We start from the raw sequence: 115,343 nt of genomic DNA on the forward strand, positions 1-115,343 counted from the left end.
GTGATAACAGCAGACCGACTAAAAAGAGAAAAAATGTCTGGCTGATCTCGGCAGGTAAGCTGCTTTGCGGCGGTCCGCCCCGAAACGATCCACCGGGCGGCATGGGTGGCGGTGGCGGGCCGTCCTGGGCAGGTAACGGCGGTCCCTGCCCAGGTACGTGCGGCGGTAGCTGATTGAACGTCGGGTTTGCCCGTTGGTTGATCAACGTGAGCGTTCCCTGTACGAATACAAAGCAGACCAGCACACACAGGCCGTATAGCACGTACTTTTTGCTGAAGAAGAGTCGGGGAATCAGCCAGTAGAAATTGGTGTAGAAGAAGGCGATCGTCAGCAGGTACGAGGCCAGGTTCCGCTGTTCATGCGGGTTGACGGGGAGCTCGGCCAGCTTGGCGAACCCATCCTGCGCAAAGACATACGGCAAGGCCAGAAAAGCCAGGCAGCTCAACAGGTGAATCAGGGCAAGATAGGCGTTCCGGCTCATGCACGTTCAGTAAACGGGCAAGGTACGGAGCAGGCTAACGCAACGGCAGTAATTGCGGTGAAGGCGTAAATTTTGCCGGTAAAGAAAGTTGCTGTATGTTCTTTCGCAAGGCGTTTTCTTGCTTTGCGAAAGAACATACAGCAGCTTACGTACCTACGCGCCTGAAAACTTGGCTAGTTCATCCGCCAGGAATTGCTGGAAACGTACCTGGAGCGCCTGGTACTGAGTGAGGTATTTTTCACCTTCGGGTGTCACCACGGCCCCGCCGCCTGTTGAGCCACCGGTCTGCGTCACCACCAGTGGCACATCAGCCAGTTTGTTCATGGACCGCACCAGTTCCCACGCCCGTTTATACGACATGCTCATGGCTTTGGCCGCCTGATTGATAGAGCCGGTCTGCTGAATGTGGCCCAGCAACTCCATTCGGCCAATGCCCAGAAACCGCTCGGTTTCGCCTTCAGAAATGGCTTCCAGCCAGATGCGGCCATTGATACGGAGGTCTTTCATAATAGAAACGTCAGTAGCTTCGCGTCATTAAATAGTCATTTCGCTGCACTGTCATTCATTGCTTTTACGACGAATGACTATTAATAGACAGCGCAGCGTAAGGACCACTTAATGACGCGAAGCTACTGACGTTTTTTACTCCCTCCGCTTCCGGCGTTCTTCACGGCGCGACTGTTTGCCTTCTTTCACGGCCTTTTTCGCCTCGATATACTGCGCTGATTTTTTATCGGCATTGTCCATGACCTCCGTGTAATAGGCCCGCGCCTGGTCGTAGTTTTTCTCGGCATCGGCAATACGACCCAGTCCCAGCAGCGACGACCAGTAATAGCCCGCGTTCTTCGAGTGGGTGGCAATTGCGAAATCGATCGACTGCTGGTAATATTTCTTGGCTTCCGCCGCATTCCGGTAGAAGTTCTGATTGATATAGGCCAGAATGTAGGCTGCCGTCCGACCGCTCACGCCTTCGTAGCCATCTTTCCCGGCTGCGATCTTCAGGAGAATATCTTTCGAAATGCTTTCCGCTTCATTTAACCGGCCTTTCACGAAAGCTGACCGGGCATAGTAGCGCTCAAAGAACGGGTTATCGGGGTACTGCTCCGTCATAAACTTCGACATATCATACGCCTTATCGTACTGATTTTCCATGCTGTAGATCTGTAGCAGGAAATACCGGGCCTCGACCCGCGTGTAAAAGGCATTATTGGCTGTCTTTTCCAACTCCTTGATTCCCTGTTCTTTATTTCCTTTCGGAAAGAACATCAGAATGGGTTTCAGCAGGGCGTAATTCTCGGGAATCCATTTGGCGTAGTAGTTATACAGCCCGTCGCCAAACATCAGTTCGGGCATCAGATCGCCCTTGCCTTTGCATTGCTCAAAGTATTTCAGCGCATTTTTCCCGGCAAACGTCGCCTTGGTCCACTTCTTCCGTTCAGAATAGATACGTGCTTTGAAGGAATAGGCGGCGGCCAGAAAGAAGGCGGGTTCGGTCTTGCTTTCACTGGTATCGTACAGCTTTTCGGCCAGCGTAATCGTGGTGTCCATCAGGGCCAGGCAGCGGTTGTCGTAATCTTCCACGTCGGTATTAGGCACGATCTTCCACCACTCGGCCATGCCCATCAGAAAGTACGGCATCGGGTGGCTCGGGTACCGAAGCTGCAACCAGCGAAATTCCTTATCGGCCAGCGCGAACTTGTAGTTGTACATGTTATTGATCGCCTCGGCCGATTCGATCTGCACGCCGGGGTGATGCAGGAGCCCGTCGTATTTCTTATCAAAATCAGCGGATGAGTACAGCTGTGCCTGAGCAGAAAAACCTGCCAGCAGCAGAAGCGAAACGAAGAGTAGCTGAATGCGTACTAACATAGTGTAATTGGTAGCTAACAGAACCACAGGGGATAGTCGCTGCAGGTTGCGCCTATACAACGTATGTACGCCCATATCCGTTTAACAGACGTTCATTTTCTGCCGTACCTTTGACTGATGCTGACTGTACTCGACAAAACGTTTGTGCCCTTTATTGGCCGTGAAACACTTCAAGCTCGTATTGCCGAACTGGCCGACCAGATCAACCGCGATTATGCCGGGCGTTGTCCACTGATCGTTGGCGTATTGAACGGAGCGGTTCTGTTTACCGCCGATCTGCTCAAGAACCTGACCATCGACTGCGAGATTACGTTCATCCGGGTGGCCTCGTATGGACAAACGGCCTCAACGGGTAAGGTCAGGGAGATTCTGGGACTCGGCGAAGCCATTACGGGCCGCGACCTGATTGTGGTGGAAGATATTGTGGATACGGGCGTCACCATTACACACATATGCCAGCAACTGGCCGGGAAAGAACCCGCGTCGATCGCCATTGCCACGCTCCTCTTCAAGCCCGCCGCCCTGAAAACACCCGTCGATCTGGCTTATGTCGGTTTCGAGATCGAGAACAAATTCGTGGTTGGCTACGGCCTTGATTACGACGGCCTGGGCCGGAATACGAAAGATATTTTTGTACTGAACGAATTGTAAATACCCTCACCCCCGGCCCCTCCCCTTAACCAAGGGGAGGGGAGTCGCTTTTGCGCAGCTACGCGATACAGCGAAGCTACTGTAGTACGGCTCCCCTCTCCTCAAAACGAGGAGAGGGGTTGGGGATGAGGTAAAGCCTATGCCTGCTCCGCGTTATTATCCGCTCCTTATTGTGGCCCTTTGTGCCTTTTTCTTTCTCCCTTTCCTGGGGCGGGTGCACCTCTTCGACTGGGATGAGATCAATTTTGCCGAATCGGCCCGGGAGATGCTGGTGACAGGGAACTACGCCCGCGTGCAGATCAATTTTGAGCCATTCTGGGAAAAACCGCCGCTCTTTTTCTGGCTTCAGGCCACGGCCATGAGCTGGCTGGGTGTGGGCGAATATGCCGCCCGCCTGCCCAACGCGCTCATCGGTATTGGCACGCTGCTGACGTTCTTTTTTGTTGGGAAACGGCTGCACGGCCCCCAGTTCGGGCTACTTTGGGCTATAGGCTACCTGGGTGCGCTCACCCCGCATCTGTATTTCAAAACCGGCATCATCGACCCCACCTTCAACCTGTTCATCTTTCTGGGTGTCTGTTACGTGTACGAAGCCGTTCAGCAATACGGAAAAGTTGGCGCCTGGCAATCGGCGGCCGTAGCGGGTCTGTTTGTGGGGCTTGCCGTACTGACGAAGGGGCCCGTCGGTGCGTTGCTGGCCGGCCTGACCTTCGCTATCGTCTGGGCCATGGCCCGGTTCCGGCCGCTCCTGCGTTTGTCTCACGCGTTGCTGGCCGTAGCCGTGGCACTCGGTGTGGCATCGCTCTGGTTTGGGCTGGAGATCATTCGCAACGGACCGTGGTTTCTGGACGAATTCATTACCTACCAGATCCGCCTCTTCAGCACACCCGACGCGGGGCACGGACAGCCCTTTTATTACCATTTTGTGGTCGTGCTGGTTGGTTGTTTTCCGCTCTCGATCTTCGCCATTCGCTATCTGGTAAGCGATCGGGACCCGCGCGATTTCCGGCTGTGGATGGTCGTGCTGTTCTGGGTGGTTATGATCCTGTTTTCCATCGTGAAAACCAAGATCGTGCATTACTCCAGCATGGCCTGGTTTCCGGTATCGTACCTGGCCGCCCGACATTTACACGATCTGCTGACGGCCCGCATCACCTGGTCGCGCTGGCTGACGGTCGGGCTATTGATCGTTGGTGGTTTGCTGGGTACGTTGCTCATGCTGTTGCCGGTGGCTGGTCAGTTCAAGTCCACACTCATCCCTTACATCAACGACCCATTTGCCGTAGCGAATCTGCAGGCAAACGTGAGCTGGGGCGGTTGGGAATGGCTCATCGGCGCAACGTACCTGGCGGTACTGCTGACGGCCATTGTGCAGCTATCGGGCGTCGTGCAACGGCGGCGGTTTTCGCCTAACAACGGGTTACCTGCTTCGGTCTGGGCCCTGTTTATGGCAACGGCCGTTTGCCTGTGGCTGTACCTGGGCATCGTTGTGCCAAAGATCGAGGAGTACGTGCAGGGAACGGTCGTGCGTTTTTACGAATCGAAACAGGGACAGCCTGTCTATGCCGAACCGATTGGCTACAAGAGCTACGCCCAGCTATTTTATTTTCGGAAACAGCCCCCGGTAAACCCGATGACCAAAAAGGAAACCTACCTGATCGATGGCCCCGTTGATAAACCAACGTACCTGATCACCAAAATTACGAGCGCCAACGACTACCGCGCCAACCCAAATCTGCGGGTTGTGAAAGAAGAGAACGGGTACGTGATCTTTGAGCGGAAGTGAGGGTTCTGGTAGCTTCCTCTTAGCTCCAGCCATTTTCCCACGCAGGGAAACGGCAAGCGCACGACTCGCGAAGCTACCGTACCTACTAATCAAATTGGTGTAAGGAAACGTGAGACCCCTCCTGCCACACTCATGGACCGGGCGGGATGACAAAGAACGACGTGAGCTCAAAGCTCCTTCGTCCAGAACTGCATCACTTTCGCCGAATCTTCCGTTTCTCCCAGATCGGGCCAGCTGAACGTGGTTTGCAATACCGGATCGAGGTGGTAGCCGCGCTGTTGCCAGAAATCATCGAGCGGTCGGTAGATTGTGGCAGTCCCGCGTCCGGGGCGGAGGGGGTGATCGGCGGGGCGTTGCACGGCGCAGAAGGTCGTGGTCAGGTACGTGCCGAACGAGCGGGCGTGCGCTTCACGCACATCGAAAAAGCGATGGCCTAGGCCGTGGCCCCGGTAGCTGGGCAATAGCAGGCTTTCGCCGAAATAGAAAACAGTATCGAGGTCATAGCCTTCCCGGATAAACGGCGCCTGCACTTCGCCGGTCTCATCGCGGAGGGGCAGGCAGGTGGTGCCGCCCACCATACACCCGCCATCATACATGGCAAACAGCATGGCCCGTTCGGCATTGGCATAGGTTTCCAGGTACGTCTTCTCGTACTCGATCGACCCTTCGTACAGGTACGGAAACTCCCGAAAAACCGCGATCCGCAGCTGCGCCAATCCATCAAAAACGGACCGAATCTCTGCGCCGATATACTGGCTATACGTCATAAGCCTAGGGTACGCGGATTGGCTGATGGTACACGGATTGGGCGGATGAAACGGATTGACGCGGAGCAAATCTGCTTAAATCCAGAAGTCCGCGTCAATCCGTTTCATCCGCCAATCTGCGTATCCTAAAATCTATCCCAATACCAGTGATTCCCAGAGAGGTAGGTTGTAGTAGGTCGTTACCCGCGTGATCTGGTCGTTGGCGACTTCCAGAAAGGAGCCGGCGGGGAGTACATAGGTCTGCCCGTTGGCTTCGGGTAGGTCGCCGTCCGTTTTCTTATAGGTTCCGTTCACCACAAATTCGCAGGCTACGCGGGTGCCGGTTGGCTCGGTCAGGATCACCATGTCGGTGAGCGTTTCGTCGTAGCAATCGTCCATGTGCTGGAGGAAGGTCGTGAACGCCTCCTTACCCATGCGGGTGTCGCCCTGGTTGCTGTCATGACGAATATCCTCGCTCAGTAACGAGAGCATTTTCGTCCAGTCTTTCGCGTTGAACGCACTGTAATACGCTGAGGCAATGTCGTGTGAAGTCATGAGCTTTTCAGTTTACTGTTTACCGTTTTCTGTTGCGCTGCTAAACCAAAGTCAGGTACGTTAGCAGCGCAACAGAAAACGGTAAACAGCAAACAGTAAACTTTTTCTATTTCGTTGCTACATCATAAATCTGAACCCGCGACCAGAGGTGTTTGCAATGCTCGACAAACGCCAGGTGAATCGGGTGTACCTGATACACGTCGTGGCTGGCTTCGTCAGTGAAGGTCATCAGCAGGGCAAAGTCGTAGGTATGATCGATCACCGGGCGACGCGTTGGTGCAGCTACGCCAATGTCGATGTGGTGAATAGCGTCAACACCGCGCAACGATTCCAGACCTGCTTTCAACGCAGCCCGGTCATCGTCAGATTCAGGCTTGGCAAGCCAGAAATAAACAGAATGGATGAACATGATTGGGGAATAGGTTAATGTATAGCGAATAATGTACAATGAATAATAACGCTGTTAATCAGACGATTAACGCCTTAGCCGCACCAGTATGCCTGTTTCAACTATTCTTTTCCAGTTGTTTCACCAGCGCCCCGAAGTCTTTGGGGTAGGGTGCTTCCACGGTGAGCGGTTCGCCATTCAACTGAGTGAAGGTGAGCGAATGGGCATGCAACGCCACGCGCTGAATGAGCGGCTGCTCGTCGGTATCCATTTTTAGGTTGAAATCGCGCTTGATCTGCGAGAGGTACACCGGTTTTCCGCCGTAGGTTGCATCGCTGACGATGGGGGCTTTCAGGCATTGCAGGTGAACCCGTATCTGGTGCATCCGGCCCGTAATGGGCATGCACTCCACCAGCGTGGTGTTCCGGTAAGCGCGCAGGGTATTGAAAATCGTTTCGGCTACCTTACCCTTTTCCCGGTCGATCTTCACGTAGGTACCATCCCGGCTGGGGGCGATGGGCAGATACACCGAAATATCTTCGAAATTATGCACCCCATTGGTCACAGCATGGTATCGTTTAGCTACCTCACGGTGCTCGAACTGCATAGCCAGATGCCGATAGGCGTCGGGGTTCTTGGCAATGGCCAGTGCGCCCGACGTTTCTTTATCGAGCCGGTGGCCAAGTTGCGCATCATCGCTATACGCCTTAGCCAGGCGCAGAATGCTTTGCCCCGACCGGTCGGGGGTACGTTCATCCAGCGCTGCCACATAGGGCGGTTTGTTGATGACTATATAATCGTCGTCCTCAAACAGGATGAGGTCTGAGAAATTCAGTTTCATACTGCAAAGGTAACGATAAACTATAGGGGCAACCGTAACGCCGGACCGCCATCGCGGTTTTCCGATTTAAGGCACCATCGACTCAGGCCTAACCACCACCAGTTTAGTCCCATATCCTATCGCGCAGTTGCGCAGGCTGTTTTCGGAAAGTAGATCACTGCCCGCTTCCTCCTGTTGCGCAACCGCACGGGCTCCTCAATAATAACCGGGCCGTAAACTGAATCGGCGTAATGCATGCAAACTAATCGGGATGATGTGCTCTATAATTGGTCAGGGACAAACCTAGGCACTTCAGGCGTTAGCCGACCAATGGGTATAGACGCCAGATTAACTGATCGGGCGGTAATTGCTCGTTCGTGGCGATACGTCAAAATGTGTTAGCTTTCCCCACTTTTGTATCAGTCCAGACCCCTGCCCCGGTCTCAACTTTGCCTCATCATTTTAAACAGAAAAAAGTCATGAGCAAAACCATTTTAATTACCGGCGCATCCCGAGGATTTGGCCAACTGTGGACCAAAGCCTTTTTACAACAGGGCTATCAGGTAGCGGCTACCGCCCGAAACCTGGCCAGTCTGGATGAACTGAAAGCCGAGTTTGGAGCTCAACTGCTGCCCATTCAACTGGATGTGACCGACCGGGAAGCGGCTATCCAGGCCGTACAGCAAGCCCATCAGCAGTTTGGCCGCCTGGACGTGCTGATCAATAATGCCGGCTATGGCCTTTTCGGCAGCGTTGAGGAAACCAGTGAGCAACAGGCGCGCAACCTGATGGAAACCAATTTTTTTGGCCTGCTCTGGCTAACCCAGGCTGTTCTGCCCATCATGCGCGAGCAGGGTTATGGCCACATCATCCAGGTATCGAGCGTGCTGGGACTAATCACCTGGCCGAATGTGGGCCTCTATAATGCTTCCAAGTTTGCCGTTGAAGGACTTAGCGAAACACTAGCCCAGGAAGTGAAAAGCTTTGGTATTCATGTTAGCCTGGTGGAGCCAGCCCCCTATGCTACCGACTATGCAGGCTCTTCGGCCGTAATTACCCAACCGATACCCGCTTACGACCCCTTAAAGGCAAGCCTGAAGGCCCAATATGCCAACCTCTCGATGGGCCAGCCCGAAGCTACCACCACTGCGATACTCAAACTGATTCAGAGTGAACAGCCACCGCTCCGGCTGCTGCTGGGCCAACTCGCCTATCCCTTAATCAAACAAGGTTACGATAGTCGCTTTGCCGAGTGGGACGCCTGGAACGAGGTTACTACGGCCGCCCATGGCATTTAACCAACGAAATAGGGTAAATCTACACCCAGAAGCGGTGTAGATTTACCAATACTCCCGATTCAAGTTCCGTTTACTGACACATGATCCATTTCAGCACCCTTAGCGTAATGCGCCGTGAGCTGGGCCTGACCCCGCCCGAGCACCCCCAGTTAGCCCTGGAACGGGGCCTGCAAAGCTGCCCCCTGGATGGACAGGCTTTCAGCACGGATTGTTATGGGATCATGTTCAAAAAACTCAAAGCCGGCGTTATGCTCTATGGTCGTACTGCCTACGACCATACCAACGGCTCCTTGTCTTTTGTGAAGCCCCGCCAACGGATTGAGTTCCGTAACCTGGAGGTAGAGGAAGATAGTTTCCTGCTCTTTCTGCATGAGGATTACCTGAACGGTCATCCGCTGCATGAGCAGATACAACACTATTCGTATTTCGATTACGAAGTGACAGAAGCGCTGCATCTTTCTCCACGAGAAGAGCAGGTCATACAGGACCTGTTTACCAGGATTGAGACCGAATATTACACTAATCCTGACGAGTACAGTCGGCCGATCATCCTGGCCTATATAGACGCCCTGCTTACCTATTGCCAGCGCTTTTATAAGCGCCAGTTTATCAACCGCGCCGAGCTGTCGGGCAAAACAGTGTCCAGATTTCAGGAAGCTTTAAGAGTTTATTTGCAGGATGGCTTATGCCAAACCCACGGATTACCCACGGTTCATCAACTGGCCGCCCAGCTCAATTTATCTCCGCGCTACCTGAGCGATCTGCTCAAGCAGGAGACGGGTAAAACCACCATTGAGCTGATCCATCTTGGCCTGATGAGCGAAGCCAAAAATCGGCTCCGGCAGAACGAACTGAGTATCTCCGAAATCGCCTATTCACTGGGGTTTGACAACCCCTCTTATTTTTCGAGGCTCTTTAAAAAAGAAGTAGGCCTAAGCCCACTCCTGTTTAAAAAGCAGCCCCTGAATTAGGGCGAATAGGTCGCCATCTTCGCCGGGTAATTTGTACTGACTTAGAGTAAAGTTGTTGCAGGGGTGATAGTCAGTTCATTATAACTCCTTGAAAGAGTTAATTTTATGGTATGAATTTCTCAACGGCTAACTTACGAGCAGATCGTCATTGGCGCTCAGCTACCGGGCTTGATCAGAAACGATTCCAAAAGCGGCTCGCCTTACTGCCTGCCGCTTACGAGCAGCTAGATGGACAATCCATTGATCAACGCCCTAAAGATTGTCCCGACGAGCCCGCCCTGAGCAGCTATGAAGACCTAGCTATTCTCTTTAAAATCAGGCCTTTCTTTTGATTTACTCTTTATCCAGTTTGAACCGGAATTCGGTACCTTTCTCTAACCGACTCGTTACGGTGATCTTTGTTTTGTGGGCGTTCAGGATGTGCTTTACAATGGCGAGGCCAAGGCCGGTGCCGCCCTGCTCTTTCGACCGGCTTTTCTCGACCCGGTAAAACCGCTCGAAAATGCGGCTCAGGTGTTCGGGCGGAATGCCGGGGCCATCGTCTTTCACGGCGATCTGAATGTGTTTTTTGCCGTCTTCTTCCAGCGATACAACCACCTTACCGTTGTCATTACCATATTTCACCGCATTCTGGATCAGGTTGGTCATGACCTGCGTAATGCGCTGACGGTCCGCTTTTACCCAAACCGGCCCCAGGTACGTTGTCTTGATCTTCAGCGTGGTCTGGCGGGCGTTGGCTACGCTTTCCAGTTGCTCGAAAATATCGTCGATAATGTGGCGAATGTCGACCCGGTCGAAGTGCATTTTCAGCTCACCGGTTTCCAGTTGGGAGAGGGCCACCAGATCCTGCACCAGCAGGTCGAGGCCATCGAGCGAACGGGCGGCTTTGGCCAGGAATTTATCCCGCACGAACTCATCGTCGACCGCCCCGTCGATCAGCGTGTGAATGAATCCCTGTGCGGCGAAAATGGGCGTCTTCAGCTCGTGCGAGACATCGGCCAGAAACTCGCGGCGGAACTGCTCCATCTTCTTCAGTTCGTCGATCTCCTTTTGCTTGCGGGCTACATACACAAAGATTTCGTCGTTGAGTTTCTTGAACGGGTTGCCCGTTTTCAGAATCGACTTCCGGGAAATGGAAAAGTCGCGGACCTTCAGTTTGCGGATGGCCTCATACAACTTGGTGATCTCCCGGTACACCAGAATATCGATGGTGTAGAGCACCAGAAAGAATGACAGCAGGAACGACGACGTACCCACCACAAACAGCATATTGCCGTTGGTTCCCGGCACAAACGCCAGAAAGGCCATCGTCAGCCCGGCAATCAGCAGGGCCAGAATCAGGGCAATAAACCGGGGAGAAAGGGACATGGGAAGGAAGGGGAAGAGGGGGAGGGAAGAGGGGTAGGAAAGGAGGAAAGGGAGGAAGGAGGAAAGGGAGCTTCGCTGATTAGCGATTCTAACCTGGCGAAGCTCCCTTTCCTCCTTCCTCCCCTTCCTCCTTTCCTACCCCTCTTCCCTCCTTTTAAGCCACCTCGAACATATACCCCACGCCTTTCAACGTGCGGATATAGCCTTCGCCGATCTTTTCGCGGAGTTTACGAATGTGTACATCGACGGTGCGTTCGAGCACGTAAATATCGGCACCCCAAATCTTTTGCAGCAACTCTTCGCGGCTGAAAACCTTATTGGGCGTCTGGGCCAGGTGAAAAAAGAGCTCAAACTCTTTCTTGGGTAGAATAATGCTTTGATCGCCCCGGTTCACCGAGTAATTTTTCCGGTTGATCGTCAGGTCGGCAATCTGGATCAGATCACCTGTGTCGGCTTTCTGGGCCTCGCGACGGAACAGCGCGTTGATCCGGCTCATCAGGGCGCGGGGCTTAATGGGTTTGGTAATGTAATCGTCGGCACCAACGTCAAACGCGGCCACTTCTGAGTACTCTTCCGAGCGGGCCGTCAGGTAAAGAATGTAGGTCTGCCGCAGATCGGGCAGGGCGCGCAGTTGTCGGCCGGCTTCGATACCATCCAGATGCGGCATCATAATGTCGAGCAACACGAGTTCGGGCTGAAACGTCCGGGCAATATCAATGGCTTTACGTCCGTCGGGAGCAGTGCGTACCTCATAGCCTTCTTTCTGGAGGTTGTATTCCAGCAACTCAACGATGTCTGGATCATCATCAACAACCAGGATGCGATGGGCTTTTTCTGTACTCATTTTGTGGCAATAAAATGCTTAGGCCGGAAAGTTAACGGGCATTGTCAGCAAGTTATGCGTCATAACAAACTGTTAACACAAAGATAACGTAGCAACGCACCTAAGTAGCCTGACTGTTAGCGCCTAGTCAGCCGATACATTCGCCCCCGCTCGTTGGTCACAAGCAGGTCGGTAGGCGTTAAAAAAGTAATGGCTTCAGCCTGGCCGCGGGGTAAGCGCAAACAACCGGTCGGCCGATTCAGGCGGGTGGCAGCATCGCCCGGCAGATCGAAAAATAACACTTTCCCATAGGTAATCACGGCCAGCGTTTTTGCGTCGGGACTGATCGCAGCGCCCGTTACCATCGACTTGATGAAAACCGAATCCAGCGGGGCCGGCACGTAATTGCCGGCACGGGCCGGCACACCATACAAACGAACCATATGCCCCGACCGGTTTTTCGAGAGCATGAACAGACTATCGCTTCGGTAGAAAACGGCTTCGCTATCGAAGTTGCGTTGCCTGGGCGGAAACGCCGTCTGGTCGGCGTAGCGCAGCCGAATGGTTTCCGGCGCTTTTATCCGCTTCGGATCAACGATGTAGATCGCCAGGTCACGGCGGTTGTTGACGTTATTGCCCAGATCGGCGATGAACAACCGGGCATCGCCGATCCGGGACGAATCCTGCCGGGCCACATCTTCCCAGTCAACATTCTGGAGTTGCGGCAACGCCAACGAATCCACCAACGTACCTGGATTGGTCAGTGAAACGGCGTAGAGGGTAGGTCGACCGCCGCCATCGTTATGTGTCCAGACGCTGGTGTCTGTTCGCCGTGCCAGCCCCGAACTTTCGTTCACCACAGCCGGTAGCCGGCGACCGATTCGTTCAACGCGGTAGGCGGCACGCACCCGCTGCACACCGAGCCGATGTACCTCGGGGGCACATGAGCACAATCCGACTTTTATGCCGATTAATACGTTAATGAGCCAATGAAGCATTATTTCAGTTAAGGATAATTAATAGTACGCGGATTTAGGGGATCAAAAAGAGTAGCGCCGATTTTTGCCAGATGCGGAGCTAATCAGTGTTGAATCCAGCAAGCCGTGTCAATCCGTTTAACCCTTTACATCCGCGTCCCCTTAACATTCGCGTACTACATGACCAATCGTGCTACTGAAGTACAGCAATCATTCCCCGTTCGTTTAGCGGCTACACTCACGTCGATGCTGATTATAGTGTATGCCCTTTACGAGTTGAAGGAGCTACTGATCCCGCTGGTATTTGCCATCCTGTTTTCTGTGCTGTTGTTTCCATTGTGTTCACGGCTCGAGCGGTGGAAAATACCCCGCATCCCCGCCGTGCTGATCTGCCTGATCTTAATGCTCGCGGTCATCGTGGGGCTACTCTATGCGGTAACCACACAGATCAGCAACTTCGCTGAAATCCTGCCTCAACTGATCAAGAAAGCGAATGTCCTGATCAATAACGTGCAGCTCTTTGCCGACGAGCACTTCAAGATCGACAAAAAACGGCAGTTAAGCGAAGCGGGCAAATACATGAGCACGGCACTGGAAACAGGCGGTACGTTGCTGACCTCTACCCTGCTCGCGACAACCAGCACGCTCACCGACGTCTTTATCGTGCTGTTGTTTGTCTTCTTCTTCCTGCTCTACCGCGACTTTTTCCGGTCGTTCTTCTATAAAGCGTTTGGCCATACCCGCCGCACAAAAGTGGATACCATCATGGCCAAGATATACGATGTGGTTAAGGATTATCTGGCCGGGCTGGTGCTGGTGATCCTGGTCACCGGTACGTTGATGACCGTGGGCCTGATGATCCTTGGTGTTGATTATGCTGTATTCTTCGGCTTCTTCGGCGCCAGCCTGGTGCTTATTCCCTACTTCGGAATTTCGCTGGGATCATTGCTGCCCGCCGCTTACACACTGGTTACGCAGGACAACCCGTTGAAAGCCCTGGGCGTTATTGGCGTATTTCTGTTTGTGCAGGCGCTGGAAGGCAACTTCATCACCCCCTACATTGTGGGGTCGAAGGTGAGCATAAATCCGCTGGCGGCCATTGTTGCGCTGTTGCTGTGGGAAACACTCTGGGGCCTGCCCGGCCTGATTCTGGCCTTACCCCTGACCGCTATTCTGAAAGTTATCTTCGACTCGGTTGAAGGCCTGACGCCTTATGGTTTTCTGATCGGTGAAGCTGAAAAGCCCCGGCCACCCATTAAAAATTTACAGGAACTGGCCGATCAGTTACCCAAACGCGCCAAAAAAGTAGGGAAAGTAGAAGAGAAAGACTGACCGCCGTTAAAAATTGAGCGGGTCAAGGTTCTTGAAATGGCCATTCATTTTAATGCGATCTTTGGTCCGCTCCATGTCTGCCACCACGGGAATGACCTTGTCCAGATGGCGGATCAGCAATTGTTGCCGTTCATTCTCTGTCTCTATCGTCAGCAATTCATATTCCTGCTCGATAGACAGGCCTACTTTATGAGCAATGCGGTACGAAAACAGCGGTGATTTGGCGGGGTCATAATCCGTCTCGATCTGCAACAGATCATAGAGGCGTCCCAGCCGGTCGAGCAACGGCGTCAGGTACGTTCCAGGTGCGTCTACCGCTTCTGGCTCCAGTAGTTGAACCCGCCCGCCAGCATACAGTTTATCGGGAACGGGATTCTGGAAATCGACCAGCCGGAAAATGCGCAGGCCCTTTGTTTTCACGTCCATACGGCCATCTTCGTAGCGTTTATGCAGGGTTGTGACATGAACCTCGGTGCCGTAGCCGGGCAGCTTGTTATCGATGTAAGCCGGAATACCGAACGTTTTCTCGTCGTCGATGCACTCATCGACTAACTGACGATAACGCGGCTCGAATATGTGCAGATTAAGGTCTTCACCGGGGTAGACCACCAGACTTAGCGGAAAGAGCGGTAGTAAATCAGTCATAGGTAGATTGGTCAAGGGTTTACCAATAGGGTTTCGGGCGTTGGCTTCCTGGGTTGGGGATCACGGCTTCGCGAGACGATGCGCTGGTGTGAGAAACAATCCCCAGACCGAAACCTCCTGGCTACGGGCCGCTTTTTTCGACGCTGATCCCTACGCTGACCACATCGGGCAAGGGATCCTGCCGCATGTATTGCTTTATCCGCATGACATACGTACCTGGCTTGGCAAACCGGTACGACCGCTTGATCAGCACTTTGTTGTCATACAAATCACCAAGTCCTTTACCGCGTGGCTCGCCCGTTTTTGGGTCCATCAGGATCAGTTCATCCAGCCGGGATTCTATCTCATGGCCTTTTTCATCCGTGAGATAACGGGTCAGGTAGAGGTTATAGTAAGGGTACGTCAGGGTATGGCGTAGCGTATAATACAGGTCATAGGGTATACTGGCATCGGTAATGGTGAACCGGAACAAAGGCGTATTTTTCACGTACCACTTCCCATCTGCGATATCGACGTTCTCTTTGTATACCGCGTTCGGGTCCTGCTCACACGCCACCATCAGGGTCAACAGCCCCACAACCAGGCAAATACGTTTCATAGACGATTATTTCGATGCGATCCCTATTTTTAGTTGGGTCGGCTAACTACATTTCCGGCAAAGCTACTCAACGATGGAGTAGGCCCCTACAGTATGCTAAAGCAGATTACCCGTTTAGATGCGCATCACCGGCTGGCTATTGGCCTGGGCAGCCTGCTTCTTACTTATCTGGCCTGTCGCTCCTATGTGATCTGGCCTACGCTGATCCTGCTCATGTATGTCAGCTACGCCACGACAGTCAACGTATTGGCTTGGTTATCAATGGCCTACCTGAAACCACATGAGGCCGTAAAAACATATCGCCTCCAGGATTCCAGCCGCCTGATCATTCTGACTTTTGCCATAACGGCGGCCATAGCCAGCCTGTTTGCGGTTATTTTTCTCCTCGATACGGTCAAAAATATGCACCTCTCCCAGGCCCACATGAGCGCCTACGTGGGCCTGTCGGTGCTGACCGTAATCAATTCATGGACATTGTTGCATACCCTGTTCACCCTACGGTACGCCCACCTGTATTACGATCATCAGCCGGCCGGTGGGCTCAACTTCCCCGATACGCAGCGGCCCGGCTATGCCGACTTTGCCTATGTGGCATTTGGGATCGGTATGACCAGCCAGGTAGCAGACGTGGGGCCAACCAACCAGCGGTTCCGTGGCCTTATTCTCACCCACAGCCTGCTTTCTTTTGGCTTCAATACGCTGATCGTAGCCCTTAGTATCAACGTGGTAGCCAGCCTGTTGTAATAGATCTGGGCTTTGTTACCGGGTGCTTACCTATTTCCCTACCGTCTCATCCCTTTCAGGCCCATGCAATACGGAGAATTCTGGTGCGCTGGCCGGGGGCGGGCAGGCCCACATTAAGCTGCTTGACGGGCCAGGTCGGGTGGTGCAGGAGGTGGCCCGGCAGGGCGAAGTGATGCAGCGGCCGACCCTGGGGCTGGCACTGGTGCAACTGGTTGCCGAAGGGCAAGCCGCTCAGGTGTATCAGGTGCTGATTCAGCGGTAACACTTCGCTAACTTTTCGGTATTACCCTTGCGATAGTTGACCGAAAGGGGCAATTTGCTCGCCTAAAACCCGAAGTTCCGCATGTTTACCTCAACCGATCTCGACCAGATTACCGCACAGGGCACCACCACCCAAACGGTCGACCAGCAGATTCAGCATTTTATCGATGGCTTCCCTTTTCTGCACGTCATCCGCGCGGCTACCGTTGGCGATGGCATTATCCGCGTGCCCGACGAGCAATTGACCCGCTATATCCGCCAGTTCGATGAGCAGGCACCCGACTTAGTCCTGATGAAGTTTGTGCCTGCGTCGGGGGCAGCTACGCGTATGTTTAAGTCGCTGTTTGCCGCACTGGATGGGAAATCAGATAAGGCGACCGATGGTTTTTTTGCCCAGCTACCTGATTTTGCTTTCTACGAAGACCTGAAGGCAGCCATGAGCCGCGACGGGCTCGATCTCGATAAAGCCGTGGCCGACGATGACCGGAAAACGGTACTAACGTACCTGCTGACCGATAAAGGACTCGACTACGGCAGCCTGCCTAAAGGCTTGCTGAAGTTTCATAACTACGCCGACGGCCCGCGCACGCCGGTAGAAGAGCACCTGGTTGAAGGGGCTGCCTACGCGAATAGCGACGGCCGGGTACGTCTCCATTTCACGGTATCGCCCGAGCACCGCAGCCGCTTTGAGGCCCTGATCAAACACGAACTGGCCGACTATGAATCGTGGCTGGGTGTTGAGTTTGAGGTGACCTTCTCTGAACAGAAAAAAGCCACCGACACCATTTCGGTAAACCCCGACAATACCCCTTTCCGTAACGCCGATGGCACGTTGCTGTTCCGGCCAGCCGGCCACGGTGCGCTGATCGAAAACCTGAATGACATCGATGCTGATCTGGTGTTTATCAAGAACATCGACAACGTGGTGCCCGACGAGCTGAAAGAGACTACCGTGACCTACAAAAAGGTGCTGGCTACGGTGCTGCTCGATGCGCAGAAGCAACTCTTCCGCCTTCAGGAACTGCTCGACGCCGACGAGGTCAGCGAGGGCTACCTGACCGAAGCCGATGCCTTTCTGCAAACAACCCTCTGTGTAACGCCCCCGGCTGATTTTGTCAGTCTGAGCGCATCCGAGAAACTAGCCTATTACCGCCAGAAGCTCGACCGGCCCATTCGCGCCTGTGGCATGGTGAAAAACGTAGGCGAGCCCGGCGGCGGACCGTTCTGGGCCAAAAATGCCGACGGGTCACTGTCGTTGCAGGTCGTTGAATCAGCGCAGGTCGACATGGACGATGCCGGGCAGAAGACCCTGTTCGATCAGGCTACGCATTTCAACCCCGTTGATCTGGTATGCAGCCTGAAAAACCGGAACGGACAGAAGTATAACCTACCCGATTTTCGAGATCCACTGACCGGCTTTATCACGGCTAAATCGAAAGATGGCAAAGAACTGAAGGCACAGGAACTCCCCGGCCTCTGGAACGGCGCCATGGCCGACTGGAACACCCTGTTCATTGAGGTGCCCCTCATCACGTTCAACCCCGTCAAGACTGTCAACGACCTGCTCCGCGCCGAGCATCAGCCAGTGGGCATCGTCGATTAGGTCAACTGCTTTGTACACGCCTCGGCCCACCCTGAACCTTAAGCGAGCGATTCAGGGTGGGCCGAGGCGTGTACAAAGCACTCTTTACTCTACTCCTTGCAGGAGACGGCGGTTATCCCGAATCATCGTCAGTGCTAATTCGGCGAATCGGCCATCGAGCGCTTTCATAGCCCGCTGTCGGTAGGTTGTCGTCGGTTTTTCATCATTCCTGGCTAATTCAGTTATATAATGCTGTTCATACTGATTCATGAGGCGCTGCGTTTGCCGGACCATCATGGCATAGTCGGTCCCATCTATTTTACCCCGAAGGCTCTGAAGCGACGTACACATCAGCGCCAGATTAGACGACCGATTAACGATCAGTTCATTTGTAAAAAAAGCTTTCTCAGCCGCCGGTAATGCCTGAACCTGCATCAGGAATTTTTCGGCTGTTTCCCGTTTAAACTGTTTCAGACGAGGGTCCGTGGCGTTGGCCTTCACAAATGATTGATATTGCCGGCTAGCCAGACTAACTGGCTGTTTCATCAGCTCGTCGGCCTGATAGAGTTTACTTTTTCTGGCAAAAATGGCCATGCTCTCTGCTGGCACCCCTTCTTCGTTGGTGGTCGCATCCTGAGGATCAGCAATGTAAAAACTGGCAATACGTAGCGACTGAACGCCTTTCTCGATCATTGCCTGCTCCTTCTGTGCCTGCTGCGTCATCTGCTCCGACGATTCCATTTCCTGGGTACACGCCGCCATGACAACCAGTGGAAGCGCCATAATTATAAATTGTTTCATGATTGTAAGATGATAGACAAGGTGAATCAAACTAGGGAACTCAGTGGCTTACCACCCGCCCACTAGTGTACAGCTCAGCTGAGGCGATCAATAGCCACAGCACATTGATTGCGCAAACGATGGCTCGATGTAGCCAGCTTCTACGGTTGTGTTGCCGGTCCTTTTACTATAAAATGCCGAACCAGCGCCGGTAGCGCCAGAGCAACAACCTGAGCCTGTGGAGACATAATCGAAAGAAACAGTACTACTCCCGTCCTGATAGGCGCATGAGCAGGTATACGTTTTTGCATCAGCTATGTGGCTGATACCGGCCAGCACTACGAGCACCAACAAAGCAATCCACTTTTTTTGGCTCAACCGATTGGTTATGAACGTCGTCATATTTGTTTGGGGTTATTTGAAAGATTATTAGATAGATAAACTGACTACAAACAATAATCATGCAAGCCGTTCTAATACATTAATCTAATCTATCGATTTAATTCCTATTGACTGGACTGCCGTTCAGTCGGCAGAGCCGGTTTAACATGCAAAAGCCCCGACACGGGTGCCGGGGCTTTTGCATGTTAAAATCGATGTATTACTGCTTCATAGGCTGCAGCTCGTCAGGCCGACATCAGGCCAGCGTCGGGTACAGCGCTGGCGGCGGCTCCAATAGCGATCTCTTTTGTTTCCAGCGACTCAAGGTTCTGGAAAGTAAGCAGTGTTGTGTTTTCGTATACGCCCAGGTTCGCGTCACGTACGCGCTCCATAATCGGTTTCAGCGCACAGGTCACTTCGTCTTCACAGTCGTCGCATTTCACATAGAAATTGTGCGAGACGCAAGGCGTTGGGGCAATTGGCCCGTCGATCACGCGTAGGACCTGCGCCAGGTTAACGCGGGCTGGATCGATCCGAAGCAGATAACCGCCGCCTTTGCCTTTCTGACTTTGTAGTATACCGTGGTTACGGAGTTCGAGGAGGATTGCCTCTAAAAATTTCTTTGGAATATTCTCCCGAGCTGAGATGTAAGAGATTAGAACTGGACCTTTTCCAAATTCTTCGGTAAGAACCTTCAATGCCTTGATGGCATACTTTGCTTTTTTGGAGATCATTTAGTTACGGTAGTAATGGGCCGTTCAGCGCGGTTAGGTGAGACAGAAAGCCAACTTTATAGACTTACTTACAAACTGCCAAGTTAGTAACCAACTCTATATCAGTCAAAATTTTACGCGGTATTTCCTTACACTATCATTTATCAAGCCAAAAAGTTCGCTAAACTCTATAGACCGATGTCCGAATTTCACGTTCGATACTTCGCTTGTATGTATGAAAATCGACCTGGAGCGTATGCCGGGCCGACCGGTTGTATCGGCGCTGGTTTCGGGCAGCCTCTGCCCGGATAGAAGCCAGCATAGCCTCCCGATCGGGCAGTTTACAGGTACCGGCAATCAGCCGCGCCAGCCAGATCGCCTGGATTTCGGCCAGCGGCATAATAGCGCCCAACGGTTGAACTAACCCCACAAAATACAGACCCGGATAATCGGGATGCACCACACGCCGATAGAGTTGCAGGTCATTGTCTGCTTCCACGTTGATAAAATCAGGGGCAAAGAACGGGAACGTAACCTTGTAGCCTGTGGCATACACCACCATATCGAACGGTTCGGAACTGCCATCGATAAACGTTACCTCCTTTCCATCGACCTGTTGAATATCGGGTTTGAACGCAATCAGTCCCCGTCCTGCCAGGTTCAGCAGATCCTGCGAAATAGTTGGATGTTCACTCAACAGCGGGCGCTTAGGCACCGGTACGCCATAGTCTTGCTGACGGCCGCGCGCCAGGCGTAGAGAGGCCTTGAGCAGTAAACGCTGCAGTGGCAGAGGCACCCACCACAACATCGGATGGGCCAGTGAATCAAAGGGCAGACTCATCAGCCAGTTTGGGATGATATGCGCCCCGCTCCGGGTCGAGATCACGACACGATTACCCCCATACTGGCGGGCCGCTTCACAGGCAATGTCTACCGCCGAGTTGCCAATACCGACGATCAGCAGGTTTTTATCCCGAATTTGGTCAGGCACTTTATAGTCGTGTGAATGAATGACCTCGCCGGTGAACGTACCTGGAAAAGCCGGGTCGGGGTAGCGGGGATTCCAATGGTGGCCATTGGCGACAATCACGTGCTGATACCAGCGGTGCTGCCCATCGCTGGTACGTACCTGATACCCGCCCGACCCATCGCGGCTGACCTGCTCAACGGCGGTGTTATAGGTAATGGTATCGGCCACGCCAAAGTGCCTTGTGTACGCCTCGAAATACTGGATGATCTGACTATGATGCGGAAACATCGGGTAATGCGCAGGCATAGGAAAATCGCTATAGGCCATTACCCGCCGATTCGTGTTGATGTGTAGCGATTTGTACGCAGACGACAGGCCATTATCGTTGCCGTACCGCCAGTTCCCACCAATAGCTGACCCCTTTTCGAAACAGTCGAATGAGATGCCTTGCTGGTGCAACACTTTAGCTGCCGCAATACCGGAAGACCCCGCCCCAATGATACAGACGGTAGGAGTCATGCGCTGGTTATTGTAAAAAAGGGCCTCAACGAAACAACAGGCAACTCAATGCGCTTCATTTTTGGGTCGGAACACGCTTATTTAAAGAAATTCTTTTCTTCTTCCCGGGGCGAATGTACATTATTCAGCCAAAACTCTATAGAGTACAGGGCCTGCACTCAACAAGTATTTTTCAGCCAACCCGTATCTATATGCTCCTGTAGGCAAAATACAGGTTCTTCTTTGGCTGTTCATTAAAAAAACCGGGTCGATGGCCCGGTTTCAAGGATGCTATACTATGGTCGACCCATGGCCTACACATTGACGTCGGCCAGTTCTTCTTCACGAACAGGCTGGCCCATCAGCGTGGCGAATCGGTTGATGTTGAAGGTGGGTTCAAACCAGACCTCGCCCAGCACCGGATGTTTCACGGGTACGTCGGGGTTCTGAATTTCGGCGAGCAATACGCCCGTTTCGCCAGTGGTATGCTGCTTTACCTGCCTGATGGTATACAGCGTATCGCGCTTTGGTGTTTTCACACCAAACTCAGCATAGAAAGCCAGCACCAGGGCCGGAAAATTGTCATTCGTGCAAATAACTTCCATCACAGTTCATCAATATGAGGTAAAAACGACGGGCAGGAAACGAAAGTTCAGGCTTCATCGGCAGGCCTGCAACCGGCCAATGCAGCGCCAGGTACGTTGCTCTGCCGCGTTGCGCTTACTCAAACAGATTGCCTAGCTGCCCCAGCACAGAACCACCCTCCTTGTTGGCCTGTCCGCCCGCTGGCGACAGCCGCTGGACCAGTTTCGAAATCGGCATCGACTGGATCCAGACCCGGCCGGTACCGCGCAGAGTGGCCAGGAATAGCCCTTCGCCGCCAAATACCATGCTGCGTAGCCCGCCGGCGCGTTCAATACTAAAGTTGATCTGAGGCTCAAACGCCACCACACAACCTGTATCGACACGCAGCACTTCATTGTTCAGTTGTTTCTCCATCACTACGCCGCCCGCATGCACAAACGCCAGCCCGTCGCCCTGGATTTTGGCCAGAATAAACCCTTCACCGCCAAAGAGCCCCGTACCAAACCGCTGGTTGAAATGAACGCCTAACCGGGTACCCAGCGCCGCGCACAGGAAACCGTCTTTCTGCACAATGAGCGTATTCTGATAAATACTACCCAGGTTGATAGGCATCACTGTGCCGGGATATGGCGCCGCGAAAGCCACTTTCCGTTTACCAACGCCCCGGTTGGTGAAGTGCGTCATAAACAGCGACTCGCCGGTGATAAGGCGTGTGCCAGCCTGGAGTAGTTTGCCCATAAACCCCTGATCGGGTTGCGACCCATCGCCCATTTTAGTTTCGAAAACGATGCCATCTTCCATGAAAAGCATGCTTCCGGCCTCGGCAATGACCGTTTCGTTAGGGTCGAGTTCAATCTCAACTACCTGAATATCTTCGCCAATAATTTTGTAGTCGATCTCGTGAGAGTTCATGGTCTGGTTTGGATTAATGTATTGGCCCGAAAACTAGCCGCCTTTCCTACATCACCGATTAAAATCTTGACAAACGGGAAAAATAAAAACCGTAACGGTCACCAGCATAGATGCTGGCCTGAGAATCCCAATTGCCGACTTGTCATTGACGTATGAGTTGGCGCGGGCTGCACCAGCAGACCGGTCAGCAACAACCCAGCGGCAACCATGACAACAAATGGACGGTTTCTGTGCTTTTAACCAATATGATCGCGCTCGCTCTATCGGCCCTGCTCCTCACCACACCGCTCGACAGTATAGCCCCTGCCGACACGCTTCGGAACGGGCGGGCCAAAACGAAGTTTGCGTTTAACCTTGATTTCCGGGACTCATTTCTGGAGCGGCAGCACGTAAATGTTTGGGGAATCAACGCGGGTATCGAGTTTGGTCATAAACGCCACCAGCTCACGCTGGGTTACTACTGGTTGAGCTATGCAACGTACCTGCGCCTGATCGACTGGCACCGTGATGCCGCCCGGCTGGTGAACCTCAATTACTATACCCGCGCCGACCTGTGGTTTGCTAATGTTCAATACTGGCTGAACCTCACCAATAACCGCCGGTGGATGGTCAGTTTCCCGATGGAAGTGGGGGGCGGCGTGGCCTATGCCCTACCGCATACCCTCAGGCAGGATGTTCAGATCGACCGTACCCAGCGTAGTTTCTTTGTGCCCTTGCAGGTGGGTGCTTATAGCCAGTGGAAAGCAACGCGCTGGGCGGGCTTCAGCGTTCAAATGGGCTACCGGTACTCCATCTTTCAGACCGACATCGACCAGAACTTCAACGGCGTTTACTACAGCATCGGCGTCACAATTTATCCGGCTCTGGCAACTGATGTGTGGCGGTTTCTGACAAAAAAAGACCGTATTTCACCCTTGCATCCACCTCAGCCCCGTAGCCCGGTTACACCCGAGTAAATAGTCTTGAGGCCCCGTAGTGCCGAAGCGCCCGCTTCGGTAGTCTGGTTCTGTACGATTACTACCGAAGCGGGCGCTTCGGTACTACGGGCCGGACATAGAAACACTCTGCATGCGTAACGACAACGAGTCTCCGCCACAGCCTTTGCCGCCAATAACCCCGCATCAGGTGGTTATGCTGGTGTTGTCGCTTTATGTGGTGCTGGCGATCGTGGCGCAGGAGTTGGTACCGCTCGACGCGCAGGTACGGCTTTGGCTCGACCGGATCGATACCGGAATCTGCCTGTATTTTCTGTACGATTTTGGCCTTCGGCTCTACCAGGCCCCCGACAAGCTGGCTTTCCTGCGCTGGGGCTGGATCGACCTGCTCGCCAGTATGCCGGCCTTTCACTGGGGCCGACTAGGGCAACTCGTGCGCGTCTTTCGGATTTTGCGGATGCTCCGGGCGTTTCGGGCCGCTCGGAATTTCGTGGTTTATCTGCTTCGTAACCGGGCAAACGGTACGCTGGCGATCGTGTTTGCCAGCGCCATTCTCCTGCTGTTGTTCGGGGCCATCGCTATCCTGTATGTTGAGCGCGGCCTGCCCGAAGCCAACATAAAAACCCCCGCTGATGCGCTGTGGTGGGCGTTTGTCACGATCACCACCGTTGGCTATGGCGATCGTTTTCCGGTCACCAATACGGGGCGGCTTATTGCTGCGGTGCTGATGATCGCGGGTGTGGGCCTGTTTGGTACGTTTACTGGGTACGTGGCCAATTTCTTTGTCGAGGCCGATCAGGCGAAGGAAGACGACGACCTGCAAACGCTCATTCAGGAGGTACGGCAACTCCGCGAGAAGATCGAAGCGCTGGAAAACCGGCAAAAGTGACAGGTTGCCGCACAGAGTCTTGTGGAAATAGCTCTGTGTTCGCTGTGTTTACTTGCTCATTTTACCGCCTTCACCACGCTTGTGGGCATCTCGTATAGCAGCCATGTCCGGTTTTTGATGGCCGTTGCGTTTTGCCGAATAAGACGGATGAAATCGCTGATGCCCAGCGGCTCGTTCCCGTTGGCATGAATCAGCACAAGGCTTCCCGGCCGGGGGGTCTGTTTCTTGGCCAGCCACGCATCAGAGCCAATGGGCAGCAACCCAAACGAGAGCACTTCATCGAACACCAGTTTATCCGAGATAAGCCCCGGAAACCGGAAGAAAGCCGAGGGCGTCAGTCCGTTCTTGAGCATGGCCTGTTCGTTGAGCAGCACTTCGTCGCGGATGTTCGTGTTAGGTTCGAGCAGGAAATTGACCGGCAACGGGCGGCGCGGATCGAACCGATGATGATACGAATGATTGACCCACGTGATGGCCAGATCGCCACGGGCGACCAGGGTTTTCAGGTACGTTAGATCGGCCTGATGGCTGGCCATCCAGAGGCCCGTTATAGTAATGGTCACCGGAATGGGCTTCTCCGACGGTTCAAATGCCTGAATCAACGCGTCAAACACCGATCGGGTCAGGGGTTTTGTAGACGGACAGAGATCGACGGTGAGGCTAAATCCCCGCTCGGTGGTATCGGCCCGTTCCAGGCCTGCATCCTGCAGAGCGCCATCACGCTGCTGTTCCAGCCGCATGGCCCGTCCGTAGGGAGTGTGGTCAACGGCCTGTAGAAGCGCCGGCCACGACAGCGGGCGCACGGCCGCTACGGGGAGCGTGGCCACCGATGTTTTCAGTGTTTGCGGATCGGCCAGCAGGTAACGTACCTGCCCTTCCTGCCGCCATTGTCGCAGCACCATCTGTACTTCCGGGCGGCTGGTCAGTCCGTAATAAACCTGGTAGTTAACGGACTGTGCTACTGAGGAGCTGGTAACTGGCACTAATACTGAGTATAACAAAAAGAAATGGGCACTAAACTGGAAACGCATCGGGACACGGATTAGTCGATCTCTGGTAGCCAATAAAGCCGGAATCCTGCCTGAATTCCGGCTTTATTATGATTGCCAATCCGCTACGGAGCCTGGCAAACGCAATTTTTCCAGGGTTGATCTGCAACCCCAGTCAGTTTAGCTATTGCGGCCACCACCGCCAAACATTTTCGATACCAGCCAGATCACCAGCGCGATAACAACGATTACCCCGATGATACCGGTGTAGGCACCCGCTTTGAAAATATCGCCGATGGCCGCGCAACTGGTCATGGTCAGCGTGAAAAAGAGGGCCAAAAAGGCGACAGGAAGGATACGAAGGAGCGTTTTCATAAACGTTGATAGGTTTTGTGTAATGAACGATTGGCCGAATACCGGCAATTGCACAATTAACCCGCTCTCTCTCACTTTGTTCTAAGCCAATGCTCCTTCATTAGTCTACCGCCCCAAAAGTGTTGGTTGGTGTCGACAGACAGGATAGGCATGTTATCGAAACAACACAAACGAGTGTAGTTTTTCGTCATTACTTTAGCCAGTTCTGAATCCGACTCCTACCCGCCATGCGCTTTTCGCTATTTCTAGCTGCCAATATCCTGCTCACCGGTTGTCGAAACACCGAGCCTACCTTATTTACGGCCCTCGACGCCGACGATACGCACATCACCTTTGCCAATACCCTTACCGAAACGGCCGACCAGAATGTGTTGCAGTATGAATACACCTACAACGGCGGTGGCGTAGCTGTTGGCGATCTGAACAACGATGGCCTGACCGACGTGTATTTCACCGGCAATCAGGTGCCCGACAAACTCTACCTCAATAAAGGGAATCTACAGTTCGACGACGTCACCGGACAGGCAGGCGTGGCGGGCCGGCCGGGGCACTGGAAAACGGGCGTGACCATGGCCGATGTCAATGGCGACGGCTGGCTCGATATCTACGTTTGCTACTCGGCCCTAAGCGACACGGCCGCCCGCGCCAATCAGCTGTTTATCAACAACGCGGGCAAGCCAGGAACCATACCCACCTTCACCGAACAGGCCGCCGCCTATGGCCTCGACGCGCCAGGTACGTTCTCGACCCAGGCCAGCTTCTTCGACTATGACCGCGACGGCGACCTCGACATGTTCCTGGTCAACCACGGCAACATGTTCTATTCACCGTTTTTCAATACCAGCACCGTTCGCAACAAACGCCACCCTTATTTCGGAAATCGGCTGTATCGAAATGAGGGAGGAAAGGGAGGAGGGAGGAAGGGAGGAAAGGAGGAAAGGGAAACGTCACCGAACGGAGCCTCCCCCTCCTCCCTTTCCTCCCTTTCCTCCCCCTTTTTCACCGACGTCTCCGAAGAGGCGGGCATTCATGGCGGGAGTATCAACTTCGGACTGGGCGTGGCGGTTAGCGATTTGACAGGTGATGGCTGGCCTGACCTGTACGTGGCAAACGACTATGAAGAGCAGGATTATTTCTACGTCAATGACCAGCACGGGCACTTTATCGAATCCACGAAAGAGTCATTCACCCATATGTCGCGCAACACGATGGGGATCGATATTGCCGACGTGAACAACGACGCCCTGCCCGACGTGGTGACGATGGATATGCTCCCCGCTTCCTGGGAACGGCAAAAACTGCTGAAAGGCCCCGACGAATACGACAAGTTCCGCCTCATGGTCGACAGCGGTTTTGGTTACCAGCACATGCGGAATATGTTGCATATTAATAGGGGAGGAAAGGGAGGAGGAGGGAGGAAGGGAAGAAAGGAGGAAAGGGAAGCGTCACTGAACGGAGCCTCCCTTTCCTCCCCCTCCTCCCTTTCCTCCTTTCCTCCCTCCTCCCCTTCCTCCCTTTCCTCCCTTCTTCCCTCCTCCCCTTCCTCCCTCTCTTCCCCCCGCTTCGCCGAAGTTGGTCAACTGGCGGGCATCTCGAACACCGACTGGAGTTGGGCGGCGTTGCTGGCCGATTTCGATAACGACGGACGGAAAGATCTGTACGTGACCAACGGCATTGTGCGCGACTTCACGAGTATGGATTTTCTGAAATACGACGTTCAGGCTGCTAAAGAACAGCTTGCCGCCCAGGGAAAGTCGTTGACTACCGACGACGATATCAAGAAGAACCTGCCTACCGCTGACCTGATTGCGAAACTGCCTGCCACCAAAACCGACAACGTAGCTTTCCGTAACCGCGACGGCCTGCAATTCGATGATGTTACCAGCCGATGGGGGCTAGCCGAAGGAGCCGTGTCGACCGGCGCTGTCTATGCCGACCTGGACAACGACGGCGACCTGGATCTGGTGGTGAACAATACCAACGCCCCCGCCGCTGTGTACCGGAACAACGCCGAAACGCTGACGCAGCACCAGCACTTGACCATCCGCCTCATGGGCGAGGGTGGCAACCGCTTTGGCGTGGGGGCGCTGGTGACCGTTGCGCGGGAGGGGCTCACCCAAACGCAGGAACTCATACCGACGCGTGGCTTTCAGTCGGCCGTGGCTCCGGCGCTGACCTTCGGGCTGGGAGCGGGCACGGGGCCCATTCAGGTGCAGGTACGTTGGCCTGACGGCCGCATTGGTCAGATAGCCAACGTTACGCCCAATGCCACACTCACCTGTCGCCAGGCCGATTCGCAACCGTCTGGCCCTCCCACTGAGGCGGAACTGACTGTACCTGGCAGACAACCGAATACGCTGTTCGGCCCGGTTTCTGACGCAGTCATTCCGTTTGTGCATACCGAAAACCCATACGTCGATTTCAAGCAGGAGCCCCTGATTCCGTATCAACTCTCGAAACAGGGACCCGCCCTGGCCGCTGCCGATGTGAACGGGGATGGGCTTATCGACGTGTTCGTGGGCGGCGCTACCGGGCAGGCATCGGGACTTTTTCTGCAACAGGCCAATGGTCAGTTTGCGCTGGCGCCGGGCTGGAACGCGGGTGAAACAGGCATGAATCCGCCCGCCGACGCGGTAGCTGCCCTGTTTTTTGATGCCGATGGCGACCGCGATGCTGACCTCTATGTAGTGCGTGGCGGTAACGAATACGCACCGGGTTCGCCCGCTTATCAGGATCAGCTCTTTCTGAATACCGCCGGGCATTTCTCGTTAGCTCCGCCAGGTACGTTACCCGGTGAGACCAGTCCCGGCAGCTGCGTGGCCGCAGCCGATTACGACCGCGACGGCGACCTTGACCTGCTTGTTGGCGGTCGGGCCGTTCCGGGACAGTTTCCGACTGCTGCGCCATCGTATTTGCTCAGAAATACTGGCAAAGGCAGTACGGGCGTTCCACGGTTTACGGTTGGACAAACGCTGACGCCGGGCATGGTCACCGGTGCCGCCTGGGTCGATGTTGACCGCAACAACGTACCTGATCTGCTGCTCGTTGGCGACTGGATGCCCGTGACCCTGTTCATGAACCAGAACGGGCAGCTTGCCCCGACCAACGCGCAGGTGCTGGGCCTTGCCCAGACCGGTGGTTTATGGACCTGCCTGGTGCCGCACGACCTTGATCACGACGGCGACACTGATTTCCTGCTGGGTAACCTTGGTACCAACGTGCCGTGGAAAGCCAGAGGCGATACCGCCCTGACGATACTAGCCGCCGATTTCAACGAAGACGGCCGCATTGATCCAATCCTTTGCCAACGCGTCGGCCGTGTGCATATTCCCCTTGCTTCACGCGACGAGTTACTGGATCAGATCAACAGCCTTCGCAGAAAATATGTCCGCTACGCCGATTACGCCAACGCCACTGCCGAGACCATGTTCGACGCGGGTACGTTGGCTACCGCCAACGAGCTAATCGTCAACACGCTCAATAGCAGCATACTGGAGAACGTCGGACGGGGTGTATTCAGGCTGAAACCGTTACCTGTTGAGGCGCAGATTGCGCCAACGCAGGGATTTGTGGTACATGATTTCACCGGCGATGGCATTGACGACATTCTGCTGGCTGGCAACTACTACCCCCTCCGCGTGCAGCAAGGCCGCTGCGATGCCGGTCAGGGGTTACTGCTCAAAGGCACCCGAACAGGTACGTACCTGCCTGTCCCCGCACCACAAAGCGGCCTTTACCTGACTGGCGATATTCGCCGTTTGCTGGCTATACCAACTGCCATCGGCCAGTCAAGGCTGGGCACGTTGCTCATTGCAGCCCGTAATAATGGGTCTGTAATGACGCAGCGTAGATAGGCATAAGGTTTTGTGCTGGGTCAGCTGCCAGGGCGCCATACCAGCGAATCGGCTCCTGTACGTATGTTAAAAAATGGTACGAACAACTATTTTTTAGCCAGTCACTTGCATCTACGAAATTATTCGTATACGTTTACTACGAAATTATTCGTAGATAGACTATGCGACCAACCGACTCCGAATTAGAGATCCTGCACGTGCTCTGGAAACAGGGCCCGCGCACAGTACGGCAAGTGAACGACGAGCTAAGTCAGCAACGTGAGATTGGCTACACAACCACGCTGAAACTGATGCAGATCATGCACGAGAAAGGGCTGCTGACCCGCTCTGAAGAAGCCAAATCGCACGTGTATACAGCGGCGCTGGGCGAGCAGGAAGCCCAGGAGACCATGATCGACCGCTTTCTGGAAACCACGTTTCGGGGCTCGGCCTCGCAACTGGTGATGCAGGTGCTGGGGCGGCATAAAGCCAGCGCCGATGAATTGGACGAAATCAAAAAACTTCTAAACAACCTGGAAAATGAATCTGACTAACTGGCTCAGCAGCCCAACAGCCGAAGCCCTGGGCTGGACGCTGATTCACGCCCTCTGGCAGGGCTTCGCGGTGGTACTCGTCATCGCCCTGTTATTGCACACCACACGCCGGAGCAGGGCGGCCCTCCGGTATCAGATCGGCATGAGTGGCCTCCTACTACAGGTGCTGGTCTCGCTGGGTACGTTCGTCTGGTATTACGAGCCGCGTTCACTGGCAGGTCCGATCATGGCAACGCAGCCGATCAGCAACGTACCTGCACCGCTGCTGAACACCACCGACGAGTCGTGGCTGGTGGCCCTCCAAACCTTACTGACCACGCATCTGACCGAAGTGGTTTGGCTATGGCTCCTGGGCGTTGGTGTGTTCGGGCTACGGCTCGTGGGCGGCTGGGCCTATGTGCAACGGCTTCGGACTACGGCCACGCTACCCGTTCCGGCCCTGCTGGCAGAAGCAACGGACCGAATTTCCCGGAAACTGAGCGTGTCTGTCTGCATACAGGTAACTGCCCAAACAACCGGTCCGCTGGTTGTGGGGGTGCTAAAACCGGCCATTCTGTGGCCGGTGGGCCTGCTGGCAGGCCTGAGCGCGGCCGATGTAGACGCTATTCTGGCGCACGAACTGGCGCATGTGCAACGGCACGACTACCTGCTCAATGTGCTGCAATCGACCGTGGAAGCCTTGTATTTCTTTCACCCCGCCTTATGGTGGCTGTCGGCGCGGGTACGTGAAGAGCGCGAACATTGCTGCGACGATCTGGCCGTTTCTATCATCGGCGATGCTCGTGTACTGGCGCGGGCACTGGCGCGTGTAGAAGAATGGCAGCGCGACATGACCACTACGCCAACGCTGGCCATGGCCTTTGCCAGCAAACGGCAACTACTGCTCCAGCGGGTTCGGCGGATACTCGGTGTACCGACCAGTCCCCTGGTGTCGAATGGTAGTCTGATCGGGCTGACCTTGTTTACCGCGCTGCTGGTCAGCGTGTCGGTCTATGCCATCCAGCCTGTCAACCAGCCGAAGCCTGTTCGGGCGGCCTGGCCCAAAGTAACCCGCAAGCATACTGTGAGCAGCGATAGTGAGTATGGCATGATCGACAGCCACCGTATTGGGTACGTTATCTGGAAAGGGCAGAAACTCACCGCCACCCGCCTGGCCAGCCTGCAACGCCAGCTCGATCTGGTCATGGCCGGTCAGCTATCGCTTGATGTAGTGAAACAACCCGGCCGCGACATTCTGCTGACGATCATCGAGAAGAACGTGGCCTTTGATGCAGGCATGAAAGTGCTCAGTGAAGGAATGAGTCACATTGACCTCACGAACATCGAGGTGACGCCGCCCGCCGAATTACCGGTTATGCCCGATGTACCTGCTATAGAGCTGTCTGACCCCACCCTTACCCCCATCATGACCGGCGACACGTCAAAGCTCCGGGCTGTGCAACAGCAGTTGCAACTGATCACTAAACAGATGAAGGAGCTCATGGCCGAACGCCAGCCGGTGGCCGACAAGTTGAGTAAGGAAATGGCGGAGCTGGCGGCCAAAAACAACGATTTTCAGAAGCAAATGAGCCCCTACATGAGCCAAGTTGGCCAGCTGGCGAAGCAGCAACGGGCCTTATCGGCGAAAATGATCGCGCTACAGCGGGAAACCCAGACACTCTCCCGGCAAAAGTCGGCGAAGGCGCAGTCACTGCTTCAACGGAAAGAAGCGCAGGCCGAACAGCTTGAAAAACAGATCGACGAGCTGGACGCACAAATGGAAAAGCTGGACGCTAAACTAGAGCCATTGAACGCCCGCCTGGAGCCGTACCAGCAGCGTATAGACATGCTCGCCGACTCGATCGAAAAACTATACGAGCCAGCCAATGCCCTGTCGGAGCAGATTGGCGCGTTATCGGAGCAAATTGCAGAGCAGGCCGAAAGACAGGCAACAGAAGCCATGCGTCAGGCAGAAGAAGCCTTACATGGTCTGGATGAGGCCGATCGGCCAGCGCGGGCGGCACGGCCACCCCGCCCAGCGCGTCCTGCCCGCCCACCCCGGCCAGCCAAAGCGCCGAAAGCACCCCGCCCGGCGGTGGGTGTCACGCCCGCTCCAGCACCAGCGGCGGCACCAGGCCCCGCGCCGGCACCAGCCGCTTTGCCGAAGCCAGCCACTGCCCCGAACGTACCGAAATGATGAACAGGCGCTAATGCAGCTTGCCTCGGGCAACTTTGCAACAAGCAGTAACCCGCCCCCGTTACCTAGGCTCAGCAGTAGGTAACGGGGGCTGTGTGTTTCGTTAGGTAGTCCTATGCGCTGTAGCACCGAATGAAAAAAACACTGCTCTACCTACTTCTAGTGCTGGCTGGCCTTGTGGCGGTGCTTTTCCGTAGTGATCTGAGTGTAGACGAATTGGCCATGCGCTATACCACCGCCGACTCCCGGTTTATGACACTCGACAGCATGCGGGTGCATTACCGGGTCGAGGGGAACAGTGCCGATACGGTGCCGCTGGTGTTGCTTCACGGGACGGGGGCCATGCTACAAACCTGGGACGGCTGGGTAGATGCGCTCAAAAAAGATCGCCGCCTTATCCGACTCGATCTGCCTGGGTATGCCCTCACGGGACCTCAACCACAAAATGCAGCCTCAGCTATTTACTACGCCGATTTTCTGCATCGTTTTCTGGTTCGGCTGGGGGTGAAGTGTTGTGACCTGGCGGGAAACTCACTGGGCGGAACGATTGCCTGGCACCTGACCCTGATTCACCCCGGCCAGGTTCGACAACTCGTTTTGATCGACGCGGCAGGGTATCCATTTACCCCCAAATCGGTACCGATCGGGTTCAGGCTAGCCCGATTGCCAGGTTTCAGTGGTCTTCTGGCCAAACTAACGCCCGACGCGCTGTTCCGAAGCAGCCTGGAAAACGTGTATTATGCCGACAGTCTTGTCTCCGACCGACGGGTGCAAACCTACGCCGATCTGAACCGCCGTACCGGCAACCGCGAACAGTTTGTGCAGCGTAAGCCCGTTCTGGACTCCCTTTGGCAACGGATTAATCAGATTCGGCAACCAACGCTGATTTTATGGGGCCAGCACGACGAGCTGATCCCTTTGTCTGTAGCGGCTCGGTTTCACCACGACCTGCCCAACGATACGCTGATCGTTTACCCCAACGCCGGCCATGTACCGATGGAAGAAATTCCTGCCCAAACCGCAGGCGATTACCGGACATGGTCAATGAAGAGACAATAAGAGTGATCGGTGTGGCTACCGATACAGCAGCTAATCAGGTACGTTATCATCAGCGCGATGGCTTATAGCCAGTGGATACCTCATCGGGCGCAGGCAATTCGTTTACCTACACCCAACGCTACGGCGGTTGCATTTCTCATCAGACCCTCCCTTGGGGTCACAGCTGCTGGAGACTACGGTTAATAAAAAGGTGTTTTCATCAAATCAACAGGGGAATTTTCCCGTAGCAGCAAGCGGGTCAGACTGGTACTTTTGGTACATAATCATCAGACAGTCAAGGCCATATGCTACTCAACCCGCGCATTTATTTATTAACAACTTTTCTGGTTGTTCTAATTATCCCTTCGTCTGGTCTGGCGCAGATAAAATTTTCTTTTTCGGCTGATACCAGTCGAATCAGCGAGCCTAAACGAGGTAGTAAGCAACAGACTGTGGCTGTTCAAGCAAGTTCTATTCCTGACAAAGCCCTTACGGTAACGGTGAAAGATATGCTCACCGGCGATGCATCTGGCAATTTAGACTATAGTTTATTCCCTAATCCTATTGTCCTCACTTTCGGACCCGGACGGCAACAAACTCAGACAGTTACCATTACGATCAAATCCGATACGAAGGTAGAACCAACCGAGACCATTGACCTGGCTCTTTACGTACCCAAGGGCCATGTTATTGGCGAATTTGCTAAACATACCATTGTTATTGACGATCCTGTGGGCGCAACCATCACTCAGCCAGTTGCCCGTACGCTCACTAATCCAGCTCCTCAACCAACCAAACCGCCAATCACGTTTTCATTCCGGACCAACAGTAGTGAAGTTGCTGAACCTAAAACAGGCAATAAAACACACCTCGTACAGGTAGAAGTAAGTACAATTCCTGACACAACGGTTCAACTAGCCGTAAAAGACTTGCTAACAGGTGACGCATCACCAACTATTGATTATAGATTGGCGCCTAACCCAATGACATTGACGTTTGGCCCAGGCCGACAACAGAGTCAGGCAATAGCTATTGAACTAAAAGCAGACACGAAAACCGAGCCAGTTGAAACAATTAATCTTAGCTTATCAGCCACGCCGGGTTATGTTGTTGGTACAAATGGCACCCACACAGTCACTGTCAGCGATCCTGAAGGCGATTCACTTGCCTTGCCAGCTATTCGTCTGGCAGTAGGCTCCAACTTCGATTATCTAAATCAGGCGGTTGCGTTAAAAAACCTATTTCTAGGGTTTGAAGTGTTTGCGCCAACTGCCTTCCAGCCTAAAAAAACGAGGGCGTTTCTCAGTGGTTTCCACCTTGGTTTTGCTTGGAGCCAAAATATTTCGTCTACTGGTGATGGAGCGTACATACCGGGCGGTGCAATTAATCCGCTTACAAATCCAGGCTTAATAGAGCAAAATGGACTGTATAGAACAACAACCCCTATCAAACGACTTGGTACCGACAGCACGCTAGTGGCCTATAATTTCTATACTCGGAACAGCATCGTTAACGTGAATAACTTCAATTTTTTCGCAAGCACAATGGGGCGCATCTGGCAAAGTAACGATGAGACAGTAGATGCATTTTTTTCGATCCGTTTTGAAGGCATTCAACGAAATTTCACCTATAACGCTACATACGATTTAGTTGCCAAAGGCGACACATTACCTGTCAGACAGCGATTTGGCACCATCCCCCCATTCGATATTACAAAGCAACAAACGCGCTATGCTTCTTTTTATGACTTCTATCTGGGAGTAGGCCTTCCATTTCGTTGGGAACCAAAGGCAGACCTGGTAGAAATCAGGCTTAATCCAATGATTGGTGCTGGTTGGTTTTCGTCGCCATTCCATCAGGACAACGATGGTAAGTTTAACCGGATATTTTATTTAGTACAGTTAAGCATCATCGAGAAAAAGTTTGGCATCCGGCTTGGCGGCGAAGTTCGTGGGAGCATCAGCAATGGAAAGCTTGCCCCCTATTACACAGTTACTTTGTCGAAAGTCTTTACATTCAAGAAATTTGAAGACTACTTCGCGCTAAAAAAGAACTAGCCGCAAGTCTATCTGACAACGCCCCTGTATGGGTCCTCGTGGGTTGCCAGCATCCAACGCTTTTTGCCAGCGGACAATCTATCGGGCGTGGGTGTACATGCCTACGTAACCACCCTCATAACCTAGCCTAAGCTATAGGCAGGACGGTACTGTTCCTGTAGCGTGATCGAACATCGGCGGGTTTTGGCAGTAAGAATAAAGCAGTTTATTGTTTATCGGTTGGTGGTGAACCCTATGGATCACCAACCGATAAACAATAAGCCAATCCAATGAAATTCACCCTCTTTTTACTGCCGCTGCTGCTGGCGTTTACAGCCCCCACCAAACCCACCCGCGTTGTCTTTTTTGGCGACTCCATCACGGAAGCGGGTGCCAGGCCGGGCGGCTATATTACCAAAATCCAGGATATGCTGGCCAAACAGAACCGCGCTGCCGACTACGAACTGATTGGCAAAGGCATTGGCGGCAACAAGGTGTATGACCTCTACCTGCGGATGGAAGACGACGTGCTGGCCCTGAAACCAGACGTTGTCGTGATCTACATCGGCGTAAATGACGTGTGGCATAAAAGCACCAGCGGCACCGGGACCGACGCCCCTAAATTCGTGAAGTTCTACGAGGCCCTGATCCGTAAGATACAGGCTAACGGTGGCAAGGTTATTCTGTGCACGCCCGCCGTGATTGGCGAACGGACAGATAATTCAAATGAGCAGGATGGCGACCTGAACGCCTACAGCACCATCATCCGCGAACTGGCTACCAAACAGAACCTACCGCTCATCGACCTGCGTAAAGCCTTTATCGACTATAACCTTCAGAACAACCCGACCAACAAAGATCGGGGCGTACTGACCACCGACCGGGTTCACCTTAACGAAGCAGGTAACCAGTTCGTCGCCGAACTAATGCTGGCGACTCTGGACAAGCGTTGATTGGTAGGGACGGCCAAGAACGGCCGCCCACTCTAACACCGGTCAACGACTTATTTCTTTGTCACACGAACGGCGGTGCGGCGGTTTTGAGCGCGGCCTTCTTCCGTTCTGTTCGACGCTACCGGGTGTTCCTGTCCGTACCCTTCGGCCTCCAGCCGGGACGGATCTACACCAAGTCGAACCAGTTCGGTCATAGCCGCTTCGGCACGGCTTTGCGATAGTTTCTTGTTGGCCGCCGCATTACCCGTATTATCGGTGTACCCACCGATTTTCAGATTCACAGCCGGATACGCCTTCAGGATAGCAGCCATGTTCTGCAACTGCTCGCGCGATTCAGGCTTCAACGCAGCACTGCCTGTTTCGTACAACAGCCGGTCGAAATCGAACCAGGTCGTTTTGTCTACTTCCTTCGACGGGTCTTCGATGAAGGCTAATAGCTTATTTTCAACCCCGTTGGCCGGCAGGGTCAGTTCAACGCCGTTGGGCAATTTTCTGGGGCCAAACGTACCCAGCGCTGCCGTGGCATCGACCAGCTTTTTGGCAGCGCTGTCGGCCGCAGCGGCGATGGAACTACCTGCCGAATCGACTAGCGCGCCGGCACTGGTAGCGGCCGAGTCCTGATTAGCAGTAGCATCCTGCACAGACGCCGATGTGGTGTCGTTGGTCGTCGAGATGGTGACGGGGTCAGTTGTATCGCCACAGCCCCGCATCGTGTAGAAAAGCACCCCAATAGCCAGCGCCGCCAGTAGCCAGGGCCAGAAGTTGAAGCTCTTCGAGGAATTCCTGAGGTCGTCGCTGTAGGCAGGTGTGCCAGGTAGGTTGCCGGTCAACCCTGCTGAAGCGGGTGGTGTCACGTCGTTTTCTACAGACAGGACAGGGCCTGCTCCGCTGGCAGCGCCGGCCAGGGCGGCTCCTACTGCACTGGCAGCGCCGGTAACAGGCGAGCTGGCGGCGCCGGATAGGTCGCCCAGCAGCCCGGTAATGTCAGGCGCTCCGGCGGGATCGCCTGGTAGCGTTGCCAACCCTGAGGGAAGCGCTGCGCTGATAGATTCCTGCTGATCAGCCAACAGGTTCTGTACACTGTCGGTCGTTATGCTACCTGATCCACTCAACAGCTGCCGCCCCAGCAAATTCGTAATCAATGAACCAGCTACCTGTAGCAGACTGCCCGCCAATGAACTGCTTACGCCCGAAAACTGGGCCAGTGCCTGATTGACCTGGTTTGTTTTTGCGCCAAACACAGCCTCGAGAAGATCGCCACCGTCCTGTATGTGCGCGGCCGGTTCATCAGTCTCGCCGGTAGCCTCCAACGAACTGGCAACCGCTGAATTTGCCGCCGATTGTTCAATCAGACTGGTTACGGCACCGAGCCCGCCAGGCTCCTGGCTCCGCGTGATCAGTCCGCCCAGAAAGACGGGTAAGGCGCCTGAAAGACCTTTCTGAATCGTGTCAGGGTCTTCGTTCAGCCAACCACTCATTCGACTGACAACCGCATCGGTAAGGTAGCCTTTGGCTGTATCGAGTATGTTAACGACCATTGCAACAGCGTTTATGTACTAAAGCAGTACGTTGAAAAAAGAAAGCTCAATAATTTAGCGGCAAATGACAATTTTTGGGGCGAAGTCGCAAGCAGTAGCTCATAAAGTAATTATGATGCGTGATTGTTCGCCTCCCAAACCGGGGTATGCCGGTCAATGGCTACTTTTCGACCTCTTTTCTACAGCCCATCCTTGTGCGTCAACGCCTGAAAAATAGCCTGCCTGTTTGGTTTCTTCTTGTTGCCTGGCTGAGTCCCATTTACCTGTTGGCCCAACGCATTCAGGTGGGTGATGTACCATTTACGTTGTGTGCCGGCGCCGCTGTTCCTGTCAGTTTCACAGCAAGTGGCCCCTTTGAAGCAGGTAACGCCTTTCAGCTCGAACTTGTTGACCAGTTCCAGCGCGTCGTGTCGGCTACCGTTGAGAACGTATTACCCAGCGGCTCCTTCATTCATATCCCGGCCACACTGCCCCCCAGCCCCGTTGAGTATCAGATTCGGGTGGTATCTACCCGGCCGAAAGTGGTCAGTGACGGTGTCTTGCTGACCTTCGGCGGAATCCCCTCGGCTACGCTCTCACCCCCGGTCAACCCCGACGGGTCGCTCAATCCCGGCGAACCACTGATTGTACCGGTGGCCTTGACGGGCGGCGGCCCATTTTCGCTTGGCTTCACCGACGGGACCACCCGCGACATCGACGATCTGAGTCAGGCCACCTTGCAGTTCTACCCCGATCAGTCGAAAACCTACCAGCTTGCCACTGTCACCAACCGGTGTGGAGCAGGGCGCGCCAGTGGTACGGCCAGCGCCCTTGTCAGAGCGGGGGGGCTGCTGGTCACCCGGCTTTCAACTACTGAACTATGCGCCGGGAAGCCACTCGATATCTTCTTTTCTACAGACCGGCCCTTACCCGCTAACACAACGTTTGCCGTCGATTTGAAACCGCTGACACCCCAGGCCGCTGCCTACACCATTCCGGTGGTGGGCACTACCAGTCCGCTGCGCGTTCAACTGCCGGCGGCGGTAACCACAGGCGGCGCGTACCAGCTTCGTTTGTATGCCAGCGGCGCAAACCTATCGGCCTATTACCGCAATGCCCTTGGCGATGTGGCTAGTCCGTTGTTGTTGCGCCAGTCACCCAGTGTCCGGTTATCGGGAAGCTCATCCGTCGGCTTTGGTCAGGCAGGTACGTTAACGGCTACAGTAACGGGGCTTGGCAACGGGACCATCACGCTGAGCGATGGCACCGTGGTTTCGCTGTCGACGCTGGATCAGGACGGCGAGCGGCAACTGGCTGTTCGACCGCCCCTCACAACGACTTATACGGTTCGCGCGGTGAGCAACAGTTGTGGTATATACGGTACCGAAGCGGGCAGCGGCAGCGCAACCCTCACCGTGCAGACTGGCTATCGCATCGACTCGCTATCAAGTCAGTCGATTTGCGCCGGGCAGTCGGTGCAGGTGTATTTTTCAACCAACGAAACGCTCTCTACCGATGCCGGCAGTTACAGTGTTCGCGGGGGCGCCAGCCGCACAGGCGATCGGTTGAGCGGCGGAACGATCGACTTCGTTGTGCAGCAGGTAACAGCAGGCAGTAAACCCGGCACGGGCATACTCTCCGTAACAGCGCGGCCACTACCCGCCGACTATCTCACCAACGGGGCCTATCAGGCAGGCGGACAGCTGGGAGCGGGTTGGTTTTACGTGCAACTAGGTCGTAATGGCCGGTTGGGTAATGTTCATGAGAAGCCACTGGCCGTGGCCGATAAGCCGCAGCTCGCCCTTCAGGAAACCCCGTTCAGTGTCGGCCGCCCGCAGATGGTATCGCTACCGGCCCGCCTCGTTAGCCATACGCCCTACACCGATGTAGTTCTTTCTGATGGTACGCGCATGAGCGTGCGAAGCGAACTTGGTTTCGGCCAAAAAACCAGCGTGGTACTGCTCGAAGCCCTGGCGAGCCAGTCAGGTACGTTCCGGCTGGTGTCGGCTCAGAACAGCTGCGGAACCGGCAGCGTACAGGGAAGCGTGAGCGTACAGGTTCGTAGCGATACAGCGGGTATTTTCATGCGGCCTGTGCCCGATATGCTCTGTGCAGGTTCATCTATATCGGTGTCCTTTGCGCCTGTTGGCAATGTGGGTGCGGTAGCCAGTTACCGCGTTGAGATCGCGGACGATGATGGCCTTTTTCGGGGCAAGTACCTGGCCAGCGGCCCCACCAGCCCGCTGACGGTAACCATACCGGCTGGATTTACCCTTTACAACCGGGTTCAACTACGGGTGGTCGGTAGCCCGGCCTCAGGCACGGCGGTCTGGCAAAGTCCGGCACGGGCATTTATGTACCTGGATGCTGCGCAGGTGGTACGGCTATCAGCGGCAGGCACGGGCAGTACAGAAACGGTTATCCGTTCCGGCGACACGGCCCAGCTCCGGCTGCTTTCGGGCGGCAACAGCGCGCCGACACCAACGCGTGTGGTGCTATCGGACGGGCAGGTCGTTTCGTTCAATGCCACCGGCACCGACGTACCTGTGCGTCCGACGCAGACCACCACATACACCATTCGGTCGGTGCAGAATAGCTGTGGTACGGCGGCGGGGGTTGGCACGGTTACGGTGCGGGTACAACCGTTCAGTGTGCAGCCATTGCTCCAGAAACGAACCTACTGCGAGGGCGATTCGCTGGAGACCCACCTGTTGCTGCAAGGTGAATTACCCGCGCAGGCCAGCCACGCGCTGCAGCTCCTGGTTGCCAGTAATGTAGTGCAGACGTTACCCGCCCGTTTAGCCGGACATCGACTGACGGCCAGTTTACCCACCTCCTTGTCGGTCGGCGCGGCCTATGGGGTCCGGGTACTGAGCACCGTTGGTAATGACCAGTATTATAGCCTGCCCGCCAGCGCTACCTTCCAGACCTACCGCTATGCCCGGCTGCAACTGACTCCCCCCAACAACCAGTCGGCGGTGATACTGGATGCCAGCGAATCGAGCGTGACGGTGCAATTGACCAACCCGGCCGACCCGGGTGGAACGCTGCTGCCAACGCGCTATAACTACCGCATCAACGACCAGCCGTACAGCTCCATCGACAACGTACCTGCGTCGGTGCCGTTATACGCTACCAGTACCATTCCCATGACCTACAGCGTGTCGGCGGTGCATGACGGTTACTGTGGCTTCGGTACCGCCACCGGGGCTGTGCGCATTTCGTACCGGCCCGGCCTGCGGTCGATCGCGGTAAACAAAAATCAGTTTTGCCGGGGAAGCGAGCAGGTCGTTGTCAGTTATGAGATTGCCGGTGATTTTCCGGCCAGCACCCGCTTTCCCATTTTCCTGACCAACGCCGCCGGGGTACGTACCCGCGTGGCAGAGTCGACCCGGCAGGCCGACAAGCTGGTTATTCCCGTCGATAGTTCGCTGGCGCCGGGTACGTATCAGGTGTCGGTAACGCTGCCCCCAGGGCTCCCTGCTTTTGATGCCTTTCCGGTCATCTCCATCGGCGACCGGCCCAGCGTGCTCATTGCCGGCGGGGCCAGCATTCAGTATAGCGACCAGCTCGTATCGGTGGGCATTCGGGTCTTGTCGGGTTATCTGCCGGTCTCCATCACGTTGACCAACGGCGTCACCCAGACCCTGTTCGAGACAGATAATACTATTCAATTTTCACCGCAGCAAAACACGACCTACCAGCTTGCCCGGGCTACCAATAGCTGCGGCGTTGGCCAGACCAGCGGCGTGGTGTCGGTCACCGTACTGCCGCCACAGGCCAACGAAATCCGGGTGACCACCCTAGGGCCGCAAGGTGGGGTTACAGGCATCTGTCAGGGCGGCTCAATCCGGGTTGGCCTCACGTTGAAAGGGTCGTTTGCCACCAACAACCAGTTCACCATCTACCTCTCCGACAGCACAGGACAGCGCTACCGGCCACTGGCTACGCAGACGATCGACCCCACGACGCTATCGGCGACCTTACCCGCCGACGCACTGCCTGGCACAGGTTACCGGGTACGCATTGGGGCCAGTAATCCCAGCCTGTTGGGGGCGGCTTCAGGTACGTTCCTGACCATCCGACCTGGTTTGGAGGCGGTTGTTTCGGGCAGTGCCAATGTGGTGCGGGGAAGCCTGACGCCCGTTATCATCACCCTGAATAATACGGGCCCGTGGTCGGTGTCGCTCAACAACAGCATCTATGGTTTTGAAACCGTTATTGCCGATACATCGCCGTTTCAGTACCGTATTCGCCCCGATGCTACCACGACCTACACGCTGCTGGGCGTTTTTAACCTGCAATGTGGCAACGGACGAGTGGCTGGTCAGGCTGTACTTACTGTTATCGACCCGCTGGCAATTGACCCGGCCTTCCCCCTGTCGCTGCGTGTGATGCCCAATCCAACGGCCGGTCGGGTACGGCTGGCCGGTACGCTGCCAGTTCCCCGTGCTGTTATCATTCGCCTCACCGACGCTACGGGCCGAACGTTACAAACGCATGCACCGGGCCTCCTCACCGAACTAAGTCATGACATCGATTTGAGTGAGTATGCAGCCGGCGTTTATTTGCTTACTATTGAGGCAGACGACCGACGAACCGTCTTTAAAGTGGTGAAACAATAAGACCGGCGGCTGTTCAGTTTCTCTTTTTGACAGGGTAGATTACCCTTGTTGCTACGTATGACCAACGATATGCATAACCGACGGGGATTTCTCCGAAAAAGTGTCCTTGCCACGCTGACCACGCTAGTTGGTACCGAGGTGGTTTTCGCCCGAAATATGCCCCGCCACTTCCGCCCCCTGGCCTTTGAGTATAACCCGCTCGAGGGCAAAAGCCCCGATATGAAGGTGCTGGGCGATAAACCCTGGAATGTGGAAACACCCATTCACCTGCTGGATGATGCCGTGACGCCAACCAGTAAAATGTTTATCCGCAACAACGGCCTGATTCCCGACGCTCCGGCAAACGCTGACGCCTGGACACTGACCATCAATGGCGAGTCGGTGAAAGCCCCCAGAACCTATACGCTGGCCGAGCTGAAAAAACGGTTCAAACCACACACCTATCAACTGGTACTGGAGTGTGGCGGCAATGGCCGGTCAGGTTTTGAGCCACAGACAACCGGTAATCCCTGGGATCAGGGGGCGGTGAGCTGCGCGGCCTGGACGGGCGTTCGGTTGAACGATATTCTGGCCGACGTGGGGCTAAAAACCGACGCTGTCTACATTGGGTACTATGGAAAAGACCCCCACCTGAGCCTGGACCCCGCCAAAGTAGCCATCTCGCGCGGCGTACCAATAAAAAAAGCCCTCGAAGATGAAACGCTTATTGCCTGGGCTGTAAACGGGCAGGACATTCCGCTGGCCCACGGGCATCCGCTCCGGCTGGTTATTGGTGGCTGGCCTGCGTCGGTGTCGGGCAAGTGGCTGCATACTATTGCCGTACGCAACAAAATCCACGACGGGGCTAAAATGGAAGGGCACAGCTATAAGGTACCCATTCACCCGGTACAACCCGGTGAGAAAATTCCCGAGACACCCGAAAACTTTCGCATCATCGAGTCGATGCCGGTAAAATCACTGATCACGGCTCCGGCCACGGGGGCGCTCTTTGACCGGAAAAAGCCCCTCTCGCTCCGGGGGCACGCCTGGGCGGGCGATAGGGCCGTAGCCACTGTTCATACCTCGATTGACTATGGCGTCAGTTGGCAGCCGGGCACCTTGCAACCGCCTAAAAACCGGCTTGCCTGGCAACAATGGACCGCCGAGGTACTGTTCCCCAAAGCGGGCTATTACGAAGTCTGGGTACGTGCCACCGACAGTGCGGGCGTCACACAACCGATGGTGATTCCGCAGTGGAACCCCGGCGGTTACCTGAACAATGCCTGCCACCGTATTGCCGTGAAAGCCGTATAGACCTGTTATTTGTTGTCATGGGGCTGTGCCATCATGGCTGGTCATCGCTCTCAACAGATGACTAGCCATGAGCAAACGACCGAAATCATCGCTTTATGAAACCTTACCTCTTTTTCGCGGCTGTATGCCTGTTGCTGACAGGTCTGGCCAGTTTCCGGGATGTACCTGACCAGGCACGTACCCAGCCTGCCATGCGCGCCGATACCGTAGCCATTGACCCGGAGAGCGGCCTTATCATTGACCCGAATCTGATGATGGTGAAGGCACAGTGTACCTCCTGCCATTCGACCAAGCTGATCTTACAACACCGCTTCACCCGCGCCGGATGGACCGAGCGTATCCGTTGGATGCAGAAATACCACAAGCTCTGGAACCTCGGTGAAGCGGAAAAACCAGTGCTCGATTACTTATCAACGCACTACGGCCCAGCCCCAGCCAGAGCCCAGGGGCGGCGGGCACCCCTTCAGCCCGTAAAATGGTATGCCTTATAGTGCCCGCTTCGCTGCCATCAGGTAGTCAGGCCTGAACACGAGGCCTGACCACTCACTGCGCGTAATTCACCGGAATGCGGATGCGGATGATGGTACCTACGCCTACGCGGGTTTCTACTTCCAGGCTGGCGTTGAGCAGTTCGCAAAGGCGCTTCACAATGTATAGGCCAATGCCTTCGCCTTCGCCCGCCTGTGCCGAAATCGTCCCTAATGCCGGGGCGGGCCGAGGGCCGGGCAATATGTCGGGTGTGTTCTCGCTGAATACGGCGTTTGACTCTATAGCCGGGCGCAACTGGTCAGACAGCCACAAGGCCGACCCCGCCGACAGCCCCGGCCCCGTGTCCTGAATGCTGAGTAGCCACCGAAACTGATTCTCGCGCGACCATGACACCGACACATGGCCGTCGGTAGTGCTGCGGAGCGAGTTGGTCAGCAGGTTCTGAACAATGCGATCTATTTTAGTGGGGTCGCCCATCACGGGCATGTGCTCTGGCCCATCGGCGTTCAGGAACAGGCCACGCTCCAGGGCCAGTGGCTGAGCCGCTTCGATCAGATTACGCAATAGCACCGCCGCATCGAACGGTTTTACCTGTAAGCTTTCTCGCCCGGCCTCCAGGCGTGCCAGATCCATCAGTTCGGTAAGCATGGAGGCGAGCCGCGGAAAGTTGCGGTTCAGAATCTGGAGCATCTCGGTGCGCTCCTGCTCCGTATTATCGGGCATATCGAGCAGTGAGGCCGCGCCCTGAATCACGCTGAAACTGCTGCGCAGATCATGCGATGCCACCCGGAGCATAGCCCCCCGCTGCCGGACCAGTTCATTCACGTTGTCGAGCGCGTGCTGTAGGTTAACGGCCCGTTCAATAGCCTCCGCTTTCTGAAACTCGTCGTACTGGGCAATGCTCCCGCCAATCGCTTCGTGCATCAGTGCGCTCACCCGCCGGTGGGCCGTCAGCAGTGCATCAGACCCAGTAACCGGGTACTGCTCCCAGAACAGTTGCAACTCGGCCAGCAGGCTCTCGTGAAGGTGAGCAATTTCGCTAAGCAATTCATGAAGCGAGTACCCTTTATGCCAGCGGTGCAGGCCATGTTCCCTGGCGATATGGTAAGGTGTGAGCCCGTCGGGTTCGCTGCGTAAGCGTTTTTCCAGCGCATCGAGCATCGAGGGTACCTGGTCAGTAAATTCCTCCCGGGTTAACCCATCAATAATCCCAAGACTGGCATCAGCTTCACATATGGTGCGCCAGTTCCCCATTATCGCCTCCCGTCGGTTAAATAAAAACGTCGCCAGTTGCGCCAACTGTGTACCCTGTGTAGGTGCTTCGTTGAGCATTTTTATAGAATCAATTGATTGTAAAATCGAATAGCCAAATCTACGATACAGCGAGTTAATAACGGTTAACCAGTATAGTAAGTAATTATACTCTGCGTACCGAATAATAAGTAAATGGCAGCAGGTTAAAAGAGAGCCAATAATCGCATAGATCCTGTCTGCCGCTGGGGATGGATAGTGTTCAAAGCTAATAAAGACCCGTTATATTTGCTTGACTGCCGTACTTCTTAATGGCTATGTTCCTGAAGGCCATGTCCACTTTTTCCAACGAGTCTCAACACCTGTGAATTCGACCAATCGTAACCAGACCTTGTTAGTTGTTGAAGATAACCCTGATCATCAGGTGCTTCTGCGGTATGTTATCCAGCGTAGCCTAGCCAATACCACGCCTATTTTTACCGATTCCGCCGATCAGGCCCTTGCGTATTTAAATGAATGTGTAACCAATAAAGTATCACCGCCCAAGCTAATCCTGCTGGATTTATACCTCCCCAAGGCTGAATTCGGCTGGCAGTTTCTGCGGCAGGTGAAACAAATCCCCGCCCAGATACGGCCACCGGTGGTGGTGCTGAGTATTTCGCGCGAAGAAGATGATATTGCTCAGGCGTACCAGTTAGGAGCCAGTTCGTTTATCTCCAAGCCTATTGGTGAAGCACAATGGCTCAATTATTTCGAAACCATACGCCGCTACTGGTGGGAAACCGTAGTACTCCCGAATCAATAAGCACCAAGTTTCAGGTTTCAAGTTTCAGGTTTCACGTGCCCTGCCTGATCAATTGAATAATGCCTGGGCAGAGCACGTGAAACCTGAAACTTGAAACCTGAAACCTGAAATCAGATGAAAAAACTCCTCCTTTTCACCCTGTTGCTGGCTGGTTGCCAATCTGGTTACCACCTCACCAGGCAACAGAACAGTCGTCTCCAGATCGATGGCACCGTCGCTGCCGACAGCAGCACCCTTCGCTGGCTGATGCCTTACAAGCAAAACCTGGACAAGAGCATGAACGAGACGCTGGTTACGCTGACCGAGCGGCTCGAGAAAAAGGCACCGGAAAGCCCACTTGACGACCTACTGGCCGACGCCTTACTCGTACAGGCAGGGAAACGCTACGGGAAATCCATTGATGTATCGCACCTTAATTATGGTGGCATTCGCAGCGGGCTTCCGGCAGGCGCGGTCACTACGGGTAACCTGTTCGAAGTGATGCCCTTCGATAATCAGTTGGTGGTGCTGACCCTTACGGGCGCGCAGCTCATGCAGTTCCTGAATCATTTTGCCGCCAATGATGACGCACTGGTGGTTGGTGGGGTGCGGGTACACGTGGCCAACAAAGCGATTACCAGCGCTGCCCTCGGCAACGGACGCGCCATTGTTCCCGGCGAAACCTACACCGTTGCCATGAGCGATTATGTTGCGAACGGAGGCAGTGGAGCCGATTTCTTGACGACCGTTGCCGCTCGTGACAACGTCAATTACCTCATTCGCGATGCCCTGATCGACTACTTTCGCGAGCAGGGTAAAGCTGGTCAACCAATAACGCCAAAAGCAGATGGACGCATCACACTCGACTAGACGCCAGTTCCTGAAACACATGGGTGCCGCTGCCGTGGTAGGTACGTTGCCGCTGCCCGATCTGCTGGCGGAACATAGCAAGGCAACAACATCGCTGACCATCTTACACACCAACGATGTACACAGCCGCCTCGATCCGTTTCCGATGGATGGCAGCCGCAACGCCGGGCGGGGTGGCATTGCCCGCCGTATGACGCTGGTGCAGCAGATACGTGCCCAACACCCAAACGTGCTGCTGTTCGATGCGGGTGATATTTTTCAGGGAACGCCCTATTTCAATCTGTATAAAGGCGAACCCGAAATTCTGGCCATGAACCGCCTTGGCTACGATGCAGGCACTATCGGTAATCACGATTTCGATGGGGGTATCGATAACATGCGCGATCAGTTTGCCAAAGCCACTTTCCCTTTCCTGATTGCGAACTACGACTTCAAAAACACGATCATGGACGGCCGGACCCGGCCCTACCACGTGTTTAAAAAAGGGGGCGTTCGGATCGGCGTCTTTGGTCTTGGCATTCAGCCTAAAGGGCTCATTCCCGACAACCTGTACAAGGAGACAACGTACCTGGACCCCATTGAAACCAGTGCTTCGGTGGCTCGTAAGCTCCGCACCGACGAGCGTTGCGATTACGTGATCTGCCTGTCGCACCTGGGGTACAAGTATCAGGACAGTACGGTTTCCGATCTCGTTCTGGCTGGCAGAAGCCAGGATATCGACCTCATTATTGGTGGGCATACGCACACCTTCCTCGACGCACCTGTATCGGTAAAGAATGCCAACGGGCAACCCATCTGGGTGAATCAGGTCGGCTTTGCGGGTATCAACCTTGGCCGCATCGATCTCACCTTCGAGAAAGGCAAAGCCACTATCACCAACGGCCAGGCCGTATCAGTCGGATAGGATGGGTACGCGGCTGTAAGGGATTTAAACCGATCGACACGGTTTTTTTGATTCAGGCGGATTGTATAGCCTAAAGCAGAGCAAATCCATTTTAATCAAAAAATCTGCGCCAATCGGTTTAAATCCCTTACATCCGCGTCCCATTGATTATTTTTGCAGCATGAAATTTGGCGTTGTTGTATTTCCCGGTTCCAACTGCGATCAGGACGCAGTTGATGCAATTGAGCTACTAGGTCAGCCGGTTGTGAAACTTTGGCACAAAGACCATGACCTGCAGGGTTGCGACATGATTATTCTGCCCGGTGGGTTCTCTTATGGTGATTACCTGCGCACAGGCGCTGTAGCGCGGTTTTCGCCGATCATGAACGAGGTCATTGCCCACGCCAACGCGGGGGGGTATCTGATGGGAATCTGTAACGGTTTTCAGATTCTGGCCGAGGCACAGCTGGTTCCCGGCGTGCTGTTGCGCAACACCAGTCAGCAGTACATCTGCAAAAATATTTATTTGAAACCCGAGTCGAAAAGCGCTTTGCTAACGGCTGGCCTCGACCATGACCGGGCCTACAAAATACCCATCGCCCATGGTGACGGTCGTTATTTTGCCGATGCCGATACGCTGGCCCGTGTGCGGGATAATGACCAGGTTTTGTTCCGGTACTGCGATGAACTGGGCAACATCACCGACGAGTCTAATTATAACGGAAGCCTGGTGAACATTGCGGGCGTTTGTAATGATCGCCGTAACGTATTCGGTATGATGCCCCACCCCGAACGCGCCGCCGACCCCGCCCTGGGCAACACCGACGGGCGCCTCATCCTGGAGCAGTTGCTCACGATGGTACTGGCGTAATAAGTTTCAGGTTTCAAGTTTCAAGTTTCAAGTTTCAGGTTTCAAGTTTCAGGTTTCAAGTGCGTTGCTAATCAACCAAATGGTCAACTAGCAGCGCACTTGAAACTTGAAACCTGAAACCTGAAACCTGAAACTTAATTGAATTTATTCCGGCTATCGTAGGCCAGGCCCAGCCCAACACTGGAAAGCTTATTTTCGTCGGCAATGGCGGCGTTAGGAAAAAGCCGTTTGAACTCAGCCTGCACGGAATGCACCTCGGTTGAACCACCCGTTAAGATAACCAGGTCAATGGCTTCACGGCTGACGCCCGCCTCCTGAAGACACTGTTGGGCCGAAGCCGATATTTTCTCAATCTCTTCCCGGATAGCCTCGTCGAACTGCCTGCGGTTTACGGGGATAAAAAACCCTTCGTCGATAAAATCGAGGGGTGCTTCGTGGATTTGGTGATCAGTGAGGGCAATTTTTGTTCCTTCGGCTGCCGCCAGTAGCGTGTGGCCCGTTTCGTCTTCAAGCACTTTCACCAACCGGCTAAAGCGCCTTTTATCGTGCGATTGGTACAGCAACTGTTTCAGCTGCATAATCAGCCTGGGCGTGTATAGAAAGTTAACTTTACTCCATTCAGACAGATCCTGGTAGGGTTTCAGGGGCACCTCCAGCCCTTTGTCACCGTAGGTGCTGCGGTAGCCCAGCTCCGGCATAATAGTGGCCAGGCTCAGGTCTTTATCAAAGTCATTGCCCCCAACCCGAACGCCCGTATTGGCTAAAATGTCCGACGAGCGATCTGGCTTGTGAATAAATTTATTGGATAGCCGGATAACCGTAAAATCGGACGTACCCCCGCCGAGGTCAGCCACAATAGCCAGTTTTTCGCTCGTCAATTGTGCTTCGTGCGCAAAGGCGGCCGCGATAGGCTCAAACTGGAATTCGATGTGTTTGAAACCAACGCGCTGCGCAATGATTTTTAGCTCAGCCTGCGCCCGCGCATCGGCAGCCAGGTCATTATCGACGAAATGAACAGGCCGCCCCATCACCACGCTGTCAATTTCCTGACCGGCCACCCCGTCTGCTTTTTCCTTCAGTTTGAGCAGAAAGGCTGAAATGATGGTGGTAAAATTCATAGAAGCCCCATTGACCAGCGTGCCCTGATTCATGAGCGACGTACCCAATACCCGCTTCAGGCTGCGCATAAAACGCCCTGGCTCACGGTCTAAAAAAAGACGGATCGCCTGCCGACCGTAAAATGGCCTATTATTGACCTGCTGAAAGAAAATGGCGCTGGGAATAGTGACCGACGCATCTTCGACCGGTACCAGGCCGATAGAACCGTTGTTGTCAACAGCAATACTTGAGTTTGACGTACCAAAATCGATTCCGCAAGAAAGAGTTGTCATCCCGGTGTTCGCGCAAATGAAATCGGGTGGTCATCCTGTGGACAACGGCCCGATCTCAGTGGAAAAAGGGCGCAAAGGTACGTTGAAAAAACGACTTAGACTGAACAGGCGTCAACTCATTCATTACACTCAGGCAGGTTACCTGGCCCGGCGCCACCCAGACCCGTAACGGTATCTGGTTGGTTCAACAGTTGATCGGCATGTTGGCGGGCTTTCCAGCTAGCATAAGCAGCGGGTAAACAGACAGCACATGGCCGAAACCCGGCGGCTACGGCTTCTGCGCTATCCCGAAAAAATACGCGGTTGCTGGCTTTCATGCGTTGCCCCGCCCGGCAGGTAAGCAGCCCATACAGTTTACCAGGCCAATGCCCGCCCAGTGTGATGGACCCACGCCGAACCAGCCAAACCAGCGCACGAAGCCGGGCAAAACGCGTCGGCCCTAAGGCTGTGTGGCGAATCATCAGGCGGCATCATGAAAGAGTAGCCCAACGTTTGTCCGGCTTCCGCTTGTTACCTCGCTAACGCCATGCCGCATAGTCACCCGGTAATACCCCCGTGTCCCTTTGGCGGGCCTGGATTGGGTGGTGAACAGAAGCACTTGGCCTTGGTTGGGTTGTAATACGGTAGCTTTCGATTGCATCCGGGGCCGTTGCTCCAGCATCACAAACTCGCCGCCGGTATAATCAACACCGGGCTCACTTAGGAATAAAACGGCCTGAAAGGGAAAATGCAGTGCACCATACAGGTCCTGATGCAGTGCATTCCAGTCGCCTTTACCGTATTGCAGGATCAACGGTGTGGGGCGGAGTTGCCCGGCAGCATGGCAAATAGACAGCCACGCATCCAACTCGGTCGGGTAGCGATGCTCAACACCTAGCCGTTGGTTCCATCCGTTGGCCACAGGAGCCAGTTTTGTATACAGTTCATGCCGAAGGCTGTCTATTACCTGTGGCAAAGGATACGTGAAATACTTGTATTCACCACTTCCGTAGCCGTGCCGCTGCATCCTGATGGTATTACGATACAGGCCAGGTACGTTATATAAATCGGCAAGGCTCCGACAGGCATCGGGCAGCAGCATGGTTGGCAGTAGTGTGAACCCTTTTTCAGCCAGCTCCGTGAGCTGAGCTGACCAGTTGATCGGCAGATGCATCAGTGTTCAGGTCCGTTACTCTTCGCTGCCGATTCCGGTCAACGTCGATTCGTTATGCACGCGGGCCGCTTCCCAACCGAGCATGACCTGTTTGCGGCTGGTACCCCACCGATAGCCACCGAAAAGCCCCGTCTTCCTGATGACCCTGTGGCACGGGATCAGGTAGCCGATGGGGTTGCTGCCAATGGCTGTTCCCACGGCCCGCGAAGCAGCAGGCTGACCAATGGCTTCGGCAACCTGATCGTAACTCACCAAGCGTCCTTCCGGAATACGGAGCAGGGCCTCCCACACTTTCAGCTGAAACGCCGATCCGCGCAGCAGCACGCCTACTGGTTGGCTCTGCTGGCTTGTGGGGCTCTTAGCGGCTGTAGGAAAGAGCCGATCGGCAACAGGCTGAATGGCCGATGGGGTATACTGCCGGGTGGCTTCGGGCCAGGCGGCGGCAACAAGCTGTTCAGGTACGTTCGTGGTGCCTGTTTCGGCATCGGCCAGAAACTGCAGAACAGCGATCTTACCGTTGATAACCCCCAGCACGTACCTCCCAAACGGGCTGTCGAAAACGCCGTAGGTCAACACCAGGCCAGCACCTGCCTGCTTGAACTGCCCTGGTGTTACGCCTTCGATGGTCACGAATAGATCGTGTAACCGCCCGGTCCCCGACAGACCCGCTTCCTGCGCAGCGGTGGTCAGTGGGGCGCCGTTTCGAAGCTGTGCTTTTGCATAATCGAGCGTTAGGTACTGGCTGAATTTTTTGGGACTAACGCCTGCCCATTCCGTGAAGAGCCGCTGAAAGTGAAACTCGCTCAGGTTCACCGTTTCGGCCAGCTGGCTCAACGGCGGTTGTTCCCGGAAGTTGGCCGTGAGGTAATCGATGGCGCGGGCGATCTGGTTATACGTGTAGTCGTTGTTGGTGTTCATGGGAGCAGCCGTTGGTTGTCTACACAAAAATCACCACAACGCTTCCCAAAGCCAACCCGATTCTTGCGGAGTTAAATGGCATTCGTTACGCTGTCTGCAGGCGGCGCATCAACAGGCCGTCATGTAGGATAAACACGACAAATGGCCCTTTACGGATAGGTCAATGGCGGCAATGCCTGAGCATGGGCAGCCGTCTATTTCCGCTGCCCGAAATTGACTGTGTAGTACCCGATCAGCTGATCGGCGCGGGCGGCGGGGGGCCGATTATATACGAAGACCTCGTAAACGTTTTCAGTCTGCGAAAAATCACCTTCAATCAACGTTTCGTTACCATCCATTCGGATACCTGACCGGGTTAACGGCGGAGCAATGCCCGTTACGGCGTAATTATAGTTATACACCCCCTGTTTTAGCCAAATCCGGCCCCGATACCCCCCCAAAGCCGCATCGTAGGTAAGGCGATTGCGTTCATTCAGCGCCCAGAAGTTGAACGCTCCGTTGGCGTATACGGCTGCATTGGGTAGCTCATCGACCAGGAGCGTAAACACCGTCTCAATGTAATCGGCACTGGTAGCCCCGTCGCCGGTTTCGCGGTGGTCGATCACGTAGAGCCCGTTGAAATCGTCGAACTGGGTATAGGCGAATCCGCTGCGGGGCCGGTCCGTTTGTACATACACCACCGTTCGGTCTGCCTTCCGGTCGACGCGCTCCACGTAATTCCCCCGCGACAGCACGGTTCGGGTATCGAAAAAGCGGTATTCATTGCCACCAGGAAAGGTGTTGCGCAGATCAATGGCCCGGTATTCCAGTACCTGATCGAAGGAACGCACATTGGTCGGATGCAGGTCGGTGACCGTCCGGTCGTCGCGGTAATTTTGCCGGATCACGACCTTGAAATCGTCTTGTGGGGACGTCACCTGACTCTGATACGCCCGATAGCCAATGGTCAGATCGACCTGCTGGTCATTGTACTGGCGGCTTATATCGGTCGAGAAACGAACGGCCGCGTCAACACTCACCTGGTTGCTGTAGACCCGAAAACGGCGCGTAAACAGGATCTCGTCGCGGTTCCGTTCGTTATACACTACCAGCACATAGTTACCGGGCAATTTCAGGCGCGGCACACTGTATTTGTAATGGTAATAAGGCACCTTCGTGCTGATAGAGACCTGATAATCCGTGATGGGTACGTCGTTATATTCGTAGGTATACTCGATATCATTCAGCACTGAACGTACCCAGTTGGCGTTGCAGTGGATGATTTTCGACCGAAAGCTCCGGTAGTTCGCCGTCAGATCATCGAACTCCAGTTGAAGAGGCGACTGGGCCTGGTCATCGAATCGTATCAGCGGACTGTTCAGCGTCTGCGCCGAATTCCCCACCGTTCCTCCCACCTGCGGATACAACAGCACCGTCGCAATTTTAGGGTCAATGATCGTGTCGGTGGTTTGCGCCTGAGTTACTGCACAATACAGAAGGCATACCGTAGAGTACACCATGAATAATGTGATTCGTTGGCGCATACGCCCCGGCAAAGCACGACCTTGATTGTGCATGATCCAATGTCCATTAGTCATGGTGTAGTTCGCTATCCCTTCAGCATACCTTCCAGCTCTTCAGCGTCCATCATAGCGGTTTCCCACTGTTGCTGGAGCGCGTTGAGGTCTTTGGTCAGGCGCTGGTAATCAGCCTGCCGGGTTTGTAACGCCCCGTTGGTGCCGTATGTTGCCGGGTCGGCCAGTTCGGCTTCGAGTTTCTTCTTCTGCACCTCCAGCGCACTGATTTTCGCTTCCGCTTCTTCGGCCTGCTGGTTCGCTTTCTTCAGGGCCTGCTGTAGGTCTTTCCGCTGCGAATCGTTGGGTTTGGGGCTGGCGGCCTGCGGCTTCGGACTTGGCGCGGCAGGCTTGTTCTCTCCCTGGCCTATGCTTTCAGCCTTGCGCTCGGCCATCCACCATTCGTACTCATCATACGTACCCGGATATTCCTTGATCTGCTCATCTTCGATGTACCAGATTTTGTTCGCGATCTGCGACACGAAATACCGGTCGTGCGAGACCACCACATACGTGCCTTCGTACTGGTCGAGTGCCTGAATCAGGATATTCACCGACTGCATATCGAGGTGGTTGGTTGGTTCGTCGAGCAGCAGGAAGTTGGCCTGCGATAACAGCACCTTCGCCAGCGCCACCCGCGATTTTTCACCACCCGACAGCACCTTGATCTTCTTAAATACCTCATCGCCCGAGAACAGGAAGCAGCCCAGTACCCCACGCAGTTCGCCTTCACTCTTGTACGGATTAGCCGATTTCAGCTCCTCCAGCATGTTATCATCTACGTTCAGCGACTCTAGCTGGTGCTGGGCGTAGAAGCTGAACGACACATTATGTCCTAGCTGCCGACGGCCTTCGTTGACCGGCTCTGACCCGGAAATGATCCGCAGAAGCGTTGATTTACCACGGCCGTTGGCCCCAATCAGCGCCACTTTATCGCCCCGTTCGAGGCGAATATCAGCGTGCGTCAGAATTTTCTTGGCACCATACGCCTTCGTTACGTCGTCGAGGTGTAGAATATGCCGACCTGGCTGGGTTGTAAACTGGAATTTGAAGTTCACCCGCGCCGACTCGTCAATCACGGCGTCGACGGTTTCCATGCGGGCTAACTGCTTCACCCGGCTCTGTGCCTGTTTGGCCTTAGAGGCCGTGGCTTTAAACCGCTCAATGAAGCGCTCCGTCTGGCGAATCTTGGCCTGCTGGTTTTCGTAAGTACCCTTCTGAATTTCGTTACGCAGGGCTTTCTCCTCCAGGTAAAACGAGTAGTTGCCGGGGTAATAATTCAGCTTCGCGTTGGCTACCTCTACGGTCACGTCGATTACATTATCCAGGAATTCCCGGTCGTGCGAGACCACGATTACGGCCCCTTCGTAGGTCTGAATGTACTTTTCCACCCACTGAATCGACGGTAAGTCTAGGTGGTTGGTTGGTTCATCGAGCATCAGCAGCGACGGTTTCTGCAGCAGCAGTTTTGCCAGCATGACGCGCATCCGCCAGCCGCCCGAGAACGTGCGCAGGGGTTTCTGTAGGTCTTCGGTGCTGAACCCAAGCCCTTCCATGATTTCCTCGGCTTTTGCCTGCACCGAGTACCCGTCAAGGGCTTCAAACTCCATTTGCGCCTTACCGAGCTTATCGACCAGATCATCGGTGTAGTTGGTCTCCATCTCGTGCAGAATATCGTCGATCTGCTTCTGAAGCGCATTCTGGCGCTCAAACGCCTGCATGGCAACACTCAGAATAGAGTCATCGGTCTGATACGAAAGCAGATCCTGGTTCAGGAAGCCAATTGTCACATCGCCTGCTTTGGAAATGGTGCCGCCATCGGGCTGGTATTCACCGTCGATAATACGGAGTAGCGTAGACTTACCGGTACCATTTAACCCAATGAGGCCAATTTTCTGGTTCGGTTTTATATGCAGCGATGCGTTTTCGTAAAGAGCACGGCTGCCGAGGTAATACGATAGGTTCGTAATGGAAATCATACGGCAAATTTACCGAATTCGCGGCATGATACTTGCGCATAATTTTACGAAAAAGCTATATTTGCACCGCAACAGCGGGCATCCGTCACAGGCAAGAAGCCTCCTTAGCTCAGTTGGTAGAGCAACGCATTCGTAATGCGTAGGTCGTAGGTTCGAGTCCCATAGGAGGCTCTAAAGTTAAATAAAGGCTAATTCGTTTCAGAGCATTTTCGCTCATTATGAACGGGTTAGCCTTTTTTCTTTATCGTCCCTTATTAAAAGAAGCACGGCATAACAAAGTAAATCCGTCTCCCGCATCCATTCGTTGGCTACCTAGTACTACGAGCAAACCAGCCAATACCCGTGAAAACCCTTCAGCAGAGGACGTCAAGTTCCTGCTTGAAGGCCCGCGTGCTACTGCTGCTACACTTATTTACCCCGTTTATCCATACAATAATGCCCGGTTTAACTACTAGAGACCGGGCATTACTATAGTTCCGTCCCAGTAGACCAGTGAGCGACAGCGTACCCACGCCAATCAGACAAAGTACGGGAGCCTGAATGCACACCTGGAACGATGCCGTACGGCGCCGGATGGTGGCTGTTCGTACCGTCACCCTACCGGCGACAGGCCTGGATCCCAGTCGATAAGGTTTACGTATTCATTCGGCGGTCAGTCATACGAAATAGCCCAATCGTGTGTAGTATAGCATTGTAAACTGTGAAAAGCCTCCGTTCACCTGGTTCACGGCCGTCGGGATCCGTTCCTGTATGAGTGTCAGGTACGTTGCTAACCTGCCTGCCAGTTTACGCTCTGTTACTTATTCACTCCTATTCAGTGTTAGACAACACGCAACGTAGTATAGACACACGGCCCTCTGCATCAATGCCTGATGTTTCGCTGCTGCAAGGCATACTGAATGCGTCGCCGGGCTGCGTTGGGTATTGTGAGCCGGTATTTTCAACCGATACAGCACCGCAGACAGCGCCCATCACGGATTTTGTGTACCGGATTGTAAACAGCCGGATGAGCCAACTGATTGGCCGTCCCGTCGACTATATAATTGGCCGGACTATGACCGAATTGTCGAAGTCCTGGGTCAAAGACAACGGTCTTTTCGACCGCTATGTGGCTGTATTGGAAACAGGGCAGGCAACCACTTTCGAGTTTTCACTTCGCACGGATTCGCATACCAACTGGTACCTGATCACCGCCGAGCCACTCAGTGCCGGCCTGGTCATCTCATTGATCGATATTACCGACCGGAAAAATGCCGAGCTTCAGGCCCGCAAACAGACGGAGGAACTACGGGCAACCCTCGACGCTTCGCTCAACAGCATCCTGCTCATGCGGGCGATTCGAGACGAGGCCGGTACCATTGTCGATTTTCGGATGGAAACGGCTAATCAGGCGGTTGTCGGCAGCCTGTTCAAAACACCCGATGAACTGGTAGGCCGTACGTTGCTAGACGTCTTTCCGGGCAACATCGACTCCGGTTTTTTTGCGCTCTATGCCCGCGTAGCCGACACGGGCCAATCCGAAAAAGCCGAATATTATTATCAGGATGTGAACGGGTTCAAAGGGTGGTTCGAGGTGTCGGCGGTTCAGCAGGCCACAGACCTGATCGTGCTGACGTTCAACAACGTTACGACGCAACGGGAAGACCAGCTCAACCAGCAGCGGCAGGCGCAGGTACTTGAAGCCATTCTGGACCATTCGCAAACGGCCATTTCGCTGCATGCGCCCATTCGGAACGAGGCCGGTGCCATTATTGATTTTCAGGCCATCCGGGCTAACCGGCAGGCGTTTATCAACTGGGCGCCCATTGCCGACCTGATTCTGAACCAGTCGTTTTTAACGCTACGCCCCGAAGCCCGCCATACGGATGAATTTGCCAGGTATGTTCGGGTGGTTGAAACAGGGGAGCCCGATACGCTCGAGCTTGCTTACAACCGGCGGCAGTATGTAGTTACCATAGCCCGCGCCGGCGAAAACATTGTGATGTCGTCGGTTGACGTAACGACCGACCGGCAGTATCGCCACGAGCTGGAGACATTGAACCGTACCCTGCAGCAATCGAACGAAAGCCTGCAATCATTTGCTTATGTAGCCAGTCACGATTTGCAGGAGCCGCTGCGCAAGATTCAGGCCTTCGGGGATATCCTGCAAAACCAGTTTCAGGATAATCTCTCTGATGGTGAACGCGACATGACCCGACGCATCCAGAAATCGGCCAACCGCATGCAGCAGCTTGTCAAGGATCTACTGGCTTATTCGCAGGTAACGGCCCGGCGTGACCCATTCAGCCCCGTTGCCCTGAATGAGGTGGCCGAGGATGTACTCAGCGATCTGGAAATATCGATCAATGAAGCCAGAGCAACCATACAGGTAGGTACGTTGCCTACTGTACTCGGCAACGCATCGCGCCTGCGACAGCTCGTGCAGAACCTGATCGCCAATGCCTTGAAATTTCGGGACGCCAAACGGCCACTCGTCATCACCATCGACAGCCGCATGGCCCACCCGCATGAGCTTCCACAACCACCGTCGGAATCAGATACGTACTGGCTAATTACTGTCGCGGATAATGGATCGGGGTTCGACGAGAAGTACAAAGACCGCATTTTCCAATTGTTTCAGCGCCTCCACGACCCAACCGTTTATAGTGGTACCGGTATTGGCCTGGCTATTTGCCAGCGGGTTGTCGAAAGCCATAATGGCGCTATCGACGTAAACAGTCAGTTGGGGCAAGGCACTACTTTCCGCGTTTTTCTGCCTGTGTATCAGGCGGCAGGCTGAGGCTGGCAGACTGGGTACGTTCAAACAGGTCGTTATACAGCAGGAAAGCCCGTCGGGCGCCATCAAGCACGGCCACATGATCCGTTTGCTGATTGACGAAGGCACCGAATGAACGCCATCGGGCGCCTGTTTCGGCTCCGTATCCTCTATAGAACCGGGCCTGGTCCAGCGCAGGCCGTAGGGCTGGGCTTTGTTGCAGGTAATGCCAGACCGTCTTGCCACCGAGCATCGACCCTTCGCCCACGTAGGCAGCACCGGTTAATTCGGCCGGCGACCAACTGGCAAACAGCTCCGGCCGGGCTGGCACATCCTGGTGAAGCGGCGTTAGATCGGCCAGTAGCCAGGGGGTTTTCCGGCGTATTTCGGGCTCATAATCCGTGAAAAAGGCGGCGTGCCGGTCGATGGCCTGCTCCAGAGCGGCATGAAAGGCCGCGTGGATCAACAGCAGATGGCCGTACTGGTCTACTGACAGCGTACCGGCACGCAGGGCATCGCTGTAGAGCCGCTGCTCGGTCTGTTCATGTAGTGCGCGGGTTTCGTCCCGTAATTGCTCAAGGAGTGGCGTCATTTGTTTACTTACCTGCGGCCTGATTGTCTAATTCCTTAACGCTCGACTAGTCATTCCCAACTAATCGATCAGGCGTTGGGGTGCGTATTGCTTGTAAGCCAAAACTGGCAAAGTGCCTGCAACAACGTACCTGTAGCCTGATAACTGCCCGGCTTAACGAGGTAGGCGTTTATACCACTCGCATACGCCTGTTGAATGTCGGATGGGTTATCAGAGGTACTGAAGGCAACAATGGGTAGCCAGCGAGTTCTGTCCGTTGCGCGAGTCTGCTCCAGCACATCAAAACCACTAATACCCCCCAGGTTCAGATCCAGCAGCAGTAGCTTGGGTAATGGCGCTTCCTGCGCGGTGTAACGGCCCTGGCCGGTCAGGTAGTCCAGCGCTTCCGAACCACTCTTAAGAATGGTGTATCGAACGGATTGATCCAACTTTTTAATGAGACGACTGAAAATATCAGCATCGTCCTCATTGTCTTCAATGTATAAAATATCAATCATTGTTCAATTGACTAAGTGGAAACGAAACATGGAATGTAGCCCCACGGTTTGGTTCGCTATGGTACCATATTTTGCCGCCGTGTCTGGCCACAACGCGCTTTACAATAGCCAGGCCCACGCCCGACCCTTTAAACGAACGGGCATTCTCCAGCCGTTTAAACAGATCGAACAACTTACCCGCTTCTTTCATGTCGAAGCCAATACCGTTGTCCGAGACCGTATAGATCACATCTTCCTCCGTCTGCTGGCCGGTTACCCGGATGTTTCCGACTGGCGCTAACCGCGTGTATTTGGCGGCATTCGACAGCAGGTTCGTAAAGAGTTGGCGCGTCATGATCGGGTCGGCGGTTAAGGCCGGTATTTCCGCAAGGTCTATCGTCAGCGCCCGGTCTTTCTCACCAAGCATGATTTCTTCCCGAATCTCTTCCAGCAGCTGTAGCATGTCGATAGGCTGCGTGTTGATTTCCGTTCGGCCCATTCGCGAATAATAGAGAATATGCCGGATCAGCGCCCGCATCCGATCGGTCGAATCCACGATCTTCTGAAACAGTGCCCGCTCGTCGGGGCTCATGCCCTGCCCGTATTCCTCGAGCAGAATCTCGGCGTAACACCGAATAGACGACAGGGGGGTACGGAGGTCGTGCGATACCGTATAGCTAAAGGCATCCAGTTCTTCGTAGGCTGCCTGCAACCGCTGGTTGAGCAGGCGTATCTCGTTGGCCTGGCGGGTAACGATTTGCAGAATATCTTCCCGAAGCTTGATCGCAGCGGCCACTTCCGCTTCTGTCCAGGGCTCCGACGTATGATGTACCAGTTCGGTCCAGGCGGCAAAGCTCTTGCGTGGGCTGATACGCGCCTGCCCGTCGTCGGTAACCGTAACGGGTTTATCGGGGTTACCCGCCCAGGTCACCTGCTGGATCTGTTCGGGTTTAAACCAGAAAAGGTATTCGTTCATCTCCTTCGACAACACAACGGCCAGCATACCAGCGCCCACAGCGCTGAACGCTTCGGCGTCCGGGTACAGGCTGGCCAGTTGGCTGGTCTCCAGAAATGTATCGGTGTTGGTTGTTTTCAGCCAGTCGGTCAGCCCCTGAATGGCGGTCTCATCGGGTGTCTGCCCCATCCGGTATTGCTGGTTGTTGAACACCAGCACCGCCCCCGTTGCTTTGGTCAGTTCCAGCGCCGTTACAGGATGCCGGGTAAGCGCCCGAACGATATTCTCATCAGCCAGCAGTTGTTCGTGCAGTTTTTTGCCATTCTCAAGGCTACCCAGAAGCTGCGTCTGGTCTTCTTCATCTTTCCGGAATTCCAGCGCCGCCGATAGCAACTGACTCACAAACCTGGCCGCCTGCCGCGCACTATAATCGACGAAGCGCGGGGAGTAATGGTGGCACGACATCAACCCCCAGAGTTCGCCCCGATACAGCAGCGAAATACTCATGGAAGCACCTACACCCATGTTTTTCAGGTATTCGATATGCACCGGCGACACAGCCCGCAAGGTCGAGTGCGTCAGATCGACCGGCTCATCGGCTGGCCAGTCGGCGTGCGACATAATAGCGGCCGTGTTGCTGCCAACGTCGGCAATGAGGCGCACCAGATTGGCCTTGTACAGCTCGCGAGCCTGCCGGGGAATGTCGGATGCCGGATAATGCAGCCCCAGAAAGGGTTCCAGGTGGTCGGCTTTCTCTTCGGCCACCACCTGCCCGTGCCAGTCGGCCGCGAATCGGTACACCATAACCCGGTCGAAGCCAATGATCGCTTTAACACGCCGGGCCGTATTCTGAAGCAAGTCAATCAGCTGGCGGCTGGCCTGTACTTCCGTGAGCGCTTCAGCAATCAGCCGTTGGTTGAGCGGTGTCTGCGACGTCGCACTGGCCGGTTCCCACTCCAGCAGCAGCAGCCCGCCGTGTTCATGAACGATCAGATTCCAGGTACGTTCATGAATCCGAATGACCTGTGGATTGATGTTATCCCAGGATTCGTTGCGCCGCCCCACATTCAGTAGTTCAACCAGCGTTGAGGCAGGCAGGTCTGTTTTTGCCAGTAGTTTATCCAGCGGCTGGCCGAGCACATCAGCAACGGGTTGACCGATCAGCTCCGGCAGGTTGGCGCTGGCGTGAGCTACAATGTAGGTATCAGGTAATAAACCAATTAAGTACCCGTGCGACTGGATCTGTCCTAAGATATGGATGGGTTCCTGCTCGCAGTTTGTCAGGTCAACGTTGAAAGTTGTCATTCGCTAAAATGGCCTATTGCCGGTCTCATACAAGCGAGCTAACGCGAACTCGCCTGCTTTACGTAGAGCAATATACGTCATTTAGCCTGACTGGCTGACTGTCGGGGCAAGAACCATAGCTATCGGGACAGTAACCCCGGAGCTGCTAGTGTACGTCTGTGGCCACAACCCGGCCCTGCATCCGCCTGAAAACCGTGAGCAACACCAGCAATACGGTAATGGGCACCAGCGATGCGTAGAAGGCCGTTTGCCCACCGTAGGCTTCAAAAATACGCCCGGTAATGATGGAGCCAGTGGTGCCGCCGAGCGCCGAAAACACGACGATCAGCCCTGCCATGGGTCCATGCTGCCGCAGGGGCAGGCTGCTCAGAATAGCCGAGTTGATGGCTGGATAAATGGGCGCAATGAACAGCCCGATCAGCGGAAAAACGAAAGCCGCCAGCGGGGCATCGCCCCACCCATAGGCGGCACCGGCCACCTGCGCAACAGCCACCTGCGATGCCTTCTCGGCCAGTGGCAGCGCCAGTAAGACCAGGCCACCTGAAATAACAAGGCAAGCCATCAGCAGCCAGTACCACGGCACCCGTTTCAGCGCAAAACCCGCCCCCAGCCGCCCCAGCGCCGTACTGGCGGCAAGGATGCTCGCCATCTGGATACTCAGCGACGTAGGCAGTTTCAGGTATTGGCTGTTGAAGGTTGGCAACCAGCTCATGATGCCCTGCTCCATCAGCACGTAGGTAAAGGCGGTCAGGATAAACACCAGCACTACGGGCGTAATGGCCAGGTGGAGCATATCGGCTACGTTGCCGATGCCCACGGCCTCTTCTGTTGTGTGCACGGCCGATTCATCGAGCGGAGTGGTCAGCAACAATACGAAGGCAGCGCCGGCAATGGCCGCCAGTACATAGTAGACCCGCAGCCAGGCCGTTGATTGTGGATGCTGGTCATCGACAAACGCACTGAAAAGGAAATAGCCCGACAGGACACCGACCATGAACATCGACTCCAGAAAATTCATGAAGCTGGCATGATCATCGGGGTCTTTCGTGATCAGGCCGATGGTGGCGAAAACCGATACTTTGATCAGCGCGAAGCTGGCTCCAGTGGCTGCAAAGAGCAGTTTTGTGGTCCAGAAAGCCGATAGTTGCGGCATCAGCAGGCAGGCGAGCGCCACTGTGCCGAGGGCAATGAGCATGGCCCGTTTGTAGCCGATCCGGGTGGCGTAGGAAGCTACCAGAAAGGAGACAACGGCGATACTCAGGTCTTTGAACGCTTCCAGCACACTGGCGCCGGAAGCAGATACACCGTAATTGTTCTGAACCTGTAAAATCACCGTTCCAACGCTGTTGAGCAGGATGGCAAAGACGACATAATTCAGGAAGAGGGAGAGTTTTAGGCGAAACATTCGGGGAAGAGCGAAAATTTGGTATCGAAAGTATGCATTTCTTTGCACCCTTTGCGACAACTTCTGTGGCTTTGCCGTTAAATAGCCACCACTCAATTCATTCTGTCATGTTTTCTCCCGACCAGCTTTTTGGCGACCTCTTCTCCGATGTACAGTTGAGCGGCCTTTTTCCCGACTCAAAAACCTTTGTCGACTGCACACCGAAACAGGAGCCCCACGCCATTCTGGTGGCTTACCTGCACGAACGTACCCAGCCAGGTTTCGATCTGGGTACGTTCGTCGATACATATTTTGATCGCCCGGCGGCGGCAGCTTCCGGCTACATCAGCGATACGTCGGTCGCCACGTCCGAACACATCGACCGGCTTTGGGATGAGCTGACCCGGCCGGCCGACGTGGCTGTTCCGTACAGCTCGCGTGTGGCGCTGCCGCACCCGTATGTAGTGCCGGGGGGGCGGTTCCGCGAGATCTTTTATTGGGACAGTTATTTTACGATGCTGGGCCTGCGGGAATCGGGGCGAACCGACTTGATTCGAGGGATGCTCGCTAATTTTGCCTACCTGATCGATACGGTTGGGTTTATTCCTAACGGAAACCGAACGTACTTTCTCAGCCGGTCGCAACCACCGTTCTTTGGGCTGATGGTGACATTGCTAGCCGAGATCGACGGGCCGGACGTGCTGGCTCAGTACCGGCCACAGTTGCAGAAGGAATATGATTTCTGGATGGAAGGTGCCGACTCGCTAACTGCCAAGGCGCCGGTGCATAAACGGGTTATACGCCTGCCCACTGGAAGTGTTCTGAATCGGTATTGGGACGAGCTGGCAACGCCCCGCCCCGAAGCCTACCGGCAGGAACTGGAGTTGACGCCCGATGCCCATGAGCGGGGAGTCGACCCGGCTGTGCTGTACAAACACATCCGGGCGGCCTGCGAATCGGGCTGGGATTTTAGCAGCCGGTGGTTTGCCGATGGACAGACGATGACCACGATCCACGCTACGGATATTAGTCCGGTTGATCTGAACTGTTTGCTGTATTCGCTCGAAAAGACGCTGCAGGCTGCTTATACACAGGTTGATCAGCCGGACCAGGCCACAACATTCGGGCAGCTGGCCGACCAGCGAAAGACAACGCTGCTGGGTACGTTCTGGAATCAGGAAACCGGCTATTTTCATGATTATGATGCCGTTTCGGGCAAGCAAACGCCGGCATTAACCCTCGGCGGTGCTTTTCCGCTGTTCATGAAGCTGGCTACTCCTGAGCAGGCCGGACGCACACACGAGCAGCTGAAAGCCAACTTCCTGCAATCGGGCGGCTGGGTAACAACCCTGCAAAAGACCGGTCAGCAGTGGGACTGGCCCAACGGCTGGGCGCCGCTCCAGTGGATCGTTTATAAAGGGCTGATGAACTACGGATTTACGGACACAGCCCAGGCAGGGCGAGACCGCTGGCTGTCGCTCAACGATAAGGTATTCAAGGCCACGGGTAAGCTGATGGAAAAATATGACGTGGCCGATGCCGCCCTGACCACTGGCGGCGGCGAATACCCAAATCAGGACGGTTTCGGCTGGACAAACGGGGTGTATCTGGCCATGAACAAAGACCGAGAATAACCCACGAACTTTATTGACCGTATTATGCCCAACTGGCTAACGAACAGACTCGAAACGAACATGGCGTATCGGAAACAGCGCGGGCTTTTCCGGTCGTTGACGGTAGCGGAGTCGGCCGTTGATTTTACGTCGAATGATTACCTCGGCATTGGCCGCTCAGCTACGCTGCACCACCAGCTGGCCCAGGCAGCTACGGGCCTGAAGCGCAACGGGGCTACTGGTTCGCGGCTCCTGGCCGGCCACACGCAGCTGGCCGACGCCGTTGAAGCTGATGTGGCCAACTTTTACAACGCCGAAACAGCCCTGATTTTCAACGCGGGTTACCTGGCCAATCTGGGTCTGTTGGCCTGCCTGCCACAACCCGGCGACACGCTGATCACCGATGAATTGATTCACGCCAGCCTGATCGACGGGGCGCGTCTCTCGAAAGCCAACCGGTCCCGTTTCGCCCACAATGACCTGACAGATCTGGAAGCGAGACTCCGGCAGGCTGCCGGGCAGGGGAGTGCTAGCTTTGTGGTGGTTGAATCGCTCTACTCGATGGATGGCGATGAAGCCCCGCTTACCGCTATCGCCGCGCTTTGCACCGCCTATAAAGCCGCCCTGATCGTCGACGAAGCGCACGCATCGGGTGTGTATGGACCGGGTGGCGCGGGCCTTGTTGTCGCCCACGGGTTGCAGGACCAGGTAACGGCACGGGTGCATACATTTGGAAAGGCGATCGGTGTGCATGGTGCGGCCGTGCTAGGCTCGGCGTTGCTGCGAACGTACCTGATCAATACAGCCCGTTCCTTTATTTACGCCACTGCCCTGCCACCGCATGATCTGCTCGCTATTCAACTGGCCCATGCGCTGGTAACGACCGAACCGGAACGCGCCGAACTGCTACATAAACGGGTAGCTTACTTCCGCGAAAAACGAGGGTTGCTGGCACCAGGTGCCAGTTGGTTAACCAGTACATCACCCATTCAGGGATTGATTGTTCCAGGAAATATGGCCGTTCGTCGGGTAGCAGCAGCAGCGCAAGAGGCTGGTTTCGATGTGCGCCCGATTGTTAGTCCAACGGTAGCGGCAGGGCAGGAACGCATCCGCATTTGCCTGCATTCGTACAACACAGAAGCCGAAATAGATGGTTTAATAGCGGTGCTGGCCAACGCCATTCAGGAAACGACAATGCTTACTGATGCGGTTACGCGTTGACGCGTGCTGCCTCGCACCAACCAGTACCCCCCCAAATCTAGCGTATTGTCTGATCACCTTTCACTCATTGTCTCTTTCCCCTTTATAGTATGCAGCTGATTGTCGCTGGTATTGGTACAGAAGTTGGTAAAACGGTGGCTTCGGCGGTATTGGTCGAAGCACTGCAAGCCGACTATTGGAAACCCATTCAATCGGGCTACCCACCCGACTCTGACACAAATACGGTTCGGAACCTGGTTAGTAACCCGCGTTCTCAGTTTCACCCTGAGACCTACTTATTGCGCGAGCCGCTATCGCCTCATGCCGCCGCGGCCGTCGAAGGAATTACCATCGCGCCCGCCAGCCTGATTCCGCCTAAAACCACCAATTCGCTGGTGGTTGAGCTGGCCGGAGGGTTGATGGTACCGCTGACAGATACGTACCTGAACATCGACTTCATTGCCCAACTAGGCTGGCCGGTGGCGCTGGTTACGCGCAATTACCTCGGCAGTATCAATCACACGCTGCTATCAGTAGAGGCGTTGCGCCAATGGAATATTCCCATTGCGGGCCTGATTATCAACGGCCCCAGTGTGCCGGCTACCGAGTCTGTCTTGCTGAGTTACACCAGGTTACCCTGTCTGGTCCGCCTTGCCGATGAAGCAGCAATCACACCTGCTGTCGTGAGTCAATATGCCGCTGCGGTACAGTTTGCTTCTTGACCAGCCAACTCAAATAGCTTCTAAAACCGTGGCCGATCAACCAGGTACGTTCTCCGCCTATGCCCGGCGCCAGCGTGGTGAACGCAAAAATAAATTTTACAAAAGCAGGTACTTTGTATTGCATAGTACAGTTTAAAGCCCTTATCTTTGTTGTGTCGGGAGTGGTACGGTCCACTTTCTCTGACCACGACCATGAAAACAGGTATTTCACTTCTGGTTTTACTGGCTCTATCGCAGGTGAGTTATGGTATTGGCCATCCTCATAATTTGTTTGCTGCCCGGAAAGCCATGTTAGAATGGCAGGCTGAACACCAGCGCGCCAAGTTGTCGCCCCTACAGCGGGATTCGCGGGTTACGAGGCGTTATTCGTATACCTTTTCGCCCCGGTTCAGCCAAATGCCCCACGTACGCGAATAGGCATGTACGCGGCGAGTAGGCTTGCCCGTGCTGTCGACAACCGGGTTACCCTGATTCACCCACTCAAATAAGCTGCCGTATAGGTTCCGCACGTTCGTGAACCCGGCCGCTTTCAGTTTCTCGCCTACTTTCTCACTCCGGTAACCAACCGAACAGTAGACCACGATGGGCGCCGTTTTAGGTACGCCTGCCACCCGGCTCAGCTCAAAATCGTCGTAACCAACCCAGCGTGCTTTAGGCAGGTGACTGACAGCGTATTCCCGTTTCTCGCGGGCATCAAACAGAATGGCATCCGGCATCTGTTTCAACTCATGACAGGTCACTATCGGCACCGATTCGTTGATCAACGCGTCGACCATCACACCAAAAGGTTTGCTGATTGTCCGTTGGGCCACACCAGGCAGTGCCGTAGTGAACAACGCTGACAGGAGCGTAACAATCGTGGACGTTCTCTTCACTGATTTAGTTTCAGGTAAAGCGTTAAGGTTAAAGCGTGTTCATCGTCAAATTCAACAAGGCTACGCCGTTCCCGGTGCGTAAACTGATAACCCGCTTCAAGGGTCGAAATGTTCGACAGCGTGCGCCCGACCGCCAGGTTTGTCCGATTAATTTCAAAGCGATTTCCATTGGCCATGAAATTGGGTGGAGCAGCCACCAGCGATTCATTCCAGATCTGGCCGTAGGTACGTGCACCAACGGCCCGCCGCCATAACGCCCTAAACCGCATCCGGCCCACATCGGCCAGCTCTGCCGGTACGAATAGGCGGTATTCATAGCCCACCCGAAAGCGGAGGGTCGATTTAGGGGGCAGCTCAAGCGTCCATTCGGCCAGTGCGGTCGGTCTCCATTCAGCTACAGGTGTTCGTTTCAGGTCAGCAGCCGTACCGAGCGCGGGATAGGTGTAAAAAAATACCGCCGGAAAAAGGCTGTATTGCCAATGGCTGGTCCGGTAGGCAGCACCCACCCGGCCTGCCCATACCAATGGCGCCCCGAACGCCTGAAAAACGCCCTGATTCAGGTTGTTTTGCCGGCGGAAAGAAGCATCTCCGAGTAAGCTCCAGTTTTTAGTAAGTGTGTACGCAGGCGCTATACGCGACCAGACCGCGGTGTGCTGATAGGTCTGAGCCTGGACGCCTGTGGTCAAAAAAAGCAGGGCAAAAGTGTACGTGGAATGGGTAAACCAGTGTCGCATTGATAGATAGGTGAGAACATGACGACACGTTGAGCAACGTAACGTCAAAGATGATGGCGTGGTTGTTGAGGACCAAACTTCTCATAAGAATTTTGGCTTAATTTCCACTGAGACTATGGTTTAAACGGTCATTTGGTTAATTTTAGGGTTCCCGACCTTACGTGAACCTACTTACCACCGACCACTTGTACGACGTTAACTAACCTATGTTTGAGTTCATGCGGAAGCATTTTTTTCTGCTAACGATTGCCACCGTACTCTTGCTGGCCGCGTTTGAATCTGGTTCTGGACGACCCAGACGAGTTTCTCGCGCCCGAATGGCAGCGAAAAAACACGCTAAAAAGGTTACGAAAAAGGCGACAAAGAAAGTGGTCGTTGTTGCCCATCCGGTAGCGCCCACCGTTGCCTATTCAACGGCTCGCCTCGAATCTGAACAGCTTGCCGGGTATCAGGGCACAGAAGTGCTTCGGCTACCTGCCAATGCCGAACAGTGGGTTGACAGCGTCTTCCAGACCATGACCCCCGACGAGAAAATCGGGCAGTTCTTTATGGTGGCGGCCTTCTCCAACCACAGCGAGAATCACCGCGTTTACATCGAGCATCTCATTCAGAACTACCATATCGGAGGCGTCATTTTCTTTCAGGGCGGGCCGCACCGGCAGGCTATGCTGACCAACCGCTACCAGGAACTGTCAAAAATTCCGCTGCTGGTGGGTATTGATGGCGAATGGGGCCTGGGTATGCGCCTCGACAGCACGATGGAATTTCCCCGGCAAATGACACTGGGTGCCATCCGCGACAATGACCTGATTTACCGGATGGGTCTCGAGATTGGCCGTCAGTGTAGCCGACTGGGTATCCACATCAATTTTGCGCCGGTCTCTGACATCAACAGCAACCCGCAGAATCCGGTTATCGGTATCCGGTCGTTTGGCGAAGGCAAAGAAAATGTAGCCAGCAAAGCTTCGGCCTACATGAAGGGGTTGCAAATGCAGCACGTCATTGCCACCGCCAAACACTTCCCCGGCCACGGCGACTCCAACGTCGATTCCCACCATTCACTGCCCGTTATCAGCCGGTCGTCGGCGCAGCTGCACGACATTGATCTGTATCCTTTCCGTAAGCTGATCGCCGACAGCCTGATGGGCGTTGTTACGGGCCATCTGCACGTACCCGTAATGGACAATCAGACGCCCGCCGTGGCGGCTACCCTGTCGGAGAAAATTGTTACCGACCTGCTAAAGAAAGAGTTGGGCTTTCGGGGGCTTGTTTTCACCGATGCGCTGAACATGGGCGGCGTGAGTCGGACCAACCGGTCGGAGGTGGTTAACCTGAAGGCGCTGATTGCAGGAAACGACATTCTGTTATATCCCGAAAACATCCGCGAAGCCACCCGCGTCATTAAAGAGGCGATTGTGTCAGGTACGTTGCCACAGGCTTTTGTCGACGAAAAAGTAAAAAAGATTCTTCGGGCTAAATACTGGGCGGGCCTGAGCCAGTATAAACCGATTGCGCTCACCAACCTGATCGGCGATCTGAACTCAACGGAGGCCGGCAACCTGAAAAAGGAGCTTTGTGAGCATGCCATTACAGTTGTCGGCGACGAAACGAAGCTGCTCCCCCTGAGTTCGGTAGATACCAATAAAATTGCGTCGATTGCGCTGGGCACTACGGCTGGCAACGTCTTTCAGAAATCGCTGGCGGGGTTGGCGGCTATAAAGCAGGTGGCGTCTTTTGAACGGCCACAGACCGATGAAGACATAGCCAGTCTGATTGCCAGTGTGGGCGATGCCAACCTGGTTGTGGTCAGTTTCCACAATATGAGTCCATCGGCATTCCGTCGGTATAGTATCAACCTGCCATCGGTCACGCTGATTCAGCGCCTGAAACAGCAAGGCAAAAAGGTGATTGCCGTTGCCTTTGGGTCGGCTTATAGCCTTAATCTGCTTACCGATGCCGATGCGCTGGTTTGTGGGTATCAGGATTTCAACGAAACGCAGCAGGCGACGGCCAAAGCGCTGTTCGGCCTTTCGCCCTCCAACGGTATCCTTCCTGTGTCGACCGGCGAGTTTAAGGTTGGGCATAGCACCATCGTTGACCCGTCAGGGCGACTGGTGCCAGCTTTACCCGAAAGTGTGGGCATGAAGGCCGCTGAGCTGGCCAAGATCGACAAGATGGTTGAGCTGGCCGTTCATGACCGCGTTATTCCCGGCTGTCAGGTGCTGGTAGCCCGGAAAGGCAAGATCATCTACGACAAGAATTTTGGCGCACTCACCTACAGCAGCGGTGGTGAGAAGGTCAGTGATAACACGCTGTATGACCTCGCTTCGCTAACGAAGGTGCTGGGTACGTTGCAGGCCGTGATGGTGCTGTACGACCGCAAAGAAATTGACCTGGCGCAGAAGGCGTCGTTCTATCTGCCCGAACTACGCGGCTCCAATAAGCAGAATATGACACTGCAAGACCTGCTCTGGCACCAGGCGGGTCTTATCTCGTTTTACCCAACGCTTTGGGACCGTACCCGTATGCCGTCGGGGAGTCTCAATCCGGCCTATTACAGCAACAGGAACGACTCGCTGCATACCTTACAGATTGCGCCAACGCTTTGGGCAAAACCCGCGCTGAAAGATTCGGTCTGGAAATGGGTGATCCAGTCGCCCCTCTCGCGCAAAGTCGATGCCGATGGCAAGCCGTCCTTCGTATACAGCGACCTAAGCTTTTTGATGCTGCAAAAGATAGTGGAACGGGTCAGCAGGCAACCCCTCGATCGGTTTCTGGAGCGGGAGGTATACCAGCCATTGGGCATTAAATCATTGACCTTTACGCCCCTGCAAAAGCTGACAAATCCACACTGCGCCCCAACCGAACAGGACACGTACTACCGGAATCAGCTGCTGGTCGGTACGGTTCATGACCAGATGGCGGCCGTGCAGGGGGGCGTGTCGGGCCACGCGGGTCTGTTCGGCAACGCTCACGACATTGCCAAACTGCTGCAAATGAATCTGCAACGCGGCGTTTACGGTGGCCAGCGTATCTTGCAGCCTATGACCGTTCCGTTCTTCACGCAGACGATCAGCACCCGTAGCCCGCGTTCACTCGGCTGGGATAAGCCGAATCCGGAAAGTACCACAAGCAGTTATTTATCGCCGTTGGCGCCGCCCCAATCCTTTGGCCATACGGGTTTTACGGGCAACATGGTCTGGGTTGACCCCGAGCAGGAACTGGTGTACGTGTTCCTGTCGAACCGCCTCTTCCCGACCGGTGGCAATAACGCCATCAACACCACGCGCCTCCGCCGTCGTATTCAGGAAACGATCTACAGCTCGCTGAAACAGTAAAGTCCGTAAATTTGGGGATGCTGAAAAAAGAGCGTTTCCGCCGATTTATCGATTATTTCACGACGCATTTTCCTGATCCGGAAACCGAGCTTAATTTCTCGAACTCCTACGAGCTACTCGTTGCCGTAATCCTGTCGGCACAGTGCACCGACAAGCGGATCAACCAGATCTCGCCTGCGTTGTTTGCCCGTTTCCCGGAAGCGGAATCGCTGGCGGCGGCTTCGGTCGAGGAAGTATTTACGTATATTCGGTCGGTATCGTACCCCAACAATAAGGCGAAACACCTGGTGGGTATGGCGCGGATGCTGATGAGCGACTTTGGCGGCAACGTACCTGGCACGATCGAGGCGTTGCAAAGGCTACCGGGCGTGGGCCGGAAAACGGCGCACGTCATCCTGTCCATTGTGTTCAACCAACCCACGATGGCCGTCGATACGCACGTGTTTCGCGTCTCGCACCGGCTGGGACTGGCCCCGTTGACGGCCACTACGCCGCTGGCTGTCGAGAAGGCACTGATGGCACACATCCCTACACAGTACGTACCCAAAGCGCACCACTGGCTCATCTTACACGGCCGCTACATCTGCATAGCGCGTTCGCCCAGGTGTGGCGAGTGTGCCCTTCGCGATGCGTGCAAGTATTATGAGAAGCTGACCAAAGCAGTACTAAGCGAATAGCTTGCGGTGACTGCCTGCTAAAAACGGGAATGGCTTCGCTCACAGCGTACTAGGCTGCTGGCGAAGCCATTCCCGTTTTCAATTCTCACTTGAAACTAATACTGCTCCGTGCCGGCGAAGAAGAAAGACCCTTCGATCTGGGCATTTTCATCTGAATCGGAGCCGTGAATAGCATTCGCTTCGATCGACTTGGCGAACAGTTTACGGATGGTTCCGTCGGCGGCCTGGGCGGGGTTGGTCGCACCAATCAGCGTGCGGAAATCAGCAACGGCGTTCTCTTTCTCCAGAATCATCGGTACAATAGCCCCCGACGACATGTAGTTTTTCAGGTCGTTATAGAATGGACGCTCGCTGTGAACGGCGTAAAATTCGCCAGCCCGTTCGGGCGTCAGCAAGGTCTTTTTAATGGCCACGATGCGGAAGCCAGCTTCCTCAATCATCTTCGTAATGGCTCCGGTATGGCCCTCTGCTACGGCATCGGGCTTAATCATGGTGAACGTGCGGTTCGTTGTCATTGCTGGGTTAACAAAATTTTATTTGGCCGCAAAAATAGGGGAATAAGTCTGGAAAGTCGGTAGTCAATAATCGATAGGCTGGAAAGTCGCCCTCTATCGCTATGGTTAAGTGCGGCCAAAGGCAGTTCTGTTGGGCGAAATACCCTTGTTGCGGAAGGTGTCGACCCACCGAAAATGGCAGACTGGCAACCAAAAGGCCGTAGGCCCGGCCCATGTTGTTATTTGTGCCCGGCCTGCTTCACTGTTCGGCTTCTCGGGTGAAATAGTAATAGATCACATACAACCAGCTTAGGATACCGTGAATAATTGCCCACAAGATCGACTTGTTCCTGGACCATGAGATAGCCACGGCAATAGCTGACCCCAATCCGATTCCGTTATTAACAGCTACCTGCTGCGTAGGGGTAGTTTGCGCATAGCTGGCAGTAACGCAAAAAACCAGCAGCAGGGGGAGCCGGAAGCGATCCTTTTTCATGTGCTTCTATCGGCTCGTTTAAAAGCCCATGGCGGTGTTATCGGCGCGGGGGTCAGAGGCCCCTTCGAGGCTACCGTCGGGGCGAACGAGTACGCAATCCATTCGACCGAGCGTATTGGTCAGCTGTTCGAGCACGTACCCACGGCCGATGAGCGCCTTCTGGGTAGCGTCGGTAAATGCGCCGTTCTCGAAGATAGTCTTATCAGGCAGCCACTGATGATGGAATTTCAGGGCGTTTACCGATTGCTGCATGGTCATCCCGTGTTCGATCACGTTCACAACGGTCTGAAATACAGAGGTCATAATGGTGGAACCGCCGGGTGTACCCACCACCATAAACAGTTTACCATCACGCTCCAGAATCGTTGGGGTCATGCTCGACAGCATCCGTTTGTTCGGCGCAATGGCATTGGCCTGGCTGCCAATGAGCCCGTACATATTCGGCGTACCGGGCTTGATGCTGAAATCGTCCATCTCATTATTGAGAAAGAAACCGGCACCGCCAACCACCACCCGGCTGCCGTAGCCACCGTTGAGCGTCGTGGTGATGCTAACCGCATTGCCATCCCGGTCAACGACCGAGAAATGGGTTGTCTCCAGGCTTTCGTAACCGGGCAAGGAGCCACCGTGGATGGTTTTGCTGTCGGTCGCTTTATTGAAGTTAAAGGTCTCCCACTGTTTTTGCAGGTACGTCCGGTCCATCAGTTGGGCGGTGGGTACGTTCATAAAATCGGGATCGCCAAGAAACTTGGCACGATCGGCGTATACCCGTCGTTCGGCCTCGATCATCACCTGCACCGTGCTATCGCGGTTCCAGCCCCAACGGCGAATCGGATACGGCTCAATGTAGCGGAGTAGCTGCACCAAAGCCACCCCACCACTCGAGGTCGGCGGCATGGTGATCACATTGACATTCTTGTAGCCCTGCCGGATCGGCTCACGCCAGATAGCCTGGTAGTTGGCCAAATCAGCTTCGGAGATCAGCCCCCCGCCGCGTTGCATTTCGGCCGCTACCAGTTGAGCCGTTTCCCCCGCATAAAAACCATCCCGCGCCCGGGTCTGAATCCGGCGAAGCGTTTTGCCCAGATCGGCCTGTATGAGCGTATCACCTTTAGCCCAGGTACGTCCGTCGGCCCGCATAAAGTAGGTTTTCCCGGGATTATATTTTAGCAGGTCGGCCTTGATCCGATTCAGACCGGTGGCATCGCGTTCGGTGAGGGAGAAGCCTTTTTCGGCCAGATCAACGGCGGGTTGCATGACCTGCGCCCAGGGCAGTTTACCGAATTTCTGATGCGCCTGCACCATGCCTGCTACCGAACCCGGCACACCACTGGCCAGATGCCCGCTCAGGCTAAGACCGCCCGGCCGCACATTGCCGAGGGAATCGAGATACATGGTCTGGGTAGCTTTGCCGGGCGCTTTTTCGCGGTAGTCGAGTGTGCTGGCTTTGCCCGATTTATCGCGATAGACCATAAACCCGCCACCGCCAATATTTCCTGCTCCGGGATACACCACTGCCAGCGCAAACTGCACCGCCACGGCGGCATCGACCGCATTGCCACCTGCTTTCAGGATGTTCAGGCCCACCAGCGAGGCTTCGGGGTGCGCCGAGGCCACCATGCCATTACGGCCAATTACGCCCTGCCGGTCCGAGAAAAACGGTTTCAGCGTGGGGTCTTCTTCTTTATACTGATAAACGCCCTGCCCGGTTTGTATGCTTGTTTGCGAGGCTGCTGGTGGCGTGGGTTTACACCCAACTATGACTGCGTAAGTGGCAAACGAAAGAGAAAGCAGACGAAGATGACGTACAGTACGATTGTGCATAGGTATCAAAATCAGGTTGGTCCTGCTAATCTACAGATTCGACCGGAACCGGGACTATCCTGGCCTGTATAAAAAAGGAACAGGAGTCGTTCATTTGCCATTAAACACCGAAATAAGCCAGATACCCCACTCCGGCCGTATTTTGTCCGAAAGGGGTTGAAGCGATATGGGCAGCAACGTACTTTTAGCGTCGTTCCCAACCTATTGCTTAGCTCCTGTTTCCGGTGAAAGTTGTTCGTCAAATCATAGAAAGCCTGCGTTTCGCCTGGCAATCGTTACGGTCAAATCTGCTGCGTACAACGCTCTCGTTACTAGGCGTAACTATTGGTATTTTTGCCATTATCGCTGTTTTCACCATCGTCGATTCGCTACAGCGAAATATCAAAGACACACTGGGGGGGTTAGGTACCAATGTGGTCTACGTTCAGAAATGGCCGTTTGAATTTGGTAGTGAATACCGCTGGTGGAAATATTTTCAGCGCCCCGAGCCGACCTACAATGAATACCGGCTGCTCAGCGAACGGCTCGAAAACGCGCAGGCCGTGGTGGCCATGGGTGGCCGTGGTGGTATTACGGTGAAGAATGGCAGCAACAGCATCATCTCCCGCATATCGGGCGTTACGTTCGATTATAACAAGATCTCGGACGTACCCATTGCGCAGGGCCGCTACTTTGCCCCCCAGGAAGTTGAATCGGCGCGCAATGTGGTGATTATCGGCGCCGAAATAGCTGAAACCCTGTTTCCCGTTCAGAACCCGATTGGCGAATCGATGCAGATCGCGGGCCTGAAATTCATGGTCGTCGGCGTCGTTGAGAAAAAAGGAGCCAGTATTCTGACCGTCGGGGGCAACATCGACTTAAGCTGCATTATTCCATACGGCACCTTCGCGAAACTGTTTGCCTCCAGAAGGCCCAGCCTCACTATTGCCATCAAAGGCTACGAAGCAGACGCCGGGCTGGAAAACCTGGAGGGTGAAGTCAAAGGCATTCTCCGCGCCCGTCGTAGTATCCGCCCGGCGCAGGAAGATAGTTTTGCCATTAATCGCCCCGAGGCACTGGCCAAGTTCATCAGCGGCATTTTCGCCGTACTGACCATTGCAGGCTGGTTCATTGGCGGCTTCTCCATGCTCGTTGGCGGGTTTGGCATTGCCAACATCATGTTCGTTTCCGTGAAAGAACGAACCAATATCATCGGCATTCAGAAATCGCTGGGTGCCAAGAACTATGTGATCCTGCTCCAGTTCCTGTTCGAGGCCGTTCTACTGGCTGTGGTTGGCGGGCTGGTGGGCATTGGCCTGGTGTACCTGATGTCGTTTATGAACCTCGGTAGCCTCGACATCCAGCTATCAACAGGCAACATCATGCTGGGTATCGGCGTGTCGGGCACCATTGGCATGCTCTTCGGCATTCTGCCCGCCGCCCTGGCCGCCCGGATGAACCCCGTTGATGCCATACGGTCGAAGTGATCTGCCTGCCACGTCAGTGACTAGCCGTACTGGCTTGTGCTTCGCTGCCGCCAGATGGGCCTTCGTTGTCAGCCATTGCAAAAACAACGAAGACCTATCCGGCGACAGCCTTTCCCTACCCGTTCACCACGATCGTGTGCGTCAGCGTATAGCCTGTTGACGGGCTACCCGACACCGTGGCCAATTCGGTAGTGAAGCCATCCGAAAAGACATTGTCTGTCTCATTCTTCGTATCCTGTGCTCCTTTTGTGTACCCGTACGACTGCCCCGTTGTATAGAGCGTGTTGGCCATGGCGTAGGGGAAAGCAATCTGCGTAACCAGCAGCGATTTACCGGCCGAATTGTAAATATGGACGTGTACGTGCGGGGCACGACCCGAATACCAGCCGGGGAAAATAGTGGTAAAGGCAGCCAGTCCATTGGCATCTGTTGTTTGCCGTCCGCGCAGGAAGTCGACGGTGGTAAAATTGACGCTTTGCATACCCGAGCCGCCGTACTCTGAATAATACCCATCTTTATCGCAATGCCAGACATCAACGATAGCACCCGCCAGTGCTGCGCAGCCTGTATTCTTGTTTTTGATGGTGATGTTCATGGTCATTAGTACGCCGGCACGGTCGTCGCGGATGTCTTTACGCACAAAGTTGGCGGGCACTTTGGTCGGGAAAGGGCCTTCTGTTTCTGCGGGTGAAACGGTGCAGTCGCTGGCCGAACTTCCGTTGGTCGAGCCATTTTCCGTTGTACTGCCGCTTGTAGTAGGGCCAACGCTCGTCGAGTTTTTACAAGCCGTCACCAATGGATTAATCGCGGCGATCCCCAGCAAACTGGCGAATCCACGCGTCAAAAAGTCCTTACGTTCCATGTCTGATTCGTTAGTATGAACAGGGGTTCCTTTGTCCCTCAACAGCCTGTAGAGCCACTACCACACATGACGCAGAAACAGTAGGGTAGCGTTGCAGTGCCGAACAGCATAGCGGTAAAACGGGCGAATGTGCCAGTCAAGCTACCCAACGACACTTGGAAAAACCTGGGGCCAGGCTGACCCTCATCAGGTTGGCGACGACTGTTGTCCGGTTGTTTTGTGGTATCTCATCCCCGAAACGTTCATCTGTAATTTTTTAGACAGTCTGTCCAGGCGCTTTCACCGGGCGGCGGCTCATTTCGCCCGCAGCTGCTTGTAGACACGAATGGCCACCATCAGCACCACGGCGAAAAGCAACAAGCCCCCTACCCCCCAGAGCATGCTGAGCGCGTCTTTGAGCACCACCAGAAAAACGATCCCGAACAAAAACAGCGTGGCCACTTCATTCCAGATACGAAGCTGCGTCGACGTGTAGCGCAGTTCACCCCGCTGCTGCTGGAGAAACAGCACATGACAGGCGATGTGGTAGGCGTAAAGCCCCAATACCAGCGCCAGTTTATAGAGGAGCCAGGTGGGCGTTGCGCCATAATTATACCAGGTACTCAGGCCTAAAAGCAGCGTCAGTATCGCCGATGGCCACGTAATCCCGTACCACAGTCGACGTTGCATGAGGGCAAACTGCGTTTGAAGCACCTGACGGGCTGCGTCGGGCTGGTCGGCGGCTTCGGTGAAGTAGATAAACAGGCGCGGCATATAGAATAACCCGGCAAACCAGGTCACGATGAAAATGATATGCAGCGCCTTAACGTAAAAAAAAGTCATGGTATAAAGTACGAATCAGTGAACGATGAGCCCGCCCAACAGGTCAATGACACGGTCGGTACCGGCGGCACAATCGGGGCGTGCGTAACGGCAACGTTGGTTTGTCTGCCGCTGGGCAGTTCGCGAAAGATACTAAATACGTTGTCGGTACTGGCTTTATCCAGGTTTCCCGTTGGCTCAGCGCCCATGATCTGGACGTTGATCACCAAAGATAAATTTGATTAACTGCTTTCTAAAGCCAATGACTGCGACCTTAAACGACAGTGAATCGGAGGCTGATATTGCCTATTTTCTGGGCCGGTTCTACACCCAAGTTCGGGCGAATGCTGAACTTGGCCACATTTTCGACGGTGTGGCCAGAGTAGACTGGCTGGCGCATTTGCCCCGAATCACCGCGTTCTGGTCAGACTTATTACTTGGTACGGGCACGTATCAGGGCAATCCGATGCGCCCGCATTTTGACCTGGCCCAGAAAACGCCAATCTCAGCTGCTCATTTTGATCAATGGCTGGTCCTTTTCACCCAAACGCTGAACGAGTGCTTTGCTGGCGACCGCACCCGCGAAGCCCTGCTTCGGGCGCAATCCATTGCCGCCGTCATGCAAAGCCGACTGTATACGACGGGCTTGCTGGCGCAATGAGCAGCAACCTGGCCCAATTCTGAACACAACGATACGGGGTTTGGCTACTTTTTGGCCTGTGTGCGCACTGACCTTTGCAGGGTCGAAATAAAACGAACACAAACCAGAAAAAGACAATGCGTATTCCAACAATGAACCTGGGTAGTCAGGGGCTGGTGGTGCCGGCCATCGGGCTGGGCTGCATGGGCATGACCCAGATTAACGGTGCCGACATCTACGGCAAATCCGACGAGGCGGAAGCCATCGCCACTATTCACCGCTCGCTCGAACTGGGTGGCAATTTCCTCGACACGGCCGATCTGTACGGGCCGCTGCACAACGAACGGCTGATCGCCAAAGCCATCAAAGGCAACCGCGATCAGTACATCATTGCCAGCAAATTCGGTTACGAGATCGACGATGCCGGTCAGCTTACCTGGCAGATCAACGGCCGGCCCGGCTACGTGAAGAAGGCCATCGAACGGTCGCTGAAAAACCTGGGTACTGACTACATCGACCTGTACTACCTGCACCGGCTCGATCCAGCCACACCCATCGAAGACACCGTTGGCGCGATGGCGGAGTTGGTGAAGGAAGGCAAAATCGGCTATATCGGTCTGTCGGAGGTATCGCTGGAAACGGTGAAGCGCGGCCATCAGGTGCACCCGATCACGGCTGTGCAAACCGAATATTCGCTGTTTGAGCGCAACCCCGAGGAACTGGGTACGTTGCCCGGACTGGTCGAATCAGGCATCGGTTTCGTCGCCTATTCGCCACTGGGCCGTGGTTTTCTGTCGGGCGACATCACCAGCCCCGACGATTTTCCGGCCGATGATTTCCGGCGCAGCATTCCCAAGTTTCAGGGCGAACAGTTCCAGAAGAACCTTGACCTGGTTGCCGCCATCAAAGCCATGGCTGGTGAAAAAGGGATCACGCCGTCGCAACTGGCGATCGCCTGGGTGCTTGCCAAAGGGGCACTGCCCATTCCCGGTACCAAGCGGGTCAGGTACGTTGAGCAGAATATCGCCGCTACCAACATCACGCTAACCACCGGCGAGCTGGAACGTCTGGAAGCTATTGTTCCGTTAGGCCTATCGACGGGCGACCGCTATGATGCCGTAAGTATGAGCATGGTCGACCAGTAAACGCTATGAAAAAAGAAGTCAATCACCCCTACGTCATCGAGTCTGTTTCGGAGCTACACCGGCTGATGGGCTTGCCGAAGCCAGCGCATCCGCTCGTCAGCGTGATCGATCTGAGCGATGTCAACTGCCGGATCGATGTGCCGACCCAGAGTTTTGTCTATAATTTCTATTCGATCTGCATCAAGAAAGATTTCACTGGCAAGCTGAAGTACGGCCAGAACTATTACGATTTCGACGAAGGGGTGATGACCTTCTTTTCGCCCGGTCAGGTAATCTCGACCGTTACGCCCGACGATATGGCCATGTCGGGCTGGTGGCTGACGGTGCATCCCGATTTTCTGCTGAACCATGCGCTGGCGAAGGGCATCAAAGACTACGGTTTTTTCTCCTACGCCGTTAACGAAGCCCTGCACGTGTCAGACAAGGAAGAGGCAATGATCAAGTCGATCATGCTGAACATCGCGCAGGAATACCACGCCCCGATCGATGGGTTCAGTCAGGATGTGATGCTGTCGCATATCGACCTGCTGCTCCACTACGCCAATCGGTTCTATAACCGCCAGTTCATCACCCGCAAACACGTGAACAACGACCTGCTGACGAAGCTGGAAACGATTCTGACGGATTATTTCAACGGCGAGCAAGTGCAGGAACAAGGCTTGCCCACGGTTCAGTACCTGGCCGGTCAGCTATCGGTTTCGCCAACGTACCTGAGCGATATGCTCCGCTCACTGACCGGGCAAAGCACCCAGCAGCATATTCATAACAAGCTGATCGAGAAGGCCAAAGAGAGCCTGACAACGACCTCGTTATCGGTCAGTGAAATTGCTTACCGCCTTGGTTTCGAGTACCCGCAGTCGTTCAGCAAACTGTTCAAAAGCAAGACCAACCTCTCCCCGCTGGAATTCAAGCACTCGTTTAATTGATTATTGGAAAAGGTTGCTTTTGTGCATTGCTTTTGTGCGTGGCCCTGAGCCTTTCGGGGACGCCTAGTCGAGGGGCCATGCACAAAAGCAACCTGGAAGATTCTAGTCAGCCAGCAGATCAATCAACCGTTGGTTGACATAGTAGGTTGTTCGGCCGTTCAAACTTGGCGTTAGAACACCATCTTCGGCCAGCTTTTTAAGATAAACAGCTGCTGTTTGCCGATGCGCTAACTTTTGCCGCACTAAGAAATCAATTTTAAGGTACGGCTGTGCGAACATCAATCTAAGCAAATCCGGATTGTAGGATGCGCGCAGCGTTTGGCGCATCTCCTGCTCAATTTGATCCATCAATGCTAGAATGCGCTTGATCTTGGACATGGTCAGCTGAGCAGTTTGAGCAATTCCTGTCAACATATATACAATCCATTCTGTCCAGGACTGTTGCTCAGTGACCTGCCTCAATAGCTGATAGTAATCGGTACGATTTAGGTTTATGTAACGGCTCAGATAAAGTACAGGATGAGGTAACAAATCCTGCTGTACTAAATAAAGCCCATTTAGAATCCGGCCGGTACGGCCGTTGCCATCCAGAAATGGGTGAATAGCTTCGAATTGGTAGTGAATGAGTGCTAATTTGATTAATGGGTCCAGCCCATCAGTACTCTCTTCATTGATGAACTGTTCCAGAGCAGATAGCTTTTGGCGAACTACATCCTCGCAGCAAGGTGGTGTATACATCACTGCGCCTGTAGCAGCGTTGCGCAGGTTTGTTCCGGGCGTTTGACGGATGGCCGATCGGTTTTGCTTTATGGTCTGAACAACGTCAATCAGGGTATTCGTTACGATTAGGTTGTGTTGCGCCTTCATACGAGCTAGGCCTATGTATGTCGCTTCCCGATAACTCAATACTTCTTTTGCTGATGAATTTGCAGGAGTTTCGTCTATAGATGCCCTGAATAGTTCATCTTGTGTCGTAACAATGTTCTCAATGGCAGAGCTATCCCGACTTTCCTGTAGTACCAGCGTATTCAATAATAACATTGGGTCAGGCAGGGTAGCGCAGAGACCTTTCAATTCGCCCAGATACCGAGTTGCGGTTGTTAGTGCATGGACGACTACCGGTTGATAAAAATTTGCTCCTGGTGGTAGATCGGGCAAATCATTGTATGGTAATGCTCTATCATATGCCATTATGACGCTTACTTTATGTCGATGTAATGCAGAATATTCGACAATGATAATCCCGTATGTCGAATATTCTGCATTACATCGACATAAAAGAGATTCAATGTCGAAACGATACCCATCAAGGCATGCTAATGTCGAAAAAATGGGAAATATTCGACATCAAGGAATGCGTCATGTATAAACACTTAACATGACACATCCCCTGATGTATGAGGTTGGCCAAAAACTTACCATCAACGCTGGCGCTGGCCTATTTCCAGGTCACTTTCAGCAGCGACACGCCCTGGCGCGGTAAGGCGAAGGAGAGGGTGGCTTCGCCGTTGTTGACACGTACCTGTTCGGGGGCGGCGAGTTGCTGGAGTTGCCCTGCTTTTTCCAGTTCAGCGATCTGGCTGTTGGTTGGTGCTTGGGGCGACCCCATCTTTTTCCAGGCTTCGTACGAATTGCTATGCTGCTGGTCGATGCGGTAGTGCTGCACCGTGGCGGTCTTGCCGGGGATGCCCTTCAGATGAACCGATACGGGTGCGTCGGGCGCGGGTACGTTGTCGTCGTGGTAATGCCAGACCATCACCGCCGCCGATTTGGCCTCTTTGCTGGCCAGGGCGTTAATGTCGGCTTCGGCCCGCACGCTTTCGTCGCGAACGCGGGCGTAGTCGTAGGCCAGTTTGCTCGTCACCTCGACCCGGTTGGTGGGCATCATCCCGAACATACGGAACACATTCAGCACCGGTTTATCAACGCCATTCGTGGCCAGATCGCGGAACCCACGAAACCAGGGCTGGTTCTCGAACTCGAACGCCCAGGTGACCGCCCCCGCCAGGTTCACGCCCCGCGATTGCGCCAGGTCATACTTGCGGGCAAACGAAGCAGCGGTATAGCTCGAATACATGGTCCCATTCCGGTAGGCGTTCTGCGGGCTCATATCTTCTGAACAGGCCGCGCAGCCTTCGGGGTCCGACTCGCCGATGATGATGGGCAGATTTTTCAGGCTGGGGTACGAGGCCACCACTTCAAAACCCTTGTCGATGTCGCGGAGCTGCGTACCCATGTTCATCTGCACGTGGCCGTCAACCAGCTTAGGCGCTCCTTTGGCGTGGAAGGTGATGAAATCGAGGGGGGCGCCGGTTTTGCCGGTGACGGCGTTAGTTCCGTTTACGATATGGTCCATAAAGGCCTTGAAGAACGTATACGCCCCTTTACTGCCCGGGCCCGTCACTTCAGGACCGCCGATTTTGGCTGTTGGCAACGCCCGTTTCACGGCGTCGGCGGTATAGTCATAGAGCTTGATGTACTCTTCGGTGGTGCCTTTCCAGTAGCTGATATTGGGTTCGTTCCAGAGTTCCCAGTACCAGCTTTCCACTTCTTTTTGGCCGTACTTCTGTACCGAGTGTTTCACCCATTGATACACCAGTTCGCTCCATTTGTTGTAGTCTTTGGGCGGGTAGGCCCAACCCAGGTAAATATCATTGTAATTGTCGCCGGGTTTCCAGTGGTGGCGGTAGGGCTGTGGTTTTGTCGATAGGGCTTCGGGCATGAACCCGATCTGGGCAATGGGTTTCATTCCACGCTGAATGAAGGTGTCGAAAATACGGTCGATGATCGTCCAGTCGTAGATGGGGTTCCCGTTGGCATCTTCGGTATAGGCGTTGGTCGACCCCCATTTAAGGGCTGCTTCGCCATCGCCGGTAACGAGCAGGCTATGCACCCGTACATTCACAGGTACGTTGCTCAGTTTGGCAATCTCGGTCAAGAGCTTTTTGCCGTCTTTCATGTAGGTGTAATTCGGCTCATCGTAGCCAAACCAGGCCCAAATCGGCGTTAGCGGGCCTTTGCTTTTGGTCAGGTCGACGTTGATCTGAACGGGCTGGCCGGGGGCTGGCTGGGCAAGGCTGGTATAGCCGACGAATAAACTACAGGCGGTGCCCGCAAGAAGCGTAAGCGTACGGGTAAAGCTGGTTTTACGTTGAATCATGAGCGAAAAGGGTTTGTTATGGGTACGTAGGCACTGACCGCTTGCGCGATGAATACACCAAATCGCCGTGCCTGGAACGAACCATCCACTGCGAAAGGCCGGGTACGGGTTATTCTCATAGCCGACCGCCAGAACAAACCGGTATTTTTACACAATTGCCCCTCCGACATGTACACCTTATACGCCATTCCGAACTGCGACACCGTGAAAAAAGCCCGCACCTGGCTGGCCGACCACGGCATTTCCTACCAGTTTCACGACTACAAAAAACAGGGTATCGACCGTGCGACGATTGAGCGCTGGCTGACGCAGAAACCCTGGGAAGAGCTGGTGAACCGGGCTGGAGCGACCTGGAAAAAACTGCCCGATGCCGACAAGCCCACCGACGCCGAGGGTGCGATTGCGCTGATGCTGGAAAAAACGTCGGCTATCCGTCGACCACTGATCGAAGCAGACGACCAGATCATTGCGCTGGGGTTCAAAGCTGACGAGTACGCCGACACGTTCACGGCTTAATTTCCTCTACCGATGACACAGGACACGCAAAAGCAAGTACTCGATTCGCCGGAGGCCGTCCGGCTGCTGGTGAATTCATTCTACGAGAAAGTCCAGGTTGATCCGCTGATCGGCCCCATTTTTACCGACGTGGCCGATGTAGACTGGGCAAGTCACCTTCCCAAGATGTACGCGTTCTGGGAGTCGCTGATCCTGGGCAACGGCGCGTATAACGGCCACCCGTTCCGGCCGCACCTGCTCATCAACCAGCAGCATACCCTCCGGCGCGAGCATTTCGAGCGCTGGCTCACGCTGTTTTGGGCAACATTGACAGAGCATTTCACGGGCGAAACCGCCGAGCAGGTACGTCAGCGGTCCTTACAGATCGCCTCGGTCTGGAACCACAAACTGGAGTATATCAACAACCCGGTTGGTGAGTAATGGGAGGGTAATTTGGCTTCGGCCTATTGCTTCGCGCGTCGTGCCCTTCAACTACGCACGAAGCAATAAAACACTGACTGATAGCGCTTTTATCGGCAAAAATAACCCCCGAAACTGCCCCCTTTTGCGACGAAATTTGGCTTATTTACGTTATTATACTAGAACGTAAACAACAGGAAATTTCACAACATGGACTTACTTAAACTGCTCGACCCAACGCTGCATCACACCACAACGACGGCCCCGATTGGCAAGCGCCCGAAGACCAATGGAACCGCCACGGCGGCCATGCTGATTCGTATTGCGAGCGAGATGCTGGAGACATCACCTACCCTGCGCAAGCGCATGGGCATTACCCTCAGCGACCTGGCTGCTGCCGATAAGGTGCGCAAAGAATTGACCCGTAAAAGCCTGCCGGTTCAGTAATGCTGGCTGCTTGACGGGCTTTTGAAAGCATGTGTATGCGCACCCTGCTGACGCGCGTCAGCAGGGTGCGCATACGTAATTTTCATGACAGAGCCCCGCATTTATAAGTACTCATGATACGCGCTTCCAGCGCATGCCGACCCTAGCCATCAACACCATGGTCGCGGAGCTAAGTGGCATCAGCATGGCGGCAACGACCGGCGACAGATGCCCCACCGCCGCAAACGATAGCCCAACAAAATTATAAAGTAGCGAGATGCCGAAACTGAATCGGATGAGGTTCATGGCGAATCGGCTGTAGCGCATGAACCGGGGAAGTTGCCCCAGCGCTTTAACGGCCGGAATGGCATCGCTGACCGGGGTAAATCGGAGTGCATCGTCGGTTCCAGCAACGCCCACGCTGGCTTGTTTCAGCGCACCCGCATCGTTCGGGCCGTCGCCTGCTCAAGGTTGGTCAGCGGCCGGGCCAACACTTCCGTAACAGCTTCCGAGGCGGGGGTTGTCAACGTACCTGTCTTGTCGAAAACGATCGTATCACAGCCAGACAGCTGCTCGATGACATCGGCGTTTTTGAGGTAGGAACCCCACTTCCCCAAGCGCCAGCCCAAACCAGCCGATACCCATTTGTCATGGTACGCTGGTTGGTCGACACTGAGCCGCCCGGGTACGTTGCGGGTTAAACGACGAACCGCTTTGGGTGCTGCACGCTGGTGCCCCCCTTCTACCGGGTTAGCTTTTCTTTCATCCCCATGCTTCTCTAACAGGTGATATGGCCTATTTTTGGGTTATCACCTCGATTCGTATCGAAGCAAAGAGAACACCCTATGAAAAGACTAGTCTATTTCGCGCTGGCGCTAGTGTTGGCCGGAGCCTGTAAGCAAGGTTCTCTGATGAAGCCAACGACCAAACGAGTAGTCCTGACGGGAATCGACGGGTCCCGAAAACCGGGAGATGACTTTTTCACCTACGCCAACGGCATCTGGTACGATACCGCCCGCATACTACCCAGCCAGACAGGTGTAGGGTCTTATTCGTTCATGAATTACCCCCAGCGCCTGCGGCTGCAAGGGATTCTCGACAGCGTTTCGGCCGGCACTAACCCAGCGGGGAGCATCGAGCAAAAGGTAGGCGATTTTTATGCGTCAGGCATGGATCTGGCCGCTATCAATAAACGGGGTTACGACCCCATCAAGCCCGTGCTCGCCCGCATTGATGCCTTAACGGATGTGGCGTCCTTACTGACACTGGTGACCGACGAACAGAAGACAGGCAACGGCTCTATTATTGGCTTTTCGGTAGGTCCCGACAACAAACAGAGTTCAATCAATATTGCCCAGTTTTCGCAAACCGGCATTGGCCTGCCAGAACGGGATTATTATTTCAAAGCCGACTCGTCGACCCGTACTATTCAAAAGGCGTACAAAAATTACCTCGCCAGTTTGTTTCAACTGACAGGCACCGAAGCTACGGTTGCTCAGAAAAATGCCGCTGTTGCTTTCGACATTGAAAAACAGCTGGCCACCGCCCATCGCTCGAATATTGGGCTGCGGGATGTGAAAGCCAACTACAACAAACTGGCGGTTGCTTCGCTGGCCAGCCGATACCCCACCCTGCAATGGACAACGTTGCTGAGCCATTTGGGCCTACAGGTCGATTCGATCAACGTCAGACAGCCCGCTTACTACGACAAGCTGGATTCATTATTGAACGCGGTGGCTATCCAGGATTGGAAAGTGTACGTAAAAGCCAGAACGCTGAACAACTATTCAACTTTCTTAAGCCAGCCCTTTGTAGACGCCTCGTTTGCCTACGCGAAAATTCTGACCGGACAGGCGGTGAAACAGACCAGGGCCGAGGAGATGACACAGTCGGTTGATCGGTCGCTGGGGCAGGCGCTGGCCCAGCTGTATGTGAAAAAATACTTCCCCGAAAACGCCAAGAAACGAATGACGGTGCTGGTCGAGAACCTGGAAAAGGCGTTTGAAGCCCGCATCAACAAGCTGGACTGGATGAGCGATTCTACCAAAACAAAGGCCAAGGAGAAACTGGCCGCCTTCACGGAGAAGATCGGTTACCCAGACAAATGGCGGGATTATTCGAAGGTGACCGTGAAACGAGACGCTTATTTTGAGAACCGGTTGTCGGTCATTAAAAATGAGTACCTCTACAACCTGGCTAAAGTGGGGCAGCCGGTCGACCGGACGGAATGGCACACGACACCGCCAACCGTAACGGCCTACAACAATCCGCCGCTGAATGAAATTGTTTTTCCGGCCGGCATTCTGCAAAGCCCATATTTCGATCTGTATGCCGACGATGCACTGAACTATGGCGGCATTGGCATGGTGATCGGCCACGAAATAACGCACTCTTTCGACGATCAGGGTGCTCAGTTCGATAAAGTCGGTAACGTAACAAACTGGTGGACAAAAGCAGACTACGCCAAATTCAAAGCAAAAACCCAGCAGGTAATCGATCAATATAACCGGTTTGTCGTGCTCGATTCGGTACATGTAAAAGGGGCCTTGACCGTTGGCGAAAATACCGCCGACATCGCCGGCGTCGCCATTGCCTATGACGCCTTCAAACTGACCGAGCAGGGAAAAGACACGACGAAACTGGACGGCTTCACGCCCGATCAGCGTTTCTTTATTTCGGTAGCCAGAATATGGCGGGTGAAAACAAGGGATGAGTTCTTGCGGATGTACGTAAACACCAATCCCCACTCACCGGCCAAGTGGCGCGTGAACGGCCCGTTGATGAACTTCACGCCTTTCTATAACGCATTCAATGTGCAACCGGGCGACAAAATGTATAAACCCGAACAGGAACGGATCACCGTCTGGTAGGGACTGGATACCTGGCAGAATAACCAGTTGAACAGCATGGAAAAGGAACCGCTCTTGGCATTCATTCAGAAAAACGTAGCGGTTCCAGCCCATACGCTGCTGCACATTGCCGGTCATTTCGACGAAAAGGTCATTGGTAAAAACGACTATTTTCTGAAAGAAGGAACCGTTAGTAACGAATACCTCTTTGTCGTCGACGGGTTGCTGCGGGCGTTCACGTTCGATACCGACGGCAACGAAGTCACCACTTATTTTTATTCGAAAAACCGGGTGGTTTTTGAGGCGGCTTCGTTTTTCATGCGCACTGTTTCTACCGAAAACATCCAGGCATTGACGGATTGCATGGGGTACGCCATCACGTTCGATAAACTAAACGGCCTCTTCCATTCCGTACCCGAGTTCAGAGAGTTTGGCCGGGCCATGCTGGTCAGGGAATTTGTTGCGTTCAAACAGCGAACGCTGGCCATGATCAATAAGAAGGCCGAAGAACGGTATATCGATTTGATCGAGTCGAACAGGGATATTTTTCAATATGCACAACTCAGATACATTGCCTCTTATCTGGGCATTACCGACACGTCGCTGAGCCGGATCAGGCGGGAGTTTTCAAAGCAAAGGCGGTGACGTTTCTTGTCATTTGGCAAGTGTACCGCGCTGGGTATCAAGTTTCTTTGCCTATCAAAATCAGAAAGGCAATGAACAACTTACCACTTTACATCCCCCTTATTTTTGGCCTCACCGTGCTGGCCGCGCTGTATCTGTTCTACCGGGCCTCCCATCGGTCAGGCACCTTTTTACTGTTGGCAGGCGGCTGGATCGTCACGCAGTCAATCGTCAGTATGGCCGGTTTTTATACGGTCACCGATACCACTCCGCCCCGGTTGCCGCTGCTGCTGCTCCCGCCGCTCGTGCTGACGATCGTTCTTTTCGCCACCCGCAAAGGCAGCCAATTCATCGACGGCCTGAGCCTCGACTACCTGATCTTGCTTCACTCGATTCGGGTGCCTGTTGAGCTGGTACTCTACTGGCTTTTTGTCCAGAAAACCGTTCCGGAATTGATGACGTTTGAGGGTCGGAATGTTGATATCCTGTCGGGGCTTACTGCGCCGATCATGTACTACCTGTATGTCGTGAAGCACAGCATCGGTAAGCCGGTCCTGATTGGCTGGACTATTCTTTGCCTGGGCTTGCTGGTCAACATTGTCATGAACGCCGTTCTGTCTGTACCGGGCGTGTTTCAGCAATTCGCCTTCGACCAGCCCAATGTGGCTATCCTGTATTTCCCGTTTGTGTTGCTGCCAGCCCTGCTGGTGCCGCTCGTTCTTTTTTCGCATCTGGCCACCCTGAAGCAACTGACGACTAAGCGGCGCTGAACCTGGCAGCCAGCTTCTCGTTTGCTTTTGGCGCCAGGAGCTTTCCATGACCAAACACAGCTTTATCGAACGGACGTTGAGCAACCGCCAGAATGCTCTGAACGCCTTCGGCCCTGTCTTCGTATACCGTGCTGAAATCCAGCCCGACCATGTTGGCACAGAGGTCACCAGCAAGCAGGACGCCCTCCTGCTGTAGCAATAACGCAATGTGGCCACTGCTGTGCCCCGGCGTATGAAGCACCTCAAGCCCGCCCGCGATGGGCAGCACCTCGTTGTCGGTCAGGGGCCGATCAACCATCACCGGGTCAATGGCACTGCTACCCCGTTTGATGAACAGGTGATAGATAAACCAGTTGATCACCCCCGGCGACAGGTGAATAGGGGTTTCACCAGCGGTCCCTTTTTCGAGCAGGGGCACATCCTGATAATACGCCCAGACCGGAATGCCCAGCTCTTTTTTGATGGCCGCCGCACTGCCCGCATGGTCCGGGTGGGTGTGGGTCAGTATGATCTGTTTAATGGAAGCCGCCTCTTTCCCCGCCTTGCGCAGCGCCGAAAAAATGACCTTATTGCTGCCTTTATAACCCGTATCGATCAGCGTCAGGCCACCGTCGGTATCCTGGATGATGAACACATTGACCACACCCAGACTGATCTGGCTGAGCGAAGGTGTTAGTTGAATCAGCGTGGCCATAGAATGCACCCGAATTAGTTAGGCAAGCGGTAAATAAACGGTAAAGGCCGCACCTGCTCCGGGTTGACTGGTGGCGGTGATCTGGCCAGTATGATTTTCGACCACTTTTTTCACCACGGCCAGGCCAATACCTGTTCCGGTGTATTTACTACGGCCATGAAGGCGGTGAAACAGCTCAAAGATACGCTCCTGATAGACCTCATCGAACCCAATTCCCTGATCGGCAATGCGCAGGCTAACCCACTGCTGACTGGCAGTAGCAGGCACAGACAGCGGGAGCTGGTCGGCCCTGAGCAAATCGACCGTGACACGTACCTGAGGTGGCTGGCCAGGTCTGGTAAACTTAAGCGCGTTGGCGATCAGGTTTTGAAGTAGCTGCCTGAGTTGGGTCTTATCGCCGGGAATAACCGGCAATCCGTCCCCCTCGATCGTAATGGTGGCGTTCGTATCCCGGATGGTCGTTTCCAGATCGTCGAGCGTGTCCTGAAGCAGCGCTTGGAGCGATACAGGCTGGAGCGACACTTGCAGCGTTGTCAGCCGGGAATAGTCGAGCAGGTCTTTCACCAGCGTTTGCATCCGTATGGCTGCGTTCTGCATCCGCTGCAGCAGATCCCGCCCCGTGTCGTCGAGGGCATCGGTGTACTGTTTCCTCAGTAAGTCGCCGAACGAATAAATTTTGCGAAGCGGCTCCTGTAAGTCATGACTGGCTACGTAGGCAAACTGCTGCAGATACTCATTGGAACGGCTCAATGCGGCATTATGCGCTTCAAGCTGTTGCTGGTAAGCGCGTATGGGCGTAATGTCGGTGGTAATCAGCAATACGCCTGTTTGAAACGGCGTAATGGCATAGTCGTAGGTGATTCCCAGCTGCGGGTAATCAACAGTGTGATAGATGGGCGTCTCTGTTTTGACCACCGCCATCAGCGCCCTGAACAAATCGCGTTCCCGAACGGCGGGGAAAAGCGTACCCATCGTTTGATTCTGTATGGTTTCATGCGCCGCGAATTCCTGGCCAATAAAACGGGCAAACAGCGTCTGCGTAGCCGGATTAGCCAAGTCGATCCGGAAGTCTGCGACTTGCTGATCCTCCCCATATATAGGGCTGAGCACAATGATGCTGCTGACCGAACTGTCGAGCACACCAGTGATCAGTTCCGACTGGCCTTGCTGGGCCAGCTGGGCTTGTTTGAACGAGGTGATGTCCAGGTTCGTGATCACAAACCCATTCCCATGAGGTACCACCGTACTGTCGAACCACGATGTCTGAGACGCGCCTTCGTGGGTTGTTTCAAACCGATCGCTTTTGCCCGACTCGACCACGGCTATGTAGCGATCAAACAGGCCGTTCGTTTTCAGTTGAGGGTACAATTCCAGTAAACGCCGACCAGTAGTAGACGGATACGGACGAAAGTCACGGTAAGCCGCCAGTTCGTTGCCCGTGCCTGTCATGAAATCAATGATCTGGCCAGTCGCATCGCGAATGGCTTCGTAGTACCGAATGGCCGCCGGTGAGCTGTTCATCACGCTAGCCAAAAGCGATGCCGTTTGCTGGCCATCGGTAACGTCCTGAAACGAAACCAGCATTCCGTCGCCATATTTTACTACCGACACGTCGAGCCAGAGATCCAGCGTGGGCAGGTGCATCAGCTGGCTATGCGGTGTTCCCGACTCGACCACGGCCACGTACTGATGAAAGAAGGCATATTCTTTCATGTTCGCGTAACGCTGACTGATCGGCTGAGTTAGAATAGCCTCGCGGCTTTGCCCGACAATTCTGGCGCCAAACTGATTGCAGAGCATCGCTTGAAAATCAACGATTTCCCGGTCTTCATTGCGTATTGCCCGAAAAACGATGAGGCCAGTGGGCATCGTTTCAACGATGTCGGCCAGTGCCGTCGGCTTTTCAGGATCGGGCAATAGCTCCAGCGTAAGTACCAGCAGATTGGCTTCTACCTGTAGTAGTTCACAGGCGTAGGTGCAACATGAGCCCGCCGGCAAACAGGGCTGCTCAAGCTGAAATGTATGGAGTAACGGCTGGCTAAGTGCCTGCTCAAGCTGATCGATTAAGGCTGGCAGGTTAAAAGGAGTCGGCAATTGATCGAGTGTAGCGCCAACGGGAAGCATGGCTATACCCTTATCTAACCCTTTATCCGTAACAGTTCCCTGTCTGACCCGAAACTGAAGCGTAGGGTGGTGGGTAACTTCGAGTACCAGCGTGGCTTTTCTGACCGCATCAGGTCGAAGGCTATCAGGCGAAAAAAGACGATTCACAATAAGCTGGAAAGCGAGGCAAGGCAATTTACATGAATATAGTTATATATAGTATTAAATTCATTTACTAAAACTAACTGGCGGCTGATAAGCATACCCACTTGTTGCCCAATCGTTCAGACCTGTGAACGACTGGCAGTAGCTCATCAACCGTTTGTCAGCGTAGTCTACTGGGGAGGTTTCCATGCTCGGCTAGCGCCAGTTCGGTTAGGGGGCGGTTGAGCCAGTTGGCCAGCACCGCCACGATAACGCTGTGATCGTCGCGCTGGGGCAAGCCCGAAATGGTCATGGTGCCAATGAACGTACCCAGCAACCGGATGGGGAAACCGCCGCCATGGGTGGCATAATCGCGCAGGTCAAGGCCAGTCTTTTCCTGAAGGGTGGTCTGCTTTTGTTTCAGCTCAAGGCCAATGGCATACGAACTGCGTTGAAAATGCACTACGGTGTTTCGCTTGCGACGTACCCAATCACTATTATCGGGTGTGGTGCCAGGCATGGCGTAGACAAACAGGGGCTGGCCCACCAGTTGAATGTCGATAACCACGGCTTTTCCCCGCGCTGCCACGGCTTCTTTCAGTAACGTACCCAGCTGCCAGGCGGTATCGGCAGTGAACGTATCAAACTGAAGGTGTTCTTCCTGTAACGCAATCCGCGCCAGATCCTGTTCGATGGTCAAATCCATGCCACAAACATAAGCAAGGCCAGGAGTTGATCGGTCCGGCTCGTCGCCTACTTCGTATCTCTCGCTCTCCCTGCCGTCGGAATGACAAACGCAGCGCCTGGGTTGATTTATTCGCCAGGGCGGGGCATTTTACGCCTATTTTTGACCAGCCAACAACCAGCCTTTCTCTACCCTGTTTTTATGCTCGATCTCGTCATCACCGCCCGGTCTGCGTCTATTGGCAATGGTTTTGATGTAAAACGAATTCTACCGTACCGGCTGCGGCGGATGCTGGGGCCGTTTATTTTCATGGATCATGCGGGGCCGGTCAGCAAAACGCCCGCTGAACTGGTGCAGATGGACGTGTTGCCACACCCGCACATCGGCCTTTCTACGGTCAGCTACCTCTTCGACGGGCAGGTGACCCACCGCGATAGCCTGGGGGTGCAGCAGGTCATTCGCCCCGGCGAAGTAAACTGGATGACGGCGGGGCGCGGCATTGCCCATTCCGAGCGGTTCGAAGACCCGGCCCTGCTTGCTGCCAATGCGTTCGAGATGGTACAGACCTGGGTAGCGCTGCCCGAATCGGCGGAAGAAAACGCACCGACGTTTACTAATTATCAGCCTAACGAACTACCGATTTTTACCGAAACCGGCGTCTGGATGCGGTTGATCGCCGGTGATGCCTACGGCCTCACCAACCGCGTAAGGACCCACTCGCCGCTGTTTTATACCCACGTCGTTCTACAGGCCGGTGCCCGGTTTGGGCCGCCAGTTGGTTTTCCTGAACGGGGCGCCTACATCGCCAAAGGCAGCGTTGACGTAAACGGGCATACCTATGGCGTAGGGCAGTTGCTGGTGTTCAGTAAGGGGGTCGACCCGATCCTGATGGCGAAAGAGCCCAGCACGCTTATGCTATTGGGTGGCGAACCGCTGGGCGAACGCTTCATCTGGTGGAATTTCGTATCGTCGAGCCGCGAACGCATCGAGCAGGCCAAAGCCGACTGGCAGGCGGGGCGTATTGCCTTGCCGCCCAACGACAATGCTGAGTTTGTTCCCCTACCGCCCGACGACAGTTCGCGCCCGGCCAGCTCAAACCCACCGCCGCAGGCTTTGTCATAAACAACAGCGCCGCCCCGGTGGTGCCTATCGCTGATTACGTGTGTGTTACAATAATAAGCAAGCTATAGGCTGGTCTTAGTACACGCGGCATTCCTTAGAATAGCTCAGGGCCGTCTCCTGCTTTTCCGTTCACGGCCGGGGCTATAGCTAAGCCGATAGTCAGAAATGGGCCGGGTTGTGGGTCGGCGCTAAGCATGGTTTTATCGGCATTGATGAAGTCGAAACGGCGGCGGGTGGTGATGCCGGCAGCTAATTCCAGCACCAGCGGACCGGCTACTTTCCACTCCAGCGACGGGCCAATGGTTATGCGGGTGTAGCTGAGTCTGTTGATGTTGGGGGCTGCCGCAAACGACTCGCCAATATTGATAAAACTACCCGCCGTTCGGATACGCAACCCACCCTTTACCCGTTCATTCTTCGACTGAAAATAGGCCGTCAGGCTGGCGGGAAGTACCGTACTCAGCCCAAACGACTTCGTCTTGTAATTGAGCGTAACCACGGGCAAAACTGTCTGTGTGCCAAACCGGGTGCTGTAGGCCAATCCGCCGCCAATACCAAAGCCCTCACGGATCTGATAGCGAGCCAGTGCCACAGCCTGCATCCGAAAATCATTGCCCGACAGCGGTTTGGCCAAATCAGAAGAAAGGGTCGGCAGCGCCCCAGCGGTCAATGTCCACGTTGGCGATAAGCGCTTTGCCACGGTTAGCGAGTATACGATCGTGTGAAACGTCTGTTTCGCTTCGGGTTGGCTGAACAGCGGCGAGTTCGTGCTGGTTGCCGACAGTTGTGTGTAGCGAAGGCCATTCAGGAACACCATTTTCGATTTTTTGGCGAGGATCGGCACATTGACAAACGCACCGAATTCGCGGAAGGCTACTTCCTGACCCGTAGTGCTACCCTTAACGGCTACGTTGCGGTAATTGGCGTAATCGATACCTACCAGTTTCATCGACTGTCCGGGCGATTGCCTGGCGACCAGCATCGCTCCGGCAATAGTCAGGTAAAATTTCATACATATAGTGAAAGGGGGTGAATGATGCCTGGTGCTGGGTACGTCGGAGCCGTTGTCCACTCAATCAGTCGTCCATATCCTCGGCGGGAGGCAGGGCCAGATCATGTAAGGGACGCCCAAGCCAACCGGCGAGTACCTCCACAATGATGCCGTGGTCTTCGCGCATGGGCACGCCCGAAATGGTGATGGCGCCGATACAACCTGAACCACGCAGCCGGATCGGAAAGCCGCCCCCCGCCGCCGCATAATCACGTAACGGAAGCCTCGCCTGGTCGGTTAGGGTAGTCTGCTTTTTCTTCAATGCCAGCCGCACCGCGTAAGAGCTTTGGTGAAAACGCTCGACCACGTTTCGTTTCCGCCGAATCCAGTCGATGTTGTCGGGGGTGGTGCCGGGCATGGCATAGAAGAACAGGGGCTGGCCAAACAGTTGAATGTCGATCGCCACGGCTTTTCCCCGCGCTTCTACGGTGTCTTTCAACAACGTACCCAGCTGCCAGGCGGTGTTGGTAGTGAAGGCATCGAACTGGAGTTCATCCTCCTGAAGCGCCAGCAGCGCCAGATCATACTCGATTGTTGAATTCATAGCGCAAACATAGGCAAGACAGTTAGTTAACCAGGCCCGCTTACTCAGGCATTACTGGCCGGACACACCAGGTACGTTGGCTTTGACGTGCTCTGCTGGTGCCGGGGCCAACACCAGGCCCTTTGATTCCTCAGCGTTGCATGACCATCACGACCACAGCTTTCCCAAAACCGGCGGCTGGCACGCGTCAAGATGTCTCCTGCCGCCGGAATCACAAAACGCAACGTACCTGGCCTACTGCTGGTACACACGCACATAATCAACTTCGTACCGGGCTGGAAATTGGGTACTGGTCGGGTCGCCGCCGTTATCGCCGCCAATGGCCATGTTCAGCAATAGGTAGTGGGGCTGACAAAACGGGTTCTTCCCCGTTCCGTCCTGGTTGATCGTTTCGGCCAGCAACACCTCATTCAGTAACTGGTCATCGACGTACAGACGAATAGCCGTTTCGTCCCAGTCCATGCGCCAGACGTGGAAATTGGCCGACCACCCGGGGTCATTGAACGACGCCATCGGCGTTTTGGTGGTACTCCAGTGGGCTGTAAATCGCTTCGATGTCCCCCAGGCGACATTGGCCAGCAGCATGTCCCGGTAGTATTCCATGATATCGATCTCGCCGTTGGCTGGCCATTCCCCCGCTACGCCGAGGGTCCAGAAGGCGGGCCACAGACCGGGGCTGGTGTTGATCCGGCCCCGCATTTCGAACCGGCCATACTGCCAGCTGTGCAGGCCACTCGTTTTCAGGCTCGACGATGAATAGGCGATCGTTGGGCGGTCGGTTTTCCAGTTGCTGCTGGCTGGCTGGTAATTCGGATTGGGTCGGCTCTCTGTCCGGCCTTCGATGATCAGAAAGCCATTTTCGCACCGGGCGTTGTCGGTCTGATACCACTGCAATTCATGGTTTCGAACAAACCCACGCTCGAACGTCCAGTTTTTAGGGTCTGGCGGACCATCGGTATCAAACTCGTCCGACCAGACCAGTTTCCAGTCGGTTGCCTGCCCGTAGCTGCTCAAACTAAACAGCAGTGAGGTCACGAAAAGTAGCCGGTTCATGATCGTGGGGCAGCCTACTTACGGACCGTCAATTGTTGTAGAACAGACGCCAGTTGCTTCGGCTTATTCATGTAGGGCGCCAGGTTGAAGAGCGATACCTTCCGGAATTCGACGGGATGGCTTTCGCTTTGCAAGGCGATATACCCTTCCTTCAGCGGCTTGCCATCGATCTTCACGGCAGGGTCGGCCTGGCTGACGTTCCCACCACCAATCTGCGGTTTGGTGTAGCTCAGCACCGTGTCGCCGTCCATGATATGCTGCACCAGTGAATCGCCCAGCACCAGCATTTCGGCACGTACCCACTGCTCACCCGCGTAGGTTTTCGACTTCGAATCGATGCAGTGTGGCGTGAACAGTTTGCCGTCAAGCATCACGTTTGTGCCGGGCGTACACAGGTTGGCTGTATGCCGCTCGTGTTGGCCGTCTCCGCCAAGAAACTGCGTTTCCAGCGAAATGGGAAAATCCTGTTTCAGCCCCATCGTTTTGGGGTCCTGCGCATGCAGCATAGCCCCGCTGTTGCGAATGGCCCAACCCGGCCCCCCTTTCACCTGTTGGCCAACAAACCGGTACTCGACCACCAACAGGTACGCCGAGAAAGGCTTTTTGTAGAAAATATGCCCATACTGCTCGTCGAAGGCAGTGTACTGATCGTAATTCACTGCCATGTTACCATTCACGACGCGGAACGTATTCCCGTAATTGTCGTTGAGGGGATGGCCCGTAATTTTCACTTGCCAGTTGGTCAGGTCTTTCCCGTTGAAAAGCTGGATCCAGTCCTTTTGGCTGACCTTCTGCGCCAGGCCCAAGCTGGCTATAAAGAGAAAGCTGATCGTTATGGTTAATTGACGCATAGCAGAGTCGGGGTTTATTTACCAGATGGTGCAGCTTTGGGTAATTGAGCCGCGGTAGCGGTGGGGTTGACCAGAAGCCATTCCAGGCTGAAGAGGTCGCGGTTGGGCGTAGTTGGCTTTACAAAAACGAAATACAGGTCATGCTGGCCACCGGGATTGGTAATAGCTGTAGTCAGTTCTTTGTACGTATTCCAGCTTCCGGTGGGTTCGTAGGCCAGGGTACTCACTACTGGGCCGGTTGGCGAGTCGGCATGCACCTCAACCGTTGCGGCACGGTCTTTTGATGAATACCTGTACGTGAGCTGATCAATGCCCGCCAGGTCAATATTTTTCAGCACGAAGTAGGACTGGTTGTGGATGTTGCCCAGGCGCTTGCCCTGCCGGGTCATGTTACTGAGTTCATCGGCCTCACTGCCCAGTATTTTAGTAGGCCGGAGTACCAGCACGTCGGTCTTCGTAAGCGACAGTGGTGATTTCCGGCTGGTGGCCGGGGTAGCCACGGGGCCTTTATCCGTGTAGGAGGCGGTGAGTACGTACCGGCCCTGCTGCTCTTTCCCTACATGCTCGGCCAGCATCAGCTTACCCTGTTGCGGCAACCTGTTTTCGGTTGGTTCGTTACCCACCGAGAGAATATACTTCACAATTTCGGTGGCTTCCTCCCGCGATAGCTGTGGGTGGGCGCTCATGGCATGTTCGCCCCAGACACCGCCACCACCTATGATGATTTTATTCGCCAGCCTGGCCGTGGCCGTCTTGTCATCCCGGTACCGTTTGGCCACTTCCGTAAACGACGGACCAACCGATTTGGCGTTCAACTGATGGCAGGCTTTACAATCCGACCCGGCGATGAGCGACTTGCCCAGGCCAAACGTCGACGTTAGTTGTTGGTGACCCATCAGGGGTTCGCTGCTCACTTTGGGAATGTAGTTCAGCACCACTTTCACGTTTTTCCTGTCGATCACCTTGTCTTCTTTGTCCCGTATGTTCACGCTATAGGCAAGCGGCGCGGTAGTCGGTGGAAAAAACGTGCGATTCTGCGGAACAGCAATGGCGACTTGCGGCGCGGTGTTTCCCACTTTGATCGTCATCGTGTCGGAGTTCGACTGGCCCGACTGATCGGTTACGGTCAATATAGCGGTATAGATACCATTTTTGCGGAAAGTGTAGGTCGGGTTCACCTCAGTCGACGCTACCTTGCCTCCTTCGAAACGCCAGGCATAACGTACCTGATCACCCGAATCAAAGTCGCGGCTTTTGTCGCCCTTGAACGCGACCGTCAGTGGAGCCAGGCCAATGGTATCGGCCGCCGTCACCTGCGCAACGGGAGGGCGGTTCCCGGCGTTGAAGTCGACTCTTACCAGCCGGGCGTCTTCATTATCGATGCCATATACTGACCCGTATTCCAGCATGTAGATACTCCCGTCCGGGCCAATTTCCATGTCGACCGGGCGACGGAAATCACCGGCTGCCGGCATGAAGGCTTCCATCGACTGGTAATTCTGGTCCTTATCGAGGCGCACGGCAAACACCCAATTGCGCATCCAGTCGTACATAAAAAGGGCTTTGTCGTAGTAAGCAGGCAGTTTTGTATTCGATTTCAGCGCGGCATCGTAATGATATACGGGGCCACCCATGGCACAACGGCCACCCACGCCCAACTGGGCAAACTCATTCGACTTGTCGTACGGATACCAGACCATTGCCTTCTGGGTGGGTGGCAGGGTTTTCAGGCCCGTATTGTTTGGCGACTTGTTAACGGGAGCCTTGAGGTCAAATAGCGCGCCGACTTCCTTACTCGCAAAATCATACTGGTAGTAGGGTTTGCTGTCGCCGACGAAATAAGGCCAGCCATAGTTACCTGCCTTTTTGGCCTGGTTGAACTCATCGTAGCCGCGTGGCCCCTGTTTACTGTCGGTACCGGCATCAGGGCCAATTTCGCCCCAGTACAGGATTGAAGTGACCGGATCGACCGAGATCCGATAGGGATTCCGGCACCCCATCACATAAATTTCGGGCCGGGTATTGGACATACCTACCGGAAACAGGTTTCCCGCCGGGATGGTATAGGCAGGCTGCCCCTGGGCGATGGCTGATTCCACATGAATACGCAGGATTTTTCCCCGCAGGTCGTTGGTATTGCCCGCCGAACGCTGGGCGTCGAAGGTCAACCGGCCCTCGCGGTCATCGATGGGGGCATGGCCGCCCGATTCAAACGGTACGGTATTATCACCGGTCGAGATAAACAGGTTTCGGTGGGCATCCCAGCACATGGACCCACCCGTATGGGCGCTCACTTCCAGGTCGATCGGAAATTCGATGATCACCTTTTCGGAGGCCACATCCAGGCTGCTGTCGTTATTGATGGTGAACCGGGCAATACGCTGTTTGGTCTGCTGCTGGTCCTGAACCGTGTAAAAGAAATAAAGGAAGTGGTTCCGGGCAAAGTCAGGATCGATGGTCATTCCCAGCAGACCATTCAGGTATTTGTCGACAGCCTTGACCGGAAAGTCGTAGAGCAGGCGCGTTTTTTTCTGGGCGGGATCATAGCCGTAAAACTTACCGGCCCGTTCCACAAAAAACACCCGGCCATCGGGCGCAACGGCCAGCTCCATCGGCTCGTTGAGGTCGTTGGACAGTACCGTTTTGGTGAACCGGTTTTCTTCGGGCCGGTTCACGGTATCGGCCAGGATCGGCGTTGAGCGGGTAGTGATTGGGTTCGACCATCGGTCGGGTATCGTGGTGAGGCCAAGCAGTACACCAAGGACTGCGCTGTATCGTATCAACGGGAAGAGCATGAAAAAGAAAGAAAAGTGTGCGACTAAACTAACCAAGCCGGATTGCCCAATCACCTGCTCTATCGAATATACGTCAAATCAGGCTGGACATCGTGCAAAAATAAACCAGTCGAGATTAGCGAGACGGGTATCTCCGCCACCGGGCCGGAATAAATCAGTCACTTCGGCCCGGACGGTCTACCAATCTTTTTTCTATGCGTTTCCATACCTGTCAACCGCCCTGGCAGGAGCCGTCGGCGTATAGCCAGCCGGTGTTCAGGTCGAGAATGATACGGTCAATGGCGGGCCTGCTGGCGGGCGCAGGTACGTTGTGCAGGCTGGCCATCGGCTATACGCCTTACATGGCGTTCATGGAGTTCGATCAGCACCTGGCTGATAGGCTACGTGATCTATTCAGCCGGCAACCATTGGCAAGCTTACCTTTGCTGCCAACTGAACCATCGGCCCGTTCGTATGTCCTCGCAGGTACCTGTCTATAAACTCAACTCGTTTGCCCGGTACGAGCCGAACGCACGCTTCTACATGACCCGGCTGGAAACGCTGGTTCGGGAATTTAAAGGCATTGATCAACCCCATTCCCATACCTTTTACCTGGTCATGTGGATTAGCCAGGGGAGCGGCAGTCATACCATCGATTTCAAGACGTACCCCATCAGACCGAATCAGCTCTATTTCCTCACACCTGGCCAGGTTCACAGCTGGCAGCTATCAGCCGACACACGGGGTTTCAATCTATTTTTTGAACCTGGTTTCTTTCAGGCGCGGCTGGGAAACCGGCTACTTCAATACTCATTTTATCACTCCCACCAGCACGTACCACTGCTGGAAGTCCAGGAGCAGCAAAGCCTGTTCAGCGACCTGTTCAAGCACGCCTATCAGGAATATGACCACCAGCAGGCCAACCGGTCCGACGTATTTCTGTCGTTCGTACACCTCATCCTGGAATCGGCGAATCGGCTGTACGACCGGCAGCTGACCAATGCCGATGTGCATGACTATGACCGGATCCGGCAGTATGAATCGTTGCTGGAAGCACAGTTTATCCAGGTGCGGGCGGTTAGTGCTTATGCCGCCCAGCTGGGTCTGACGCCCAACCACCTGAACCACATCTGCAAAAAAGTACTGGGAAAAACGGCTAGTCAGCTGCTTCACGAACGGCTGCTGATCGAAGCCCAGCGCCTGCTTACCCACACGGCTCAATCGGTGAAAGAAGTGGGGTTCGCGTTAGGCTTCGATGACCCCTCCTACTTCGTTCGTTTCTTCAGGAAATATGCCGGCCAAACACCAGTTGAATTTCGCAAAGAGCTGGCGCACGATCATTGATTTGTCCCATACACGCCTTGGTTTGTGGTAGAACGGCGACGCACCCGGCGGTACTTTTGTTGGGTAAACAGCGCCGATCAAGAAGCCTTAGCCGGGCTGCTTTACGTCACCAAACCAGTAATAGCCATGTCTTCCGATAGCCGATTTTATAGCATTGTCACTAACAAATGTCCCCGTTGTCACCAGGGAGATTTCTTTACCAGCCAGAGCGCCTTCAGCCGGAATTTTGACCATATGCCTGATCACTGTCCGCACTGTGGCGCGAATTATATGCCTGAGCCGGGCTTCTACTGGGCATCTATGTTTGTCAGTTACGCCTTCTTCACCATCTGGACCCTCCTCACATTCCTGGTTGCCGTTGTCTGGCTCAACCTGGATGTGACCTATTACCTGATCGGGCTGGTACCCACTCTTTTCCTCCTGACGCCTTATTTCTTTCGGATGGCACGACGTACCTGGTTGACCCTGTTTATCAAACCTGCGCCGGTTCAGCCTGCCTCACTCGATAACGCCGTAGCCGCTTCTTAGAGGCGGTCACTTTCCAGCCATATCGTTCGCCATCCGGTGGGGTAACCAGGAAATGACTGGTGCAAACAATCAGGAAAATAACAAAATACGGCCGGTTCGCTTTATCTGACAGGCCAGTATCACCGATATGCTTCCAGAATACGTTCGGGGTCGATTGGCTGGCAACTGTAAACCAACGAACAACCATGAACGAAGAAACGGTAAAAAAAGCCGCCCGTATCTTACTGGGCAGCACCTTGATCTTTGCCGGTGTCAGCCACCTCACCTTTGCCCGGAAAGCCTTTCGCGCGCAGGTGCCCAATTGGGTTCCGCTAAAAAAAGACGATACGGTGGTGTATTCGGGCTTCGCCGAAATCGCCCTGGGCAGTGCGCTGGTGTTCACGAACAAGAAGCATCAGGAAACGGTCGGGAAAGTGGCGGCCTCGTTCTTCGCGGCTGTTTTCCCCGGCAATATGTCGCAATACACCAACCATCGGAGTGCCTTTGGCCTGGACACCGACAAAAAGCGCTTCGCCCGCCTGCTCTTTCAGCCGGTGCTTATTTACTGGGCCTTGAAAAGCACGGCTTCGCACTAAGCCTGCTCACGGATCTGCTACCTGACTATCAGCCCATACGCCAACGAACAGGTCCATACCAGAACAGGTTCAGCCAATAAACCCACTGGGCGTATAGGCTGAACCTGTTCTGGTATGGACCTGTTCGTTGGCTCCCTCGTTTTCGGCTCGGGCACTTGGGTCAGCCACTGGCCATCTTGAGCGGCCAGTGGCTGAGAGTAATTATTCTGCTTTCAGCACCTTGACGGTCTGGCGTTGGGTTGGGGTACTTACCTGCAACAGGAATACCCCTGCCCCCTGCTCGCCCAGCGGGAACTGGTACTGCTCGGCAGGCTGTGGGCTGGCTACCTGCTTTTGGGCAATTACCCGGCCCTGCGGTGTAACCAGGACTACTTGCAGGGGTTGCCCAGCCGCCCCGCTAACCTGGAATGATAGTACCTCGTCGCGTACGGGATTACCCAGCACCGTTACCGCTAACTGGCTTTCGGGTTCGGCTACAGCCAACCGGTACGCAGCGCCCGGCTCGCGCCCCCACACGCGATCAGCGCCCACGTAGACCACCACCCGGCTATTGGCGCTCGACTCGGCGGGCTGTTCCTGGTACGAGTAGTCGTTGGTCTGATCGAAGCGGCCGCCATCTGGCTTTGAGATGCGGTAACGGATACGGCCTGCGCTGGCCCCGGCAGCCAGTTGACCGCCCTGGTTAAAGCGAATTTCCAGGTAATAATTAGCGCCCGCCACTGCCGGACTTAGTGCCACCAGCTGCGTTTGCACGTTGCCTTCGTCTACTTCTACTTGCAACCGTTCGCTGCCGTCGGAAGTGAAATAGTAGCGCGCTTTCAGATCACTATAGTTCACCGGTACGTTGCCTTCGTTGCGCACCTCCAGATAAGTGCTGATCTGGGTGGCCGACGGGCCATTCTTACTTTCGGTCAAAGCCCGTAGCGCCCGGACCTGGGTGGCGGTGCCGGGCTCTACACCCGCAATAAGCACCCCGTTGTAATAGGCCGTGATGCGCTGAGTACCCACCAGCTGGTTGCGAACCGACGCATACGAATAGTCGTTCAGCTCATTCAACCCCGAATAGTCACTCTTGGCAAAATACGCCTGAATAGACCCGGTGTTCCCGTTAGGAGCCAGACTTCCGGCCCCGGCGGTGAAGCTGTATTCTACATAGCCCGAGGCGCCCTGCTGGGCAGGTGACAGGGGTACATAACGCAGCCGCACGTTCCCATTACCCACCTGCGCGTAATTCACCGACAGATTGCTCAGCGCCGCCGTGCCCTCCACCGTCAGGTAATAGCGCAACGTCAGATTGGCCAGCGGCAAACTGCCCAGGCCCTGGTTTTGCAACTGGATCAGGGGTTGAATGGCGTTGTTGTCTGCGTAGTTGTCCACATCACGGTGCAGTACCGTCAGCCGACCCCCTACCGTGACAACGGCCGTAGCCAGCGGGCTGGTGCACCCGTCTACCTGGCAGTTGGCCTGGTAGGTGAACGTACCTGGCTGGTTAGTAGCCACTATAATAGTCGACCCCGTGCCCGAACTGTTGGCAGGGCCACTCCAGCTGATAGTGCCCGCGCAGCCACCAATTACCAGGTTGACATTCCCCGAGTTGACATCGACGGTCACGGCAGACTGGCTGGCCGGATAGGCCCCTCCGCTCTGGGTCAACAGCGTAGGCGTGGGTGGTGTAGCTTTGACCCGCACGATCTGGGTAGCGGTGTTGGCGCAGCCGTTGGCATCGGTATAGCGGTAATCGACGGTGCGGTTACCCACCGCCAGCGTAGCCGGGTTGAATTGGGTAGCCGGTGTGCCATCAATGACGAAACTGCCTCCCACTGGCGTAGCCGTCAGCGTGACGGTGCCCGCATCCTGACAATAGGCATTGGCCAATCCGGTAATGGAGAGAAATGGCAGCGGGTTGACCGTCACGTTCTGGGTCGTGGCGTTGGTACAGCCGTTCCCATCCGTGTACATATAGCGCACGGTATGGGCACCCAGGGCGATGGTTCCCGGTGCAAACTGGGTAGCCGATGTGCCATCCACGGTGAAGCTACCGCCCGCCGGTGCTCCCGTCAGGGTGACGGTGGCGGCATCCCGGCAGTAAGCGCCGGCCAAGCCTGTGATCGATACCACTGGCAGCGGATTGACTGTTACCGATTGAGTGGTTGTATTGGTGCAACCATTGCTGTTCGTGTAACTGTACAGTACTGAGTGAGCACCCGCTGTCAGGTTGGCCGGATTGAAACTCGTTGCCGAATTCCCGTCAATGGTGAAGCTACCGCCTGTAGGTGACCCTGTCAATGTCACGGCCACGGCGTCTTTACAATAGGCACTGGCTAAGCCTGTGATCGATACTACGGGCAGCGGATTGACCGTCACGTTCTGGATGGTATTGTTCGTGCAGCCGTTCCCATCCGTATAGGTGTAGTATACCGTATGAGCGCCATCGGCGAGCGAAGCCGGGTTGAACTGCGTCGCCAACGTAGCTCCGTCGATGTAGAAGCTGCCGCCCGAGGGTGTAGCCGTTAGCGTAACGGCCGCCGCATCTTTGCAGTAAGCACCGGACAGACCCGTAATGGCCACCACCGGCAGGGGATTCACCGTCACTGTCAGAGGGGCGCGTACACTTTCGCAGCCATTGGCGTTTGTCTGGCTGACATAATACGTAAAGGTACCGGACGTAGCGGTAGACGGGGTAATGCTCGCAAAAGCCGTGCCTCCAGCAGGACCAGCATAGAACTTTAGACCAGTGCCTGTGGCCGTCAGGGAAGACGAAGAAGCACCGGTGCAGTAGGCAACGTTGGTAACAGTTGGTGCCACGGGCAGCGCATTAACCGTCACGTTCTGGCTGGCCGTATTGGTACAGGTTCCATTCGAGTAAGTATAGATCACGGTGTGGCTGCCTGCCGCCAAGTTGCTGGGGGCGAACTGCGTTGCCGCGTTACCATCCACGGTGAAACTACCACCCGTTGGTGAGCCCGTCAGGGTAACGGCCGCTGCATCCTTGCAGTAAGCGCCGGCCAACCCTGTGATCGACGGCGTTGGCACCCCATTGATCGTTACGACCTGGCTAGCTGTGTTGACGCAGCCGCTGCCGTTGGTATAGCGATAAATGACGGTATAGGTACCTACGGCGCGTGTGGCCGGATCCAGAGTCGTAGCCGCCGTACCGTTGATGGTGAAGCTACCGCCAGCGGGCGTTCCTGTCAGTGTTACCGCCGACGCATTTTTACAATAGGCGCTGGCCAGGCCGGTAATGGCGGGCGTTGGCAGGGCATTCACCGTCAGTAAAGCCCCCGTTGAATTGGTTGAACCCGTACTGTTGGTGGCCACCGCCCGAAAATATTGACCATTTACCGACGCATTGGTGGCAATGCTTAGCGTACTGGTTGTACCGGAGGTTGACACGGTGTAGATGCCGCCAGTAGCAACCGTAGTTGGTGAGTTAAACCCGGCATTATCATCCTGCTGCCACTGAAAACTGGTAGCGCCCGTGGCGGTAGCCGTAAACGTGGCCGTATTACCCGCACAAACGGCGGTTGGCGCAGGGGCTTGCGTGAAGCTGGGCGCGGGCGTTGTCGGCGCTTGTACAGTGGCGGTAGCGTACCACAGCTTGCGGGTATTTTGAGCACTGCATGCACCACTGCCCGTAGTCAAATTATCGAACAGGATAATGACCCGGCCGCTGCTGGATAAAATAGCGGATGGGTAATTGCCGGCACTAGCCTCAGCCGGGGCGGTGTAGGCCAGCGCCGTTGCCCAGGTACCAGTACCGCCAGGCTGATAAGCAAAGCCTACCTGTGCACCTCTGGAATAGTAGCCAAAGGATTTACTGCCGTTACTGTTTATATGAAACGAGCCGTCGATAAGATCGCCCGATAGGTTACTGTTAACCTGCTGGGGTGCCGAGAAGCTACCCGAGGTATTGTTGGTACTATTGATCTGGTCGAGATAGTTAGAATAAACGATGTATACCTTGTTGTTGGCATCCGTATCAATACCGAGCGTATTGCCCTGGGTCTGGTCCTGAGCGCCCTCGGCCACCACGGTGAGTGGTGACCAGCTACCTGAGCTGTTGGTCATGTATACCAGGCCTCCATTACGGCCCAGATTGTTTGTCTCCCGCTGAATGGCCAGGTGCGCTTTACCTGCGCCATCAATGGCCATGTCAAAATTGTTGACTTCGTTGGCCGGTACGCCACCATTTATGCTCAAGGCCGTCTCGCCAACCCAGTCTGTTCCCGTGTAACGGTAATAACGGATTCCATAGGTACGGGGCGAATTGACATCAGATACAATGAAAGCAACGTGTGGTTGATTCGTGTTATCCACCTCAATAACCGGATCATTGGTGCCTTTGAAGCCACTGGGATCGGAGAAGGTCTGGACTTCGGTAAAGGTCCAGCTTGTTCCGTTGGTGCTCAAGCCATACCAAACGCCCCGGGTGCTGGTTGTGCCGCCGCCCCGTGAACCTCTGAAGGTGACGTGAAACCTGCCCAGCGCATCAATGGCGATATCGACGTCATCCGAGGCCGAGTCAAAGTTAGGTATGTTGATCGGCGAGCCGCTGTTGCCCGTTGGAGCGAATGTACTGACGGTTGTCCAGCTGTTGCCATCAAACCGGATCAGTTTGTAGATGGCCTCCAGCCCAGATCCTTTGCGCCAGAATCCATACACCTTTCCGTCGACGGGATTAACGGCCAGCGAGCTGAACGGCCAGTCGCAACCTGTACCGAGCTCGATCTGCGCCGTCGTGAAGGTAGACACTTGTGCCTTTGTCGGTGACCAGGCAAGTAGGGTCAGGCCAAACGCCAGCAGGCTGACCAACAGCGTGTTCCTGACTAGTAACCACCTGTTGGCGGGATAGCTTGTGGAACCAGAAAAGCATAACGTAGAAATTAACATATGATAATATTTATTAGATAAAAACAAAAAAAGAGAACCCGGATTACTCATCATTGGTCCGTGCCACTAGGCGGCTGGCTGCTACGCCAGGCACGTCGGACACGTTTCTCAAAGCGATTTTAATATGCACACATTTACATATGTGTATTTTCATGGCGAAGGTACTTTGCTTTCCAGCACCATGAATAGAGTCAATTGTATTGTTACTAGACGGTAGTATCTTCATCTAAGAACAAAGAACAATTAACAGCCGATTTGGCGACACGGGATTATACCCTTAATCACCAAATAGAAACTATTCTGCAGGTATATTCCCCCATTCAGGCCCGCTCACAAAGGCAGTTTCGCCCAGCCTTATACGTCTTTACAGACACGCATGAGCCCGTCTTCATCTATATACAGCACGGTATATAGCCTGAAAACGGGCGCAGCTCTGGGGAGTGTTATCGCTTGCCGGCTGGCGTTTGCTGAACAATTGGTCAGGTACGTACTGCTGAACCGATGCTTACCCAACAGATTGGTAGCCGGTTCGCCGGGCGTTTGCGCATGGGGTGTTAGGAAAGCTCTGCTTTTCAGTAGGCAGCACACGCATCATCGGCCCCGCTCCCGAGCTTCGGCCAGCCAGACGGGAAACTCGGTGAGCATACTCGACACTACCGTAGCTACCTCTTTTGGCGACGTACTGGTTGCCAGAAATCGCCCTAGCAGGGTTTGGTGAATGGGGTTATCGTGCGCCAGCAGAATGTCTTCGGCGTAGTGTGGCAGTTTGTCGGGCGGAAGCAGGTTCACGAACCCCGCCGCCAGGCTCGTGGGCAAGAGCATGCCCGACCCGTGTACGCCTACTACCACCTGACTCCGGGCATACTGCGCGCACCAGCTACGTTCCTGCTCAACCGATAGTGGAGCCCATAAACGCTGATCCTCTATCCCGTCGCCGAAGCCAGTTGGCTTACCGCTCGTCAGCCCGGTTACGCTGACCTGAATGGCTGGGTACGTTTGTTGAAGGTAGCGGGCCAGTTGCCGGTACCGACGAACCTGCCAACGTACCCAGAACGAACGCGTTTTCGACAGCAAACCGACCCGGTGACAAGCCCGGTACAACAGCCGTTCCCAACCGAAACGCAGCCAGAGCCTATCTTCGCGCAGCACAAACGTGACGCACCGGACCGCTCCCCGATCGAACTGGTTCAGGTTGAATTGTTGGGTGCGGGTAAAATCGGTGAAGCGTGTGCGGCGGTGCCCGAAATGAATTTGGGCGCGGCTGAACCAGACCGTCTGGAATCGGGTAAGCTGTTGTTTTACAACGGCATCAAAGCCAGGTACGTTGCCCCTTAACGCCGACAAGGGTTTATCGACCACCCATGTTTCGGCCACATAATCGGGTACCAGCCACGCCAGTGCTCGTGGCACAACGGCAATAATGGGGTGTTGCGGATGTTGTTCATGATGCCGCTGGGCGTTGAACAGCATCAGGAGTGCATGCCCGAAGCAGGTATCCAGACAGACGAGCAGTATGGGCGAAACAGGCTGTTCGGTAGCCGACAAATGGCCCGTTATGGTAATGACCGACGCCAGTTGTGAACCGTCGTGACGGGTATGGGTTGCGCCACTCTGCTTCACCTGCTCCACCAGCCAGCGCCCGCGCTCAGCTACCCGAACGTGTTTTCCGTTGGTGCTGACCGCCACAGGAAAGCGGTTGAACTGACCGGTTGGCACTGTTTGCAAGTATGTTTCCCGGCATACGGGACAGCGCGTTTCAGCCAAGGTAACAGCGCCCGCAAACCGTACCTGCCCAACGGCAACAGTGCCACAGGCCGGGCATTGCATTGGGTACGTGGGCGTAGGCAAAAGCTGAATCATGCGCGCCGTATCCGTCAGGCAATCGACAGCACCAGTTTGCCCAGTTGCTCACCGGCATTCATCCGGTCGTAGGCTGTCTGTGCCTCCGCCAGGGGCCGAACCGAATCAATGACCGGATGAATCCGATATTTTTCAACGAACCGAAGCATGTCGGCGAATTCGGTGTCGTTTCCCATCGTGGTGCCGTAGATAGAAAGCTGTTTGAAGAAGATGACCGACGGCTGCACATCCGTGATTTTACCAGTTGTGCCACCAAAAAAGGCAATGCGTCCCCCAGGAGCCGCCACCTGCGTTAGTTTGGCAAAATCGGGTCCGGCGGCACTGTCGATGATCACCTCAAAATAGCCCGCCCGACTTTTGGCCGCATCGCCATTGGTAGCCAGTTTCAGGAGCGTCTTGTGCCAGTCGGTTTCTTTATAGCTCACTCCGCCCTTAGCCCCAAGCTCCTTCGCTTTTGCCAGCTTTTCGGCAGAGCCTGCCGTTACCCAGACCTCGGCACCAGCAGCTACGGCAAATTGCAGGGCAACGAGTGCCGCGCCGCCCCCCGCGCCCGTAATCAGCACCCGTTCAGGCTGGTCCCGGTTCAGGGCGGCCCGCGACATTAGCGCGCGCCAGGCGGTAAGGCCAGCCAATGGCAAGGCAGCCGCTTCCTCGAACGACAAATGCGTTGGCTTGTGGTAGACGTTGGTATGCGCAATCGAAATTTTTTCGGCGAACGTACCGGCCGCAGGCATTCCCAGAATCGTAAACGCCGGGCTGTTCACGGCAGGATTAGCCCCCCAGTTCAGGGCTGGATTGATCACCACTTCGCAGTTGAGCCACGACCGGTCCACACCTTCTCCCACCGCCGACACCACGCCTGCCCCGTCGGAACCGGGCCGTACCGGCAACACAATGCCTGGATACAGGCCCTGCTGCATAAACACATCGCGGTGATTCAGCGCAGCGGCTTTCAGATCGATCACCACCTCGCCGTGTGCCGGCGTTGGGTCAGGTACGTCGGCCACCGTCAGCGGCTGGTGCAAGGCTACAAGTTGAATGGCTTTCATCTTTTTTTAGTTTACCGTTTTCTGTTTGCCGTTTTCTGTTGCTTCGCTTATCGCAGACTCTTGACGTAGTAGCACAACAGAAAACGGCGAACAGAAAACGGTAAACTATTTATAGTTGTCAATCGCGCCACGGACGTTGCCGAAGCGGTTCAGCAGGTCCTGGGCGGTTGCTTCTGATACGTTCAGTTCTTCCATAACCATGCGGGCGGCGCGTTGTTGGAGCTTGATGTTCGACAGTTGCATATCCACCATCTTGTTGCCTTTCACCCGGCCCAGCTGGATCATCACCGTGGTCGATAACATATTGAGGGCCAACTTCTGGGCCGTACCGGCCTTCATGCGCGTACTGCCCGTCACGAATTCCGGGCCAGTGACCACTTCCACCGGAAATTCTGCCGCCGCCGCCACCGCCGAACCGGGATTGCAGACAATACAGCCCGTCAGGCAACCCGCTTCACGCGCCGCCTTGAGGCCACCAATGACGTAGGGGGTACGGCCCGATGCAGCAATGCCCACCACCGTATCAACCGGCTCGATGTTGTAGGCGCTGAGGTCTTTCCAGGCTTGTTCGGGATCATCTTCGGCAAACTCCACGGCCTTCCGAATGGCCCCGTCGCCCCCGGCAATCAGGCCCACGACCAGGTCGTGCGGCACACCATAGGTTGGCGGGCACTCCGACGCATCGACCACACCCAGCCGGCCGCTCGTACCCGCGCCGATGTAGAACAGCCGTCCGCCTTCGCGCATACGGGCGGTGACCTGCGTGGCCAGTGCTTCGAGTTGCGGAATAGCCCGCTCCACAGCCAGTGGCACGGTCTGGTCTTCGCGGTTGATATTCACCAGCAGGTCGTGAACCGACATCTGCTCTAGATGGTCGTAATGAGACGTAGTTTCGGTAATCATAATCAGGTACGTTGCAGACGGCAAAGCTACCGATTTGAACTGAACCCACTACATGCCTCTATTGCGTTGGTTTTACCACGGAGGTAGTGCTCATTTTCAGTTGCCCGGTTCCTTCGTAAAAGATTCGTTTTGTGTAACCGGCATAACTAGTTGGCACCGTTACGGTATGGCGCAGTAATACAGCATCCGTTGACGCTGGAATACAGTTGCATGACCAGACGGTAGCGTCATTCCAGGCACCGGTTTTCACGGTGTAAATACTTGTTTGTCGTTCACTGATCAATTTGAATGTAATTGTAGTCAGATAGGATGCGCCCCCTGCACAGTCACCACGTACCTGCCACTCGTACGAACTGCCGTTGGTCAGCCCGGTGAGGGTATAGGCCCTGCCGTTGATGCCCGACACCGTGTTCCAGGCATCAGTACCTGCTTCGCGCCACTGTAATTCGTAGGCCGTTCCCGCCAGCGCATCGCTCCAGACTAATCGTGCCGTTGAGTTGGTTTGCTGGTCAACCCGTTGATTTGTCGGCACGGCGCAACTTGTCTGAAACGTCAGTGGGCTGTTGAACTGCGTCTGACAATCGGCACGTACCTGCCATTCGTAGGTTGTATTATCGGCCAGCCCGGTCAGCGTATAGGGAGCCACCAGGCCCGATTGCGTCGTCCAGGCGGTGGTTCCCTTCACGCGCCAGCCAACCGTATACCGGTCGAAATCCGAAGTGCCATAATTCGTTGTCCAGGTTAACACAACGGCATTTGTATTGACTGGCCGGGCAACAAGGTTATATAGTGAGTTGGCCCCACACTGCGTAGAAAAAGTTGTCCAGTACGAACTCGCCGATTCGGGTGAACACGCGCTGCGTACCGACCACTCGTAATACGTATTCGGGGTTAGCCCTGACAGGATGAGCTCTTTAGCGGTAGTTGGCGTTTCGGTCCACTGACTGGCGCCTGAACGCCGCCACCTGACTATGTACTCAGGTCCGCCACCACTCCAGGCTAATCGCGCCTGGGTAGCCGTGGCCTGAGTCAGGTTATACTCAGTATAAGGCGATGCGCATTGGGTAGTGAAACGGCTCGTGGTACTGAAGGCTGTGTTTCCGCCACACTGGTCGGCCACTGCCCAGTCGTAGGTTGTATACCCGCTGAGGCCCGTCAGCGTAAACGGACTGCTGCTGATGCCGGTTTGTACAGACCAGGTCGTTGTTCCTGCCACCCGGTACCGAACCGTAAATTGCGCGGGCGTAGAATAAGCCGTCCAGTACAACGTAGCTGATGTCAGGCCGCCTCTGGAGCTAAGAGTGCCAATATCATAAGGGGCCTGGCATAAAGCGGGGGTACGAAACAGACTCACTGGCAGGAACTGCCCCGACGCTGCCCCACAGGTTGGTGCGGCCCGCCATTCGTAGCTGGTAGCTGGCGACAAGCCAGTGAGTGAAGTGATTCGACTACCCGATGAAACTAAGGTCGAATTCCACGAAGTACTACCGCCAACCCGCCACTGCACCACCACCGACATGGATTTTGTCAGCGACCAAGTTAACAACGCAGTTTGTGCTGATACCGAAAGGAGCGTTCCGTTGGTTAGCGTCGGGCAGTCCATGACAAACTGTATGGGAGTACTATACACCGGTGGGTTGTTCCCGGAAGTCTGCATTAGTCGGGCTTCGTAGGTGCTACCGGGGGTCAGATTGTATAACAGGTAGGTTTTGCTGGTCAACAGACCGGTACTCATCCAGTTGCCTGCTCCTACCACCCGCCATTGAAGCCGGTATGCCTGGTCGGTATCACTGACCACCAGACGGGCAAAATCAACGCCAGTGCTATCGGCCCGGAGCGAGATCGATAGCGTGGCTGGCGTCGAGGTGGTAAACACGTTTGTTGTTGTATAGGTAGGTGACGTACCGGGCGAGCAGGTTGTTTGAAACCGGTATTCGTAGGCAGTACCAGGTGTCAAGCCTGTCAGCTCAACCGGGCTACTCGTTGCCGGAGCCTCGTTCCAGGTGGTGGCTCCTGGCTGTCGCCACTGAATGACGGTAGGTGAACTGGTCACTGACCAACTGATACGAGCCGACCGCTCCTGCGTATCGTACAGATAAAAGGACGACACCGCCCGGCAAACGGTTTGAAACTGGGTAACGTTACTGACAGCCCAGGCATTCCCGCCTTCACAAACAGTTCGAATACGTACCTCATAGGCTGAATTAGTCGCCAGGCCTGTGAGCGAATAGCTGGTACTCGTCTGCGGATCGACATTGATCCAGGTAACGGTGTTCAGCAGTCGGTACTGCACAATCGACTTCGCCAGTGTAGCTGGATAATAGCTCCAGGTTATGTTGGCCGATGTTGCCTCCGCAGAAGCATACACACCCGATGCGGCTGATACGATACACCCTGTCAGAAAAGACTGGATTGACGTGAAATCTGAAAGCACCCCATTTCCGCAGTTGGTTGCTACCCGCCATTCATAACTGGTGTTGGTGGTCAGGCCCGTTAGTGAGTAAACTACAGCTACACCAGAGGCAGCACCGGGTACGGCAACAGTTATCCACGACGAACTACCGGCTGGTCGCCACTGGAGTTGAAAGGGTATATTCGCTGAATTGGCATACCACGATAAACTGGCGGAGGTGGTACCGGCCGCCGTTTGAACTGAGTAGGGAGGTGAACACGATAGCGTGTAGTAGGCCGAGTAGGTATAATCAGACCCCGGCTGACCAACAGCGCCGGCCCGTACCTGAAACTCATAGGAGACCCCTACGGCCAGGCCCGACACCGGAACCGAGCGCGTTGGATACTGCCCAATAGCCGTGTTGGCAGGTACGTTCACGGTCGTCCAGCTAGTGGTTCCCGTTACCCGGTACTGGATCGTAAAGGCGGTTCCGGGTAGTTCATCAGACGATGCCGCCGGGTATTTCCAGATCACATTGACCGTATTACCCGATTGCAAACTGACACTTATATCCGTAGGTGCCAGGTAACGCATCGAGACACTGTTGCCCAGCACCGAACTTTTTAGCCCGGGGGCACATACCCGTTGCACCGTGTACTCGTAGGTAA

General features: G+C 54.8%; 101 protein-coding genes and 1 tRNA gene (2 of these 102 only partly in view). 45 read left to right on the plus strand and 57 right to left on the minus strand.

The features are described 5' to 3' along the window. The 3 genes from ACAW75_RS18965 to ACAW75_RS18975 form a co-directional block, all read right to left on the minus strand. A protein-coding gene (locus tag ACAW75_RS18965; RefSeq protein WP_370730318.1) for a sensor histidine kinase crosses the window boundary here: on the minus strand, positions 1 to 481 show its start. 623 nt of this gene lie to the left of the window's left edge; 481 of the gene's 1,104 nt are visible here — the first part of the coding sequence; it begins with the start codon at positions 479 to 481; its stop codon lies off the left edge, out of view. 153 nt (positions 482 to 634) lie between these two features. After that, positions 635 to 988: a winged helix-turn-helix domain-containing protein gene (locus ACAW75_RS18970; RefSeq protein WP_370730319.1), complete on the minus strand. Its 354-nt coding sequence runs from the start codon at positions 986 to 988 to the stop codon at positions 635 to 637. A gap of 135 nt (positions 989 to 1,123) precedes the next feature. Beyond that, positions 1,124 to 2,350 carry a tetratricopeptide repeat protein gene (locus tag ACAW75_RS18975; protein WP_370730320.1) on the minus strand — a complete coding sequence of 409 codons (1,227 nt, stop codon included), beginning with the start codon at positions 2,348 to 2,350 and terminating at the stop codon, positions 1,124 to 1,126. Positions 2,351 to 2,467: 117 nt separating this feature from the next. Between ACAW75_RS18975 and hpt the strand changes: the two genes are divergently transcribed. Together hpt and ACAW75_RS18985 are read left to right on the plus strand one after the other, a co-directional pair. Further along, the gene (gene hpt / locus ACAW75_RS18980) at positions 2,468 to 3,001 is read left to right on the plus strand and encodes a hypoxanthine phosphoribosyltransferase (RefSeq protein WP_370730321.1); all 534 of its coding nucleotides are present in this window, start codon (positions 2,468 to 2,470) and stop codon (positions 2,999 to 3,001) included. Positions 3,002 to 3,140: 139 nt separating this feature from the next. Continuing rightward, positions 3,141 to 4,787: an ArnT family glycosyltransferase gene (locus ACAW75_RS18985; protein ID WP_370730322.1), complete on the plus strand. Its 1,647-nt coding sequence runs from the start codon at positions 3,141 to 3,143 to the stop codon at positions 4,785 to 4,787. A gap of 167 nt (positions 4,788 to 4,954) precedes the next feature. Here the strand turns inward: ACAW75_RS18985 and ACAW75_RS18990 are convergent, their stop codons facing one another. The 4 genes from ACAW75_RS18990 to ACAW75_RS19005 all read right to left on the minus strand — a co-directional run bounded on the left by ACAW75_RS18990 (position 4,955) and on the right by ACAW75_RS19005 (position 7,317). Continuing rightward, entirely contained in the window at positions 4,955 to 5,554 is a 600-nt protein-coding gene (locus ACAW75_RS18990; protein WP_370730323.1) for a GNAT family N-acetyltransferase, read from the minus strand. Between the two features lie 132 nt (positions 5,555 to 5,686). Further along, positions 5,687 to 6,088 (minus strand): ketosteroid isomerase-related protein, encoded by a 402-nt coding sequence (locus tag ACAW75_RS18995; RefSeq protein ID WP_370730324.1) that lies wholly within the window; start codon positions 6,086 to 6,088, stop codon positions 5,687 to 5,689. A 106-nt stretch (positions 6,089 to 6,194) separates the two neighbouring features. Further along, positions 6,195 to 6,497: a Dabb family protein gene (locus ACAW75_RS19000; protein ID WP_370730325.1), complete on the minus strand. Its 303-nt coding sequence runs from the start codon at positions 6,495 to 6,497 to the stop codon at positions 6,195 to 6,197. Between the two features lie 97 nt (positions 6,498 to 6,594). Beyond that, on the minus strand, positions 6,595 to 7,317 hold the full coding sequence (locus ACAW75_RS19005) for an RluA family pseudouridine synthase (protein WP_370730326.1): 723 nt from the start codon (positions 7,315 to 7,317) through the stop codon (positions 6,595 to 6,597). Positions 7,318 to 7,775: 458 nt separating this feature from the next. Here ACAW75_RS19005 and ACAW75_RS19010 point away from each other — a divergent pair, with 458 nt between their 5' ends. Further along, positions 7,776 to 8,594, plus strand: a complete 819-nt coding sequence (locus tag ACAW75_RS19010; RefSeq protein WP_370730327.1) for an SDR family NAD(P)-dependent oxidoreductase — start codon at positions 7,776 to 7,778, stop codon at positions 8,592 to 8,594. Between the two features lie 80 nt (positions 8,595 to 8,674). Next, the gene (locus tag ACAW75_RS19015) at positions 8,675 to 9,565 is read left to right on the plus strand and encodes a helix-turn-helix domain-containing protein (protein WP_370730328.1); all 891 of its coding nucleotides are present in this window, start codon (positions 8,675 to 8,677) and stop codon (positions 9,563 to 9,565) included. Between the two features lie 333 nt (positions 9,566 to 9,898). On the opposite strand, the gene ACAW75_RS19020 is transcribed toward ACAW75_RS19015, so the two are convergent. The 3 genes from ACAW75_RS19020 to ACAW75_RS19030 all read right to left on the minus strand — a co-directional run bounded on the left by ACAW75_RS19020 (position 9,899) and on the right by ACAW75_RS19030 (position 12,754). Continuing rightward, entirely contained in the window at positions 9,899 to 10,933 is a 1,035-nt protein-coding gene (locus ACAW75_RS19020; RefSeq protein WP_370730329.1) for a sensor histidine kinase, read from the minus strand. A gap of 154 nt (positions 10,934 to 11,087) precedes the next feature. Beyond that, positions 11,088 to 11,777 carry a response regulator transcription factor gene (locus ACAW75_RS19025; protein ID WP_370730330.1) on the minus strand — a complete coding sequence of 230 codons (690 nt, stop codon included), beginning with the start codon at positions 11,775 to 11,777 and terminating at the stop codon, positions 11,088 to 11,090. Positions 11,778 to 11,893: 116 nt separating this feature from the next. Then, entirely contained in the window at positions 11,894 to 12,754 is an 861-nt protein-coding gene (locus ACAW75_RS19030) for a hypothetical protein (protein WP_370730331.1), read from the minus strand. 159 nt (positions 12,755 to 12,913) lie between these two features. Here ACAW75_RS19030 and ACAW75_RS19035 point away from each other — a divergent pair, with 159 nt between their 5' ends. After that, a complete protein-coding gene (locus ACAW75_RS19035; protein WP_370730332.1) occupies positions 12,914 to 14,065 on the plus strand; it encodes an AI-2E family transporter in 1,152 nt (383 codons plus the stop codon). 6 nt (positions 14,066 to 14,071) lie between these two features. Here ACAW75_RS19035 and ACAW75_RS19040 read toward each other — a convergent pair whose 3' ends face one another. Both ACAW75_RS19040 and ACAW75_RS19045 read right to left on the minus strand, forming a co-directional pair. After that, a complete protein-coding gene (locus ACAW75_RS19040) occupies positions 14,072 to 14,710 on the minus strand; it encodes an LON peptidase substrate-binding domain-containing protein (RefSeq protein WP_370730333.1) in 639 nt (212 codons plus the stop codon). Between the two features lie 121 nt (positions 14,711 to 14,831). Further along, a complete protein-coding gene (locus ACAW75_RS19045) occupies positions 14,832 to 15,308 on the minus strand; it encodes a gliding motility lipoprotein GldH (RefSeq protein ID WP_370730334.1) in 477 nt (158 codons plus the stop codon). 93 nt (positions 15,309 to 15,401) lie between these two features. Here ACAW75_RS19045 and ACAW75_RS19050 point away from each other — a divergent pair, with 93 nt between their 5' ends. The 3 genes from ACAW75_RS19050 to ACAW75_RS19060 all read left to right on the plus strand — a co-directional run bounded on the left by ACAW75_RS19050 (position 15,402) and on the right by ACAW75_RS19060 (position 17,916). Beyond that, on the plus strand, positions 15,402 to 16,052 hold the full coding sequence (locus ACAW75_RS19050) for a DUF1345 domain-containing protein (protein ID WP_370730335.1): 651 nt from the start codon (positions 15,402 to 15,404) through the stop codon (positions 16,050 to 16,052). A gap of 22 nt (positions 16,053 to 16,074) precedes the next feature. Further along, the gene (locus ACAW75_RS19055) at positions 16,075 to 16,314 is read left to right on the plus strand and encodes a hypothetical protein (protein WP_370730336.1); all 240 of its coding nucleotides are present in this window, start codon (positions 16,075 to 16,077) and stop codon (positions 16,312 to 16,314) included. Between the two features lie 81 nt (positions 16,315 to 16,395). Next, positions 16,396 to 17,916: a DUF4301 family protein gene (locus ACAW75_RS19060; RefSeq protein ID WP_370730337.1), complete on the plus strand. Its 1,521-nt coding sequence runs from the start codon at positions 16,396 to 16,398 to the stop codon at positions 17,914 to 17,916. Between the two features lie 84 nt (positions 17,917 to 18,000). Here ACAW75_RS19060 and ACAW75_RS19065 read toward each other — a convergent pair whose 3' ends face one another. From ACAW75_RS19065 to ACAW75_RS19090, 6 genes are all read right to left on the minus strand, one after another. Then, complete coding sequence (locus ACAW75_RS19065; RefSeq protein WP_370730338.1) at positions 18,001 to 18,696, minus strand: hypothetical protein; 696 nt, start codon at positions 18,694 to 18,696, stop codon at positions 18,001 to 18,003. 87 nt (positions 18,697 to 18,783) lie between these two features. Continuing rightward, entirely contained in the window at positions 18,784 to 19,077 is a 294-nt protein-coding gene (locus tag ACAW75_RS19070; RefSeq protein ID WP_370730339.1) for a hypothetical protein, read from the minus strand. Positions 19,078 to 19,301: 224 nt separating this feature from the next. Beyond that, entirely contained in the window at positions 19,302 to 19,790 is a 489-nt protein-coding gene (locus ACAW75_RS19075; RefSeq protein WP_370730340.1) for an RrF2 family transcriptional regulator, read from the minus strand. Positions 19,791 to 19,950: 160 nt separating this feature from the next. After that, positions 19,951 to 21,258, minus strand: a complete 1,308-nt coding sequence (locus ACAW75_RS19080; protein ID WP_370730341.1) for a flavin-containing monooxygenase — start codon at positions 21,256 to 21,258, stop codon at positions 19,951 to 19,953. Positions 21,259 to 21,551: 293 nt separating this feature from the next. Beyond that, on the minus strand, positions 21,552 to 21,842 hold the full coding sequence (locus ACAW75_RS19085; protein WP_370730342.1) for a hypothetical protein: 291 nt from the start codon (positions 21,840 to 21,842) through the stop codon (positions 21,552 to 21,554). A 115-nt stretch (positions 21,843 to 21,957) separates the two neighbouring features. Beyond that, positions 21,958 to 22,734, minus strand: a complete 777-nt coding sequence (locus ACAW75_RS19090; protein WP_370730343.1) for a TIGR00266 family protein — start codon at positions 22,732 to 22,734, stop codon at positions 21,958 to 21,960. Positions 22,735 to 22,886: 152 nt separating this feature from the next. On the opposite strand from ACAW75_RS19090, the gene ACAW75_RS19095 reads away from it, so the two are divergent. Then, complete coding sequence (locus ACAW75_RS19095) at positions 22,887 to 23,690, plus strand: hypothetical protein (RefSeq protein WP_370730344.1); 804 nt, start codon at positions 22,887 to 22,889, stop codon at positions 23,688 to 23,690. 112 nt (positions 23,691 to 23,802) lie between these two features. Then, complete coding sequence (locus tag ACAW75_RS19100) at positions 23,803 to 24,558, plus strand: potassium channel family protein (RefSeq protein ID WP_370730345.1); 756 nt, start codon at positions 23,803 to 23,805, stop codon at positions 24,556 to 24,558. A 56-nt stretch (positions 24,559 to 24,614) separates the two neighbouring features. On the opposite strand, the gene ACAW75_RS19105 is transcribed toward ACAW75_RS19100, so the two are convergent. Beyond that, a complete protein-coding gene (locus ACAW75_RS19105) occupies positions 24,615 to 25,589 on the minus strand; it encodes a polysaccharide deacetylase family protein (protein ID WP_370730346.1) in 975 nt (324 codons plus the stop codon). A gap of 138 nt (positions 25,590 to 25,727) precedes the next feature. After that, positions 25,728 to 25,922, minus strand: a complete 195-nt coding sequence (locus ACAW75_RS19110) for a hypothetical protein (RefSeq protein ID WP_370730347.1) — start codon at positions 25,920 to 25,922, stop codon at positions 25,728 to 25,730. Between the two features lie 227 nt (positions 25,923 to 26,149). Here ACAW75_RS19110 and ACAW75_RS19115 point away from each other — a divergent pair, with 227 nt between their 5' ends. The 6 genes from ACAW75_RS19115 (at position 26,150) to ACAW75_RS19140 (ending at position 36,512) form a co-directional block, all read left to right on the plus strand. After that, positions 26,150 to 29,776: a VCBS repeat-containing protein gene (locus ACAW75_RS19115; protein WP_370730348.1), complete on the plus strand. Its 3,627-nt coding sequence runs from the start codon at positions 26,150 to 26,152 to the stop codon at positions 29,774 to 29,776. Between the two features lie 161 nt (positions 29,777 to 29,937). Next, positions 29,938 to 30,309 carry a BlaI/MecI/CopY family transcriptional regulator gene (locus tag ACAW75_RS19120; RefSeq protein ID WP_370730349.1) on the plus strand — a complete coding sequence of 124 codons (372 nt, stop codon included), beginning with the start codon at positions 29,938 to 29,940 and terminating at the stop codon, positions 30,307 to 30,309. After that, positions 30,296 to 32,485, plus strand: a complete 2,190-nt coding sequence (locus ACAW75_RS19125; protein WP_370730350.1) for a M56 family metallopeptidase — start codon at positions 30,296 to 30,298, stop codon at positions 32,483 to 32,485. The genes ACAW75_RS19120 and ACAW75_RS19125 overlap by 14 nt, the downstream gene beginning before the upstream one ends. A 132-nt stretch (positions 32,486 to 32,617) precedes the next feature. Next, positions 32,618 to 33,544 carry an alpha/beta fold hydrolase gene (locus ACAW75_RS19130; protein ID WP_370730351.1) on the plus strand — a complete coding sequence of 309 codons (927 nt, stop codon included), beginning with the start codon at positions 32,618 to 32,620 and terminating at the stop codon, positions 33,542 to 33,544. A 284-nt stretch (positions 33,545 to 33,828) separates the two neighbouring features. Continuing rightward, positions 33,829 to 35,580 carry a Calx-beta domain-containing protein gene (locus ACAW75_RS19135; RefSeq protein ID WP_370730352.1) on the plus strand — a complete coding sequence of 584 codons (1,752 nt, stop codon included), beginning with the start codon at positions 33,829 to 33,831 and terminating at the stop codon, positions 35,578 to 35,580. A gap of 269 nt (positions 35,581 to 35,849) precedes the next feature. Further along, complete coding sequence (locus ACAW75_RS19140; RefSeq protein WP_370730353.1) at positions 35,850 to 36,512, plus strand: SGNH/GDSL hydrolase family protein; 663 nt, start codon at positions 35,850 to 35,852, stop codon at positions 36,510 to 36,512. A 50-nt stretch (positions 36,513 to 36,562) separates the two neighbouring features. Here ACAW75_RS19140 and ACAW75_RS19145 read toward each other — a convergent pair whose 3' ends face one another. Next, complete coding sequence (locus ACAW75_RS19145; protein WP_370730354.1) at positions 36,563 to 38,050, minus strand: OmpA family protein; 1,488 nt, start codon at positions 38,048 to 38,050, stop codon at positions 36,563 to 36,565. A 119-nt stretch (positions 38,051 to 38,169) separates the two neighbouring features. Between ACAW75_RS19145 and ACAW75_RS19150 the strand changes: the two genes are divergently transcribed. The 3 genes from ACAW75_RS19150 (at position 38,170) to ACAW75_RS19160 (ending at position 44,438) form a co-directional block, all read left to right on the plus strand. Next, positions 38,170 to 42,654 (plus strand): T9SS type A sorting domain-containing protein, encoded by a 4,485-nt coding sequence (locus ACAW75_RS19150; protein WP_370730355.1) that lies wholly within the window; start codon positions 38,170 to 38,172, stop codon positions 42,652 to 42,654. 57 nt (positions 42,655 to 42,711) lie between these two features. Continuing rightward, positions 42,712 to 43,947 (plus strand): sulfite oxidase, encoded by a 1,236-nt coding sequence (locus ACAW75_RS19155; protein WP_370730356.1) that lies wholly within the window; start codon positions 42,712 to 42,714, stop codon positions 43,945 to 43,947. A gap of 95 nt (positions 43,948 to 44,042) precedes the next feature. Then, positions 44,043 to 44,438, plus strand: a complete 396-nt coding sequence (locus ACAW75_RS19160; RefSeq protein ID WP_370730357.1) for a hypothetical protein — start codon at positions 44,043 to 44,045, stop codon at positions 44,436 to 44,438. A gap of 52 nt (positions 44,439 to 44,490) precedes the next feature. Here the strand turns inward: ACAW75_RS19160 and ACAW75_RS19165 are convergent, their stop codons facing one another. Next, the gene (locus tag ACAW75_RS19165; RefSeq protein ID WP_370730358.1) at positions 44,491 to 45,768 is read right to left on the minus strand and encodes a sensor histidine kinase; all 1,278 of its coding nucleotides are present in this window, start codon (positions 45,766 to 45,768) and stop codon (positions 44,491 to 44,493) included. A gap of 283 nt (positions 45,769 to 46,051) precedes the next feature. On the opposite strand from ACAW75_RS19165, the gene ACAW75_RS19170 reads away from it, so the two are divergent. The 4 genes from ACAW75_RS19170 to purQ all read left to right on the plus strand — a co-directional run bounded on the left by ACAW75_RS19170 (position 46,052) and on the right by purQ (position 49,095). Then, positions 46,052 to 46,492, plus strand: a complete 441-nt coding sequence (locus ACAW75_RS19170) for a response regulator (protein ID WP_370730359.1) — start codon at positions 46,052 to 46,054, stop codon at positions 46,490 to 46,492. Positions 46,493 to 46,606: 114 nt separating this feature from the next. Next, on the plus strand, positions 46,607 to 47,341 hold the full coding sequence (locus ACAW75_RS19175; RefSeq protein WP_370730360.1) for a 5'-nucleotidase C-terminal domain-containing protein: 735 nt from the start codon (positions 46,607 to 46,609) through the stop codon (positions 47,339 to 47,341). Continuing rightward, positions 47,319 to 48,245 (plus strand): bifunctional metallophosphatase/5'-nucleotidase, encoded by a 927-nt coding sequence (locus ACAW75_RS19180; protein ID WP_370730361.1) that lies wholly within the window; start codon positions 47,319 to 47,321, stop codon positions 48,243 to 48,245. Before ACAW75_RS19175 ends, ACAW75_RS19180 begins: the two co-directional genes overlap by 23 nt. A 160-nt stretch (positions 48,246 to 48,405) precedes the next feature. Next, entirely contained in the window at positions 48,406 to 49,095 is a 690-nt protein-coding gene (purQ, locus tag ACAW75_RS19185; protein WP_370730362.1) for a phosphoribosylformylglycinamidine synthase subunit PurQ, read from the plus strand. Positions 49,096 to 49,229: 134 nt separating this feature from the next. On the opposite strand, the gene ACAW75_RS19190 is transcribed toward purQ, so the two are convergent. From ACAW75_RS19190 to ACAW75_RS19215, 6 genes are all read right to left on the minus strand, one after another. Further along, positions 49,230 to 50,486 (minus strand): Hsp70 family protein, encoded by a 1,257-nt coding sequence (locus ACAW75_RS19190; protein WP_370730363.1) that lies wholly within the window; start codon positions 50,484 to 50,486, stop codon positions 49,230 to 49,232. Between the two features lie 116 nt (positions 50,487 to 50,602). Then, positions 50,603 to 50,947 carry an Ada metal-binding domain-containing protein gene (locus ACAW75_RS19195; RefSeq protein WP_370730364.1) on the minus strand — a complete coding sequence of 115 codons (345 nt, stop codon included), beginning with the start codon at positions 50,945 to 50,947 and terminating at the stop codon, positions 50,603 to 50,605. Next, the gene (locus ACAW75_RS19200; protein WP_370730365.1) at positions 50,947 to 51,639 is read right to left on the minus strand and encodes a 2OG-Fe(II) oxygenase; all 693 of its coding nucleotides are present in this window, start codon (positions 51,637 to 51,639) and stop codon (positions 50,947 to 50,949) included. Before ACAW75_RS19200 ends, ACAW75_RS19195 begins: the two co-directional genes overlap by 1 nt. Positions 51,640 to 51,654: 15 nt before the next feature. Continuing rightward, on the minus strand, positions 51,655 to 52,557 hold the full coding sequence (locus ACAW75_RS19205; protein WP_370730366.1) for a methylated-DNA--[protein]-cysteine S-methyltransferase: 903 nt from the start codon (positions 52,555 to 52,557) through the stop codon (positions 51,655 to 51,657). A gap of 194 nt (positions 52,558 to 52,751) precedes the next feature. Then, positions 52,752 to 54,056, minus strand: a complete 1,305-nt coding sequence (locus tag ACAW75_RS19210) for a type IX secretion system plug protein (RefSeq protein WP_370730367.1) — start codon at positions 54,054 to 54,056, stop codon at positions 52,752 to 52,754. Positions 54,057 to 54,145: 89 nt separating this feature from the next. Next, entirely contained in the window at positions 54,146 to 56,089 is a 1,944-nt protein-coding gene (locus ACAW75_RS19215; protein WP_370730368.1) for an ABC-F family ATP-binding cassette domain-containing protein, read from the minus strand. A 98-nt stretch (positions 56,090 to 56,187) separates the two neighbouring features. Between ACAW75_RS19215 and ACAW75_RS19220 the strand changes: the two genes are divergently transcribed. Both ACAW75_RS19220 and ACAW75_RS19225 read left to right on the plus strand, forming a co-directional pair. Continuing rightward, positions 56,188 to 56,260 (plus strand) — tRNA-Thr (locus ACAW75_RS19220). 694 nt (positions 56,261 to 56,954) lie between these two features. Next, the gene (locus ACAW75_RS19225; protein ID WP_370730369.1) at positions 56,955 to 58,868 is read left to right on the plus strand and encodes an ATP-binding protein; all 1,914 of its coding nucleotides are present in this window, start codon (positions 56,955 to 56,957) and stop codon (positions 58,866 to 58,868) included. On the opposite strand, the gene ACAW75_RS19230 is transcribed toward ACAW75_RS19225, so the two are convergent. The 4 genes from ACAW75_RS19230 to ACAW75_RS19245 form a co-directional block, all read right to left on the minus strand. Beyond that, positions 58,825 to 59,436, minus strand: coding sequence for a biliverdin-producing heme oxygenase (locus tag ACAW75_RS19230; protein WP_370730370.1), 612 nt, complete (start codon positions 59,434 to 59,436; stop codon positions 58,825 to 58,827). The two genes, ACAW75_RS19225 and ACAW75_RS19230, sit on opposite strands and share 44 nt — an antisense overlap. 68 nt (positions 59,437 to 59,504) lie before the next feature. Further along, the gene (locus tag ACAW75_RS19235; RefSeq protein ID WP_370730371.1) at positions 59,505 to 59,933 is read right to left on the minus strand and encodes a response regulator; all 429 of its coding nucleotides are present in this window, start codon (positions 59,931 to 59,933) and stop codon (positions 59,505 to 59,507) included. Further along, positions 59,926 to 62,172: an ATP-binding protein gene (locus ACAW75_RS19240; RefSeq protein ID WP_370730372.1), complete on the minus strand. Its 2,247-nt coding sequence runs from the start codon at positions 62,170 to 62,172 to the stop codon at positions 59,926 to 59,928. The genes ACAW75_RS19235 and ACAW75_RS19240 overlap by 8 nt, the downstream gene beginning before the upstream one ends. Positions 62,173 to 62,317: 145 nt before the next feature. Continuing rightward, the gene (locus ACAW75_RS19245) at positions 62,318 to 63,577 is read right to left on the minus strand and encodes an MFS transporter (protein WP_370730373.1); all 1,260 of its coding nucleotides are present in this window, start codon (positions 63,575 to 63,577) and stop codon (positions 62,318 to 62,320) included. A 107-nt stretch (positions 63,578 to 63,684) separates the two neighbouring features. On the opposite strand from ACAW75_RS19245, the gene treF reads away from it, so the two are divergent. The 3 genes from treF (at position 63,685) to bioD (ending at position 67,091) form a co-directional block, all read left to right on the plus strand. Further along, positions 63,685 to 65,190, plus strand: coding sequence for an alpha,alpha-trehalase TreF (gene treF / locus ACAW75_RS19250; RefSeq protein ID WP_370730374.1), 1,506 nt, complete (start codon positions 63,685 to 63,687; stop codon positions 65,188 to 65,190). A 24-nt stretch (positions 65,191 to 65,214) separates the two neighbouring features. Next, positions 65,215 to 66,390 carry an aminotransferase class I/II-fold pyridoxal phosphate-dependent enzyme gene (locus ACAW75_RS19255; RefSeq protein ID WP_370730375.1) on the plus strand — a complete coding sequence of 392 codons (1,176 nt, stop codon included), beginning with the start codon at positions 65,215 to 65,217 and terminating at the stop codon, positions 66,388 to 66,390. A gap of 89 nt (positions 66,391 to 66,479) precedes the next feature. Next, the gene (gene bioD, locus ACAW75_RS19260; RefSeq protein WP_370730376.1) at positions 66,480 to 67,091 is read left to right on the plus strand and encodes a dethiobiotin synthase; all 612 of its coding nucleotides are present in this window, start codon (positions 66,480 to 66,482) and stop codon (positions 67,089 to 67,091) included. A 362-nt stretch (positions 67,092 to 67,453) separates the two neighbouring features. Here the strand turns inward: bioD and ACAW75_RS19265 are convergent, their stop codons facing one another. Both ACAW75_RS19265 and ACAW75_RS19270 read right to left on the minus strand, forming a co-directional pair. Further along, positions 67,454 to 67,966, minus strand: a complete 513-nt coding sequence (locus ACAW75_RS19265) for a rhodanese-like domain-containing protein (protein WP_370730377.1) — start codon at positions 67,964 to 67,966, stop codon at positions 67,454 to 67,456. Next, entirely contained in the window at positions 67,963 to 68,652 is a 690-nt protein-coding gene (locus ACAW75_RS19270; RefSeq protein ID WP_370730378.1) for a DUF2490 domain-containing protein, read from the minus strand. Before ACAW75_RS19270 ends, ACAW75_RS19265 begins: the two co-directional genes overlap by 4 nt. Positions 68,653 to 69,017: 365 nt before the next feature. Here ACAW75_RS19270 and ACAW75_RS19275 point away from each other — a divergent pair, with 365 nt between their 5' ends. Further along, on the plus strand, positions 69,018 to 72,038 hold the full coding sequence (locus ACAW75_RS19275; RefSeq protein WP_370730379.1) for a serine hydrolase domain-containing protein: 3,021 nt from the start codon (positions 69,018 to 69,020) through the stop codon (positions 72,036 to 72,038). Between the two features lie 17 nt (positions 72,039 to 72,055). Beyond that, positions 72,056 to 72,715 (plus strand): endonuclease III, encoded by a 660-nt coding sequence (gene nth / locus ACAW75_RS19280; RefSeq protein ID WP_370730380.1) that lies wholly within the window; start codon positions 72,056 to 72,058, stop codon positions 72,713 to 72,715. A 95-nt stretch (positions 72,716 to 72,810) separates the two neighbouring features. On the opposite strand, the gene ACAW75_RS19285 is transcribed toward nth, so the two are convergent. From ACAW75_RS19285 to ggt, 3 genes are all read right to left on the minus strand, one after another. Next, positions 72,811 to 73,230: a nucleoside-diphosphate kinase gene (locus ACAW75_RS19285; protein ID WP_370730381.1), complete on the minus strand. Its 420-nt coding sequence runs from the start codon at positions 73,228 to 73,230 to the stop codon at positions 72,811 to 72,813. Between the two features lie 238 nt (positions 73,231 to 73,468). Further along, a complete protein-coding gene (locus ACAW75_RS19290) occupies positions 73,469 to 73,705 on the minus strand; it encodes a hypothetical protein (protein ID WP_370730382.1) in 237 nt (78 codons plus the stop codon). 18 nt (positions 73,706 to 73,723) lie between these two features. Then, on the minus strand, positions 73,724 to 75,529 hold the full coding sequence (ggt, locus tag ACAW75_RS19295) for a gamma-glutamyltransferase (protein WP_370730383.1): 1,806 nt from the start codon (positions 75,527 to 75,529) through the stop codon (positions 73,724 to 73,726). A 224-nt stretch (positions 75,530 to 75,753) separates the two neighbouring features. Here ggt and ACAW75_RS19300 point away from each other — a divergent pair, with 224 nt between their 5' ends. Then, positions 75,754 to 76,995, plus strand: coding sequence for an ABC transporter permease (locus tag ACAW75_RS19300; RefSeq protein ID WP_370730384.1), 1,242 nt, complete (start codon positions 75,754 to 75,756; stop codon positions 76,993 to 76,995). A gap of 115 nt (positions 76,996 to 77,110) precedes the next feature. On the opposite strand, the gene ACAW75_RS19305 is transcribed toward ACAW75_RS19300, so the two are convergent. From ACAW75_RS19305 to ACAW75_RS19315, 3 genes are all read right to left on the minus strand, one after another. Then, positions 77,111 to 77,857, minus strand: coding sequence for a dioxygenase family protein (locus ACAW75_RS19305; RefSeq protein WP_370730385.1), 747 nt, complete (start codon positions 77,855 to 77,857; stop codon positions 77,111 to 77,113). Positions 77,858 to 78,151: 294 nt separating this feature from the next. Further along, positions 78,152 to 78,679 (minus strand): CopD family protein, encoded by a 528-nt coding sequence (locus ACAW75_RS19310; RefSeq protein ID WP_370730386.1) that lies wholly within the window; start codon positions 78,677 to 78,679, stop codon positions 78,152 to 78,154. Further along, entirely contained in the window at positions 78,676 to 78,888 is a 213-nt protein-coding gene (locus ACAW75_RS19315; RefSeq protein WP_370730387.1) for a hypothetical protein, read from the minus strand. The genes ACAW75_RS19310 and ACAW75_RS19315 overlap by 4 nt, the downstream gene beginning before the upstream one ends. 32 nt (positions 78,889 to 78,920) lie before the next feature. Here ACAW75_RS19315 and ACAW75_RS19320 point away from each other — a divergent pair, with 32 nt between their 5' ends. From ACAW75_RS19320 to ACAW75_RS19330, 3 genes are all read left to right on the plus strand, one after another. After that, entirely contained in the window at positions 78,921 to 79,319 is a 399-nt protein-coding gene (locus ACAW75_RS19320) for a group III truncated hemoglobin (RefSeq protein WP_370730388.1), read from the plus strand. Positions 79,320 to 79,435: 116 nt separating this feature from the next. Continuing rightward, complete coding sequence (locus ACAW75_RS19325) at positions 79,436 to 80,443, plus strand: aldo/keto reductase (RefSeq protein ID WP_370730389.1); 1,008 nt, start codon at positions 79,436 to 79,438, stop codon at positions 80,441 to 80,443. 5 nt (positions 80,444 to 80,448) lie between these two features. Beyond that, positions 80,449 to 81,369 carry a helix-turn-helix domain-containing protein gene (locus tag ACAW75_RS19330; RefSeq protein WP_370730390.1) on the plus strand — a complete coding sequence of 307 codons (921 nt, stop codon included), beginning with the start codon at positions 80,449 to 80,451 and terminating at the stop codon, positions 81,367 to 81,369. 102 nt (positions 81,370 to 81,471) lie between these two features. Here ACAW75_RS19330 and ACAW75_RS19335 read toward each other — a convergent pair whose 3' ends face one another. Continuing rightward, positions 81,472 to 82,560, minus strand: coding sequence for a Fic family protein (locus ACAW75_RS19335; RefSeq protein WP_370730391.1), 1,089 nt, complete (start codon positions 82,558 to 82,560; stop codon positions 81,472 to 81,474). A gap of 247 nt (positions 82,561 to 82,807) precedes the next feature. Beyond that, positions 82,808 to 84,529: a GH39 family glycosyl hydrolase gene (locus ACAW75_RS19340; protein ID WP_370730392.1), complete on the minus strand. Its 1,722-nt coding sequence runs from the start codon at positions 84,527 to 84,529 to the stop codon at positions 82,808 to 82,810. A gap of 168 nt (positions 84,530 to 84,697) precedes the next feature. Here ACAW75_RS19340 and ACAW75_RS19345 point away from each other — a divergent pair, with 168 nt between their 5' ends. The 3 genes from ACAW75_RS19345 (at position 84,698) to ACAW75_RS19355 (ending at position 85,891) form a co-directional block, all read left to right on the plus strand. Beyond that, the gene (locus tag ACAW75_RS19345) at positions 84,698 to 85,045 is read left to right on the plus strand and encodes an ArsC family reductase (RefSeq protein ID WP_370730422.1); all 348 of its coding nucleotides are present in this window, start codon (positions 84,698 to 84,700) and stop codon (positions 85,043 to 85,045) included. Between the two features lie 12 nt (positions 85,046 to 85,057). Beyond that, on the plus strand, positions 85,058 to 85,465 hold the full coding sequence (locus ACAW75_RS19350) for a group III truncated hemoglobin (RefSeq protein WP_370730393.1): 408 nt from the start codon (positions 85,058 to 85,060) through the stop codon (positions 85,463 to 85,465). A gap of 189 nt (positions 85,466 to 85,654) precedes the next feature. Then, complete coding sequence (locus ACAW75_RS19355; RefSeq protein ID WP_370730394.1) at positions 85,655 to 85,891, plus strand: hypothetical protein; 237 nt, start codon at positions 85,655 to 85,657, stop codon at positions 85,889 to 85,891. Between the two features lie 111 nt (positions 85,892 to 86,002). Here the strand turns inward: ACAW75_RS19355 and ACAW75_RS19360 are convergent, their stop codons facing one another. Then, entirely contained in the window at positions 86,003 to 86,290 is a 288-nt protein-coding gene (locus ACAW75_RS19360) for a hypothetical protein (protein ID WP_370730395.1), read from the minus strand. 11 nt (positions 86,291 to 86,301) lie between these two features. Then, positions 86,302 to 86,499: a hypothetical protein gene (locus ACAW75_RS19365; RefSeq protein WP_370730396.1), complete on the minus strand. Its 198-nt coding sequence runs from the start codon at positions 86,497 to 86,499 to the stop codon at positions 86,302 to 86,304. 216 nt (positions 86,500 to 86,715) lie between these two features. On the opposite strand from ACAW75_RS19365, the gene ACAW75_RS19370 reads away from it, so the two are divergent. The 3 genes from ACAW75_RS19370 to ACAW75_RS19380 all read left to right on the plus strand — a co-directional run bounded on the left by ACAW75_RS19370 (position 86,716) and on the right by ACAW75_RS19380 (position 90,113). Next, complete coding sequence (locus ACAW75_RS19370; RefSeq protein WP_370730397.1) at positions 86,716 to 88,740, plus strand: M13 family metallopeptidase; 2,025 nt, start codon at positions 86,716 to 86,718, stop codon at positions 88,738 to 88,740. A 36-nt stretch (positions 88,741 to 88,776) separates the two neighbouring features. Then, positions 88,777 to 89,364, plus strand: coding sequence for a Crp/Fnr family transcriptional regulator (locus ACAW75_RS19375; RefSeq protein WP_370730398.1), 588 nt, complete (start codon positions 88,777 to 88,779; stop codon positions 89,362 to 89,364). A gap of 71 nt (positions 89,365 to 89,435) precedes the next feature. After that, positions 89,436 to 90,113, plus strand: a complete 678-nt coding sequence (locus ACAW75_RS19380; RefSeq protein ID WP_370730399.1) for a DUF8737 domain-containing protein — start codon at positions 89,436 to 89,438, stop codon at positions 90,111 to 90,113. On the opposite strand, the gene ACAW75_RS19385 is transcribed toward ACAW75_RS19380, so the two are convergent. The 3 genes from ACAW75_RS19385 to ACAW75_RS19395 all read right to left on the minus strand — a co-directional run bounded on the left by ACAW75_RS19385 (position 90,100) and on the right by ACAW75_RS19395 (position 93,760). Then, complete coding sequence (locus ACAW75_RS19385) at positions 90,100 to 90,807, minus strand: MBL fold metallo-hydrolase (protein WP_370730400.1); 708 nt, start codon at positions 90,805 to 90,807, stop codon at positions 90,100 to 90,102. The genes ACAW75_RS19380 and ACAW75_RS19385 overlap by 14 nt on opposite strands. An 18-nt stretch (positions 90,808 to 90,825) precedes the next feature. After that, on the minus strand, positions 90,826 to 93,078 hold the full coding sequence (locus ACAW75_RS19390; RefSeq protein ID WP_370730401.1) for a PAS domain-containing sensor histidine kinase: 2,253 nt from the start codon (positions 93,076 to 93,078) through the stop codon (positions 90,826 to 90,828). A 157-nt stretch (positions 93,079 to 93,235) separates the two neighbouring features. Next, complete coding sequence (locus ACAW75_RS19395) at positions 93,236 to 93,760, minus strand: heme-degrading domain-containing protein (RefSeq protein ID WP_370730402.1); 525 nt, start codon at positions 93,758 to 93,760, stop codon at positions 93,236 to 93,238. A 180-nt stretch (positions 93,761 to 93,940) separates the two neighbouring features. Between ACAW75_RS19395 and ACAW75_RS19400 the strand changes: the two genes are divergently transcribed. Further along, positions 93,941 to 94,861 (plus strand): pirin family protein, encoded by a 921-nt coding sequence (locus tag ACAW75_RS19400; protein WP_370730403.1) that lies wholly within the window; start codon positions 93,941 to 93,943, stop codon positions 94,859 to 94,861. Between the two features lie 94 nt (positions 94,862 to 94,955). On the opposite strand, the gene ACAW75_RS19405 is transcribed toward ACAW75_RS19400, so the two are convergent. From ACAW75_RS19405 to ACAW75_RS19425, 5 genes are all read right to left on the minus strand, one after another. Next, on the minus strand, positions 94,956 to 95,873 hold the full coding sequence (locus ACAW75_RS19405) for a DUF6268 family outer membrane beta-barrel protein (protein ID WP_370730404.1): 918 nt from the start codon (positions 95,871 to 95,873) through the stop codon (positions 94,956 to 94,958). Between the two features lie 64 nt (positions 95,874 to 95,937). Then, on the minus strand, positions 95,938 to 96,456 hold the full coding sequence (locus tag ACAW75_RS19410) for a heme-degrading domain-containing protein (protein WP_370730405.1): 519 nt from the start codon (positions 96,454 to 96,456) through the stop codon (positions 95,938 to 95,940). A gap of 234 nt (positions 96,457 to 96,690) precedes the next feature. After that, the gene (locus ACAW75_RS19415; RefSeq protein WP_370730406.1) at positions 96,691 to 97,509 is read right to left on the minus strand and encodes a glycoside hydrolase family 16 protein; all 819 of its coding nucleotides are present in this window, start codon (positions 97,507 to 97,509) and stop codon (positions 96,691 to 96,693) included. Positions 97,510 to 97,523: 14 nt separating this feature from the next. Beyond that, positions 97,524 to 98,360 (minus strand): 3-keto-disaccharide hydrolase, encoded by an 837-nt coding sequence (locus tag ACAW75_RS19420; RefSeq protein ID WP_370730407.1) that lies wholly within the window; start codon positions 98,358 to 98,360, stop codon positions 97,524 to 97,526. Between the two features lie 14 nt (positions 98,361 to 98,374). Beyond that, the gene (locus tag ACAW75_RS19425) at positions 98,375 to 101,155 is read right to left on the minus strand and encodes a PQQ-dependent sugar dehydrogenase (protein WP_370730408.1); all 2,781 of its coding nucleotides are present in this window, start codon (positions 101,153 to 101,155) and stop codon (positions 98,375 to 98,377) included. Between the two features lie 194 nt (positions 101,156 to 101,349). On the opposite strand from ACAW75_RS19425, the gene ACAW75_RS19430 reads away from it, so the two are divergent. From ACAW75_RS19430 to ACAW75_RS19445, 4 genes are all read left to right on the plus strand, one after another. After that, entirely contained in the window at positions 101,350 to 101,634 is a 285-nt protein-coding gene (locus ACAW75_RS19430) for a hypothetical protein (protein ID WP_370730409.1), read from the plus strand. Beyond that, on the plus strand, positions 101,609 to 102,478 hold the full coding sequence (locus ACAW75_RS19435) for a helix-turn-helix domain-containing protein (protein WP_370730410.1): 870 nt from the start codon (positions 101,609 to 101,611) through the stop codon (positions 102,476 to 102,478). Before ACAW75_RS19430 ends, ACAW75_RS19435 begins: the two co-directional genes overlap by 26 nt. A gap of 234 nt (positions 102,479 to 102,712) precedes the next feature. Then, positions 102,713 to 103,006 (plus strand): DUF983 domain-containing protein, encoded by a 294-nt coding sequence (locus ACAW75_RS19440; RefSeq protein WP_370730411.1) that lies wholly within the window; start codon positions 102,713 to 102,715, stop codon positions 103,004 to 103,006. 185 nt (positions 103,007 to 103,191) lie between these two features. Further along, on the plus strand, positions 103,192 to 103,581 hold the full coding sequence (locus ACAW75_RS19445) for a DoxX family protein (protein ID WP_370730412.1): 390 nt from the start codon (positions 103,192 to 103,194) through the stop codon (positions 103,579 to 103,581). 201 nt (positions 103,582 to 103,782) lie between these two features. On the opposite strand, the gene ACAW75_RS19450 is transcribed toward ACAW75_RS19445, so the two are convergent. From ACAW75_RS19450 to ACAW75_RS19470, 5 genes are all read right to left on the minus strand, one after another. Further along, positions 103,783 to 108,471 (minus strand): cellulose binding domain-containing protein, encoded by a 4,689-nt coding sequence (locus ACAW75_RS19450; protein ID WP_370730413.1) that lies wholly within the window; start codon positions 108,469 to 108,471, stop codon positions 103,783 to 103,785. A 591-nt stretch (positions 108,472 to 109,062) separates the two neighbouring features. Beyond that, positions 109,063 to 110,331 (minus strand): hypothetical protein, encoded by a 1,269-nt coding sequence (locus tag ACAW75_RS19455; RefSeq protein ID WP_370730414.1) that lies wholly within the window; start codon positions 110,329 to 110,331, stop codon positions 109,063 to 109,065. 14 nt (positions 110,332 to 110,345) lie between these two features. Next, a complete protein-coding gene (locus ACAW75_RS19460) occupies positions 110,346 to 111,380 on the minus strand; it encodes a zinc-binding dehydrogenase (RefSeq protein WP_370730415.1) in 1,035 nt (344 codons plus the stop codon). A 105-nt stretch (positions 111,381 to 111,485) separates the two neighbouring features. After that, entirely contained in the window at positions 111,486 to 112,283 is a 798-nt protein-coding gene (gene murQ, locus ACAW75_RS19465) for an N-acetylmuramic acid 6-phosphate etherase (RefSeq protein ID WP_370730416.1), read from the minus strand. A 58-nt stretch (positions 112,284 to 112,341) separates the two neighbouring features. Beyond that, positions 112,342 to 115,343 carry the 3' portion of a fibronectin type III domain-containing protein gene (locus ACAW75_RS19470; RefSeq protein WP_370730417.1) on the minus strand. Its footprint extends 2,668 nt past the window's final position, so 3,002 of the gene's 5,670 nt are visible here — the last part of the coding sequence; its start codon lies off the right edge, out of view; it ends in the stop codon at positions 112,342 to 112,344.

Source organism: Fibrella arboris (assembly GCF_041321095.1).
Taxonomy (GTDB): Bacteria; Bacteroidota; Bacteroidia; order Cytophagales; family Spirosomataceae; genus Fibrella; species Fibrella arboris.

Bases quoted from the DNA above. Each gene is read 5' to 3' on its own strand.
- ACAW75_RS19215 (WP_370730368.1), bottom strand. From the start codon at position 56,089: ATGATTTCCATTACGAACCTATCGTATTACCTCGGCAGCCGTGCTCTT.
- ACAW75_RS19370 (WP_370730397.1), top strand. From the start codon at position 86,716: ATGAAAAGACTAGTCTATTTCGCGCTGGCGCTAGTGTTGGCCGGAGCC.
- treF (WP_370730374.1), top strand. From the start codon at position 63,685: ATGTTTTCTCCCGACCAGCTTTTTGGCGACCTCTTCTCCGATGTACAG.
- ACAW75_RS19275 (WP_370730379.1), top strand. From the start codon at position 69,018: ATGGCAGCGAAAAAACACGCTAAAAAGGTTACGAAAAAGGCGACAAAG.
- ACAW75_RS19095 (WP_370730344.1), top strand. From the start codon at position 22,887: ATGAGTTGGCGCGGGCTGCACCAGCAGACCGGTCAGCAACAACCCAGC.
- ACAW75_RS18995 (WP_370730324.1), bottom strand. From the start codon at position 6,088: ATGACTTCACACGACATTGCCTCAGCGTATTACAGTGCGTTCAACGCG.
- ACAW75_RS19085 (WP_370730342.1), bottom strand. From the start codon at position 21,842: ATGGAAGTTATTTGCACGAATGACAATTTTCCGGCCCTGGTGCTGGCT.
- ACAW75_RS19040 (WP_370730333.1), bottom strand. From the start codon at position 14,710: ATGACTGATTTACTACCGCTCTTTCCGCTAAGTCTGGTGGTCTACCCC.
- ACAW75_RS19310 (WP_370730386.1), bottom strand. From the start codon at position 78,679: ATGACTTTTTTTTACGTTAAGGCGCTGCATATCATTTTCATCGTGACC.
- ACAW75_RS19225 (WP_370730369.1), top strand. From the start codon at position 56,955: ATGCCTGATGTTTCGCTGCTGCAAGGCATACTGAATGCGTCGCCGGGC.
- ACAW75_RS19395 (WP_370730402.1), bottom strand. From the start codon at position 93,760: ATGGATTTGACCATCGAACAGGATCTGGCGCGGATTGCGTTACAGGAA.
- ACAW75_RS19305 (WP_370730385.1), bottom strand. From the start codon at position 77,857: ATGGAACGTAAGGACTTTTTGACGCGTGGATTCGCCAGTTTGCTGGGG.
- ACAW75_RS19190 (WP_370730363.1), bottom strand. From the start codon at position 50,486: ATGACAACTCTTTCTTGCGGAATCGATTTTGGTACGTCAAACTCAAGT.
- ACAW75_RS19000 (WP_370730325.1), bottom strand. From the start codon at position 6,497: ATGTTCATCCATTCTGTTTATTTCTGGCTTGCCAAGCCTGAATCTGAC.
- ACAW75_RS19405 (WP_370730404.1), bottom strand. From the start codon at position 95,873: ATGAAATTTTACCTGACTATTGCCGGAGCGATGCTGGTCGCCAGGCAA.
- ACAW75_RS19020 (WP_370730329.1), bottom strand. From the start codon at position 10,933: ATGTCCCTTTCTCCCCGGTTTATTGCCCTGATTCTGGCCCTGCTGATT.
- ACAW75_RS19375 (WP_370730398.1), top strand. From the start codon at position 88,777: ATGGAAAAGGAACCGCTCTTGGCATTCATTCAGAAAAACGTAGCGGTT.
- ACAW75_RS19240 (WP_370730372.1), bottom strand. From the start codon at position 62,172: ATGACAACTTTCAACGTTGACCTGACAAACTGCGAGCAGGAACCCATC.
- ACAW75_RS19460 (WP_370730415.1), bottom strand. From the start codon at position 111,380: ATGAAAGCCATTCAACTTGTAGCCTTGCACCAGCCGCTGACGGTGGCC.
- ACAW75_RS19195 (WP_370730364.1), bottom strand. From the start codon at position 50,947: ATGATTCGCCACACAGCCTTAGGGCCGACGCGTTTTGCCCGGCTTCGT.
- ACAW75_RS19255 (WP_370730375.1), top strand. From the start codon at position 65,215: ATGCCCAACTGGCTAACGAACAGACTCGAAACGAACATGGCGTATCGG.
- ACAW75_RS19380 (WP_370730399.1), top strand. From the start codon at position 89,436: ATGAACAACTTACCACTTTACATCCCCCTTATTTTTGGCCTCACCGTG.
- ACAW75_RS19450 (WP_370730413.1), bottom strand. From the start codon at position 108,471: ATGTTAATTTCTACGTTATGCTTTTCTGGTTCCACAAGCTATCCCGCC.
- ACAW75_RS19140 (WP_370730353.1), top strand. From the start codon at position 35,850: ATGAAATTCACCCTCTTTTTACTGCCGCTGCTGCTGGCGTTTACAGCC.
- ACAW75_RS19200 (WP_370730365.1), bottom strand. From the start codon at position 51,639: ATGCATCTGCCGATCAACTGGTCAGCTCAGCTCACGGAGCTGGCTGAA.
- ACAW75_RS19050 (WP_370730335.1), top strand. From the start codon at position 15,402: ATGCTAAAGCAGATTACCCGTTTAGATGCGCATCACCGGCTGGCTATT.
- ACAW75_RS19075 (WP_370730340.1), bottom strand. From the start codon at position 19,790: ATGATCTCCAAAAAAGCAAAGTATGCCATCAAGGCATTGAAGGTTCTT.
- ACAW75_RS19420 (WP_370730407.1), bottom strand. From the start codon at position 98,360: ATGCGTCAATTAACCATAACGATCAGCTTTCTCTTTATAGCCAGCTTG.
- ACAW75_RS19130 (WP_370730351.1), top strand. From the start codon at position 32,618: ATGAAAAAAACACTGCTCTACCTACTTCTAGTGCTGGCTGGCCTTGTG.
- ACAW75_RS19005 (WP_370730326.1), bottom strand. From the start codon at position 7,317: ATGAAACTGAATTTCTCAGACCTCATCCTGTTTGAGGACGACGATTAT.
- ACAW75_RS19025 (WP_370730330.1), bottom strand. From the start codon at position 11,777: ATGAGTACAGAAAAAGCCCATCGCATCCTGGTTGTTGATGATGATCCA.
- ACAW75_RS19230 (WP_370730370.1), bottom strand. From the start codon at position 59,436: ATGACGCCACTCCTTGAGCAATTACGGGACGAAACCCGCGCACTACAT.
- ACAW75_RS19070 (WP_370730339.1), bottom strand. From the start codon at position 19,077: ATGACGACGTTCATAACCAATCGGTTGAGCCAAAAAAAGTGGATTGCT.
- ggt (WP_370730383.1), bottom strand. From the start codon at position 75,529: ATGCACAATCGTACTGTACGTCATCTTCGTCTGCTTTCTCTTTCGTTT.
- ACAW75_RS18975 (WP_370730320.1), bottom strand. From the start codon at position 2,350: ATGTTAGTACGCATTCAGCTACTCTTCGTTTCGCTTCTGCTGCTGGCA.
- ACAW75_RS19105 (WP_370730346.1), bottom strand. From the start codon at position 25,589: ATGCGTTTCCAGTTTAGTGCCCATTTCTTTTTGTTATACTCAGTATTA.
- ACAW75_RS19385 (WP_370730400.1), bottom strand. From the start codon at position 90,807: ATGGCCACGCTGATTCAACTAACACCTTCGCTCAGCCAGATCAGTCTG.
- ACAW75_RS19290 (WP_370730382.1), bottom strand. From the start codon at position 73,705: ATGAAAAAGGATCGCTTCCGGCTCCCCCTGCTGCTGGTTTTTTGCGTT.
- ACAW75_RS19335 (WP_370730391.1), bottom strand. From the start codon at position 82,560: ATGGCATATGATAGAGCATTACCATACAATGATTTGCCCGATCTACCA.
- ACAW75_RS19155 (WP_370730356.1), top strand. From the start codon at position 42,712: ATGACCAACGATATGCATAACCGACGGGGATTTCTCCGAAAAAGTGTC.
- ACAW75_RS19210 (WP_370730367.1), bottom strand. From the start codon at position 54,056: ATGGTGTACTCTACGGTATGCCTTCTGTATTGTGCAGTAACTCAGGCG.
- ACAW75_RS19160 (WP_370730357.1), top strand. From the start codon at position 44,043: ATGAAACCTTACCTCTTTTTCGCGGCTGTATGCCTGTTGCTGACAGGT.
- ACAW75_RS19010 (WP_370730327.1), top strand. From the start codon at position 7,776: ATGAGCAAAACCATTTTAATTACCGGCGCATCCCGAGGATTTGGCCAA.
- ACAW75_RS19205 (WP_370730366.1), bottom strand. From the start codon at position 52,557: ATGAACACCAACAACGACTACACGTATAACCAGATCGCCCGCGCCATC.
- ACAW75_RS19340 (WP_370730392.1), bottom strand. From the start codon at position 84,529: ATGATTCAACGTAAAACCAGCTTTACCCGTACGCTTACGCTTCTTGCG.
- ACAW75_RS19285 (WP_370730381.1), bottom strand. From the start codon at position 73,230: ATGACAACGAACCGCACGTTCACCATGATTAAGCCCGATGCCGTAGCA.
- nth (WP_370730380.1), top strand. From the start codon at position 72,056: ATGCTGAAAAAAGAGCGTTTCCGCCGATTTATCGATTATTTCACGACG.
- ACAW75_RS19245 (WP_370730373.1), bottom strand. From the start codon at position 63,577: ATGTTTCGCCTAAAACTCTCCCTCTTCCTGAATTATGTCGTCTTTGCC.
- ACAW75_RS19410 (WP_370730405.1), bottom strand. From the start codon at position 96,456: ATGAATTCAACAATCGAGTATGATCTGGCGCTGCTGGCGCTTCAGGAG.
- ACAW75_RS19110 (WP_370730347.1), bottom strand. From the start codon at position 25,922: ATGAAAACGCTCCTTCGTATCCTTCCTGTCGCCTTTTTGGCCCTCTTT.
- ACAW75_RS19065 (WP_370730338.1), bottom strand. From the start codon at position 18,696: ATGAAACAATTTATAATTATGGCGCTTCCACTGGTTGTCATGGCGGCG.
- ACAW75_RS19425 (WP_370730408.1), bottom strand. From the start codon at position 101,155: ATGCTCTTCCCGTTGATACGATACAGCGCAGTCCTTGGTGTACTGCTT.
- ACAW75_RS19125 (WP_370730350.1), top strand. From the start codon at position 30,296: ATGAATCTGACTAACTGGCTCAGCAGCCCAACAGCCGAAGCCCTGGGC.
- hpt (WP_370730321.1), top strand. From the start codon at position 2,468: ATGCTGACTGTACTCGACAAAACGTTTGTGCCCTTTATTGGCCGTGAA.
- ACAW75_RS19030 (WP_370730331.1), bottom strand. From the start codon at position 12,754: ATGCTTCATTGGCTCATTAACGTATTAATCGGCATAAAAGTCGGATTG.
- ACAW75_RS19120 (WP_370730349.1), top strand. From the start codon at position 29,938: ATGCGACCAACCGACTCCGAATTAGAGATCCTGCACGTGCTCTGGAAA.
- ACAW75_RS19455 (WP_370730414.1), bottom strand. From the start codon at position 110,331: ATGATTCAGCTTTTGCCTACGCCCACGTACCCAATGCAATGCCCGGCC.
- purQ (WP_370730362.1), top strand. From the start codon at position 48,406: ATGAAATTTGGCGTTGTTGTATTTCCCGGTTCCAACTGCGATCAGGAC.
- ACAW75_RS19080 (WP_370730341.1), bottom strand. From the start codon at position 21,258: ATGACTCCTACCGTCTGTATCATTGGGGCGGGGTCTTCCGGTATTGCG.
- ACAW75_RS19060 (WP_370730337.1), top strand. From the start codon at position 16,396: ATGTTTACCTCAACCGATCTCGACCAGATTACCGCACAGGGCACCACC.
- ACAW75_RS18970 (WP_370730319.1), bottom strand. From the start codon at position 988: ATGAAAGACCTCCGTATCAATGGCCGCATCTGGCTGGAAGCCATTTCT.
- ACAW75_RS19115 (WP_370730348.1), top strand. From the start codon at position 26,150: ATGCGCTTTTCGCTATTTCTAGCTGCCAATATCCTGCTCACCGGTTGT.
- ACAW75_RS19180 (WP_370730361.1), top strand. From the start codon at position 47,319: ATGGACGCATCACACTCGACTAGACGCCAGTTCCTGAAACACATGGGT.
- ACAW75_RS19135 (WP_370730352.1), top strand. From the start codon at position 33,829: ATGCTACTCAACCCGCGCATTTATTTATTAACAACTTTTCTGGTTGTT.
- bioD (WP_370730376.1), top strand. From the start codon at position 66,480: ATGCAGCTGATTGTCGCTGGTATTGGTACAGAAGTTGGTAAAACGGTG.
- ACAW75_RS19165 (WP_370730358.1), bottom strand. From the start codon at position 45,768: ATGCTCAACGAAGCACCTACACAGGGTACACAGTTGGCGCAACTGGCG.
- ACAW75_RS18990 (WP_370730323.1), bottom strand. From the start codon at position 5,554: ATGACGTATAGCCAGTATATCGGCGCAGAGATTCGGTCCGTTTTTGAT.
- ACAW75_RS19355 (WP_370730394.1), top strand. From the start codon at position 85,655: ATGGACTTACTTAAACTGCTCGACCCAACGCTGCATCACACCACAACG.
- ACAW75_RS19440 (WP_370730411.1), top strand. From the start codon at position 102,713: ATGCCTGATCACTGTCCGCACTGTGGCGCGAATTATATGCCTGAGCCG.
- ACAW75_RS19100 (WP_370730345.1), top strand. From the start codon at position 23,803: ATGCGTAACGACAACGAGTCTCCGCCACAGCCTTTGCCGCCAATAACC.
- murQ (WP_370730416.1), bottom strand. From the start codon at position 112,283: ATGATTACCGAAACTACGTCTCATTACGACCATCTAGAGCAGATGTCG.
- ACAW75_RS19145 (WP_370730354.1), bottom strand. From the start codon at position 38,050: ATGGTCGTTAACATACTCGATACAGCCAAAGGCTACCTTACCGATGCG.
- ACAW75_RS18985 (WP_370730322.1), top strand. From the start codon at position 3,141: ATGCCTGCTCCGCGTTATTATCCGCTCCTTATTGTGGCCCTTTGTGCC.
- ACAW75_RS19045 (WP_370730334.1), bottom strand. From the start codon at position 15,308: ATGAAACGTATTTGCCTGGTTGTGGGGCTGTTGACCCTGATGGTGGCG.
- ACAW75_RS19035 (WP_370730332.1), top strand. From the start codon at position 12,914: ATGACCAATCGTGCTACTGAAGTACAGCAATCATTCCCCGTTCGTTTA.
- ACAW75_RS19235 (WP_370730371.1), bottom strand. From the start codon at position 59,933: ATGATTGATATTTTATACATTGAAGACAATGAGGACGATGCTGATATT.
- ACAW75_RS19175 (WP_370730360.1), top strand. From the start codon at position 46,607: ATGAAAAAACTCCTCCTTTTCACCCTGTTGCTGGCTGGTTGCCAATCT.
- ACAW75_RS19350 (WP_370730393.1), top strand. From the start codon at position 85,058: ATGACACAGGACACGCAAAAGCAAGTACTCGATTCGCCGGAGGCCGTC.
- ACAW75_RS19345 (WP_370730422.1), top strand. From the start codon at position 84,698: ATGTACACCTTATACGCCATTCCGAACTGCGACACCGTGAAAAAAGCC.
- ACAW75_RS19330 (WP_370730390.1), top strand. From the start codon at position 80,449: ATGAAAAAAGAAGTCAATCACCCCTACGTCATCGAGTCTGTTTCGGAG.
- ACAW75_RS19445 (WP_370730412.1), top strand. From the start codon at position 103,192: ATGAACGAAGAAACGGTAAAAAAAGCCGCCCGTATCTTACTGGGCAGC.
- ACAW75_RS19400 (WP_370730403.1), top strand. From the start codon at position 93,941: ATGCTCGATCTCGTCATCACCGCCCGGTCTGCGTCTATTGGCAATGGT.
- ACAW75_RS19320 (WP_370730388.1), top strand. From the start codon at position 78,921: ATGACTGCGACCTTAAACGACAGTGAATCGGAGGCTGATATTGCCTAT.
- ACAW75_RS19090 (WP_370730343.1), bottom strand. From the start codon at position 22,734: ATGAACTCTCACGAGATCGACTACAAAATTATTGGCGAAGATATTCAG.
- ACAW75_RS19430 (WP_370730409.1), top strand. From the start codon at position 101,350: ATGCGTTTCCATACCTGTCAACCGCCCTGGCAGGAGCCGTCGGCGTAT.
- ACAW75_RS19435 (WP_370730410.1), top strand. From the start codon at position 101,609: ATGTCCTCGCAGGTACCTGTCTATAAACTCAACTCGTTTGCCCGGTAC.
- ACAW75_RS19325 (WP_370730389.1), top strand. From the start codon at position 79,436: ATGCGTATTCCAACAATGAACCTGGGTAGTCAGGGGCTGGTGGTGCCG.
- ACAW75_RS19415 (WP_370730406.1), bottom strand. From the start codon at position 97,509: ATGAACCGGCTACTTTTCGTGACCTCACTGCTGTTTAGTTTGAGCAGC.
- ACAW75_RS19015 (WP_370730328.1), top strand. From the start codon at position 8,675: ATGATCCATTTCAGCACCCTTAGCGTAATGCGCCGTGAGCTGGGCCTG.